Source organism: Burkholderia torrens (genome assembly GCF_984668525.1).
Window position 1 is genome coordinate 1 of record NZ_OZ480213.1, and the last position, 115,343, is coordinate 115,343.

General features: G+C 67.0%; 72 protein-coding genes and 3 pseudogenes (1 of these 75 running past the window's edge). 41 read left to right on the forward strand and 34 right to left on the reverse strand.

Annotated features, from left to right (window positions below; translation table 11 throughout):
* Positions 1 to 1,317: a replication initiation protein gene (locus tag AC5LXX_RS30600; protein WP_322084516.1), complete on the forward strand. Its 1,317-nt coding sequence runs from the start codon at positions 1 to 3 to the stop codon at positions 1,315 to 1,317.
* A 97-nt stretch (positions 1,318 to 1,414) separates the two neighbouring features.
* Here the strand turns inward: AC5LXX_RS30600 and AC5LXX_RS30605 are convergent, their stop codons facing one another.
* The 4 genes from AC5LXX_RS30605 to AC5LXX_RS30620 form a co-directional block, all read right to left on the reverse strand.
* Complete coding sequence (locus tag AC5LXX_RS30605) at positions 1,415 to 2,446, reverse strand: ParB/RepB/Spo0J family partition protein (RefSeq protein WP_493413884.1); 1,032 nt, start codon at positions 2,444 to 2,446, stop codon at positions 1,415 to 1,417.
* Positions 2,439 to 3,134 (reverse strand): AAA family ATPase, encoded by a 696-nt coding sequence (locus AC5LXX_RS30610; RefSeq protein WP_011350423.1) that lies wholly within the window; start codon positions 3,132 to 3,134, stop codon positions 2,439 to 2,441. The genes AC5LXX_RS30605 and AC5LXX_RS30610 overlap by 8 nt, the downstream gene beginning before the upstream one ends.
* Positions 3,135 to 4,951: 1,817 nt before the next feature.
* Positions 4,952 to 5,968, reverse strand: a complete 1,017-nt coding sequence (locus tag AC5LXX_RS30615; protein WP_493413885.1) for an AraC family transcriptional regulator — start codon at positions 5,966 to 5,968, stop codon at positions 4,952 to 4,954.
* A gap of 130 nt (positions 5,969 to 6,098) precedes the next feature.
* Positions 6,099 to 7,223 carry an MBL fold metallo-hydrolase gene (locus AC5LXX_RS30620; protein WP_493413886.1) on the reverse strand — a complete coding sequence of 375 codons (1,125 nt, stop codon included), beginning with the start codon at positions 7,221 to 7,223 and terminating at the stop codon, positions 6,099 to 6,101.
* A gap of 83 nt (positions 7,224 to 7,306) precedes the next feature.
* On the opposite strand from AC5LXX_RS30620, the gene AC5LXX_RS30625 reads away from it, so the two are divergent.
* A complete protein-coding gene (locus AC5LXX_RS30625) occupies positions 7,307 to 7,963 on the forward strand; it encodes a TetR/AcrR family transcriptional regulator (RefSeq protein ID WP_493413887.1) in 657 nt (218 codons plus the stop codon).
* A gap of 111 nt (positions 7,964 to 8,074) precedes the next feature.
* Positions 8,075 to 8,566 carry a flavodoxin family protein gene (locus AC5LXX_RS30630; RefSeq protein WP_493405977.1) on the forward strand — a complete coding sequence of 164 codons (492 nt, stop codon included), beginning with the start codon at positions 8,075 to 8,077 and terminating at the stop codon, positions 8,564 to 8,566.
* Positions 8,567 to 8,635: 69 nt separating this feature from the next.
* On the opposite strand, the gene AC5LXX_RS30635 is transcribed toward AC5LXX_RS30630, so the two are convergent.
* On the reverse strand, positions 8,636 to 9,220 hold the full coding sequence (locus tag AC5LXX_RS30635; protein WP_493414312.1) for a DUF2889 domain-containing protein: 585 nt from the start codon (positions 9,218 to 9,220) through the stop codon (positions 8,636 to 8,638).
* A gap of 620 nt (positions 9,221 to 9,840) precedes the next feature.
* Here AC5LXX_RS30635 and AC5LXX_RS30640 point away from each other — a divergent pair.
* Both AC5LXX_RS30640 and AC5LXX_RS30645 read left to right on the forward strand, forming a co-directional pair.
* Positions 9,841 to 10,524, forward strand: a complete 684-nt coding sequence (locus tag AC5LXX_RS30640; protein ID WP_493414313.1) for a ProQ/FinO family protein — start codon at positions 9,841 to 9,843, stop codon at positions 10,522 to 10,524.
* A 452-nt stretch (positions 10,525 to 10,976) separates the two neighbouring features.
* Positions 10,977 to 12,038: a DMT family transporter gene (locus tag AC5LXX_RS30645; RefSeq protein ID WP_493413888.1), complete on the forward strand. Its 1,062-nt coding sequence runs from the start codon at positions 10,977 to 10,979 to the stop codon at positions 12,036 to 12,038.
* Positions 12,039 to 12,147: 109 nt separating this feature from the next.
* Here the strand turns inward: AC5LXX_RS30645 and AC5LXX_RS30650 are convergent, their stop codons facing one another.
* The 7 genes from AC5LXX_RS30650 to AC5LXX_RS30680 all read right to left on the reverse strand — a co-directional run bounded on the left by AC5LXX_RS30650 (position 12,148) and on the right by AC5LXX_RS30680 (position 18,734).
* The gene (locus AC5LXX_RS30650; protein ID WP_493413889.1) at positions 12,148 to 12,738 is read right to left on the reverse strand and encodes a nitrogen fixation protein NifQ; all 591 of its coding nucleotides are present in this window, start codon (positions 12,736 to 12,738) and stop codon (positions 12,148 to 12,150) included.
* 58 nt (positions 12,739 to 12,796) lie between these two features.
* A complete protein-coding gene (locus AC5LXX_RS30655; RefSeq protein ID WP_493413890.1) occupies positions 12,797 to 13,222 on the reverse strand; it encodes a TOBE domain-containing protein in 426 nt (141 codons plus the stop codon).
* Between the two features lie 187 nt (positions 13,223 to 13,409).
* A complete protein-coding gene (locus AC5LXX_RS30660; protein WP_493413891.1) occupies positions 13,410 to 14,909 on the reverse strand; it encodes an efflux transporter outer membrane subunit in 1,500 nt (499 codons plus the stop codon).
* Positions 14,906 to 15,886, reverse strand: coding sequence for an efflux RND transporter periplasmic adaptor subunit (locus AC5LXX_RS30665; protein WP_493413892.1), 981 nt, complete (start codon positions 15,884 to 15,886; stop codon positions 14,906 to 14,908). Before AC5LXX_RS30665 ends, AC5LXX_RS30660 begins: the two co-directional genes overlap by 4 nt.
* 1 nt (position 15,887) lies before the next feature.
* Positions 15,888 to 16,100: a DUF1656 domain-containing protein gene (locus AC5LXX_RS30670; protein ID WP_124456703.1), complete on the reverse strand. Its 213-nt coding sequence runs from the start codon at positions 16,098 to 16,100 to the stop codon at positions 15,888 to 15,890.
* Between the two features lie 34 nt (positions 16,101 to 16,134).
* On the reverse strand, positions 16,135 to 18,258 hold the full coding sequence (locus AC5LXX_RS30675; protein WP_493413893.1) for an FUSC family protein: 2,124 nt from the start codon (positions 18,256 to 18,258) through the stop codon (positions 16,135 to 16,137).
* Positions 18,255 to 18,734 carry a MarR family winged helix-turn-helix transcriptional regulator gene (locus AC5LXX_RS30680; protein WP_124456723.1) on the reverse strand — a complete coding sequence of 160 codons (480 nt, stop codon included), beginning with the start codon at positions 18,732 to 18,734 and terminating at the stop codon, positions 18,255 to 18,257. Before AC5LXX_RS30680 ends, AC5LXX_RS30675 begins: the two co-directional genes overlap by 4 nt.
* 333 nt (positions 18,735 to 19,067) lie before the next feature.
* On the opposite strand from AC5LXX_RS30680, the gene AC5LXX_RS30685 reads away from it, so the two are divergent.
* Complete coding sequence (locus AC5LXX_RS30685) at positions 19,068 to 19,928, forward strand: HTD2 family dehydratase (protein ID WP_493413894.1); 861 nt, start codon at positions 19,068 to 19,070, stop codon at positions 19,926 to 19,928.
* 20 nt (positions 19,929 to 19,948) lie between these two features.
* Here AC5LXX_RS30685 and AC5LXX_RS30690 read toward each other — a convergent pair.
* Positions 19,949 to 20,078, reverse strand: a pseudogene (locus AC5LXX_RS30690) (LysR family transcriptional regulator); the annotation flags it as partial.
* 291 nt (positions 20,079 to 20,369) lie between these two features.
* Between AC5LXX_RS30690 and AC5LXX_RS30695 the strand changes: the two are divergent.
* The 9 genes from AC5LXX_RS30695 to AC5LXX_RS30735 all read left to right on the forward strand — a co-directional run bounded on the left by AC5LXX_RS30695 (position 20,370) and on the right by AC5LXX_RS30735 (position 31,654).
* Positions 20,370 to 22,838 carry a type VI secretion system Vgr family protein gene (locus AC5LXX_RS30695; protein ID WP_493413895.1) on the forward strand — a complete coding sequence of 823 codons (2,469 nt, stop codon included), beginning with the start codon at positions 20,370 to 20,372 and terminating at the stop codon, positions 22,836 to 22,838.
* Positions 22,839 to 22,843: 5 nt separating this feature from the next.
* Positions 22,844 to 23,725 (forward strand): DUF4123 domain-containing protein, encoded by an 882-nt coding sequence (locus tag AC5LXX_RS30700; RefSeq protein WP_493413896.1) that lies wholly within the window; start codon positions 22,844 to 22,846, stop codon positions 23,723 to 23,725.
* A 17-nt stretch (positions 23,726 to 23,742) separates the two neighbouring features.
* Positions 23,743 to 26,304, forward strand: a complete 2,562-nt coding sequence (locus tag AC5LXX_RS30705) for a T6SS effector BTH_I2691 family protein (RefSeq protein WP_493413897.1) — start codon at positions 23,743 to 23,745, stop codon at positions 26,302 to 26,304.
* 3 nt (positions 26,305 to 26,307) lie between these two features.
* On the forward strand, positions 26,308 to 27,378 hold the full coding sequence (locus AC5LXX_RS30710; RefSeq protein ID WP_493413898.1) for a DUF6708 domain-containing protein: 1,071 nt from the start codon (positions 26,308 to 26,310) through the stop codon (positions 27,376 to 27,378).
* A gap of 112 nt (positions 27,379 to 27,490) precedes the next feature.
* A complete protein-coding gene (locus tag AC5LXX_RS30715) occupies positions 27,491 to 28,564 on the forward strand; it encodes a DUF6708 domain-containing protein (protein WP_493413899.1) in 1,074 nt (357 codons plus the stop codon).
* Positions 28,565 to 28,577: 13 nt separating this feature from the next.
* Positions 28,578 to 28,838, forward strand: a complete 261-nt coding sequence (locus tag AC5LXX_RS30720; protein ID WP_493413900.1) for a PAAR domain-containing protein — start codon at positions 28,578 to 28,580, stop codon at positions 28,836 to 28,838.
* Positions 28,839 to 29,009: 171 nt separating this feature from the next.
* Complete coding sequence (tssF, locus tag AC5LXX_RS30725; protein WP_493413901.1) at positions 29,010 to 30,896, forward strand: type VI secretion system baseplate subunit TssF; 1,887 nt, start codon at positions 29,010 to 29,012, stop codon at positions 30,894 to 30,896.
* A gap of 129 nt (positions 30,897 to 31,025) precedes the next feature.
* The gene (locus tag AC5LXX_RS30730) at positions 31,026 to 31,313 is read left to right on the forward strand and encodes a DUF1330 domain-containing protein (RefSeq protein WP_124456700.1); all 288 of its coding nucleotides are present in this window, start codon (positions 31,026 to 31,028) and stop codon (positions 31,311 to 31,313) included.
* Between the two features lie 50 nt (positions 31,314 to 31,363).
* Positions 31,364 to 31,654 carry a hypothetical protein gene (locus AC5LXX_RS30735; protein WP_493413902.1) on the forward strand — a complete coding sequence of 97 codons (291 nt, stop codon included), beginning with the start codon at positions 31,364 to 31,366 and terminating at the stop codon, positions 31,652 to 31,654.
* Here the strand turns inward: AC5LXX_RS30735 and dhaL are convergent.
* Positions 31,564 to 33,264: a dihydroxyacetone kinase subunit DhaL gene (gene dhaL / locus AC5LXX_RS30740; RefSeq protein WP_493413903.1), complete on the reverse strand. Its 1,701-nt coding sequence runs from the start codon at positions 33,262 to 33,264 to the stop codon at positions 31,564 to 31,566. The two genes, AC5LXX_RS30735 and dhaL, sit on opposite strands and share 91 nt — an antisense overlap.
* Before the next feature lie 226 nt (positions 33,265 to 33,490).
* A complete protein-coding gene (locus tag AC5LXX_RS30745) occupies positions 33,491 to 34,645 on the reverse strand; it encodes a sigma-54 interaction domain-containing protein (RefSeq protein ID WP_493413904.1) in 1,155 nt (384 codons plus the stop codon).
* 477 nt (positions 34,646 to 35,122) lie between these two features.
* Here AC5LXX_RS30745 and msuE point away from each other — a divergent pair, with 477 nt between their 5' ends.
* Together msuE and sfnG are read left to right on the forward strand one after the other, a co-directional pair.
* Complete coding sequence (gene msuE, locus AC5LXX_RS30750) at positions 35,123 to 35,683, forward strand: FMN reductase (protein WP_493413905.1); 561 nt, start codon at positions 35,123 to 35,125, stop codon at positions 35,681 to 35,683.
* Positions 35,684 to 35,719: 36 nt separating this feature from the next.
* On the forward strand, positions 35,720 to 36,823 hold the full coding sequence (gene sfnG, locus AC5LXX_RS30755; RefSeq protein ID WP_493413906.1) for a dimethylsulfone monooxygenase SfnG: 1,104 nt from the start codon (positions 35,720 to 35,722) through the stop codon (positions 36,821 to 36,823).
* Between the two features lie 63 nt (positions 36,824 to 36,886).
* On the opposite strand, the gene AC5LXX_RS30760 is transcribed toward sfnG, so the two are convergent.
* Positions 36,887 to 37,534, reverse strand: coding sequence for a LysE family translocator (locus AC5LXX_RS30760; protein ID WP_493413907.1), 648 nt, complete (start codon positions 37,532 to 37,534; stop codon positions 36,887 to 36,889).
* A 110-nt stretch (positions 37,535 to 37,644) separates the two neighbouring features.
* Between AC5LXX_RS30760 and AC5LXX_RS30765 the strand changes: the two genes are divergently transcribed.
* Positions 37,645 to 38,496 (forward strand): LysR substrate-binding domain-containing protein, encoded by an 852-nt coding sequence (locus tag AC5LXX_RS30765; RefSeq protein WP_322084494.1) that lies wholly within the window; start codon positions 37,645 to 37,647, stop codon positions 38,494 to 38,496.
* Positions 38,497 to 38,518: 22 nt separating this feature from the next.
* On the opposite strand, the gene AC5LXX_RS30770 is transcribed toward AC5LXX_RS30765, so the two are convergent.
* Positions 38,519 to 39,415: a LysR substrate-binding domain-containing protein gene (locus tag AC5LXX_RS30770; RefSeq protein WP_493413908.1), complete on the reverse strand. Its 897-nt coding sequence runs from the start codon at positions 39,413 to 39,415 to the stop codon at positions 38,519 to 38,521.
* 152 nt (positions 39,416 to 39,567) lie between these two features.
* On the opposite strand from AC5LXX_RS30770, the gene ydiJ reads away from it, so the two are divergent.
* Positions 39,568 to 42,615, forward strand: a complete 3,048-nt coding sequence (ydiJ, locus tag AC5LXX_RS30775) for a D-2-hydroxyglutarate dehydrogenase YdiJ (protein WP_493413909.1) — start codon at positions 39,568 to 39,570, stop codon at positions 42,613 to 42,615.
* Between the two features lie 92 nt (positions 42,616 to 42,707).
* Here ydiJ and AC5LXX_RS30780 read toward each other — a convergent pair whose 3' ends face one another.
* The 3 genes from AC5LXX_RS30780 to AC5LXX_RS30790 form a co-directional block, all read right to left on the reverse strand.
* Entirely contained in the window at positions 42,708 to 43,010 is a 303-nt protein-coding gene (locus tag AC5LXX_RS30780; RefSeq protein WP_124456688.1) for an XRE family transcriptional regulator, read from the reverse strand.
* 86 nt (positions 43,011 to 43,096) lie between these two features.
* Entirely contained in the window at positions 43,097 to 44,251 is a 1,155-nt protein-coding gene (locus tag AC5LXX_RS30785; RefSeq protein ID WP_124456687.1) for a branched-chain amino acid ABC transporter substrate-binding protein, read from the reverse strand.
* Between the two features lie 640 nt (positions 44,252 to 44,891).
* A complete protein-coding gene (locus tag AC5LXX_RS30790) occupies positions 44,892 to 45,791 on the reverse strand; it encodes a DMT family transporter (RefSeq protein ID WP_493413910.1) in 900 nt (299 codons plus the stop codon).
* Between the two features lie 57 nt (positions 45,792 to 45,848).
* On the opposite strand from AC5LXX_RS30790, the gene AC5LXX_RS30795 reads away from it, so the two are divergent.
* From AC5LXX_RS30795 to AC5LXX_RS30810, 4 genes are all read left to right on the forward strand, one after another.
* On the forward strand, positions 45,849 to 46,826 hold the full coding sequence (locus AC5LXX_RS30795; protein WP_493413911.1) for a LysR substrate-binding domain-containing protein: 978 nt from the start codon (positions 45,849 to 45,851) through the stop codon (positions 46,824 to 46,826).
* Positions 46,827 to 47,022: 196 nt separating this feature from the next.
* The gene (locus AC5LXX_RS30800) at positions 47,023 to 47,694 is read left to right on the forward strand and encodes a nitroreductase (protein ID WP_124456684.1); all 672 of its coding nucleotides are present in this window, start codon (positions 47,023 to 47,025) and stop codon (positions 47,692 to 47,694) included.
* 36 nt (positions 47,695 to 47,730) lie between these two features.
* A complete protein-coding gene (locus AC5LXX_RS30805) occupies positions 47,731 to 48,198 on the forward strand; it encodes a sodium:proline symporter (protein ID WP_493413912.1) in 468 nt (155 codons plus the stop codon).
* 221 nt (positions 48,199 to 48,419) lie between these two features.
* Positions 48,420 to 48,938: a hypothetical protein gene (locus AC5LXX_RS30810; protein WP_493413913.1), complete on the forward strand. Its 519-nt coding sequence runs from the start codon at positions 48,420 to 48,422 to the stop codon at positions 48,936 to 48,938.
* 58 nt (positions 48,939 to 48,996) lie between these two features.
* Here AC5LXX_RS30810 and AC5LXX_RS30815 read toward each other — a convergent pair whose 3' ends face one another.
* From AC5LXX_RS30815 to AC5LXX_RS30880, 14 genes and pseudogenes are all read right to left on the reverse strand, one after another.
* On the reverse strand, positions 48,997 to 50,154 hold the full coding sequence (locus AC5LXX_RS30815; RefSeq protein ID WP_493413914.1) for an acyltransferase family protein: 1,158 nt from the start codon (positions 50,152 to 50,154) through the stop codon (positions 48,997 to 48,999).
* A gap of 162 nt (positions 50,155 to 50,316) precedes the next feature.
* Entirely contained in the window at positions 50,317 to 50,961 is a 645-nt protein-coding gene (locus tag AC5LXX_RS30820; RefSeq protein ID WP_493413915.1) for a glutathione S-transferase family protein, read from the reverse strand.
* 104 nt (positions 50,962 to 51,065) lie between these two features.
* Positions 51,066 to 51,368: pseudogene (locus AC5LXX_RS30825) on the reverse strand (porin); the annotation flags it as partial.
* Positions 51,369 to 51,526: 158 nt separating this feature from the next.
* Positions 51,527 to 52,126, reverse strand: a complete 600-nt coding sequence (locus AC5LXX_RS30830; RefSeq protein WP_493413916.1) for a LysE family translocator — start codon at positions 52,124 to 52,126, stop codon at positions 51,527 to 51,529.
* A 60-nt stretch (positions 52,127 to 52,186) separates the two neighbouring features.
* Positions 52,187 to 55,291: an efflux RND transporter permease subunit gene (locus AC5LXX_RS30835; protein WP_493413917.1), complete on the reverse strand. Its 3,105-nt coding sequence runs from the start codon at positions 55,289 to 55,291 to the stop codon at positions 52,187 to 52,189.
* A complete protein-coding gene (locus AC5LXX_RS30840; RefSeq protein ID WP_493413918.1) occupies positions 55,288 to 56,406 on the reverse strand; it encodes an efflux RND transporter periplasmic adaptor subunit in 1,119 nt (372 codons plus the stop codon). The genes AC5LXX_RS30835 and AC5LXX_RS30840 overlap by 4 nt, the downstream gene beginning before the upstream one ends.
* An 8-nt stretch (positions 56,407 to 56,414) precedes the next feature.
* A complete protein-coding gene (locus AC5LXX_RS30845) occupies positions 56,415 to 57,917 on the reverse strand; it encodes an efflux transporter outer membrane subunit (RefSeq protein ID WP_493413919.1) in 1,503 nt (500 codons plus the stop codon).
* A gap of 162 nt (positions 57,918 to 58,079) precedes the next feature.
* Positions 58,080 to 59,069: a DUF6039 family protein gene (locus AC5LXX_RS30850; RefSeq protein ID WP_493413920.1), complete on the reverse strand. Its 990-nt coding sequence runs from the start codon at positions 59,067 to 59,069 to the stop codon at positions 58,080 to 58,082.
* Positions 59,070 to 59,128: 59 nt separating this feature from the next.
* Complete coding sequence (locus tag AC5LXX_RS30855; RefSeq protein WP_493414314.1) at positions 59,129 to 60,304, reverse strand: NAD(P)/FAD-dependent oxidoreductase; 1,176 nt, start codon at positions 60,302 to 60,304, stop codon at positions 59,129 to 59,131.
* Positions 60,305 to 60,365: 61 nt separating this feature from the next.
* On the reverse strand, positions 60,366 to 61,898 hold the full coding sequence (locus tag AC5LXX_RS30860; protein ID WP_493413921.1) for a class I adenylate-forming enzyme family protein: 1,533 nt from the start codon (positions 61,896 to 61,898) through the stop codon (positions 60,366 to 60,368).
* Positions 61,898 to 62,290, reverse strand: coding sequence for a DUF3224 domain-containing protein (locus AC5LXX_RS30865; RefSeq protein ID WP_493413922.1), 393 nt, complete (start codon positions 62,288 to 62,290; stop codon positions 61,898 to 61,900). The genes AC5LXX_RS30860 and AC5LXX_RS30865 overlap by 1 nt, the downstream gene beginning before the upstream one ends.
* A 60-nt stretch (positions 62,291 to 62,350) precedes the next feature.
* Positions 62,351 to 63,247 carry a DUF6039 family protein gene (locus AC5LXX_RS30870; protein ID WP_493413923.1) on the reverse strand — a complete coding sequence of 299 codons (897 nt, stop codon included), beginning with the start codon at positions 63,245 to 63,247 and terminating at the stop codon, positions 62,351 to 62,353.
* 71 nt (positions 63,248 to 63,318) lie between these two features.
* Entirely contained in the window at positions 63,319 to 63,849 is a 531-nt protein-coding gene (locus tag AC5LXX_RS30875; protein WP_493413924.1) for a DUF1697 domain-containing protein, read from the reverse strand.
* A gap of 335 nt (positions 63,850 to 64,184) precedes the next feature.
* Positions 64,185 to 64,407, reverse strand: a pseudogene (locus tag AC5LXX_RS30880) (transposase); the annotation flags it as partial.
* Between the two features lie 653 nt (positions 64,408 to 65,060).
* Here AC5LXX_RS30880 and AC5LXX_RS30885 point away from each other — a divergent pair.
* From AC5LXX_RS30885 to scpA, 18 genes are all read left to right on the forward strand, one after another.
* Positions 65,061 to 65,465, forward strand: a complete 405-nt coding sequence (locus AC5LXX_RS30885) for a DUF3224 domain-containing protein (protein WP_493413925.1) — start codon at positions 65,061 to 65,063, stop codon at positions 65,463 to 65,465.
* On the forward strand, positions 65,462 to 66,265 hold the full coding sequence (locus AC5LXX_RS30890; RefSeq protein ID WP_493413926.1) for a 4'-phosphopantetheinyl transferase family protein: 804 nt from the start codon (positions 65,462 to 65,464) through the stop codon (positions 66,263 to 66,265). Before AC5LXX_RS30885 ends, AC5LXX_RS30890 begins: the two co-directional genes overlap by 4 nt.
* A 146-nt stretch (positions 66,266 to 66,411) precedes the next feature.
* Entirely contained in the window at positions 66,412 to 67,644 is a 1,233-nt protein-coding gene (locus tag AC5LXX_RS30895; RefSeq protein ID WP_493413927.1) for a hydroxymethylglutaryl-CoA synthase family protein, read from the forward strand.
* 53 nt (positions 67,645 to 67,697) lie between these two features.
* Positions 67,698 to 68,453, forward strand: a complete 756-nt coding sequence (locus tag AC5LXX_RS30900) for an enoyl-CoA hydratase-related protein (protein ID WP_493413928.1) — start codon at positions 67,698 to 67,700, stop codon at positions 68,451 to 68,453.
* Entirely contained in the window at positions 68,450 to 69,337 is an 888-nt protein-coding gene (gene fabD / locus AC5LXX_RS30905) for an ACP S-malonyltransferase (protein WP_493413929.1), read from the forward strand. The genes AC5LXX_RS30900 and fabD (AC5LXX_RS30905) overlap by 4 nt, the downstream gene beginning before the upstream one ends.
* Positions 69,338 to 69,346: 9 nt before the next feature.
* Positions 69,347 to 71,656 carry an ACP S-malonyltransferase gene (fabD, locus tag AC5LXX_RS30910; protein WP_493413930.1) on the forward strand — a complete coding sequence of 770 codons (2,310 nt, stop codon included), beginning with the start codon at positions 69,347 to 69,349 and terminating at the stop codon, positions 71,654 to 71,656.
* A complete protein-coding gene (locus AC5LXX_RS30915; protein ID WP_493413931.1) occupies positions 71,644 to 73,473 on the forward strand; it encodes a non-ribosomal peptide synthetase in 1,830 nt (609 codons plus the stop codon). The genes fabD (AC5LXX_RS30910) and AC5LXX_RS30915 overlap by 13 nt, the downstream gene beginning before the upstream one ends.
* Entirely contained in the window at positions 73,474 to 74,415 is a 942-nt protein-coding gene (locus AC5LXX_RS30920; RefSeq protein WP_493413932.1) for a chlorinating enzyme, read from the forward strand.
* A complete protein-coding gene (locus AC5LXX_RS30925; protein ID WP_493413933.1) occupies positions 74,412 to 75,509 on the forward strand; it encodes an alpha/beta fold hydrolase in 1,098 nt (365 codons plus the stop codon). Before AC5LXX_RS30920 ends, AC5LXX_RS30925 begins: the two co-directional genes overlap by 4 nt.
* 134 nt (positions 75,510 to 75,643) lie before the next feature.
* Positions 75,644 to 88,159: an amino acid adenylation domain-containing protein gene (locus AC5LXX_RS30930; protein ID WP_493413934.1), complete on the forward strand. Its 12,516-nt coding sequence runs from the start codon at positions 75,644 to 75,646 to the stop codon at positions 88,157 to 88,159.
* On the forward strand, positions 88,156 to 108,960 hold the full coding sequence (locus AC5LXX_RS30935; RefSeq protein ID WP_493413935.1) for an SDR family NAD(P)-dependent oxidoreductase: 20,805 nt from the start codon (positions 88,156 to 88,158) through the stop codon (positions 108,958 to 108,960). Before AC5LXX_RS30930 ends, AC5LXX_RS30935 begins: the two co-directional genes overlap by 4 nt.
* A gap of 93 nt (positions 108,961 to 109,053) precedes the next feature.
* Positions 109,054 to 110,010, forward strand: a complete 957-nt coding sequence (locus tag AC5LXX_RS30940; RefSeq protein WP_493413936.1) for an LnmK family bifunctional acyltransferase/decarboxylase — start codon at positions 109,054 to 109,056, stop codon at positions 110,008 to 110,010.
* Complete coding sequence (locus AC5LXX_RS30945; protein WP_493413937.1) at positions 110,007 to 110,276, forward strand: acyl carrier protein; 270 nt, start codon at positions 110,007 to 110,009, stop codon at positions 110,274 to 110,276. Before AC5LXX_RS30940 ends, AC5LXX_RS30945 begins: the two co-directional genes overlap by 4 nt.
* Entirely contained in the window at positions 110,273 to 111,502 is a 1,230-nt protein-coding gene (locus AC5LXX_RS30950; RefSeq protein WP_493413938.1) for a hydroxymethylglutaryl-CoA synthase family protein, read from the forward strand. The genes AC5LXX_RS30945 and AC5LXX_RS30950 overlap by 4 nt, the downstream gene beginning before the upstream one ends.
* Positions 111,503 to 111,535: 33 nt before the next feature.
* Positions 111,536 to 111,814 carry a phosphopantetheine-binding protein gene (locus AC5LXX_RS30955; RefSeq protein ID WP_493413939.1) on the forward strand — a complete coding sequence of 93 codons (279 nt, stop codon included), beginning with the start codon at positions 111,536 to 111,538 and terminating at the stop codon, positions 111,812 to 111,814.
* Positions 111,811 to 113,073 (forward strand): beta-ketoacyl synthase N-terminal-like domain-containing protein, encoded by a 1,263-nt coding sequence (locus AC5LXX_RS30960; protein ID WP_493413940.1) that lies wholly within the window; start codon positions 111,811 to 111,813, stop codon positions 113,071 to 113,073. Before AC5LXX_RS30955 ends, AC5LXX_RS30960 begins: the two co-directional genes overlap by 4 nt.
* Complete coding sequence (locus tag AC5LXX_RS30965; protein ID WP_493413941.1) at positions 113,070 to 114,329, forward strand: thioesterase domain-containing protein; 1,260 nt, start codon at positions 113,070 to 113,072, stop codon at positions 114,327 to 114,329. The genes AC5LXX_RS30960 and AC5LXX_RS30965 overlap by 4 nt, the downstream gene beginning before the upstream one ends.
* A 42-nt stretch (positions 114,330 to 114,371) precedes the next feature.
* On the forward strand, positions 114,372 to 115,343 hold the 5' portion of the coding sequence (scpA, locus tag AC5LXX_RS30970) for a methylmalonyl-CoA mutase (RefSeq protein ID WP_493413942.1). 1,233 nt of this gene lie beyond the right edge of the window; the window shows 972 of its 2,205 coding nt (coding positions 1-972); it begins with the start codon at positions 114,372 to 114,374; its stop codon lies off the right edge, out of view.

The following is a 115,343-nucleotide window of genomic DNA, read 5'->3' on the forward strand; positions in this document are numbered from 1 at the left end:
ATGCCGCGCAAGCCCGCAAGCAAAGGCTCCGACAAACAGGTTTCGCTGTTTCAGACACCCGAGCCTCCCGACTTGCTGCGCAAGGCGGTCCAGGCGATTCATATCGCGCCCAAGTCGGGGAAGATCGGGCTGCAGCAGCGCAAGATGTTCAGTTCGCTGATCAAGAATGCACTTCGGCAGGAGGCGTTCGAGCCTGGCCGGACGAGCTTCTCGATCTCGATCGCATCGCTTTCGCACGAGAGCGGACTGAACAGCAACAACACGAAGTACGTGAAGGACACGGTCAACTCGCTGATCAGTACCGTCGTCAACTGGGACTACCTGGCCGCGGACCGTTCGACGGTCTGGAAAGCGTCGGGCCTGCTCGCCGGCGCGGAGCTCGAGCAATCGGTGCTGAAGTACAGCTTCTCCGACCAGATTCGCAGCGAACTGCTGAACCCGGAAATCTACGCACTGATCGATATGCGGATCGCTCGCGAGTTCCGGCGGTCGCACTCGCTCGCGCTGTGGGAAAACACGGTGCGCTACGAAGGGATTGGCATCACCGCGAAGATCCCGCTGCCGAAATTCCGGGACCTCATTCTCGGCCAGGACAAGGCATCGCAGTCGTACAAGGAATACAAGCTGTTCAAGAGCAAGGTCCTGGTGCCGTGTATTCAGGAGGTGAACGAAGTATCGGATCACACGCTCGAGCTGATCGAACACAAGTCCGGCCGCAGCGTGGAGGCCGTGCAATTCAAGGTGACGCGCAAGCAGAGCGCCGATACGGTGGAGGACGGCGACGTCAAGAACGAAGCGCTGGTCGAGGAAGTCGCCAAGTTCGGCATTCCGCGTTCGGAGGCGCGCCGGCTGATCACGCAATACGGCGTGCAGCGCATCAAGGCGGCGATCGCCTATACGCTCAATCGGACTACGAAGAAGAATGCGGCGCCGGTCGACAACGTGGCCGCGTATTTCCGCAAGGCACTGACGCACGGCTATACGCTGGCCGACGGGCAGGGAACCGAGACGGCCGCACCGGCGAAGGAGTCCGCGCAGAGCAAGCAGGAGCAGATTCGCGACAAATATCTGGCGGCGAAGGTCGAGGAAGCCGGCGCGTATTTCCGCGAGCTGGAGATCGACGACCAGACCAAGCTGCTCGAACGCTACAACGAGACGGTAGTGGGCTCGAAAGACCTGACGCTGTCGCCGAAGAAGAAGGCGAGCAAGCTCGCGCAGACCAGCTTCTTCCGATGGCTGGCACTGGATACCTGGGGCGAACCGACCTCGGACGACCTGCTGGAGTTCCTGCTCAAAAGCAGTCTCGCAGGCAACTGATCAGGGCCTCGCGGCCGCGGGTGCGTCGTGCGCCGGACTTTGTGGTCGTCCGGCTTCGCGATGCAAGGCGGATGCGAGGCCTTCTGCTTTTTGCGCGTTACTTTTGCGCGGCCGTCGCCAGCTCGGCGACGTAGGCATCGATGACGGTCTTGAGCTGGTCGGCAAGCGCTTCCTGATGGGACGCGTCGACGCCCTTGAGCTGCAGATCCAGACGGCCGTCGGGGTAAGTCTTCAACTGACCGATCGCGCGCGACTCGAGCGCGAAGTCGTGACGAACGCTGTAACGCGTGCGGCCCGTTTTCTTGTTGCCGTCGCTCTGCGCCCGCAGGAAATTCTCGAGATCGCGGACCGACTTCTTCCGGTCGATCACGGCCGTCAGCAGCCGGTCGGCCGTCGGCTCGCCCAGGCGCTCGAAGATCAGCTTCAGGAAGTACGCTGCCTGCAGGCCGACCACGTCGTTCGCGCTGGCCATCCGCTCCAGCAGCGTGTTGGGCAGTGCGTTGAGCGACAGCGTCTTGCTGATCGATGCCTTGTCCTTGCCGATCTTTTCCGCCAGCGTGTTCTGGTCGGTAAATACCTTCTCGTCGAGGAGGCGCTTCCACGCAACCGCATCGTCGAAGATCGTCTGGCGTTCGTGGTCGTGGTTCGCGCGATACGCGATCGTGTAGAGCTGCTCGGGCGTGTGATCCGTGCGGAACGTGGCGTTGATGGTCTCGTCGCCATTGATGCTCGTCGCGCGCAGCCGGCGTTGCCCGTCGATCACGACGAGCTTGCCGGGAAATTCCGGGAGCCGCGTGACCTTGATCGGCTCGATCTGCCCCTCCCGTTTCAACGTGAGCGCGAGCTCGTGCAGGCTCGATTCCGAGTAGAACACGCGCGGGTTGAACGGGTTCGGGATGCAGTCCTTGACCGGTACCTTCTGCGGCGCGCCAAGATCCGGCGTTTCGGCGGGAGTGGCTGCGGCCGGGGCGCCCGCAGGCGCTGTCTCGACGGCGACATTTGCAACGGCCGCCGGTTCGGGCAGCCGCGTCTCGAGCGCAGCATTTTCTTGCGCGAGTCCGCGCAACAGGCCGGCGGCGAGGTGCAGGTTGCCAGTCGGCTTCTTGTCTTTCGAAGTGTCCTTAGCCATGGGCGGCTCCGGTAGCGCGCGTCGACGCGATGTATTGGGCCATTTCCGTGACCAGCTTTTCGATTTCCGCACGAGCTTCTTTCAGGCCCTTCAGGTATCGATTGTGATGGTGGATCGTGGTGCCGAGCGCGAATGTCTGACGGTAGACCTCGCGTTGAGCGATCTGGCTGTCGAGCAGATGCTCCCCTATTTCTTCCGCTCTTAGAATTTTTAAAATTTCTTCACGCATTTTAGTTTTTCCATTGACACTATTTAGCATCAATGCGGAAGAAAGATTAGGGTTTCGAACGGAACGCATGGACTCGATCATGCGGATCATCGCGACGGTGCTGTACAGGTCGGCCGGCGACGGCGACAGCGGCACCAGGCAAAAATCGGCGACTTCAAGGACGGATGCGATGCGCGGATCTTCGAGGTTGCCGGGACAGTCGACGACGATCACGTCGAAGTTCGCGTCCTGCTTCTTGATCTCGCCACCGATGCCGCGGCCAGCAGGGGCCAGCGAAAGGACCGTCATCGGCAGCGTGTTCTCGCCGCTCGTGACCCAGCGGACGGAAGTGCCTTGAGGGTCGGCATCGATCAGAGCCACCTTGTTGCCGCCGGCTTCGAACGCAGCCGCGATGTTGACGGAGATGGTCGTCTTCCCAGTCCCACCCTTTTGATTACTGACGGCGATCTTGAAAGCCATTAAATTCCTCCAAGGAGTTTTGCGTAATATATGCAGTTACTGCAAAAATGTCCAGAAAAGTATTCAATGCAATGCATATCTTGATGATCATGTGGTTGTCACGTGACAAGTGGGCCAAATGGCTACTTGCCGCTACTTGCCATCAGAGTCGATTGATCGTGTAAAAATAAAATTCCGATCGCTCTACCAATACATTCCTAGAGATTTGAAAAATTCACCTGTTTTAATGTCAACGACGAAGGTGAGGCATTGAAGACGACTGCCGTTGTATTTTTGTATTTCGTTCTCAGCACACTCGGGTACTGATTAACAGGAATCTCGAACGTCGACGAGGTTTGCAGTTGTCACGTGACAAGACGCTAGTAATCGATTCGTGTCGGTGTGGACATCGACAGAAGATCTCAAATCGGGCCGTGGCGCCGACGCCGACAGTTCGGGTTCTACATTCGAAATACGGTTTTGAGTTGTGTATGGCTACCTCCCGCCGAGGCCAGTTGTCACGTGACAAACGACTCGTGGTGTCGACAAGGGTTGGCGATACAGCATCTTTCGAAGATAGTGAAATTGAACAGCCTATAGAGCAGATGCGTAGTCTTCTATTAATGAGAGACTTCCAGGCGGCGATTTGCCGCTGGACGTGGTTTGCCACGCGGTTCGCTGGTGGGTTGTCACGTGACAACCGAAACTGCGGGCGCGGCCTCTTGATCGGCTAGTCGATAGGGCGCCCCCAGTCGTCGCGGGCAGGTGTCTGAGGGTGGCGAGTCTACGAGCGACCTATCGCCCTGTATTCAGCGGTACCACGGACCACCCACTCGAACGTGCGTTTGTCCGAGCATGAAGCACGCGGCCAACCGGGGAGAGCAACTGTCGGCGTGTGGATCTGATGTCATTGATATGTCCCTATTTAATGGCGAGGTACCGTCGTCTCATCTCATCAGACTGCCGGCGGGGGAGGGGTGATGCTTTGGTGTGCGTCGGCGTTGCCGCCAATGCATTCCGGCGTCGACCTACAACCGCGGCGCACAGGAGCGGGTCAATTCGGCGCGAATCCACACGTCGAAGGACTTGCAACCACGCGACCGGGCATGTCGTGAAACATTTTCGAGAAATGGGGCATTCTCGGAAATCCTTGTCTGGCAATGGCTTGCGCTACATTCTTCATGTTGTTTCACGCGAAATGGGCAAGATCGCTCGCGGAAATAGGGGCGCATGGTATTTCCGCCGACTGCTTTCATTGTCGAGCCGGTGAGTCCCACGATTCGTATTATTCAATACGTATTTCGTGGTTTATGAGACGATTTACGGTGACCTAAGCCTGCGGAAGGCAAATTTGCTACTGGTCGGGGTCCATCATGGAACCATGTCGCTGCCCAGATTCGACGCGTAGTCGTGACACTCAACACGAGTTGTCACGTGACAACGCATCATCACATCGGTCGCGCGATCCGACGAAACACGGCGTCTGGGGAGAAGTCGAGCGATAAGAAATCTGTGCCCGAGAACCTGAACGCCGAGGCAGGTGTTGCGATCGTCGGCAGGGATGAGTGATAGCTGTCTGCAACAGACCGGCATCTGGGCTTGGGTGCGTGGCCCCTTGAATGCAGTCATCACCGCGCCCAAGACCTTAAAATGAAATTCCCCGGACCGATGTCGGGCAATTGATCCTGAGCCGGTATTCCTGAGCGGGCATGACACACGCGTTCCATTGCGCCCGCTCGAATCAACGGATTCGATCACACACGCGTGAAACCGATCCAGTCGTTCCGCGAGTCCCGCCAAAGCAGGGCGCCCCGCATCTCAGAGGCTGTTACCCGCGATCAATGACTTGCTGCGATCGACAGAACGACATCCGTTCCGCCGCGCAAGCTATCGATATCTCGCCGCGGTGAGTTGCCGAACAACCGGCTGTATTCCCGATTGAACTGGGTCGGGCTCGCATACCCGACCCTGAACGATGCCGATGCGGCGTCGAGTCGCTCGGACAGCATCAACCGACGTGCCTCGTTGAGCCGTATCCATTTCTGGTACTGCAGCGGACTCATGCCCGTGAGCTGGCGGAAGTGGTGATGGAAGGTCGAACTGCTCATCTGAACTTGTGCTGCGAGTTCGTCGACCCGCAACGACTCGTCATAGTGGGCCCGCAACCACCGGATCGCGCGCGACACGCGGTTGCCCTGGCTACCGGCGGACGCGATCTGACGCAGACGAGCGCCCTGGTCGCTCGTCAGCAGCCGATAGTAGATTTCCCGCTCGACGTACGGGGCGAGAACAGGAATGGCGTTAGGGTCGTCCAGCAACGCCAGCAACCGGTTCAGTGCGTCGTATAGCGGTTCGGTCATGTCGCCGACGACGAGGCCGCGGCCCACGGGGGCATCGTCGTTATCCGGGGCGACCTGCATCATCAATTCCGCCAGAACGTGAAAATCGAGCTTGAGCCCGATCCCGAGAAACGGCTTCTCGTGGCTGGCCTCGATGACCTGCGTCGAACCAGGCAAATCGAGTGACGTGATCAGAAAACGGTTGGCATCGTAAATATAGGCGTCGCCGCTTTGTATGACCCGTTTCGTACCCTGAACGACAAGAGCGAAGCTCGGCTCGACCATGCACTCCATCGGCTGCGTCGGCGCTTCCCTGCGATGAAAACTCAGGTTCGGAATGGTCGTGGTGACGTGATCGGCGCCTTCGGTCCATCTCGCGACGCGCGTTGCGAGCGTTTGCCGTAGTTCGCACATGCGGCTGCGATTGATCGGCTGTTGGTCTGCCTGATTGAATGCATCGATGGCGACGTCGTCGTCTCGTTGGCCGGATGGGTATCGGACGGGTGCCGGGGGCATGACATCTCTATTCAGGTAATCAGGTGGTCAGGCAGGTCGTCGGTGTGCGGCTGCCGGCAACGCATGCGCCTCTCGTCGGGAATCGCGGCATGGCCACGCTCCCGGACGGACGGCGCAACGATCGACGGACCTACTTCGTCGCCTGCGACGCGCAAAGCTGCCAGCGGCGCGATTTCGTTGACGGCGCCGTCGCGCGCTCGTCGACCGTGCGCCACCACCGCTCGCCGCGATGCGGGGCGTCGAGATCGAGGCGTTCACCGATCCTGGGCGTCGACAACTCGATGCCGCGTACGAGAGCCAGCGCCGTGACACGCTCGAACGGTTCCTGCCAGCGATGCATGGCGAGATCGAAGGTGCCGTTATGGATCGGGACCAGCCAGCGTCCGCGCAAATCGATATGCGCCTGAACGGTTTCTTCCGGCTGCATGTGCACATAGGGCCATTGCGCATCATAGGCGCCTGTTTCGATCAGCGTCACGTCGAACGGCCCGAGACGCTCGCCGATCGTCCGGAACCCGTCGAAGTAGCCGGTGTCGCCGCTAAAGAACACACGCAGGCTGTCGTCGACGATGACCCACGATGCCCACAGCGTGCTGTTGCCGTCGAACAGGCTGCGGCCGGAAAAGTGCTGCGCAGGTGTCGCCGTCAGTGTCAGGCCGGCCACGTCGACACTCTGCCACCAGTCGAGCTGACGAACCTTCTTTGCGTCGATACCCCATTCGATCAGGCGATCGCCGACGCCCAGCGTGGTTACGAACACATCGGTGGTTGCGGCAAGCGCCAGTACCGTCTCGCGATCGAGGTGATCGTAGTGGTCATGCGACAGGATCACCCCGCGCAGCGGCGGGAGATCTTCTAGTGCGATCGGCGGTGCATGGAAGCGCTTGGGGCCGATGCGCCGGAACGGCGATGCGCGCTCGGCGAATACGGGGTCGGTCAGCCAGAATTCGCCGCGCAGTTTGAGCAGCATCGTCGAATGGCCTAACCGATACAGGCTGCGATCGGGAGCCGCGTCGAGCGCTGCGCGAGTCAGCGAATCGATGGGCAACGCGCCGGTCGGCACGGTGTTGCGCGGCTTGTTGACCAGCATGTTCCACGCGATCCCGAGCGTCTTGCCGAATCCTTCGACGGGGCGCGGTGCGACATTGGTGAAGCGCTCGCCGTTGTGCTGCGGCGAACCGCCGGACAGCGCACGACCGCGCCGGGCGGCTGCGAAACCCAGAATGCGGTGAATCAAAACGAGGGGCGATGCCATGTCGGTTCGTCCGGAGAATAAAGTACACTAAACAGTGTAGTTTATTTTTGGGATAAGTAAACTGTCCGGTGTAAAATTTTCGTATGGATACCAGTACTCCCCCTCTGCGCCTGACCGATCGAAAGCGCGCGGCCATCGTCGATGCGGCGATCGAGGAATTTCTCGCGACGGGCTACGATGCGACCAGCATGGATCGTATCGCTGCGCGCGCGGACGTGTCGAAGCGCACGGTCTATAACCATTTCCCCGGTAAGGAAACGCTGTTCGCTGCGATCCTGCACAAGCTGTGGGATGCGACGCAGACCGGCGGCTCACCGACCTATCGCGCCGACGTGCCGCTGCGCGAGCAACTGCTCGCGTTACTGGACCGCAAATTGCGCCTGCTGAACGACGAGGCGTTTCTCGCACTCGCGCGCGTGGCGATCGGCGCCGCGATCCATTCCCCGGAGCGCGCGCGCGACATGGTCGAGCGTCTGGGCGAGCGAGAGGAGGACATGACGGTCTGGGTGCGTGCGGCCGCGGCGGCCGGCCGCCTGTCGGTCACCGATCCGGTGTTCGCCGCGCATCAGTTGCACGGCGTCGTGAAGGCATTTGCGTTCTGGCCGCAGATCACGATGGGCCAGCCGCCGCTCACGGCGCAAGAGCAACGGAAAGTCGCGGAATCCGCGGCCGACATGTTTCTCGCGTACTACGCGCGGCCGGACGGCAGCGATGCAATCCGCGCGACGACGCAGGACTGACCATCAGGCACCGGCATGCCCTGCGCGAAGCGCAACCGGCGCGCTGTGTACGAGCGGCGCGCGCAGCACCGATGAGCCGTCGCACCTGAAGCCGAACACGAGCGATTACGCATGAAGACGCTGTTGATCGTCTATCACACGATGACCGGGGGCACGCGGCAGATGGCCGAAGCGGCTGCCGGCGCGGCGCGCGAGCAACCCGGCATCGACGTCAGGCTGCAGCGCGCGGACGCGACGAGCGCAGACGACGTGCTGGCCGCCGACGCTTACCTGTTTGCGACGCCGGAGAATCTCGCGGCGATGTCCGGGCTGATGAAGGACTTCTTCGATCGCTGCTACTACGCGGCGCTCGATCGCGTAAACGGTCGCCCGTATGCGGCAATGATTTGCGCGGGAAGCGACGGACAGAACGCGTTGCGCCAGATCGACCGGATCGCGACCGGATGGCGGTTGAAGAACGTCGCACCCGGCCTGATCGTCTGTACTCACGCACAAACGCCGGAGCGCATCCTCGCGGCAAAGACCATCGACGGCGAGGATCTCGCGCGCTGCGCTGAACTGGGTGCAGGTCTCGCCGCGGGGCTCGCGCTGGGCGTGTTCTGATGACGGTTGCGGTTGTGACGACTTGCCGGCGCGGTTCGAGCGGACGCGCAACCGGCCCAATACCGAACCCTAGTTGCCCTTTGCCGCCGGCGAAGGCCGGTGATATTCAGGCCAAAGACGTTTCACGAGATCGCGCGATGCGCCATACGCGTGGCAACTGTCGATCTTGAGCGGCTTTCCTTCGCTGTCGCGATAGTCGAGCGACGATCGCCGCATGCCGACCATCGTCTGATAGGCCGTGGTGGCGATCGGGCCGAGCAATTCCTTCAGGTGCGTGCACGTATCGCAGGACGGCAGACGCTTGCGAACCTCGCTGTTCCAGCCGGCACCGATGGTCAGCCCGACGAGCGCCTGCAGCGAATCGCCGCCGCCCGGACACTGCGCATACGGATGCGAGCGAATGAACGTCGACACTGCTTTAACGACCATGCCGGCGTCGAAGACGAGCGTTACGCCGAGGTCGTGGATCGGCGACAGCGCGGCGACCGTTCGCGTGCCGCCCGGCGGCGTGAAATCGCTGGTCTTGCGGTCCGCGAGGCAGGCTGTCACTTCGAATAGGCCGTCGCTGCGACGATAGCCGCGCATGTCGATGTGCCGATGGTGAATTTCCTCGCGCGTGATGCCATCGTGCGCGATGTCGTGTCGGGGAACCATGGATCCGCTCCGTTTCGTACAACCGGTTCTTTTCGCAGGCAAAGGCGAACGTCGCCGGCTGACCGGGTGTGCGGCGAAACGGCCCGAAGTGCGCTGCCGACGACGTCGATCCGGCCATAGTACGCATTTTCCGGCATCCATGTACGCGGCGCGATCGATGCGGACACAACGAGTCGAGGGTGCGCGCGGTACCACCGAGGGGCGTACAGGTGACCTGTCGCGCGCCGGGGTTCGACGTCCGTCGTGGGGAATGCAGCACGCCGGATGCGGGCCGGTGCCGCAGCCGGGCCTGGCCCGATTTCCGCGACGTCCTCGAATGGCGTGACATCCGGAAACGTATCCATATAATGCGCAACATGACCGCGCGGACGCCTTTCCGGCCTCCGGGGTCGGGCAAATGCAGACCGGCGAGTCAACCGGCCGCCGCGCGTACCGGTATACTTCCACTCCTGCCTTGTCCGGCATCGTGGCCGGGTGCCTGAAAACAGAGTGGCGTGCGCGATGCGGCCCCGTTGTGTTCCGCATCGGCGGCAGACAGGTCGCCCGCACGGCGGCGAAGCTTTCGAGCCGCGCGGCATGGCCGCACGAACCACACCTTATATTCCTGGTGGATTGAATTTATGGGTTTTGAACAACTTGCCGAATTGCGGGCGCAGCTCGCAGCGAAGGCCAAGCAGGAGCGCAACGCAAAGCGGCCGGCAGCGCCGACGGACGCCGGCGCCAAGCCGAAGTCCGGCGACCAGCCGTCCCGCGTTGCGAAGCCGGGCGCTGGCGCCAAGGCGGGTGCCGGTGCGAAGGCGCCGCATCGCGCGAAGCCTGCTTCGGCCAAGCCGTCGGCGCCGGTCGATCCGGTCATCGTCGCGATCGGCAAACTGCAGCGGAAGTTTCCGAGCGCGTTCCCGAAGAATCCGGCCCCCAAAGTGCCGCTCAAAGTCGGCATCTGGGACGACCTGGCGCGCGAAGCACAGGCCGTCGGCCTCACCGAAGCCGAACTGCGCGAAGCCATGTCGACATGGTGCCGCGGCAACCGCTACTGGTCGTGCCTCGTCGAAGACGCGGTGCGCGTCGACCTGCAGGGCAACGAAGCAGGGCGCGTCACGCATGACGACGCGGCACGGGCACGCCGGCTGAAGGCGCGCCGTCCCGGCAACAAGGGCGCCGCGCAGGCGACCAAGGGCGCGCAGCAGCCGCCGAAGGCCGAGCAGCAGGCCGAGGCCGCTGCCGCACCGCAGGCGGTGGATGCAGCAGAAGTTCAGACCGATGCAGCACCGCAGGTCGAGCAGCAGGTCGCCGGCAACGAGTAACACCGCCGCCGCTGTCTACGGCACGGCGCGTACCCGCATGCACATCGCATGCGACGCATGACACGACAGACTGACCTGCCTCGACAGAGGCAGGTCAGGACTGCCTTCCCGGCGCTTGCCGGCCAGCACACACCTATCCCGCGTCAGACAGGCAACGCATCCCGACGAAGTACACTCGCCAGGCGGTACGGCATGCGCTTGCCATTTCCAGGTCGATGATTTGCATACGTGAATGAACAGATGGATTTGCCAGATAATTCGGTTTCCTAAAAATTATCGGAGCACGATGCGAACGATCCGGTTGGAGTCATCGCGACATCATGACGCGCGATAATCCCGACTGGATCGTCGGGCCGCACGATGCAGCTTGCATTTCGAAAGGTGCGAAAAGCATGCGCCGACACGATCCGAAGTCGCGTCCGCCAATTTTCGATGTCAATTCAAACCGGATCATGAACCCGAGACATTCCGCGATTCTTGTCGCACTTACCGCCGCCGCATTGTTCGGCGCCGCGACACCGCTCGCCAAGGCGCTGGTCGGCACGATGTCGCCGTTCATGGTCGCCGGCCTGTTCTATCTCGGCAGCGGCGTCGGGCTCGGCATCGGGATCCTGCTGCGCAGGCTGCACAACCGTCGCGCACCGATGGCGGACGCCGCGCCGCTGCAGCGCGCCGACCTGCCGTGGTTGGCCGGCGCGATCGTCGCGGGCGGCGTGGCCGGCCCGGCGTTGCTGATGCTCGGGCTGTCGAGCACGCCGGCGGCGACGAGTGCGCTGCTGCTCAATCTCGAAGGCGTACTGACGGCCGTCATCGCGTGGGTCGTGTTTCGCGAGAACGTGGATACGCAGGTGTTTCTCGGCATGGTCGCGATCGTCGCCGGCGGCACGCTGCTGTCGTGGACGCCGGGCCGGGCCGGCGTGCCGGTTGGGGCGCTGTTGATCGTCGGCGCATGCCTGTGCTGGGCGATCGACAACAACCTGACCCGCAAGGTCGCGGCGAACGACGCAATGGTCATCGCATGCTTGAAGGGGCTGATCGCCGGGCCCGTGAACATCGGCATCGCGCTGGCGACTGGCGCGACGCTGCCCGTCATACCGGTGGCGGCCGCCGCGATGCTGACGGGGCTCGGCGGCTACGGGATCAGCCTCGTGCTGTTCGTCGTCGCGCTACGCCATCTCGGCAGCGCGCGCACCGGTGCGTATTTCTCGATCGCGCCGCTGTTCGGCGTTGTGCTGTCGTTGCTGATCTGGCCCGCGCTGCCGCCGGCAACTTTCTGGGTCGCCGCCGCGTTGATGGCGCTCGGCATCTGGCTGCACGTGCGCGAACGGCATGAGCATACGCACGAGCACGAGCGGCTCGAGCACACGCACCGGCATCGGCACGACGAACATCACCAGCATACGCATGACTTTGCGTACGACGGCGACGAGCCGCACTCGCATCCGCACGTGCATCTGCCGATCACGCACAGCCACGCGCACTTTCCCGATATTCATCACCGGCATCGGCATTGACCGCAGTCGTGGACGGCAGGCAGCGCGCGCCGCAAGGTGACCGTCTATGGGATGCGTGCCGCGCACCTGTCCACGATGACGCAATTGGACAGCCCGGGCCGCCGTGAGGCTATCGCACGTGCGGAAAACAGAAGCCGAAATCCTCGCAGCCGGGGCATCCCGGCGCGGGACCCGGCGGCACACCGAGCGAGGCCGCCACTTCCTGTGCGAGGAATTTCTTCCAGCGCATGTGGGTGACGTTGCGCGCGGCGAGTGCAGGGAAATAGCGATCGAGCATCGCGGATACCGCGTCGCGCCCGTCGAGCCCGAGATCGCGCCACAGGTGGTCGGGGCGCAGGCACGCATGCGCGACGATCGATGCGACACAGTCGGCATCGTCGCGGGTGACGGCGGGATTTGCATCGTTCATCAGCCGCGCTTGAAGCGCCGCGACGAACTCGGCGTGGGCCGCTGGCAGTCGTGCCAATGCGACCGTCGGCATGAGTGCGGCGATTGCAGCAGGCGTCAGGTACGGAAACTGCCGGGCAAGCAGGCCGGCGAACTGTCCGGGAGACAGGCCCAGCAGCGCGAGTTCGTTGCGGCACGCGCGTGCAGTGATGAGTGCACCGAACAGCCGTGCGTCGGGTGTGCCGGCACGGGCCGCCGCTGATTGCAGCGATTGCAGCGCCTGTTCATGCGCGCGATCGAACGAGGCGGTCATCGTGTGTCTCCGCATGACAACTGCGCCGCGCGAATACGCGGCGCGGATCGGTTCGCGATCACTCGACGCCGACGATCACGCTGGATGCCTTGAAGATCGCGGACGCAGCCGAGCCGCTCGCGAGGCCGAGACGATCGACGCTGTCGTTGGTGACGATCGCGACGATCTCGGCACCGCCCGCGGCCTTGATCACGACCTCCGCATTGACCGCGCCCTTCGTGACCGACGCGACGGTGCCTGCGACGCAGTTGCGCGCCGATACCTTGCTGCTGTCGACGTCGACCATCACGATGACCGACGACGCCTTGACGAGTGCGAACGCCTTCGTGCCGGCCGCGAGGCCCAGCGAAGCTGCGCTGCCGTGAGTGATCACGGCGACGATGTCGAGGCCGTCCTGCGTGCGGAGCGTGATTTCGTCGTTGACGGCACCGGGCTTGACGGCACCGACCTGGCCGGCGAAATGGTTGCGGGCGCTGGTTCGCATGATGGATCTCCGAGTGATGCCGCTGCCGGAGCGGCAACGGCAGGTGAATGAAAATGTGTCGATCAGCTTACCGTCAACGCGGGTGCCTGTCGTCCTCCGGATGCCATGGCGCGAATCAGGGATACCCGCAAGCACAGGGCGTTTCGCCGCACAGTCGTCATGTGGTGAAGTGATACCGGTGAGGCGATCATTCGTTGCCGGCAGGCGTCGCGACGGCACGCGCGTTGGCGGGGCGGACATCCCGGGCAACCGCTGCGCCGTCGCCTTCCCACCCGCCGCCCAGCGCAAGGAAGAGCCGCACCTGATCGGCCGCGACCTGGCCTTCGGCCGCCGCGACCTGCGCCTGCACGCTCGTCAGCGTGCGCGTCGCATCGAGATCGGAGATGAACGACTCGCGGCCGGCGGCATAGAGACGATGCGTTTCGTCGGCGGAATTGCGCGCCGATTCGTACGCCGTGCGCAGTGCATCGGTGCGCTGCACGTCGGCCGCGTAGGTCGCGAGGCTCGACTGCGTTTCACGCAGCGCATTCAGCACGACGCCGTCGAAATGCGCGAGCGCGCCGCCCGTCGCGGCCTCGGCTTCGCGCACGCGTGCGCGCTGGCCGTTGACGGGGAACGACCAACTGATCAGCGGACCGAACGACCAGCGATTCGTGTTGGACGAGAACAGGTCGGCGGCAACGCCGACCGAGCCGGCCGACGCACCGATGCTGATCGACGGATACAGCGCGGCGGTCGCCACGCCGATTCGCGCGGTCGCGGCGGCGAGCTGCCGCTCGGCTTCGCGTACGTCGGGGCGGCGGCGCAGCAGCGCGGCACCGTCGCCGATCGGAATCGGCTGGCGCAGCTTCGGCAGCCGTTCGCATTCGGCAACGGCCTTCGGCAGGTCGGCCGGCGAACGCGCGAGCAGCGCGGCGAGCTGGTATTGCGCGACCTTGCGGCGGCCTTCGAAGCGCGGGATGTCGGCGGCCAGCGTGCGCACCTGCGTCACGCCGCGAGTCACGTCGGTCTGGTTACCGCGCCCGGCATCGCGCAGCCGCTGCGACAGCGCGACGCGCTGCTTCTGCAGCGCGAGCGACTGTTTCGCGATCGCCAGCTCGTCGCCGGCCGAGCACGATTCGACGTATGCGCGCACGACATCGGCGACGACCGTGATGCGCGCCAGGTCGCCGGCCGCCTTCACGGCGTCGCTGTCTGCGCGTGCGGCTTCGACACCGCGCCGGAGCTTGCCGAACAGGTCGATCTCGTACGACACGTTGATGCCGACCGCGCCTTCGTTGACGACCGGCAGCTTGTTCTCGAGCAGGTATTGCTCGGCCGATTCCTGCGCGCGCTGCACGGCGGCTTCGGCGCCGCCCGAGAACCCGCCCTGCTGACTCGCGACTTCCAGCGCCGCGCGCGAACGCGCGAGGTTGGCCGCGGCGACGCGCAGGTCGGTGTTCGACTTCAGCGCATCGCGCACGAGCGCGTCGAGCACGGGATCGTCATACAGCTGCCACCAGTTGCCGGGCAGCGCGTCGCGTGACACGAGCGTACCGTTCGCGTCGTCGAGCGCATGGTTCGCGAGCGGCGCGTTCACGTACGCCTGCTGCGGCAGCGTGTAGTCGGGGCCGACGGATTTGCACGCGCCGAGTGCGAGCGCAAGCGGCGCGAATGCGGCCGCGAGGCGCAGACCGTGCCGGTTCATTGCGATGCTCCCGCCGCGCTGGCGGCTGCCGCGGCTGCCGCAGACGCCGGCGCCGCAGCCGAGGCCGCGCTGGCATCGACAGCCGGTTTTACGTTGCTATTCCGGCGCGTGTCGGCGTCGCGCATCGACACGGTTGCGGTGCGGCCCGCGATCATCCGGAAGTCGTCGGGCACTTCGTCGAGCACGACGCGCACCGGCACGCGCTGCGCGAGCCGCACCCAGCTGAACGCCGGGTTCACGTTCGGCAGCAGGTTCGCGCCCTGCGTGCGGTCGCGATCCTCGATCGCGGCGACGATGCTCTGCACGTGGCCGCGCAGCGCATGCGGCTCGCCCATCACGATGATGTCGACCGGCTGGCCGATATGGATGCCGCGCAGCTTGGTTTCCTCGAAGTAGCCGTCGACGCGGAACGAGTTGCGGTCGACGACCGACAGTACCGCGCGGCCGGCCGGCACGTATTCGCCGACGCGCGGCGCCCGGTCGTTCAGGTAGCCGTCTACGGGACTCACGATCGTCGTGCGCTGCAGGTTCAGCTTCGCCGTGTCGAGCGATACCTGCGCGTCGGCGACGCTGGCCTCGCCTTGCTCGACGCGCGTGCGGCTTTCCTCGACCTGTTCGCTCGCGACCAGGTTGCCGAGCTGCAGGTTGCGCGCGTATTCGCGCTTCGCCTGGGCCAGTGTGGCGCGGCGCTGCGCGAGCGTCGCTTCGGCGAGCCGTTCCGCAAGCGTGTAGCGCGCCTGGTCGATCACGAACAGCACCTGGCCGCGCCTGACCTCCTGGTTGTCGGCGACCTGCACCGAGGTGATGAGGCCCGACACGTCCGGCGCAACCTGGATCACGTCGGCGCGCACGTGCCCGTCGCGCGTCCACGGCGAGAACATGTAGTAGTTGATGATCCGCCACAGCACGAGGCCGGCCACGACGACAACGATCAGGGTGAGCAGGATTTGCCCTGCCGAGAGCCAGGATTTTTTCACGTTAGGTAGCCACGAGACGGTGGGAAGCGATGACGACGGCGGCAAGCACGAACACGTAGATGCCGAGGTCGAAGATCGAACGGTGCCAGACGAGGCGGTAGAAGCCGACGCGCTCGAGCACGGCGCGCACGACGATGTTGATCAGGTAGGCGATCAGCATCAGCACGAGCGGAGCCGGCACGAATACGCCGAAGATGTCGATTTCGCCGATCATGGTCGCGGTCGGAAGGGCAGGTTGGAAAGCCGGGTCATGCGCGTGCTCCGCCCGGTGCCTGTGGCGCCTGGCCGGCAGCGGCCGGATACAGCGACAGGCGCAGCCCGACGAGCGCGTGCAGCGTGCCGCGCAGCCGGCGGTGCGTGGCAGGGGCCGCAGGCGCGGTGCCGCCGTCGGCCGGCGCCGTGCCCGGCAGGGTGCGGCCGGCCACGCGGTGCAGCGCGTCGTCGATCGTCGCGAGCAGCGCGGGCGGCACCGGTTGGCGCGCGTTCGCTGCCGCGCAGTGTGCGTAGTGATCGGTGACGCCGGCGAGCACGCGATCGATCGCGTCGGGCACGTCGCCCGACAGGCGGCGGCGCGAGCGTCGCAGGTCGAGCGCGTTCAGCGCGATGCGTAGGTCGCGGAAGCTTTCGATCGACGGGTGGCGGTGGTCGTCGGACGCGCCGAGGCGCGGCAGCAGTTGCGTGACGCGGTCGAGCATCCGCGATGCGTGGTTGCGCTGGTCGTCGAGCGGCTGCGTCGACGCGGAGCGCGCGACGTCTTCCCAGCCCGCGCGCAGCAGGCGCCGCACCGCGAGTTCCGCGCCGAACGGCCTTGTCGCCCGGGTCCATACGTACGCGAACAGCAGCCCGGCGACACCCGCGAGGTTGCTGTTCAGGAACACGAAGAAATCGGCGTCGTACGCGCTCTGGATGCTGATGAAGGTGGCCGTGTTCACCGCGACGAGCATCGTCACCATGTTGAACTGCGGGCGCGGCAGCAGCGTGCCGATCAGGATGAACGGGCCCGCGAACATCAGCACGAGCATGGCGAAGTCATGCACGTGCGGCAGCACGACGAACAGGTACAGGCCTGCGAACACGACGCTCGCGGCGGTCGACAGGAAGAACTTGAACACCAGCGGCGCGGGCTCGTCGAGCGCGGCGAAGAAACTGCACGACACGGCCACGAGCGTGACGGCCGCCGCGCCGTCGTGCCAGCCGGACGAGATCCACAGCCAGCATGCGAACACGATCGCGAGCACGACGGTCAGCGTCGAGAACAGCATCATCCCGCGATCGAAGAAGCGCTCGGTGCCGCCGAGCCGCCAGTGCCGGTAGCGCGGTTGCCACACGCCCGACTCGTTCGCGATCAGCGCGCGCAACGAGCGGCAGTCCTGCCAGATGTCGATGACCTGGCGCAGCCGCCACAACGCGTTCGACAGCAATGCGCCATCCCAGCTCGCCAGCGCGCTGTCGGCGGGCTGGAGCGCGGCGATGCGCTCGCGCAGGTTGTCCGCGACCGGATCATGGGCCATGTCGCCGTCGGTGTCGGCCTTCACGGCCGGCAGCGGTGCGTCGAACCATTTCGCGGCGTCGGCCAGCAGCGCGTCGAGGGCGGGCGGGCGCACATGCAGGTCGCGCATCAGCGCGATCAAGGGATCGGCGAGCGACGACATCAGCGGCAGGAACAGCTGCATGCGGCCCGCGAGCGCCTGCGCGCGCGCCAGGATGCGCGGATGCGCGTGGTCGTAGCTCAGCTGGCTCAGCAGGAATTCGAGGCCGGTGATCGTCGCCGCGAGCCGCTGCCGGCAGGCCGACAATGCCTTGCCCGCGATATGCCCGGACAGCGTCTCGCGGCCGTAGAACGCGGCGTCCTTGAACCACGCGTCGGTGCGTTCGATCAGCGTCGGCGCGAGCCGGTTCGGGAACACGGCGCTGCCGACCACGCTCGCGCACACGATGCCGAGCACGATTTCCTCGGTCCGCGCGATCGCGACGTCGAATATGGTGGACGGATCGGTCACGGTCGGCAACGCGATCAGCGGCATCGTGTAGCCGGCGAGCATGAACACGTAGCTGCGCGCGGTGCGGTCGGAGATCGCGAGGTAGAGCAGCGTGCCACACCAGGTCGCGACGATGATGCTGAACAGGAGCGGCGTCTCGACGAACGGCGGCACGAAGAAGATCGCGGCGGCCGCGCCGAGCGCGGTGCCGAGCGCGCGGTACAGCGCCTTCGAGCGCGTCGCGCCGACGAACGGGTTCGACACGATGTAGACACTCGCCATCGCCCAGTACGGGCGCGGCAGCTGGAAATACAGGCCGAGGTACAGCGCCAGCATCGACGCGGCGAACGTCTTGCCCGAGAACAGCCAGTCGCGAAGGCTCGGATAGGTCATGACGCGGTGTCGTCGGCGTGGGGGAGACGCGTGCCGGGCGCGTGCGACTCGGACGCGTTGAACGCCTCGAGCACGCGCAGCGTCGTTTCAAGATCGGCGCGCGACACGCCCTTGAGCACCCGGGCGCGCAGCACGCGCAGGTCTTCTTCCATCTTCGCGGTGACCGCGCGGCCGGCGGCCGTCAGCGAGATCGTCTTCGCGCGACGGTCGTGCGGATCCTCGTCGCGACGCGCGAGGCCGGCCGCGCACAGCTGGTCGAGCAGGCGCACGAGCGACGGCCCTTCGATGCCGACGTGTTCGGCGAGCGTGCCCTGCCGCACGCCCTCGCCGAGCCGGCCGGCGATCAGGAGCGGCGTCGCGCAGGCTTCGGACACGTTGTATGCGTTCAGCACGCCGTCGCTGGTGCGGCGCCACTTGCGCGCGGACAGCACGAGCAGGCTGCTGACGGCGAGGCGGAGGTCGTGCAGATTGGTCATGGCCGAGATGATAGGGGCAAAAACATTCGATAGCAAACTATCGTTTCTTGTCACCCGGATGACATGTCGCTCGTGGCGCGGCCGGTCCGTCAGGAGCAATTTAGGCGGCGTGCCGGCGGTGGTCAAGCTGTAAGGTGGGTGCCGAAAATCGCAGGAATCGCACGCGGCGCGCGTGGCGGCTATATTGAATGGTCAGACGAAAATCGTCGGGCAGGACGCGCAAGGCCGCATGCGTCAAGCAAATTCGAAGTCCTGGTTCGGCAATGCCGACTTCGCGAAACGGTGTGCGGCGTGCATATTAGGGCCATTGTCAGCGTACCGGAGACTCCATCAGTGTCGAACTCATCCTTGCAGCCCGCCGCACCCGCGTCACTCGACGCGTGGCTCGGCAAGACCGAAACGCTCGGCGACGACATCACCGCGTTCCCGCTGAACGCGCTGGCCGCCACGCTCGACCGTCCGTCGCCCGGCGACGTCGTGCCGCCGATGTGGCACTGGCTGTACTTCCTGCCCGTCGCGCCACTGGCCGAGGTCGGCCCTGACGGCCACCCGAAGCGCGGCGGCTTCCTGCCGCCTGTACCGCTGCCGCGCCGCATGTGGGCTGGCGGCCGGCTGACGTTTCATGCGCCGCTGCGCGCGGGGCGGCGCGCGACGCGCGAATCGACGATCGCGAACATCGAGGACAAGACGGGCCGCAGCGGGCGGCTCGTGTTCGTGACGGTGCAGCACCGGATCGAATCCGACGGCGTGCTGTGCGTCGAGGAGGAGCACGACATCGTCTATCGCGACGCGCCGCAGCCGGGCGCGCCGAAGCAGAAGCCGGTCGCGGCACCCACGGGCGAAACGTGGACGCGCACCGTCACGGCCGACGCCGTGATGCTGTTCCGTTACTCGGCGCTGACCTTCAACGGCCACCGCATCCACTACGACCGGAACTACGTGACGCAGGAAGAAGGCTATCCGGGGCTCGTCGTGCACGGCCCGCTGATCGCGACGCTGCTCGTCGATCTCGTGCATCGCGAACGGCCGGGCGCGACGCTCGCGAGCTTCGCGTTTCGCGCGGTGCGCCCGATCTTCGACGGCGAGCCGTTCACGCTGTGCGGCAAGCCGTCGGACGACGGCAGCACGATCGAACTGTGGGCGAAGGATCGCGATGGCTGGCTGGCGATGCAGGCGACCGCGACGCTGGCCTGATGCGCGGCGGTGCTTTCGGATCGCGCGCGGCAGCGTGTCGAACAGTGCGGCGCTGACGAAACCGATCGTCAGGCGCCCGGCGCGCTGCGCACCGATCTCGCCGACCCGGTGCGTGGCCGCGTCGAGCCGCGCGAGACTCAGCCGCAGATCAAATCGCGGCGGTTCGCACGTCCGCGTCGCCACCATGAACCCGGCGACGTCTTTCCCGCGTCCATCAACCGGCCGACGGGTCACGCGGCCAGCATGCTGTTCTATTTCGTGTTGAATCGCGCGGACACGGCTAGCGTTTCAATCGTTGACATTCCCTTGCGCCTGCTGAGGGCGCGTGATGCGCCGTAGTCATGGACTGACCGGATCGGCATCCAATTCTTTCTAAATGCATTCTTAAATATTACAAAAACATTATAGAATGCCGGATCCGAGGGATACCGAAGAACAACCATGTCCAATTCAGCACAAGATCTGAGAAGGCTGGCGCTCGAATCCCAGCACCGCCGCCTGCTGCAGTTGACGTTCCACGGCGAAGCGCCTTACCGGCTTCTGCTGTTGAACGGTATCGAGGGGACGGAATCGCTGTCTCGGGATTTCCAGTTCAGAATCGAAATCCTGTCTGACAACGCGCTGCTCGAGCCGAAGGACTTCATCGGCAGACAAGTGACCGTCCGCTTGCTGCGCAACGACGGTAGCTATCGGTACTTCAACGGCTACATTTTTACGTTCCGGCACGTCGAAACGGATGGTGGTTGTGCGTTCTACGAAGCAATGATCGGGCCGTGGCTTCGCTATCTCAAGTTCGGCCAGCATAATCGGTTGTTTCTCGACCAGAATCTGCGCGACCAGACCGCAACGGTTTTTCAGAACTACGGTGCGCTGCCGGACTGGACATGGCAAGTCAGGGAAGACGATCCACGGATGACGATGGCTTGTCAGTTCGATGAAGACGATCACAACTACGTCCATCGACGCTGGGAGCACGCCGGCCTTGTCTACTGGTACGAGCATACGGCCGATTCGCACAAGCTGGTTGTTTCCGACCCAACCCGCGCCGCGCCGGAAATCGACGGCAAGGCTCGCGAGATCCGCTTCCACAACGGCATGGGGGCGGAGGAGGCGGACAGTATCGTGAGCTGGTCCGCATGCCAGCATACCGCTCCGAATCACGCCGAGTTTTCCCGTTTCGACTTCAAAGCGCCGACTCCCACGCACGTTCAGACCAGCCTGCCACAGCCGGATGCCGCGCTGCCGATGCTGGAATGGAACGAGTATGTGGGTGCATACGGTTACCGGAACATGGAGCATGGCTATCAGATCGCGAATCGTCGCATGGAGGAAATCGGTGCGACGATCAAGCGGTTCGAAGCGAAGGGCAATAGCCGCTTCGTGATGCCGGGCCGGTGGTTCCGGTTGACCGACCATTATGGATCGGCATTGAGCCGCAATCAGCAGGACGACGAATATCTGATCGTGTCGGTGCGTCACGTCGCGACGAGCAATTATCTGGCCGACACCGGCGTGCCGGCGGAATATCGCAATGAATTCGCGTGCGTTCGCAAGGCGACGCCATGGCGGCCGGGGCGTCGGTTCAACAGCGTCGATACCCGGATCCTCGCGCCTCAAACGGCTACCGTAGTCGGTCAGCCGGGAACCAGCATTCACACCGACGAACATGGCCGCGTTCTCATTCAGTTTCACTGGGATCGTGAGGGCAGGTACACGACGTGGGTACGCGTGGCCAGTAGCTGGTCCGGCGGCAGCCAGGGGATTGCGGCGTTGCCGCGGATCGGGTCCGAGGTGATCGTGCAATGGCTGGACGGGAATCCGGACCATCCGATCATTACGGGCCGCGTGATGAATGCACGCAATCAGCCGTCATGGAAGCTGCCTGAGCAAAGCGCGCTGATGGGTATCCGCAGCAGGGAGCTCAGCGGCGCTGACGGGAATGCATCGGCGGGCCGGAGTAACCATCTGATTTTCGACGATACCGCGAATGCGATTCAGGCGCAGTTGCGGTCCGATCATGCGTCGAGCCAGCTTTCGCTGGGCAAGATTACGCGTATCGAGGACTGGCAAGGCCGACAGGATGCGCGAGGAGAGGGTTTCGAGCTACGCACCGATGAAGTGGGCGCGATCCGGTCCGGCAAAGGGATGGTCATCAGCACTGAGATGCGTCCGATGGCGAAGGGACATCTTTCGGATGTTGGTGAGCCGGCGGTGCGCCTGGCAAAGGCACAGACACTGCACGGGCAACTCGGCAAACTGGCGCAGCATCATCAGGCTCAGGAGAACGGTGCCGACCAGTTCCGGATCGCAGGCGCACTCCAGTCGCAAGTCGACGGCATTCAGGGCGCGGGAGCAAGCGCGAGCCGCGGGGATGGAAGTTTCCCCGAGCTGGACGAGGCGCAACTGCTGCTGGCCGGGGCGGCTGGCATTGCCGTCACGACGCCGGGTACGGTCCACGTGACCGGCGGACAGCACGTCGCCGTGACAGCTGGCGACACGCTGTCGGTTGCGGCCGGCAAATCGATCCTGGCAAGCGTTTCCGACAAGTTTTCGCTGTTCGTGCACAAGATGGGCATGAAGCTGATCGCCGCGAGCGGCAAGGTTCAGATCCAGGCCCAGAACGACGAGCTCGAGTTACTGGCAAAGAAGGTGATGTCGATCATCAGCACAACGGACTGGATCAATATCACCGCGAAACAGGGTATTCGTCTGACCGCGGGAAACAGTCAATTTGAGGTCAGCGCGAAAGGTATCGTCGGCTATACACCAGGCGAGAACAGGGTCCACGCCGGCAGTCACGACACAGTGGGGCCGCAGAGTGTTCCCGCGCAATTCCCCGGTGCCGATCTCTGTTCATCGCTGTCGAACGGCGCCGCGCAGGCCGGTAGTGCTGCAGTCTCGCTGTCATAGCCGCGATGAAATCGACGATTTTGCCGATGCAAGCGGCGACCGGATTGTCCGAACCCTTGACTCACGGGTTTCTGCTGGTCGAGCCCGCGACGCTCGTCGAGGCCCCCGAACTTGCCGAACTGGACATGCGTTCGTGTACGCCACGTGCGCTGGCGCACCGCGAGGAACTGATGCCGAGGCTGATCGACGTCGCCGTGCTCGATGAGCAGGCCCGCGCTGCAGCGACCGAGGTCTGGCGGGCTGAACCTTACGCCGAACGACCGCCCGTCGTATGTGCATGGCTCGACAGTGACGGCGGCATCGATGAAGTGGCTGAGCACGTTGCCCGCTATCTCGTTGGCCCGGGTGCGGACGGCCAACCGGTGTTCTGGCGTTACTACGATCCACGTGTATTGGCCCTGACGCTGACGGTTCTCGAACCCTCGCAGAGGCAGGCTTTGCTCGGTCCGATCAGGACATGGCAGTTTGCATGGGCCGGGCATCGGTGGGCGTTTCGAGGGCCGGGCACGGTAGCTGACGTGCTCGAAGCGCATGCACCGGCCTGGCCGACCGCCGAACAGTGGCTGCGCGTGAACCGAAGCGAGGTCGTGACACAAGTCGTCAATCGATTGCCGGTGCCATCTGTTGACGACGCAGCCCGTCTACCGTCCGAGCTTGACAGGATTTTGAGCGATGCGATGCGGTACGGGCTTGCCGATGGCGACGCGCTGACGGACTACGCATGGCATTGCGTGAAGTATGGGCCGGCATTCGAACGGCATCCGATACTCGTCGATGGATGGCCGCTCCTTGCCGCCGGCGAGATCACCTGGCCTGACATCGTGATGCGCTTCACACCCGATGACTTCGCTTCCCTTCAAACCTCGCGCCATTCGCGACATGCCTAACGCTGAAGGAGCCGGAAATGGCGACTTGCCCCTTATGTGATCGTCAGTCAGTGTTGATCTATCCCGTGCGCTACGCGGTCGCCAGCCCGCGCGGTACGGCGAAAGCTCCTGCATTGTCGGGAAATTTCAAGATCGACAGTCGCGCACCGCAAGCGATTGGTACGGCCAAATATACGTTGCGTGCGCTTCGACCGGGCTACCTGTATACGTTCGACGAGAAGCGCCGACGGCTCCGCGCATACATGGCGCTGGACAATGGCATGTTGTGGAGTTTTCCGCCTGGCTCGACGCCCCCGTCGGAAGGAGCGGACAAGATACAGGCGCAAGGATGCGCATACAACGGTGATTTTCGCTTTGAGGCGCTCGGCCGCTGCATCGACGTAGAGCATACGCCCGGCAGCGACGAAGCGACCAAATTGTGGATCGGCTGGTCGAACGTGCTGTGGACCAAGGCGTTGATCGACAAGGCGCTCGACGTACAGGCGGGGCCAGCGTGGCGGAAGCAGCACATGCAGTGCATCGACATTCCCGCGATGGTTGCAGGTAGCGCTGCCGATACCGGTGAGTTCGAGGCGACGCGCAGCAAGATCTCGCACCTTGCGATGGACGAAGCGGCAATGAAGGTCGCGTTCGATTTCAGCAATCGCGATCCGAAAAGCGAAATACAGCAGCGCCGCAAGGACGTCGCGAAACGAATCGGCGAGGCCATGGCGGCGTCGCCGGGGAAGAAGGGTTTCGTCGTGGCGGTCAACGATCCCGTCGGGATCACGAACGACCTGGCCGAGTTGACGGTCCCGAACCTGAACAACGGCTTCGACGAGCAGATGTACTGGAAGTGGACGTCGGCACAGCTGCTTGAGCGTGCCGAAGCCGGCATCCGTGCCAACGCCAAGGCAGTGACAGGATTCACTTATGGCGTATCGAAAACCGTCGCGGATGCCAACATCGCGAACATGAAGGCCGGTCAGCGTGGCATTCCCGATGCGGCCGGGCTGTATAACCTGGTACGGGCCTGGATCAAGACAGGCGACCTGGATCAGGCGACAAAAGAGGTCTCGCGCAAGGCCGAGAATATTCCGGCTACCCAGGACGAAGCGGCGAACGATGCATGGGAGGACGCGGCGACCAAAGTTGGACCCGACGGCAAGCGGACCAGCGTGCTCGACGAAGAGGCGCTGAAGCGGTTCCCTCAGGAATATCAGCAGGCGCTCGATGCGTTCAAACCGAAATGGCTGCCGCTGGTGCAAGCGCATGCCGACTGGCTGAAATCGCCGTTGCTCGCCGAATGGATGGCTGGGGTCCACGATTCCAACGATTTGCGCAGCGGCTACGCGTACAGCGAGTCGTGCGCACAGGTCATCGGTGCAGCGGTCGGCACCGAGGCTTGCACGAAAGTGCTCGACGAGTGGCTGAACGGGCAGGCCGCGAATGTCCGGAATCTGTATGTACGCGCGCTGCTGTTCAACCAGGACGCGTTGATGAAGGCCGCGGATGCGCAGGTGCACAACTCGGATATCCAGTACGAGCAATTCCTGAATCTTTACAAGGAAGCATTCAAGAAGATCGAGAAGCTTGGTAATTCGGCCAATCTGCGCGATCGGTTGATCGTCACGACCGGCAATCATATCGTTGGGGTGCTCACGAAAGGCACACGGGGCGTGGCACTGGGTTTCGTGACGATCCGACTCTCGATCCAGGCCGGTGTCCGGCTCAAGCCGTCTCAAGTCAGCAAACTCGCGATTCGCGACTGGGCGTTGCAGCAGGCGCGAGTGCTGGGTGCCAAACTGGACGGCAATCGAACCGAGCAGCGCGCATCGGCGACCCAGGTCGGGAAGCAGGTCATGCGAACGGCGCCACCGGTCGATCCCAATGTCGTCATGTACGAGATGGATGTCGATGCGCTGGTCCGGAACGGGAAGCTGGACGCCGGTGCAATCAAGGCTGTGCGTGTGCCGGGAGTCGATGCGGCGAAGAAATGGCTGGGGTCATCGACCGACTTCAACCTGGGTGTCGCGACCGTGATCTTCCAAATGGCGGCGCTTTTGCTTGCCGCAAAGGATTGGCACAGCAGCGATCAGTTCAATGAGGGTGAAACCGGCTTGAAGTCTGTCGGTGCCGTCATTGCGGTCGTCGGGAGCGTGATCGAATACTCGTCCGAAACGGCGTTGAAGGCGCCGGCCCATCCGCTGTCGGCTTATTTGATGAAGGGGTGGGCGGGGAAATGGGCGGGGGTGGGGGCGGTAGTTGGGCGTGGTTTGGGTGCTGGTGCGGGGTTGATGCTGGCGGGGTATGACATCTTCAAGAATGCGCCGGAAGCCTTCCAAAATCGTGAAAAAAAATTGGGATGGCTCTACGTTGGGAGTGGAGTTCTCGGGGCATATGTTGCCATCGCGGCATTCTTCAGTCTCCCACTCTTTTGGCCAGCCTTGGTTCTGTCGATTCTAGTGGGCATTGCGATCGCCATTTTCAAGGCATCGGCCCTGAAGGATTGGGTGTCGCGTTGCAAGTTCAGTAAAGGGGAGCAATACGATTCGCTCGAGGCTGAGCTCAAGGCATTTAATGCGGCTGCGGGGGGATGATCCATGGACGAGCGAGTAATGAAGAAGTGCATAGGAAGACCAGTACCTGAATGGGACATGGCTCGTCGCCTATCGACAAATCGGCCGGTTGGCCCAGAAATACAGGATTTCGGAGCAACGTTCGGCATTAATTCGACGTACATGGACGTGATAGAGCCTTCCTTTATCGAAAAGCAATGGTTCATTACCGGTGTCGTGCTTGCTTTTCTATGCATTGGAATTGGTCCATATACCTATTGGATGACCAATGTTCGCTACCCGTATGCTGGAGATGTATTAGGTGATGTCTTCTCCATCTGTATTTCTCTGGGTTTTGGTTTTCTTGTCTGGAAACTCGGACGCGGTTTGTTCTTCGGTTTACGGTACCGCCCGATCCGCTTTCATCGTAAGGCACGCAAGCTGTATGTGATGCGTACCCGGCGTTTCTTCGCGAGATCCGGCGAAGGTGACGTGGTATGGGAGGTGCCCTGGACGGAAGAATCGATCTTCTGCCTGCATCGCGAGGACACGTCATTCGGCACAGTTTTTCACATTCGTCACTATTCGGTCGACGAGCGTGGCAACGTCACGCGCGTGTTTTCGATTGGCAGGGAGTGGACCGGGAAACGCGAGGTAGAAATGGCGCTCGCACAGTGGAACTACTGGTGTGCGTATATGAACGACGGGCCGAACGGTCTGCCGAAGCCGATGCTGTTCCACACACAGCGCGAGACACTGCGTGAATCGTTCCTGTTCTCGCTGTACGGTTTCGGGATGCGTGCACCCGTCGCGATTCGCCTGCTGATGATGCCGCTCATTCTGACTTTCACGGTCATGCGCTACGTGGCGAATGCAACATGTCGCGATCCGGTATGGCCTGACTCGGTCGAACAGATCTCGGCCGTTGCCTCCGACGATCCCTATGCAGAGCCTCGTGCTGGCACTCCGGTAGGTTGGAGTGAGACGGTTCTCGCTCAACAGCGTGGCGAGTATCCGAACGATCCGAAAGCGGGAGCCCGCGGCTGGACCGGAGAATCGGACGGAGAACGGCATGCTGCGGCATGGCTTGACGGTCCGCCTTCGCGTGTCCTCTGATGAAGCGAACGCGATTCAAGCGGGTTTACGCAGTCGAGCGGGCGTCTGGGATTATGACGAATCGCTCGAGACCGTTCGGAACGCGTCTAATTCCATGGCAAGAGGCTGATACGTGGACGAACGAGTAATGGAGTCATGTACCAGCAAACCAGTACCTGAATGGGACACGGCTCATCGCTTAGTGATCAATCAGTCGGTTGGCCCTGATGTCCAGGATTTCGGGGCAACGTTCAGCATTAACTCAACCTACATGGACGTGATCGAACCTTCCTTCCTTGAAAGGCAGTGGTTCGCGACGGGCGTGGTACTGGCCCTCGTTTGTATCGGGATTGGCCCATATATTTATCTCCTTACGCATGCGAATCCGGCGCCTGCGGCTTGGATGTTTGTTTTCAATTGCATAGCGATTTTCCCGGTAATCATCTTCGGCACGATTGTCTGGAAACTCGGACGCGGCCTGTTCTTCGGACTGCGCTACCGCCCGATCCGCCTTCACCGTGAGGCACGCAAGCTGTATGCGATGCGTACCCGGCGTTTCTTCGCGAGACCCGGCGAAGGCGACGTGGTATGGGAGGTGCCTTGGACGGAAGAATCGATCTTCTGCCTGCATCGCGAGGACACGTCCTTCGGCACAGTTTTTCACATTCGTCACTATTCTCTCGACGACCGCGGCAACGTCACTCGTGTGTTCTCGATCGGCCGGGAATGGACGGGAAAACGTGAGGTCGAGATGGCACTCGCACAATGGAACTACTGGTGCGTGTACATGAACGACGGGCCGGATGGCCTGCCGAAGCCGATGCTATTTCACACGCAACGCGAGACACTGCGTGAATCGTTCCTGTTCTCGCTGTACGGTTTCGGGATGCATGCACCGGTCGCGATACGCCTGTTGATGATGCCGCTGATTTTGGTCTTCACGGCTATGCGTTATTTGGCAAACGCGACATGTCGCGATCCGATATGGCCTGACACGATCAAACAAATCTCGACGGTCTCCCCCGACGATCCCTATGCGGAACCCCGCACGGGCACTCCGGTTGGTTGGAGCGCTACAGTCCTCGCCCAGCAGCGCGGCGAATATCCGAGCGATCCGAAAGCGCGTACCCAAGGCTGGACCGGCGAAGCAAACGGAGAGCAACACGCCGCGGCATGGCTCGACAAGCCGACGGTGCACACCGCATGACGATGGAGCTTCGATGAAAGACGAAAACGGGCGCGGGGTGATCCGCCTGCATGACAAGACCACCCACGGTGGCCACGTGATTACCGCGAGTGACGATCTGAAGGCTCAGGGCGTCCCTGTCGCGCAGGAAGGGCATCTGACCGAATGTCCGCAATGTGGCGGACAGTTCAGGATCCTTCCGGAAAACAGCACACGCAGTCATCACGGCACGGCGATCGCGTTCGACAACGATCCGACGGAATGCGGTGCGCGTTTGATTTCTTCGATCGAATAGCGACGCACGGCAGACGGATGGTAGATCGCATGAGGAACGCGTCATCGACGGCGACAACGCGTGAAGAAAATGGCGTTGCCGAATCACTGAATTATCCGCGACGTGGCAAGCAGACCTGCACGCAACGGCCCGCCGCCTTCATTGGGTCTGGCCGACCGGGATTGTCGCAGGATGGATGAACTGCGGTCGCACTACGAGCACGAGCTCGGGCTGTTTGCCCGGGCCATTGCAGCATTTGCCGCGCGCTATCCGAAGATTGCGGCTCGTCTTGGCGTAAAAGGCGGACATACCGACGATCTTCACGTTGAACGTCTGGTCCAGACATTCTCGTTTCTCGCCGCACGACTCGATTCGAAACTGGCCGACGATTTTCCGGAATTCACCGAGGCGCTACTCGAAGTCGTTCATCCACACTACCTGCGGGGCGTGCCGTCGTGCGCGATTGCCCGATTCGAACCGGCCGCGCTGGTCGGGAACCTGACGGCGCCGCTGACCCTGCCGCGCGGCACGTCGCTGAATGCACGCACGGCACCCGTGCGCTTTCGCTCGGTCTACGACGTGACGGTCACACCGCTGCAGATCGCATCCGCGCAGTATGCACCTGTCACGCTCGCGCCGCCGTCCGCCAAGCTTCCTGCCGACGCGACCGGCATCGTATCGATCGCGTTCAGGTCGGCAACCGGCCGGTTTACCGCTGCGATACCGAATGGCCCGGTGCGCGTTCACCTCACGGGAGATCGACCGCTCGTCGCATCGCTGGTCGACGCGTTGCTGCTGCGCGCCGCAGCAGCTTACGTGGAAGTGGATCACGACCGCCGTTGGCTCGCGTTGTCGAAGGTGCCGTTCGCGTCGGCCGGTTTCGCGGACAACGAGCGCCTGTTGCCGGATAGTCCCGCTTCGAACGGTGATGCATCGGCCGTGCGCATGCTGCTCGAGTACTTCGCGTTTCCCGAGATGTTCGACTTCGTCGACCTCGACCTCGACATCGGTCGTGTCCGTCGAGCTGCGCGCGCACCCGATGCGAGAGAGTTGACGTTGCATGTCGTCTTGCGAAACACGTCGTCCGAATCGCATGCTGCACAGGTGCTCGGGTCTTTGAGCGCGAGTGCATTCAAGCTCTTCTGCACGCCGGTCATCAACCTGTTTCCTCGGCCCGCTACACCTATCGTATTGACGGGAGCGGTGGCTTATCCCGTTGCCCCCGCGCCCCTGACCGCGCACGCCCCGCTCGATGTCTATTCGATCGAGGCCGTTTATCTGAGTGAGAAGGCCAACGACGAGATCGACGGAAACGACCGGAAGCCATTGACCGAACTCGAGACGCCGCGCCTACCGGTCGCCCCGTATCAGGCGTTCAGCCACGCGCGTTCGGCGGAACCGTCCGAGCTGTACTGGGTTGCATTCCACGATCGTGATGCGGGACAGAGCACCGTGCCCGCAACGATGCTGTCGCTGGTCGGATTGGACGGCCGTCCTGCGCGATCCGCGCTGCCGCAACTCGACGTCGTGACGATCGCGACCAATCGCGCTTTACCGTCCCGGTTGCCGATCGGCAATCCGCTGGGCGATCTGCTGCTGGAGGGCAAGACGGTGGATTGTCCGATACAGCTGACGACCCGACCGACTGTGTCGGTTCGGTTGCCGCGCGGCGACGGCGCGCTGTGGCGCGTGCTATCCGCGCTGACGTCGCATCCGATCGATCTGACTCGCGACGGACTGCCCGCACTCAAGGAGCTCTTGCGGCTGCATGCGGTGAGCGGACCGTCGGCGCAGCGTTGCGTCGATGCCATCACGGACCTGTGCTACAAGCCGGCGATCCGGTGGATGTCATTGCATAATCAGCAGCCGTCGTTCGTGCGCGGGATCGAGATCGGATTGTCTCTCGACGAAGCGGCGATGCGCGATGCAAGTCTGACGGTATTTGCCATGGTGATGGAGCGGTTTTTCCTGCCGTATGGGCACACGAACAGCTATGTACAGCTGGTGATCCGCTCGGCTCTGACGGACAAGGAGCTGATTCGCGGTGCCGCGCTGGCGGGTACGCAGCCCGTCGTCTGACCGCGCGTACCGCTTTCCGGCAAACATCTATAATCCGCCCATCCGGCCGGCGTCCCGGCTCGGTGCGTGCTGCCGCCGGCCCGGTGGCGCGCGCGATTTCTCCCATCCATCGCACAAGGGGTACGTATCTTGGCAACCTACATCGTGTTTACCAGGGAAAGCACACAGGACCAGCACGAACTCGACATCTACGGGAGCAAGGTCGGCGCGACGCTTGCCGGTCATCCCGTGAAGGTGCTGGCCGCTTACGGCGCTCAGGAAATTCTGGAGGGCGAAGGGCCGGAGGGTGTCGTGATCGTCGAGTTTCCGTCCAAGGAAGCGGCGCACGCGTGGTACCACGGTCCCGAATACCAGACTGTCGTCCAGCACCGTTTCAAGGGCGCGCGCTATCGCGCGGTGCTGGTTGAAGGCGTTTGACCTGACGCGTCAGGTGTTCGCTTCGACGCGACACTGCGCCTGACGCCACCATGAACCCGCCGCCGCCTTCCCCCGCGCTCATCCGCCCGCCGATGGGCCGTACGGCAACCGCGCTGCTCGCGCTCAGCATGCTGTTCTATCTCGTCGCGATGTTCATCGCACCGTTCCGCGTCGGCGCGCCGGACCCGCACCCGTGGGCCGACGGCTGGCAGGTGCTGCTGACGGGCTGGATGGGCGTGTTCGTCGCCGATCAGCGCACGTGCGGCTGCAATGCACGCAACCAGTACGACACGGCTACCGCGCCGCCATCCGGCGTGCCGATCGCGCGCTCGCCGAGATAGCTTGCGCGCCCCGCGCGCGGCGTCATCTGCGCCGTTGCCTCTGCGCCTTCGACGGCCGCTTCGACGGCCGCCGTCCATGCGCTTGCGGTATCGCGATCGTTGTCGAGTGCGCGGCCGAATGCGTCGACGGCCGGCACCAGCGCATCGAGCATCGTCCGGTCGCCGGCATGCGCGCCGCCCAGTTCGCTGATCGAATCCACGGCCGCGCGGAATGCCGCGGCCCAGTCGCGCGCCGACGGTTCGGCGAGATCGGCCAGCCGGCGCGACGCGCGCAGCAGCGCGGTCGCGTAGAACGGCCCCGAGCTGCCGGCGATCGCGCGGCGCAACGCGGCGCCGAGCGCCGCGAGCGTGCCGGCCGGTGTGGCGTACGCAGCGTCGGGCAACGCGAGGATCGCTTGCGCGGCGCGCAGCATGCTCGCGCCGAGGTCGCCGTCGCCGGCCGCCGCATCGAGGTCCGTCAGCGTCTGCTCGTGGTCGATCAGCGTCTGTGCGACCGCCTGCAGCGCCGGCTGCAGGCGCGCGGCCCATGCGCGACCGGCCGCATCGAGCGGCGGCAACGGGGCATCCTCCGAAGCGGCCGCGGCGACGCGGATCTGCGCATTCACGGCGCCGCCGCCCGGCCACGCACGCGCCTGCGTCGGCGCGTCGAGCAGCGCCGCGCGTTCGTCGTTCAGCCGCAGCACCGAGATCGAGCAGCCAGGCATGTTCAGCGCGGACAGGAACGTGCCGGCCCACGCGCGCGCGACGACGATGCCGCGCCGGGTCAGGTTGTCGTACGCGGCGCGCAGCACGATCGCGAGTTCCATGTCCGGCGTCGCGCCGAGGCCGTTGACGAACAGCGCGACGCGTTCGTCGCGGTCGAGCACGAGATCGGCGACGATGCTCGACAGCAGCGTATCGGCAAGCGCATCGGCCGCCAGCGGCGCGCGGCGCTCGACGCCTTTCTCGCCGTGGATGCCGAGACCGAGCTCGATCTCGTTGTCGCCGAGGCTGAAGCCCGATTTGTCGGCGCCCGGGATCGTGCAGCCGTCGAGCGCGACGCCCATCGTGCCGAGCTCGGCCGCCGCGTCGCGCGCGATGGCCGCGACACGCGCGAGCGGCAGCCCGCGCGCGGCGGCCGCGCCGGCGAGCTTGTGGATCAGCACGGTGCCGGCGATGCCGCGCCGCTGGCCACGGTCGACACGGCCGCGCAGCGATACGTCGTCGGCGACGATGACCGTTTCGACCGGAATGCCTTCGACGCGCGCAAGTTCGGCGGCAAGCCCGAAATTGAGCCGGTCGCCCGTGTAGTTCTTCACGACCAGCAGCGCGCCGTTGGGGCCGGCGCTCGCGCGGATCGCGGCGAGCACGGCGTCGGTGGACGGCGACGTGAACACTTCGCCGCACACGGCCGCGCTCAGCATCCCTTCACCGACGTAGCCGCCGTGTGCGGGCTCGTGGCCGCTGCCGCCGCCGGACAGGATCGCGACAGGGCGCTGGGACGGTTCGGGCAGCGGCTGGCGGACGAGCACGTGCTCGTCGCCGAGGATCGCAAGATGCGGCGATTGCCGTGCGATGCCTTCCAGCATTTCTCGCACGACATCGGACGGGCGGTTCACAAGCTTTTTCATGGCGACGGATTCCGGACGGGTGAACGGGGCACGGCCGGGCCCGCACGGGCGCCGGCCGGCTTTCGTATTGCGGAGAATCGTGCGGGTGCGCGGTCGCCGGGTGCCGACGGTCGCGTGACGGGCAACCGGATGCAGGAGCGGCGACGAAGCACATGCTTCGCGCCACGATACATCAGGTTCGGACGTTCATGCAGGGATTGCGGCGCGATTGCGCCATCGGGGGCGGTTACTTCAGCGCCGTAATTTCCCTTGCGCGGATCAGCCGCGCGCGCAGCACGTTGCGGCTGATGCCGAGCAACTGCGCGGCGCGGATCTGGTTGCGGTGGCTGAAGTCGAATGCGACGCGCATCACCGTGTCTTCGATGTGTTCGAAGAGGTTGCCGTGTCCGTCGTCGAACAGGTCGCGCAGCGCGCGTTCGAACGCTGCCTGCGCGTGGGTGGACGATTCGGGCGCATGCACGGCGGCCGGCGGCATGCATGGCGATGCAAGGTGCAGGTCGGTGTCGCGCAGCGCGTCGTGACGGCACACGAGCAGCGCATGATGGATCACGTTCTCCAGTTCGCGGATATTGCCGGGCCAGCCGTGTGCCGCGAGCCGGCGCTCGGCGCGCGGATCGATGCTGCGCGGGCCATAGCCGAGCCGGCTGCGATAGTCGTCGAAGAAATGACGCGCGAGCGGCAGGATGTCGCCCGGCCGTTCGCGCAGCGGCGGGACCGCGAGCTGCACGACATTGAGCCGGTAGAACAGGTCGCCGCGAAAATGCCCGGCCGCCACCGCCTGCTGCAGATCGACGTTGGTGGCGGCCACCACGCGCACGTCGACCGGAATGCCCGTGCGCGAACCGAGCCGCACGACCTCGCGCTCCTGCAGCACGCGCAGCAGCTTGACCTGCATCGACAGCGGCAGGTCGCCGATCTCGTCGAGAAACAGCGTGCCGCCGTGCGCGGCCTCGAACCAGCCGGGCTTCGCGCTGAAGGCACCCGTAAACGCGCCTTTTTCATGGCCGAACAGTTCGCTGTCGACGAGCGTGTCGGAGAACGCACCGCAGTTCACCGCGATGAACGGCCCGTCGCGGCGATCGCCGAGTTCGTGCACGTGACGCGCGATCAGTTCCTTGCCGGTGCCCGTCTCGCCGACGATCAGCACGTTCGCGTCGCTCGGCGCGACGCGGCGCACCTGTTCGAGCAGCGCGAGCGAACGCGGGTCGGCGAACACCTGCGCCCGCGCGCGGACCTGCGCGTGGCGTCCGGGCAACGTCAGAACGGATGCGGTGCGCTCCGCAGCGGGCAGGTCGGCCGGATCATGCAATTCCGACGCGTTGCGGGGCGTAGCGACGACACGAAGGTTGAGCGGGCGCGACGATGCGGAAATGGAAGTCATGGCGATGAACCGTTGGATGGCCGGCGAAGCAGGCCCGTGTCGGCGGGCGCGGCGGTCCGGCTGCTGCGTGGTCAGCAGAGTGTTCAACGTTTCTCCACGCGCGAAAAGCATCGATTTCTGATAACCAAAGCGCGATTGCTGCGGAACCAGCAACGGTGCGGGTGAGCGCGATCGATGCGACGTCGAAGCGTCGAATTCGATGCCCCGACGTGCGATGCGCTGCTTCCTGAGCAGCAGCGCTCGAGCACGATCGCTTCGCGCGGTTCATCACATCGTGGACTATCGATGTGACGCAAGTACCGGAAAGCTTGCCGCGCTCGCGCATTTGAGCGAACACCATGCCAGGCGGGCGACCACACAAAACTTCGCGATGCAGACGATCACGCAGTGACACGGCCCGCGCCAATGGCACGCTCCTTGCTGACTCGAAGCGGTATTGCCGCATCGACACGCGGCTCGACAACAGGAACGCATCGCATGAGCAACTCCCTCAACGTGGTCGCGATATCGGGCAGCCTGCAGCGGCCATCGCGCACGCTGGCGCTGACCGACGAGATCGTCGCGACACTCGGCGCCGCGCTGCCGATCGACACGCGGCTGATCGAACTCGGAGAAATCGGCAGCCGGCTGGCCGGCGCACTGACGCGCGCGCAGGTGCCGGCTGACCTCGACGCACTGATCCGCGCGATCGAGACGGCCGACGTACTGGTCGTCGCGAGCCCGGTCTATCGCGCTTCCTATACGGGCCTGTTCAAGCACCTGTTCGACCTCGTGCGCCACGATGCGCTCGTCGACGTGCCCGTGCTGCTCGCGGCCACCGGCGGCAGCGAGCGTCATGCGCTCGTGATCGACCATCAGCTGCGACCGCTGTTCAGCTTCTTCCAGGCGCGCACGCTGCCGATCGGCGTGTATGCATCCGAAAGCGATTTCGACCAGTACCGGATCGCGAACCCGGCGCTGCGCGAGCGCATCGCGCTCGCTGTCGATCGCGCCGTGCCGCAACTGCGCGTGCCCGCGCTTTCCGCCGCGGCCGCGTAAGCCGCTTTTTCGTTTCCCCTTCGACAGGACACCTTCATGAGCCTTCCCGACCCTTCCGCAGACGGCATCAAATTCGCATACTGGGTGCCGAACGTCAGCGGCGGCCTCGTCGTCAGCACGATCGAGCAGCGCACCGACTGGAGCCTCGAATACAACCAGCAGCTCGCGCGCACGGCCGAGGCGGCCGGCTTCGACTACGCGCTGAGCCAGATCCGCTTCACGGCCGGCTACGGCGCCGAATACCAGCACGAGTCGGTGTCGTTCAGCCAGGCGCTGCTGCATGCGACGACGAAGCTCAAGGTGCTCGCCGCGATCCTGCCGGGGCCGTGGCATCCGGCCGTGGTCGCGAAGCAGCTCGCGACGATCGACCACATCTCGAACGGGCGCATCGCGATCAACGTCGTGAGCGGCTGGTTCAAGGGCGAATTCACCGCGATCGGCGAGCCGTGGCTCGAACACGACGAACGCTATCGGCGCTCGAAGGAATTCATCCAGGCGCTGAAGGGCATCTGGACGCAGGACAACTTCACGTTCAAGGGCGACTTCTACCGCTTCAACGACTACACGCTGAGCCCGAAGCCGGTGCAGAAGCCACATCCGGAGATCTTCCAGGGCGGCAGTTCGCGTGCGGCGCGCGACAACGCGGCGAGCGTGTCGGACTGGTATTTCACGAACGGCAATACGCCGGAGAACTTGAAGGCGCAGATCGACGACATCCGCGCGAAGGCGGCTGCGAACAACCATCGCGTGCGGATCGGCGTGAACGCGTTCGTGATCGCGCGCGACACTGAGGAGGAGGCGAAGGCCGTGCTCGACGACATCATCCGGCACGCGCACGTCGAGGCCGTGCACGCGTTCGGCGATGCGGTGAAGGAGGCCGGCAAGGCGTCGCCCGAAGGCGAGGGCAACTGGGCGAAATCGACGTTCGAGGATCTCGTGCAGTACAACGACGGCTTCCGCACGAACCTGATTGGTACACCGCAGCAGATCGCCGAGCGGATCGTCGCGCTGAAGGCGATCGGCGTCGATCTCGTGCTGGCCGGGTTCCTGCACTTCATCGAGGAAGTCGAGTACTTCGGCAAGCGCGTGCTGCCGCTCGTGCGCGAACTCGAAGCGCAGCGGCAGGCACTGGCCGCGTGACGGTGGCGGGGTGAAAGCGTGTGGCTCGCTATCGCGCGGGCCCGCGCCGCGTCGGCCTGTGACTCACGCCACGCCGGCCAGCTTCGCCGCTTCGATCACCATCTGCACGCCCAGCCCGCCGAGCACCGCACCCATCGCCCAGCGCTGCGCGAGCAGCAGCGTCGGGCGCCCGTGCAGGAACTTCGCGATGCTGCTCGAGCAGATCGCCACCAGCCCGTTGGCCGACGCGAACGCGGCGATCAGCAGCGACCCGAGAAACAACGACTGGCCGAACACGCTGCCCTGCCGGTAGTCGATGAACTGCGGCAGCAGCGACACGAACAGCATCGCGAGCTTCGGGTTCAGCACGCTGGTCGTCGCACCCATCGCGAGCAGGCGCATCGGTTGCTCGTTCGGCAGTGCCTGCACCTCGAACGGCGAACGTCCGCCGGGCCGCACGGCCTGCCACGCGAGGTACAGCAGGTAGACCGCCCCGACCGCGCCCAGCACGCTGCCCGCATAGGGCACGCTCATGAATAGCGTCGTGATGCCGAACGCCGCGCCGAACATGTAGAACAGGTAGCCGACCATCACGCCGGCCAGCGAAATGAGCCCGGCCGTGCGGCCTTGCGCGATCGAGCGCGACATCACGTAGACCATGTTCGGCCCGGGCGTGACCGCGAGCATGCCGCCGATGGCGAGAAATCCGTAGAGCGATCCGGAGGGTTGCATGTTTCGGCTTCCTGCATCGAGTGAGTGCTGACGGAGTTCATTGTCCGGCCGTGGAGGCGAACAGTAAAACGGGATAAACTGAATCGATTGATCAGATTTCCTGAATCGACATGAAAAAGCTCGACCTCGATGTGCTCGCGATGGTGGTGGCCGTCGCCGAAACCGGATCGTTCGCGCAGGGCGCGCAGGCCGTGCACCGGTCGCCGTCGGCGGTGAGCATGCAGATCAAGGCGCTGGAAGATGCGCTCGGCAAGCCGCTGTTCGTCCGCGACACGCGCAACGTGACGGCGACCGACGACGGCACGATGCTCGCCGAGTACGGCCGCCGGATGCTGGCGCTGCGCGACGAGGCATGGGCGTCGGTGGTGCGCCCGGAGATTCGCGGCCGCGTGACGATCGGTGTGCCGGACGACTACATTTCGTCGCTGCTGCCGCAGGTGCTCGGCAAATTCGCCGCGATGCACCCGCGTGTCGAAGTGCGCGTGATCGGCCAGCCGAGCAGCGCGCTCGTGCCGATGCTGAAGGACAACACGGTCGACCTCGCGTGCCTCACGCGGATCAAGGGCGTGACCGGCGAGCTGATCCGGATGGAGCCGCTCGTCTGGGCCGGGTCGCCGAAGCGCGACGTGTGGGAGGAGCGGCCGCTGCCGGTGGCCTTTTTCACGTACGGTGGCAGCATGGCGCGCGATCGGGCGGTCAAGGCGCTGAACCGGCAGAAGATCCCGTACCGGATGTCGTACGAAAGCCCGAGTCACCTCGGGCTGCTGAGCATGGTGGAGGCCGGGCTCGCGGTCGCGCCGCTGGCGCGCTGCTGTATCCCGGATCACCTGATGCAGCTGTCGGAAAGCCACGGGCTGCCGCCGCTGGGCGAGATCGAAGTCGTGCTCGCGCGCAGCGCCCAGTCCGCGCGCCCGCCGTGCGACTACCTTGCCGAGCAGATTCTCGGCGAATGGCGTACCTGAGCGGCCCGCGGCCGGGCGCAGGTCAGCACGACGTCAGCAGCCATTCGCGGAACGCGACGAGCGACGGCAGCGTCTCGTTGCCCGGCGGATAGACGAGGTAGTAGCTGCGCTGGCTGGTAATCGCGTCGCCGATCGACACGAGTTCGCCGCGGCTCAGTTCATCCTCCACCAGCACCTTCGGCACCAGCCCGATTCCCATCCCGGCGCGCACGGCCTGGATCAGGTGAGACGTCAGCTCGAAACTCGGGCCGATCCGCATCTGGCGATGATCGAGCCGATAGTGCGAGAACCATTCGGCCCACGCCTGCTGGTTGCTCGTCACGCCCAGCAGCGTCTGCTTGGCGGCCCACGCCGGCGTGCGCGCGTCGGCCTTGCGGCCGCGGCCGCGGCCCGGGTCGGGCGGCGCGATCGCGATCAGGAACTCGTTGTACAGCCGGTGCGCGTGCAGGCCGGGCCAGTCGCCCGCGCCGACGGTGATGGCCGCGTCGAGGTCGTCGTTGAGGAAATCGATCGCGCCGATCCGCGAATGAAGGTGCACGGTCACGCCCGGATGCGCGGCGTAGAAGTCGTGCAGGTGCGGCAGCAGCCATTTCGAACCGAATGTCGGCAAGGTGGCGAGCCGCAGCGTGCCGGCGCCCGCCTGATGCGACATCGCCTGCAGCGTCGCGCCGCGGATGCGCCCGAGCGCGCCGCTCAGTTCGGCAAAGTAGCGGCGGCCGACTTCGGTCAGCTTGACCGAGCGCCCCTCGCGCCGGAACAGCGGCACGCCGAGCTGATCCTCGAGCGTCTGGACCTGCCGGCTGATCGCGCTCTGGCTCAGCGACAGCTCCTCGGCCGCGCGCGTGTAGCTTTCATGCCGGGCGGCGGCCTCGAACACGAGCAGCAATGACATCGACGGGGTCAAGCGACGGTAATTCATGAGTTTTATGCAATATTCGCCGGACGAGAATTCGTTTGTTTCTCATGGAATCTACGAAGATACTGGAATTCCCGGTCGCGTGGAAACTTGCTGAAAATTCATGTTTTGGCGCGCGCGAGCCGGCCGGCTCCACCCACACTGCGCTTTTACCCATGTCGATCGCCCCGTTGCCCCGTCCCGCCAGCCCGCCCGCCAACGCGTATCGCGACTTTCTCGCCGCGCTGCGAGGCGCCGGATTCGCCGGGGAGATCCGTGCGGATCACGCGAACCGGACGGTGCAGGCCACCGATAACTCGATCTACCAGCGCCTGCCGCAGGCGGTGATCTGCCCCGCGCATGCCGACGACGTCCGGCTGGTGGCACGACTGCTGGCCGAGCCCGCGCACCGCGACGTTGCCGTGGCCGCGCGCGGCGGCGGCACGGGCACGAACGGGCAGTCGCTGACCGACGGCGTCGTCGTCGACCTGTCGCGCAACATGAACCGGATCCTCGAAATCGACGTCGAGCAGCGCTGGGTGCGCGTGCAGGCGGGCGTCGTCAAGGATCAGCTCAATGCGGCGCTGAAGCCGCACGGGCTGTTTTTCGCGCCGGAGCTGTCGACGTCGAATCGCGCGACCGTCGGCGGGATGATCAACACCGATGCGAGCGGGCAGGGCAGCTGCACGTACGGCAAGACGCGCGACCACGTGCTCGAACTCGATTTCGTGCTGATGGGCGGCGAGCATCTGCATAGCGACGCGCTCTACGAAGAAGAATTGGAGCGCCGGTGCGCGCGGCAGGACCGCATCGGCAAGGTTTACCGTACCGCGCGCCGCATCAGCGACGACAAGGCCGCGCTGATCGACGCGAAATTTCCGAAGCTCAACCGCTGCCTGACCGGCTACGACCTCGCGCACCTGCGCGAACCCGACGGCCGTTTCAACCTGAACAGCGTGCTGTGCGGCGCGGAGGGCTCGCTCGGCTTCGTCGTCGAGGCGAAGCTCAACGTGCTGCCGATCCCGAAGGTTTCGGTGCTCGTCAACGTGCGCTATGCGGGCTTCATGGACGCGCTGCGCGATGCGCGCGCGCTGCTCGAACTCAAGCCGCTGTCGATCGAGACGGTCGACTCGAAGGTGCTGATGCTCGCGATGAAGGATTTCGTGTGGAGCAGCGTGGCCGAGTATTTCCCGCAGGACGACCAGCGGCCGACGCTCGGCATCAACCTGATCGAGTTCAGCGGCGACGACGCGGACGACGTCGATGCGCGCGTACGAGCGTTCGTCGAGCATCTGCGCACGGATACGAGCGTGGAGCGCCTCGGCCATACGCTCGCGGCCGGCGACGATGCGGTGAAGCGCGTGTATGCGATGCGCAAGCGCGCCGTCGGCCTGCTCGGTAATGTGCAGGGCGAGGCGCGACCGCAGCCGTTCGTCGAGGACACCGCGGTGCCGCCCGAGAATCTCGCCGCGTACATCGCGGAATTTCGCGCGCTGCTCGACGGCCACGGGCTGCAGTACGGGATGTTCGGCCACGTCGACGCGGGCGTGCTGCACGTGCGCCCGGCGCTCGACATGAAGGACCCGAAGCAGGCCGCGCTCGTGCGGCCCGTGTCGGACGCGGTGGCCGAGCTCACGCAGCGGCATGGTGGCCTGCTGTGGGGCGAGCACGGCAAGGGCGTGCGCTCCGAATATGCGCCGGCGTTTTTCGGCGAGCTGTATCCGTCGCTGCAGCAGCTGAAGGCCGCGTTCGATCCGCACAACCAGTTCAACCCGGGCAAGATCGCGACGCCGCCCGACAACACGATGCGGCTGCTGAAGATCGACGAGGTGCCGACGCGCGGCGACCACGACCGGCAGATCGACGAGCGCGTGTGGCAGAGCTACGGCACCGCGATGCACTGCAACGGCAACGGCGCGTGCTACAACTTCGATCCGGACGACGCGATGTGCCCGTCGTGGAAGGCGACGCGCGAACGCGTGCAATCGCCGAAGGGGCGCGCGTCGCTGATGCGCGAATGGTTGCGCCTGCAAGGACAGGCCGGCATCGACGTCGTCGCGGCGGCGCGTGCGCGGCAGCCGCTCCTGCGCGGCCTGGCCGAGCGCTGGCGCAACAGCCGCGCGGCGCGCAACGGCCACGCCGATTTTTCGCACGAGGTGTACGACGCGATGGCCGGGTGTCTCGCGTGCAAGTCGTGCGCGGGGCAGTGCCCGGTGAAGGTCAACGTGCCCGAGTTCCGGTCGCGCTTTCTCGAGCTGTATCACCAGCGCTACCTGCGGCCGCTGCGCGACTATCTGATCGGCTCGCTCGAATTCACGATGCCGTGGATGGCGCGCGTCCCTGCGCTGTACAACGGGTTGATGCGCGCGGGATGGATGCGCACGCTGCTCGAACGGCAGGTCGGCATGGTCGACAGCCCGCTGCTGAGCCGCTTCGATCTCGCGGCCGTGATCCGGCAATGGAACGTGAAACCGGCCGACCCGCACGTGCTCGCCGCACTGAGCGACACGCAGCGCGAGCGCAGCGTCGTCATCGTGCAGGACACGTTCACGCGCTATTTCGATACCGAGCAACTGGCGACGCTGATCGAGCTGGCGGCGCGCACGGGCTTCCAGGTCTGGCTCGCACCGCTCGCGCCGAACGGCAAGGCGCTGCACGTGCAGGGCTTTCTGCAGGCGTTCGAGAAGGCCGCGATCCGCAATGCGACGCAGCTGGCCGCGCTGGCGCGTTCGGGCGTATCGCTGGTCGGCCTCGATCCGGCGATGACGCTCACGTACCGGCAGGAATACCTGAAGGTGACGGGGCTCACGGAGGTACCGAAAGTTGCACTCCCGCAGGAGTGGCTGCTGCAGGCACTGCCGGAAGCCGGCGAGGGCGGTGCGACCGGTTCGTACCGGTTGCTGCCGCACTGTACCGAGAAGACCAATGCGCCCGACAGCGGCAAGCAATGGACGCAGGTGTTCGCGCGGCGCGGGCTGCGGTTGAAGGTCGAGTCGACCGGATGCTGCGGGATGTCGGGCACCTATGGGCACGAGGCGCGCAATCTCGCGACGTCGAAGACGATCTATGCGCAGTCGTGGGCGGCACACGTCGACGGCCCGGAGGACGAAGACGAGGCGCTGGCGACCGGGTATTCCTGTCGCAGCCAGGTGAAGCGCATGTCGTCGAAGCAGGTGCGCCATCCGCTGCAGGCGCTGCTCGATCACGTGCGTGCGGCGGGGTGACGATCGGGCTGCGCGTGTCGCACGGCCCGTGAGGGTGCATCGATCGAGCGTCGAGCGGCCATCTTCTTGCCGCGTTCGACGCATGCCGCCGCTCAGGCGTCGGCTTTCGCGGCTTTCCGCGTGCGCGGCTTTTCCGCCGCGGGAAATACGCCGACGCCGCGCGGCCGTTTCGGCTCGATCCGCATTTGCCGGATCACGCGCCGGAAGTCGATCTCGTGCGCGGCCAGCGTGCCGATCAGTTTCGCGATGACCGCGAGGTGGGACGGGACGGTGCCCTTGCTCGAATAGTTCGTGATCGAACTTTCGTTCATCCGGATCAGGCGGGCGAACTCGCGCGCCGTCAGCTGAGCCTTCTTCAACTCCTGTTGAAATTCCGCATACGCCATTGCACACATGATGCTTCGTCTCCGCGAATCAGAAATCGGTCCGCGTGGCGCCGGCGCCGACAGGTGGCGTTCCCGTCGTGCCGGCGCCGCGCGGATTACATCTTCACCTGGTCGAGGAAGGTCTTCTTGCCGGTCTTGTAGCCGTAGATCGAGATGATCCCGTGCGTCAGGTCGCCCTTCGAATCGAACGTCGTCGTGCCGATCACGCCGTCGTACTTCGTCGACGGCATTGCCGCGAGGATCTTCGCCGGATCGGTCGAATTCGCGCGCTTCATCGCGTCGACCGCGATGTAGACCGCGTCATACGCGAACGGTGCGTCGAACTTGATGCCCTGGTTGAAACGCTTTTGATACTTCGCGAGGAAGTCCGCGCCGCCCGGCATCTTCTCGAGCGCAGCGCCTGCCTGCGAGCACAGCACGTTGTCGGCCGCCGGGCCGGCCAGTTCGGCCAGCGAGTCGGTGCACACGCCGTCGCCGGACAGGATCTTCGCGCGCAGGCCGAGCTGCTTCGCCTGCTTCGCGAGCGGGCCGCCGGTGGCGTCCATGCCGCCGTACATGATCGCGTCGGGGTTCTCGCCCTTGACCTTGGTCAGGATCGCGCGGAAGTCGACGGCCTTGTCGTTGGTCGCGTCGTGCGACAGCACCTTCAGGCCGAGCGCCTTCGCCTTCTTCTCGAACTCGTTCGCGAGGCCCTGGCCGTACGCGGTCGAATCGTCGATCACCGCGACGCTCTTCACGCCCTTCGACTGCGCGTAGCTCGCGAGCGCCGGGCCCTGCTGCGCATCGGTCGCGACCACGCGGTAGGTCGTCTTGAAGCCTTGCTGCGTGTAGGTCGGGTTCGTGGCCGACGGCGAGATCTGCACGATGCCTGCGTCGCTGTAGATCTTCGAGGCCGGGATCGACGTGCCCGAGTTCAGGTGGCCGATGACGGCGACGACCTTGTCGTCGACGAGCTTCTGCGCAACCTGCGTGGCCTGGCGCGGGTCGGCCGCGTCATCCTGCGCGTCGAGCTGCAGCGTGACCTTCTTGCCGCCGATCGTCAGGCCCTTGGCGTTGATTTCCTCGACCGCGAGGCGCGCGCCGTTCTCGTTGTCCTTGCCGAGGTGCGAGATACCGCCCGTCGTCGGTTCGACGCTGCCGATCTTCACGACCTGGTCGGCCATTGCCGTCGACGCGGCCGCGAACGCGGCGGCAGCCAGTGCAACGGTGATCAGGGGTTTGCAGCGCATGCCGACAGTGCTTCGTTCCATCTGCCATCTCCGAATTGAATGTCTTTCTAGTGACGTCTCGACCGGCCGGCCGGGGTGCCGGGGCGATCGGACGAGTCTCCATACCCATCACGGGCTTCACTTGCATGGCGTCCGGTGGTGTAACGGACCGCCCGGGCGAGCGGGCGGATCGTCGCCGGACATCATGCAATTCGTATGAATATATCTGAAGCCGCTTTTGCGCGCTGCGGCGAATCGCGTAGCGGGCCGGCGCGGCGCGGGCCGGCGCCCGGATGTCGAAGGCTCCGGATGCCGGAAATCGTGCGCTGCGGCGAGCCCCAAGGCTGCGATTCGCTGTCGTCGGCCTTACGGCCACATCCATTATTCGGCCGGTCGCCGGGGCGAAGCCATGGACACTGACGCACGGTCAATCGGGAACTGTTCGGTCGATTTGTCTGCACAGTTTGGGCACTCGCGAACGCGTATCCGGTTTCGTCGGCTGACTTCCTCAACGGTTGTCTTCTCGGTAACGCAACTAACGGTCCGGCGCGCCCACATTGTTGAACGGGCGCGGACTGCACGGCCTGGATCATCCATTTCGCTTTGCAGATGCCGGGGTGCTTTTCTTCCGGCCCGCGTCCGGATCGACGGGCCGGGGCAGTCACTCGATGGCGTTGCGATCCTACGAACGTCCGCGCAATGCGACGAAGACCACGCCGGCAATCGCCAGCAGGCCGCCGCATGCCGTCGCGATGCCGGGCCGCTCGCCCGTCAGCACCATCGACAGCAGCGTCGCGACCGCCGGCGTCAGATAGAGGAAGTTGGCCGCGCGCGCCGCGCCGAAGTAGCCGAGCGCGAAGGTCCAGGTCGCGTAACCCAGCGCGGCGGGAAACACGCCGAGCACGACGACGGCCAGCGCCGTATCGCGCGACCCGCCTGCGAGCGACCCGAGCGCGCCGGGCAGCCAGGGCGTGAGCAGCACCGCGCCGGCCAGCAGCGTGTACGCGGTACAGGTCAGTGCGCCGTACACGGGAATCAGCCGTCGCTGCAAGACGAAATAGCTGGCCGAACACAGCGCCGCGCCGAGGATCAGCGTGCTTCCCGAGCCGAGCACGAGGCCGCCCGGCTGCCCTTGCGCGATCACCGCGATGCCGGCCAGGCTGACCAGCGAACCGAGCCATCCCCAGCGATTGAAGCGCTCGCGCAGAAACACGGCGGCCAGCAGCGCGGTGAAGATCGGCAGCGTGTTCACGATGAAACTCGCCGCGCCGGCCGACACGGTTTGCTCGCCGGTATTGAGCAGCGCGTTGTACAGCGCGATGCCGAGAAAACCGCACGCGACGAAGCGCAGCGCGTCGCCTCTCGCCGGCAGCGGCGGCCGTCGCCATGCGAGCCACGCGATCACGAGCAGGGCCGCGGTCGCGAAGCGCGCCGACGCGAGCTGCAACGGGGCGAGGCCGTGGAGGCCGATCCGGATGAACGGGAAGGCGGACGCCCACGAGACGATCGTGAACGCGACCGCGCTTGCCGCGACGAGCGGTTGTCGCGCGCCGCGCGACGTCGATGAGGAAAGGGTATTCATGCAGCCATGGTGCGGCGTGGCGAGATGTTAAGCTAGCGCACAGATCGACACACGGATATGAATATGGCTCACAGCTCGGGTTCGCGGCGGGCTGACGATCCGGCGCGTGGGCGCCAGGTCGTGGGCGCGCTGCCGGCCGCCGCGCCGGCGCCCGGCCCGCGGCCACCGCTCGCGAGCCTGGAGACCGTTTGCACGGTGGCGCGCGAGGGTTCGTTTCTCGCGGCCGCCGACGTTTCCGGCGTCACGCATGGCGCGATCAGCCGGCGGGTGGCCGCCGTCGAGAACTGGCTCGGGATGGCGCTGTTCGAGCGGCATGCGCGCGGCGTGCGCCTGACGCCGGACGGGCAGCGCTTCGTCGGCCGGATCGAGCAGGCATTCGCGATCATCGACGGCGCGGCCGATCAGTGGCGCTCCCCGCGTACGCCGCGGCTGGTCCGGATGAGCGTGGTGCCCGCATTCGCGCAGTTGTGGCTGTTCGAGCGGCAGCCTATGCTCGAAAGCGAAGCGCCCGCGCTGCGTATCGAGCTCGGCATCGAACTGCGCAACGTCGATATCGCCGGCGGCGAAGCCGATCTGTCGGTCCGGTACGGGCGCGGCAACTGGCGTCAGCTCGAAACCCGTGCGTTCATGCCGGAACGGCTGTATCCGGTTGCGCATCCGCGGCTCGCCGAGCAGCTGGCGAAGGCGCGCCGCAGAACCGGCGATGCCGCGCTGCTCGATATGCCGCTGCTGCACGATTCCGACGTGACGGGCTGGCGCACCTGGTTCGACGGGCTCGGCATTCCGTTCAAGCCGCGTGCGCAGGATCGCCGGTTCGAGGATTACAACCTCGTGCTGGCGGCGGCCGAAGCGGGCCTCGGCGTGGCGCTCGCGCGGACGCCGCTGGCCGACGCGTACCTGAAGCGCAGCGCGCTCGTCCGCGTCAGCCGGCATGAAGTCGATTCGCTGCTCAGGTATCACTTCGTGCATGCGAAGGGCGAGAATCGGCCGGAAGTGCTGGCGTTGATGGAGCGGATGGTGAAGGCGCTGGGGTAGGCGCGCGTCTTGCCGTCGATGCGACGGACCGTGCCCATACCCATGCTGTTCGCTCGACCGGCGTCGCCAGATCGTTACAATGCAGCCGCGGAATACGGCGAGATCGCCGCAATGAGGCAAAATCGCGCCTTTGGCCGGCGGCGAGCCAATCTCCAACCATTGCAGTACGGGTTCAAACTTGCAGAAAAGGGAACCGATGAATAGACCAGACAAGTCGTCGAAAGCGCGTGCCGCGCTGGACCAACTGTTTTCGGGCATGGCGCCCGCGGACGCGACGCGTTCGTCGCCGCGCCCCGGCAATCCGTTCGAAGCGGCGGACGACGAGGTGTCCCGTGCATCCGGCGGCCGCGGCGGCGTCGAAGTCACGCTGTCGACCCGGATCCAGCTGCGCGGCTATCCGAGCGCCGATGCGTTCATGAAGCGCATGGCCGAAGCATGGGGGCTGGAATGGGGGACGTACGACAGCGTCCGGGCCGTGGCGACGCTGCCGGCCGGATGGCGCTCGCGCCGCCTGCCGGAAGTCACGCAGATCGTCGACGAACGCGATGTACTGCGCGCCGAGAGCAGCCTGCAGGGCGGCGAGATGTCGTATCTGAAGGTGCACCCGCGCTACTACATCGACGCACGCAAGCGCTTCGGCTGGAGCAAGTCGTCGAAGGCATCCGACGATCCGGATCTGGACGGCCCCGACTGGAACTGCTTCGTGATCGACCGCGAAAAGTCCATCGAAGTGCACGAACTCACGACGTCGTCGCTGAAAGCCGATATGGACAATGCCCGTGCGACGTTGCTGAAATGGCTCGACGAGCACTATCCGAAGCATCGCGACCCGTTTGCGTACTGGTCGGATTGCGAACGGCCGTTGTAAGTCTGCGCGGCGGGCTGTCATCGCGGAGGTTGGCACTTGAAGCAGACCGGCCCGGTTCCGATTCTCTGGGCAGCATTCGGCGCGGCGGTCGCCTCGACCGTCATCGAGCTGCTGCTCTGGGCGATCGTCGGCGATGACGCCGTCCGGAACCTGCTTCGCGACGCGCGCCTCACGGCAGCCATCGTGATGGGGTGCGGCGTGCTCGGTTCGTCAGGCGGCTTCGATCCGCTGGTCATGGGTGTGGCGACGGTCGTGCATGCCGCGCTTTCGCTGGTCTATGCGGCCGTGCTGGCACGGCTGGTCCACGGATTGTCGTTCCGCGCCACGCTGCTCGCCGGCGGCGCGTTCGGACTCCTCCTGTATGGCGTCAACCTGTACGCCTTCACCGCAATCTTCCCGTGGTTCATCCCGGTTCGCGGCGAGATCACGCTGGTAGCCCATCTGGTATTCGGGGTTACGGCAGCCGCTGTCTACCGCGTCGCGACTCGCCACGCCGTGCGCTGACCACGGCAACGCGTGCCGACGGTTCCGGCACCGGCCATTCGCATCCAGACCCCAGGAATAACCCGACGGGCCGCGTCGTTTAGCCGTCAGGAGACCCTGCACGAGGACGCGGTGCGCCATGACCGCCGCGCGCCCCATCGTGTGTCAGCAAACCGGTGTTCCGGGCGCCGCCAGCGACGCCGGGGATCAAATGGTCGGGGGCAACAACGCAGGAGCCGATCATGTGCAACCTGTTTCGATCCGCGGCGGGCATCGTCTGTCTCGGTCTTTCCACGTCCGTCCTTGCGCAAATGATCGACGATCCTTCGGACAACGGCACGAACTGCCGGGCAGTCGTCGCGCAAGCCGACATCGACGGCACGGCGCAGCAAATCGTTGGGCGTGCGTGCCTGCAAGACGACGGTACCTGGCAGATCGTGCAAAGTGCCGACGGTAGCGTGCTGTGGTATCCGGTGGCTGCCTATCCGTATGACGACGCGTGGTACTGGGGGCCGCCGGTGTTCATCGGCGCGGGCGTGAGCTTCGTCTTCGTCGATCGATTTCATCGCTTCCACCACTTCGATCACGTCAACCACTTCAACCATTTCAACCATTTCAACCCGATCGATCATCGCCGCTTCGGCGTACCGATGGGCGCGGGCTTTCACCATGGCGCGTTCCCGGTCGGAGCGAGCCGCGAATTCGGCGGCATGCACCGGTTCGGCGGCATGGGCGGCGCGGGAGGCATGCGGCGGCGTTAGGCCGGCGCTTCCGGCTTGATCGTGTGTCTTCTCGCGCAGGCGTCAGGAAGGGGCTCGCTTACAGGATCGACGCGAGTCCCGGCACGCGAAGCAGAAGGCCGGCAATCAAATAGCACGCGACGCAAGTGACACTGCCGGTCACGGCGAACTTCAGGAGCGGGGCCGCCGGCACATGTCGCCACGCGAGGGCGGCAGCCACCAGCACGGGCGGATGGATGACGTAGATCGTGTACGCGCGTCGCGACAGCGGTTGCCACAAGCCTGTCAGCCGCTCGCCGCGTCGCTGGAAACGGCTGGCGAGGAACAGGATCGTTCCCCACGCGACCAGCGGCTCCCAGAAGGCGTAGATCACGTCCTGCGGACGGCCACGCCATGCAGGAACGTGCTTCGCGAGCAGGTAGGCGATCGGCAGGACCGGGAGTGCCAGCAACGCGATGCGCCACCACAGCTTGACTTGCCGTGCCGGCAGATGCTCGATCCAGTGCACGCGCGCTGTCCGGCAACCGGCTGTGTACAACACGACGTAGCTCCCGAAGTAGCCGAGCTGCAGCCCCCATACGTTGATACCTACCGGCCATCGGGAGCGCAATGCCAGTGCCGCGATACCCGTGAGCAATGCCGCGGCGGCCAACATCCAGTCGGAAGGGAAGCGGGCGGGGCGGTTCGTATCATGTGCCGCGGTGCGCGGGAAGGCGATGTGCCGGAGTGCTGCAACTGCGCTGAAAATCAGCAACGCCTGCGCGAACCACATCGGCCCGTTCTCGAACGCGCCTTTGCGCCACAGATGTCCCAGCGTATTCGCAAACGGGTGGCCCGCGCCCGACTGCGCCAGGGCGAGCGTCGCGGGGCCGATCAGGAAGCCGTACACCAGCAGCGGCAGCCCGAGCCGAAGAAACCGGTCGGCCAGGAAGCGGGCGGCGCCCTTGCGATCGATGGATGGCGCGGTGAAATAGCCCGCCAGGAAAAAGAACAGGCCCATGAAAAAGGCCTGGTTGATCGCGCAGAAGAGCGTCAGCAGCGCGGAGTCCACCGACGGGCCGGCAGCCACTTCATGGTAGTACCACCCGCCGAGCGCACCGTACGTGATCGCGCAGTGGTGAAACACCACCAGCAACGTCAGGCAGGCGCGCAACGCGTCGAGGCCGGCGTTTCGACGAGCAGCAACCGCCGTGCCCTGCTCGAAGGTGAAGTCGACCGGAACGTCCTGAGCACTCATCACGTTGCCTGCGTGGTTGGTCAGTCATGACCCGCCTGGCGACGATCCTGGTCGCGACGACGCATGCCTATCCGGCGGGTGTACAGGTCGGCACCCTACACCGTTGTTCTTACAACCTTCCAACAAACCGTTCCGCCGGCCTGCCGGCTGCTCGGCGCCAGCCTAGTCGAGCTTGCCGCGCAGGTCGTCGAACGGGATCATCACGTTCGCGCGATACGCGGGCCGCGTCTGCAGGCGTTCGTACCACGCTTGCACGTGCGGCAGGTCCGGCCGCGCGATGTCGAGTTCGAAGTAGCGATACAGGTGCGTGCCGGCCGCGATGTCGGCAAGCGTGATCGCGTCGCCGGCGAGAAACGGGTGTTCGGCCAGCACTGCGTCGAGCAGCCGGAAATACTGTGCGCACTGCGCGATGCTCTGCTCGACGCGCACGGTGTCGCGCTGCTCGGGCGGCGTCCGGAAGTAGCCGCGGAACACGCCGTTGAGGAACGTCGGCTGCAGCGTCGTCTGCGCCCAGTCCATCCAGCGGTCGGCGCGCGACTGTTCGGCCGGGTCGTCACGCCAGAAGCCGGGGCGCCCGTAACGCGCGGCGAGGTAGCGCAGGATGCTGTGCGATTCCCATACGACGGTACCTTCGTCATCGATCAAGGGCACGCGTCCATGCGGGTTCATCGCGAGAAACTCGGGCGTATCGAGCACGCCGAACCGGCCGCCGGCCGGCACGTGCCGATGCGCGAGCGCGAGCTCGTCGACGAGCCACATCACCTTCTGGACGTTGAACGCGTTGCGCCGTCCCCATACCGTCAGCATGCCGGTCTCCTTGTGTCGTGCGGAACCTGAAGTCGGACAGTGTAAACGCCGCAGGCGCGCACCGTGGTGCGCGCCTGCGGGGCAGTCGTCGTGCGACGACGCGATCAGAACTTGTGGCGGATGCCGACGATCGCGAGTTCCTGCGTATCGGTACCCGAGTTCACGCCGTACGAGCCGACCGATGCGGCCGCTTTCACGGTGGCGCCGCTCGCGTTGAGCGTGTTGCCGCTCGCCTTCTGGTAGCCGAACAGCGCATACAGGTCGGTGCGCTTCGACAGCGCGTAGTCCGCGCCGAGGTTGACCTGGTTGTAGTGCGCGGAAACCGGGCCCGTCAGCGACGTGTAGTTGTAGCCGACGCCCGCGCGCAGCGCCGGCGAGAACTGCCAGTTGAAGAACGCCGAGCCGTGCTTCTTCCGCTTGCCATGCCAGCGCTTCTGCTTGCGCCTTGAGTTCGAGGTATGCCGCAACGAGGGTGTAGAGACTTTCTTTATCGGTGAACGAGAAACGAGTCTCCCAATCCTCGTTTTACTTCAAAGGGTCTGCTTCAATTGCGCTTCCACGGTACTTAGCGGTTGAGCACGGAAAACAACAGCGAGCCTGAAAACATCAACAGCACGACCGATGCGCCGCGAAGCAGCGTTGCAGTATATGCGGCCAACGACCGGCGCGCCTTCAAGGCACCACCGATGGCGAGCCACATCGAACCGATTGTTACGGCGAGCGTCGTGAAGATCGAGATCGCGCAGAGATAGAACGGAGCCGATGCGAACGCCTCCGTGGGAAAGATCACGGTGGCGAACAAGATCGATTTCGGGTTCATGGTTGTGGCGACGAACATGTCACGAAAACCGATGGGGCTCGACTGTACCTCATCGAAGCGCGGACTTTTCCACAGCAACAGCGCGAGATAGAAAATGTAGGCTGAGCTTCCCAGCTTCAGCGCATCGTAAAGCCAAGGGCGCGTTGCCGCGAATACCGCCACAAAGAAGCCCCACATCGAGATCGAGAAGCCATACCCCGTTGCCTCGGCAACCAGGAGGTGCCGCGATTGCCGGAAGCCCGCCGTGACACCCGACGACAACAATAGGGTATTTGTCGGCCCGGGCGTGGCCAGGACCAGCGAAACATAGAGCGCCATCTCCAACATGACATTCAATGTCGGCATCTTGCCTCCTTTTATTGAATGACGGTCGCTGCCCTCCGGGGTGGACCGCCATATCAGCGGTTATTCGTTTTGCATACCGGCGGCGCCCGCTGGCGAGCGGGATGTCTTCGGTTGCGCTGGGGCGGGTGTCATGCCACGGCTCACCGTCACGCGTGTGCGCGCCGGCCGGGTGGTCATGCGAATCAGGAACTGCCGGAACCTGTCGATGTAGAAAAACACCACCGGCACCACGAGCAGGCTGAGCGCCGTCGACGTGATCAGGCCGCCGATCACGGCGACCGCCATCGGCCGGCGGAAGCTGGCATCGGCGCCGAAGCCGAGCGCGATGGGGACCATGCCCGCTGTCATCGCCACGGTCGTCATGACGATCGGCCGGGCACGCTTGTAACATGCATCGAGCAGGGCCTGATTGAGCGTAAGGCCGTCGCCCCGAACACGCAGGATCGCGTGCTCGACGAGCAGGATCGAATTCTTGCTGACCACGCCCATCAGCATCAGCAGCCCGAGCATCGACGGAACGCTGAGCTCGTTGCGGGTGGCCAGCAAGGCCAGCAGAGCGCCGCCGATCGACAGCGGCAGTGCGGAAAGGATCGTCACCGGCTGCAGCAGGTCGCGGAACAGCAACGCAAGTACGCAGTAGACGCACAATATCCCCACGACGATTGCGGTTACAAAGCTGCTCGCCAGTTCACCCTGCAATTCGGCATCGCCGTCGGGAATCAGCGCTACCCCGGTCGGCAGCGCGAGCACGGAGGGTAGCTTGTAGGCGGCCGAAATTGCATCGCCGAGATGCATCCCGTCCAGGTCCGCGCTGATGACGATATAGCGGCGGCGGTCGCGGCGGTCGATCCTGGACGGGCCGCTACCGACGGCCAGCGTGGCGACCGAGGCAAGGGGGACCGTGCCGGTTGTGGTCGGGATACGGAGATTGGCGAGCGCCGACAGATCGCGCCGATACGCGTCGGGCATGCTGACATTGATGTCGACCTGGCGATTGTCGAGATCCAGTCGGGCAAGGTTCGTGCCGAAATCACCGCTCGTCGTGATGCGCACGACGTCTCCGATCGCCTCGGTGCTGGCACCGACATTGCTCGCGCGGTCGAGATTCGGCCGAACGACGAGCTCGGGCCGTTCCAGATTGGCTGTCGAGTTGATGTTCGTCAACGATCCGACACCGCGGAGTTCGCTTTCGAGTGCGCGTGCGGCCTGGTTGAGCGCCCCGTCGTCGTCGCTTGCCAGAATCAGGCGCAATTGGTCGCCCGCACCGCTGCCGCCGACCGTGAAGCGTGCGCCGGGGATGCCGGACAGCGCGCGGCGGGCCTGCGCTTCGATCTCGGTCTGATTCGGACGTGCGCCGCGCGGCGCCAGAATCAGCGTCAGTTCAGCGCTGATCTTATTGACGTTGGCGAAGACATGGTCCACGCCCTTCAAGGTTGCCAGCGCCGCGCGTGCCGTTTCCGTCATGGTGACCGTGGATGCCAGCGAACTGCCTGGCGGCAGGCTCAGTGTGACCCTGGTGCTCGAATTGTCCGTTGCCGGCACGAAGCCGCTCGGTATGAACGGAACCAGCGCGAGCGAGCCGACGAAGTACAGGGCCGCCGCGCCCAGTGTCAGCTTGCGATGCGTGAGGCACCAGCGGACGGCATCGAGGTAGCGCTGCATCAGGCGGCCGTCGCGCTCGCGGTGCACGGGCCGGTTGCCGAGCAGCGCGATCGCCAGGATGGGCGTCAGCACGCGCGCGACGAGCAGCGACGCAAGTACCGCGATCACGGAGGTCCAGCCGAACTGCACGAAATAGCGGCCCGTGATGCCGGCCATCGTCGCGGTTGGCAAGAACACGGCGACGAGCGCCATCGTCGTGGCGACGACGGGCAGTGCGATTTCGTGGATTGCATCCTCCACCGAACGTCGGATCGATTTGCCGTTGCGGCGGTGTGCCTCGATGTTTTCGACTTCGACGATCGCGTCGTCGACCAGAATGCCGATCACCACGGCGAGCGCGAGCAGCGTGAGCGTGTTGAGGGAGAAGCCGAGCCATGACATGGCCGCGAAGGTGGGCAGGATCGACAGCGGCAGGGCACAGGCGGCGACGAACGTAGCGCGCCAGTCCCGAAGGAACCACCAGACCACGATCACCGCGAGGAGCGCGCCCTCGTAAAGCATGTGCATCGAACCGGAGTAGACCGCCCGCGTGGCCGTGATCGAGCCGTCCGTGGCCAGAAAGCGGACATCGGGGTGGCTGGCGCCCAACTGCGCCAGCACATGGCCGACCTGCGCGGCGATCGCGGTTTCGTCATGACCCTTCGCCCGCGACACGCTAAAGGCGACAACCCGCTTACCGTCGAGCAATGCCATCTGCGTGCGTTCGGCGTGCGTATCGGCGACCGTCGCGAACTGGTTGAGCCGGACCGTGCGGCCATCGCGCAGCGTGAGCGGAAGCGCAGCCAGCTCGCTGGCCTGATGGACGGTGGCGATGACGCGGATCGACTGCTCGGACCCGCCCAGGTCGGTGCGACCGCCCGACGACTGTTGCTGCATGTCGCGCAGCGCCCGCGACACGTCGGCCGAACTGATGCCGAGCCCAGCCATCTGGGTCGGGTCAACTTCGACGCGTACCTGCCGCTGCACGCCGCCGACACGTTGGAACGCGCCGACGCCGGGGATCGCCTGCACCGCGCGCGACACGGTGTCGTCGACGAACCAGGAGAGGTCGCGCTCGTTCATGCGCGACGACGACACAGCGTAGACGAGTACCGGATCGCCCGACGCGTTGACCGGCGCGACGACGGGCTGTTCGAGGCTCGCGGGCAGTTGGGGGCGGATGCTGTCCACCGTGTTCTTGCATTCGATCAACGCGCTCGGCAGATCCTTGCCCAGCTCGAACTGAACTGAAATGGATACCTTGCCGTCAGTGACGGTCGTCAGGATGTGCTTGACCGACGCGAGCGCGGCGAGCGCATTCTCGACCTTGCGCACGACATCGGCCTCGAGCTGGGCTGGTGCCGCGCCGGGCTGCGTCAACGTGACTTCGACGGTCGGCAACTGCACGTCGGGCCACGCCTGCACGGGCAGGCGTATAAAGCCGGCGATGCCGGCCAGAGACAGGAGCACGAACAGCAGGATGCCGGCGACGGGATTGCGGATCGACCAGTTGGCGAGATTCACGATGCGCCTCCAGCCCGGGCGTCAGCCACGCGCACCACGTTACCGTCGTTCAGGAAGCCGGCGCCTTGCACCACTACGCGGCGACCATTGACGAGCCCGCTCAGGACCTCGACTTCATTGCCGATCCGGCGGCCCACCGTGACGGTCAGTCGATCGACATTCGGCGTCGCGCTGCCATCGTGCAGCGCGAGCACGTAGCTGATCCCGTCACGCACCACCACGCTGTCGGACGGCACGACGAGCGCCTTGTGCCGACCGACCGACAGCACGCCGCTCGCGTACATCCCGGCACGCGCCTGGCTGCCGGGGACGATGTCGGCGTAGACGAGCGCGAGCCGTGTCTTCGGGTCGAGCGACGGGGCGAGGCTGCGGACCCGCGCATCGGCGCTCGTTCCGTCTGGCAACGACAGCGCGACCGTACCGCCGATGCCGATCCGGGCGAGTTGGGAGGCCGTCAGTTCACCGCGCCATTCGAGCCGGTTGCTGCGGATGAGGCGAAACAGCGTCTGCCCGGTCGTGACGATCGAACCGGCGGTCGCGTCGCGCGCGCTGATGACGCCGTCGTCGGGCGCGCGCACTTCGGTATCTCGCAACTGGATGCGTTGTTGCTCCAGGACAGCCCGCGCATAGTCGACTTGCGCCTTGGAGGTTCGTGCCTGGGTGACGTACTGGAGGACTTCCTGCTCGCTGATGCCGCCGCTGTCGCGCAGGCCGGCCATGCGCGCGCGGTTGAGTTCGGCCTGCGCGGCGGTGGCCTCCGCCTGTGCGAGCGTGGCAGCCGACTGGCGCACTTCGGCGCGCAGTTGTTCCGCGTCGATGCGCGCGAGAATCTGGCCGCGCTTGACGATGTCACCGACATTCACGTCGACCTCGATGAGGCGATGGCCGCTGACCTGAGCGCCGACGCTGGATTCCTGCCAGGCGGCGATGGCGCCGGACGCATTGACCGTGACGGGCCAGTCGACTTCGCGCGCGGTTGCGGCCGTCACGGTCAGTGCGGGTTCGCGTCCGGGGCGTGGCGTCTTGTCGCCGGGCGGGGCGGATGCGAAGGCGTAAATACCGGCGCCAATGCCCACCAGCGCGCACGCGGCGGACAGCTTCAAGAGTCGGATCATTGCGGGTTTCATGATGGGGAAGAGTCGCCTGAAGAGCTCGGCAGGGCGGTCGCGAGACTCGGCCCGTAACCGGTCGCCTTGACCAGCGCGACCCAGGCCGTGCAGCGGTCCCGGGCTGCGTCGATAACGCTTTCCTCGGCCGTTTCGAACTGACGACGCGAGGTTTCGAGTTCGAAGCGACTGATCGCGCCGGCGCGCCAGCGGGCCTCGTTGGCGCGCAGCGTGTCGCCGGCGGCCTGGCGCGCTTCGCGCGACGACGTGAGGCGTGCGTCGGCCGATGCCTGGTGCGCGAGCGCGTTTTCGACGTTCTGTACGGCCTCGCGAATTTGCGCGTCGAGATTCGCGACGGCTTCGCGATAGCGCCCGCGCGCGGCGGCGACCTTGCTGCTGCCCGCGCCGCCGTCGAACAGCGTTCCGCTGACCGCGGGGCCGACGGACCAGGCCAGAATGCTGAAGGTTTTGCCAAGCGCGGTCAGCCACTGGCCTGCCAGCATCGCGTCGAGTTCGAGTCGGGGCAGCCGTTCCGCGCGCGCGACGCCAATGTCCGCCCACGCGGCGTCGACTTCCCGCCGGGCGGAGACAATATCGGGATGCATCGCGAGGACGGTGGCCGGCAGTGCCGGCCGTGTCGGCGGCGGTTCCGGGATGCGGGCGTTGCTGGCGAGCGGCCGGTGCATCAGCGACTTGACCGTGTCGAGGTCGAGCCCCGACAGCGCGACCAGCGCGTTGTCGAGCTGGTCGCAGCGTTCGGCCTGATCCACACGGCTGGCGCGGGAGGCGGCGAGATTGCCGATCGCGCTGGCCTCGTCGATGCGGGCCACGTTGCCTGCCGCCAGGCGTTGCCGGATCAGGCCGAGTTCGAGGTCACGCGATGCGATATCGCTGTCGCGAACCTCGAGCGAGTATCGGCACGCACGCAATTCGGCCACGTTCCGTGCGACTTCGGCTTCGATGGCGAGGCGCGCGCTGCGGGCGTCGGCGTTGCGGGCCGCGAGCCGCTCGTTCGCGGCGATTCGCGACTGCCGGACACGTCCCCACAGATCCATTTCCCACGACAGCGCCGGGCCGATCTGCGCGGTGCCGTACAGCAGGTCGAGATTCTGGCCGATCTGGCTGGCGTTGCCGCCCAAGCCGGCGCTGTTGCCGGATCCGTTGACATAGGCGGTTTGCGCGCGGCTCGCGGAGCCGTTGGCGGTTAGCGTCGGCAACCGTTGTGCGGCCGCGATGCCTGCCGCGGCCCGAGCCTGATCGACGCGGGCCGCCGCCTGCTCGAGCGTTGGATTGCCGGCCAGCGAAGCCTCGATCAGTGCGTCGATGGCGGGGTCGCCAAGGCTCGTCCACCAGGCGGTGCTGGTGGCGGGTACCGATGCAACGGCGGCGTCGGCGCCCGGACGATCACTCCATCGGGCGGGGGCGGCCGGCATGGCGGGCGAAGGGGGCGGGCTGACCGAGCAGGCGCTCAGCAGCAGCGACAGACCGGGGATCACCCACGCCCTGGCGGAAAGAGTCAAGGAGAGCATCTCGTCATAACTTGCTTGTCAGTGTCGGCCCGGTTCGGGCAGCCCCGCACGGGGCTGCCGACGGGGCCGGCGGCCGGGCACGACCAGCCGCTCCGTCGGCCGCGCGCGGCACGGCGTCGCGGACCGGGATTCATGCCCTCGGGCGCCATGGCCTTACTCCACTGCCGCGGCGGACGCTTCCACGGCAGCCTGCGCGCTGCCTTGGGTTGCATACATGTTCCAGTGTTGCGGCGTGAGCGCGACATCCTCGAGCGTCGCGTCGAGGAACATGCGGCTCCAGTCGCCGCCGCCTTTCTCGTCGGGAATCCATTGCTTGCTGTAGACGGCCGCCACTTCCGGCGTCATGGCCGCGCGCATGTCGATCAGCGAGTAGTAGGCCGACAGGTCCTTCAGGTGAATCAGCCAGTGAATGCGGTCCGAACGCCCGAATGCCTCTTCGTAGAGGAACACCGACGCGACGCCGCGCTGATGCGTGTTGATCGTTTCGGCGACTGCGCGTGCGAACTGCCGTCCCTCCGACCGAAAGCGAAAAGCCAGCTGGCCCGTACGATGGATGACGATGCCGGCGTTGGCGGAGTTGAGCAACTGCTCGGGCGGCACCGATGTCTGATGTTGCGCGGGCGGCAGGATCAGGCCGCCGGAACTCGTCTCCTTCGTCACGACGGCCGGTCGGCCTTCGACGGCCGTGCCGTACATCCCGTAGAACTGAGGCAGAAGCACGGTTTCGGTCACGCTGCCGTCGACGAAGACCCGGTCCCAGGTACCGCCGCCCTTCTTCGCGTCGATCCGCTCCTTGAAGAAGATTTCGCGAAAGCCCGGATCGCTGTTGCCCATCCGAACCATCGTCTGGTAAGCATCGAGGCTGGAGATGTGCATGAGCCAGTGCACGACATCCTTCGTGCCGAAGGTCTCTTCGTAGACGAACACCGACGCCACGCCGATCTGGCGGCTCGTGATGTATTCGCCGAGCTCACGTGCGAATATGCGGGCCTCCGAGCGGAACTCGGCCTTCGCGATCGCCTTGCGGTGGACGACGAGGCCGGAATTGGCCGAGTGCAGAATCTGCTCGTACGGAATCGCGGTCTGATGGCGCGCGCACGGCACGTCGTTGTCCGCGAGCGGGTGGTTGGCGTGTTGGGTCATGATTCCTCTGCGTGTGTTGGGTGGAAAGGAACGGCGAAACAATGAGCAAGCCGCAGGCGTCAGGGCTGCGTGGCGGCAATACGTTCGTCGAGTGCGCGCTTCAGGTCGGCCCCGGGCCGGATGCCCGCCACGACGTCGAAATACAAGGCCGTGAGCCGCGGGTCTGCCGCTACTCCCCGCAGCAGACTCAGCCGGCTGTCCTTCTTGTCCATCTGCGCGACACTGAGCGTGGCGAGATAGCCCGGCATCATCAGCGTGTCGCGATCGCGGGCGAATTCGGCCAGTGCCGCGTCGAGTTGCGCGTCGTCGTGAATCGCGTGCCGGATCCGCTTGATCAGCAGTTCACTTTGGACGAACGCGTCGGTGATGCCGCGGGCGCTGATCGAATCCTTGTGATGACCGGCGTCGCCGACGAGCGCCCATCCCGGGCCGGCGGCGCGTCGAAAGAAATTCCGCTGCACGCCGGTCCCCCAAAGCTTGCCGGTCTGCGTCGCGCGGTGCATCCGGTCGCGCAGCGCGGGCGCACAGGTGGCGATGGCATCGAGATGCGCATCGAACGACCGGGAGCGGATCGACTCGAACGCATGCTGCGGGAAATACGTGGCGACGAGAACGGAGTCGTTGGTCGGTACGGCGCCCACCCAAAGGTCGTCGCCTTCGTAAAGTTCGTAATGCGAATTAAGACCCTGCCAAAAAGAGTAATAGGCACAGGTCATGATCGGATCCTCGCGCGTGACCTCTGCACCGACGAGGCGCGCAATCGTCGAATGCATGCCGTCCGCGCCGACGACGAGACGCGCCCGCTCCTCGCACAGCGCGCCCGATCGATCCCGCAGCACCACGCCGGCCACGCGGCCGTCGTGGGTGAGCGTCTGGACGACCGTGCAATGTTCCCTGAACTCGGCGCCCGCATCGCGGGCGGCCTCCAGCAGCAGCGGATCGAGCACGTAGCGGCGCGGCGCGTAGGCCGCGTCCTGGACATAATCGGTGCTGATTCCGCCTTCGATCACGATGCCGCGCGTTTCGAAACGCGTGCGAGGGATTGCCGGGCAGCCGGAATCGATCACCTTTTGAAGCAAGCCCCAGCGCGCAAGGCGGGCACAGCCGGGCTGATGAATGTAGTTCGTCGACAGCGTGTCGGACGGAAAGCCCGCACGGTCGAGCAGCAGCACGCGCAGGCCGGCACGGGCCGCGAGCATGGCGGCGGGCGAGCCGGCAACGCGTGCGCCGACCACGATCAAGTCATACATGGCTGGATCCTTGCTTTTTTCCTGGTGACATCAGAGGGCGGCTCCGTTACCGGATGCCGACGTTCAGCCGAAGTTCTCGCTTGAGCACCTTGCCGTTCTGCGTGCGTGGCAGTGCGGACACGACGACGAACGCGTCCGGGAACTGCGCCGGCGGGACGGTGTTCGACAACGCGCCCTTGACGGACTGCAACGCATTCGGATCGCGCAACGCGACGAAGGCAACGATCTGCGCGGGTTCGGCGCCGCGTTCGACCGACACGACGGCGGCTTCACGTACGTTTGCGTCGTTCATCAGCGTCGCCTCCATGTGAATCGACGAAATCAGCTGGCCGTCGCGTACGAGCGCGTCGGCTTTGCGGTCGAAGAATTCGATTTCGCCGCTCGGGTCGCGGCGCACCAGATCGCCGGTGCGGTACCAGCCGTCCTTGCGCAGCAACGCGTTGACTTCGGGCGCCGTCAGGAACAGGCGCTTGGGTGCCGCCGTGCGCAGCCAGAGTTCGCCAAGCTCGCCGTCCGCCGCATCGCTCAGATCCGGCCCGATGACGCGGATTTCCGTGGCAGGCGAGGGCCGGCCGACCGAGAACGGCCGGTCCTTGGTATAGGTATGCGTCAGCAGTGCGGGGCTCGCCTCCGATTGCGCGCAAGCGATCTGCAAGGTCGCATTCGGCATCATCGCGAGCATCGACGCAGCCATGGACGGACTCAGCGGCGACGAGGCCGACGCGATCAGCCGGACCGAGCCGAGATCGTGGCGCTCGCCGAGCCGAGCCTCGACGACTTCCTGCGCGACACGCGGCGTGATCATGAAGGCCGTGATCCGCTCGCGCTCGATCAGCTCGCCCATCGATTCGATATCGAGCGGGGAGCACAGCAGCATCGGCGCGGTCGAAGTCAGGGCGATCACGAGCAGCGTCGCGCTGGTCGAGGTGCCAAGCGTCATCGGCACCAACATCCCCGATGCGCCGGACAGCGCTTGCATCGAGTCGAGGGTGCGGCCGAAGGTCAGGTTGTCGTGGCTGACGAGGTAGCCCTTTGCGGCGCCCGTGGTGCCCGACGTATAGCGGATCTCGGCGATGCTGTCGGGCGCGATCGGGATGGCCGACAGCGATTCGTCGCCGCGCAGCAGTTCGTCGATCGTGAAATGCTGGCCGGAAAAACCGCGCGGCGGCGCGACGAAGCGCGATCGGATCAGGGTCGAGCAGTCGCATTCGGCGAGCCGACGCTGGATTTCCGCATCCGGCATGTGGCCGTTCATGTGAATGGCGGTCGCGCCGCAACGCAGGACGGCCATATAAGCGACCGCGTAGTCGAGCCAGTCCAGTCCGTCGAAGATCAGCGCGACCCGAGCGCCGATGCGCAGCCCGTTCTGATAGAGCCCGAGTGCGGCGGAGCCCGAGCGCGCGCGCCATGCACCATACGTCAGCCGAGCGCCCGAAGGCAGGCGCAACGGCGCGTGATCGGCGCCGGCGTCGGCGCGCGCGTCGAGCAAGTCGGGTACCGTCAATGCACCGGTGTCCCGCGACGGCGTCAGCTTCGGCGTGCGCGTACGCCAGCCGTTGAAGGTACCCAGAAGACGCATCACTGTTCGCCGAAAGCGTAGGTCAGGAGGAAGTCGTGGTCCGGCGTGATGCTGCCGCTTCCGTGGATGCCGATCAGGCCGCCCGTCCCGGAGCCGGGCAGGATCTTCCAGGTCGCATGACGCTCATCGTGCCGCGCCTCGGCGTGGTGAGTGAGGATGAACGTGCCTTCACGGTCGTCGATCGTGCATTGGATCCGTTCGACGCCGACGTAGCTCATCACGCCGTCATCGCCGGACAGGCGCAGCATGATCGCCTCGAGTACCGCCGTGCCTTCGAGCTCGCCGGTGAACTCCTTGGTTGCCACGGTGCGCGTGAGCTTGCCGCCTGCCCATTGATCGTTTTCCTGTTCTTCCCAACGCGTAATCTTGAAAGCGCTCTTGCGGGTCAACATGATTCGTACTCCTTGAAGTTGATGGGGCATGACTCGATATCGTCATGCCGATGGTGGCTTTCAGGTCCGATCTGGCTCGACGGCGAGCATCACGACGTCGTGCATCGAGCCCGTTTCGAACAGGCCGCCCCAGGCCGAGCGCTCTCCGTTCAGGTTGACGCGCGGCTTGCCCATTAGCTCGCGCAGCGCCGAGTCAGTCGCCTCGAGTTGCCGCAGTGCATGGCAGGCATCGAGGTCGCGGAAATGGATCAGCAGATGCAGGCGGTCCTGCGTACCCCACATTTCCTCGAATTGCGCGACGGTGGCGCTTCCGCCGAGACGAGCGTTGACAGCGGATTGCCATTCGCTCAGATAGAAGCGCGCGAGGTCGCGCGATTCGTACCGGGCCTGCAGCGAGCGAAGCACCAGCACGCCGCAATTGCCCGAGTGAAGGAACGGCGCGTTCGCGTCCGCGATCTGGTGGCGCGCGGGAGGAAGAAAGCTGCGCGGATCCAGTTCGTCCATCGCTTCGCGTGCGAAACCGTGCTGCGGCACGATCACGTGCTCGCGGAAGCTGCCCTGGACGAAGATCCGCTCCCAGTTGCCACCGCCTCGCTCGGGCAGACGGTCTTCCTGATAGATGTCCTGGAACGCCTTGTCGTGGTCGACCAGGTCGAGGAGGCGGCCATAGTCCGACGGGGTCTTCATATGAACGAGCCAGTGCATCTTTCCGTGACGTCCGAACACTTCCTCGTAGACGAGCGTGACCGCGTCGGGAGAGAGCTTCTTGTTCATGTAGTTCTGAAGCTGGATCGCGAACGCGCGCGCCTCGGGCAGATAGTCGTAATGGACCTGGGCCTCGCGATGGATCACCATCCCGGCGTTCAGCGAATGCATGGCCGCGGCACCGTCGGGCAATTGTGCGACGGCAGCCGACACGAAGCTGCGGGTATCACGACTGGTTCGGTTGTCTGTCATTTCCTTGGTTCATCTGGCTGATGCGCTGGCCCTGGACGAGCTGGCGCCGGGTCGTTCAGATGTCGCGCCAGCTAGGACGCGACGAGTTCAAGCAGGTGGTGCGTGGTGTTCCAGTTGCGGGTCGTGGCCTGCGTGCCAGTCAGCCGTTCGACGAAGCTGTTGTTCAGCTTGGTGCGTCCATATCCGTTTGGGCAATGGACGTAGACCACGCGCTCGCCGACCGCGTACTCGTCGGGAAGATAGTCTTTCGACGCGGTGCTGCCGGCTTGGGCGCCCGCCATCTTCAGGAACGAGAAGTGCAGCTTGGACGGGTCGTACTCGCGCCAGTGCTTCGGTAGTCCGTCGATCACGGCCGAGAGACTGGCCTTGGTGAGCGCCATCACGGAGACATCGGCATAGCCGAAACGGTCGGCGATTTCACGCTCGAGCGTCGATTCGAGTTCCGCTGCCTTCAGCGTCGATTCGAGAACCAGATTGCCGCTCTGCAAGTAGCTGACGGCGTTCCGGAATTTCAAATCCGTGCACAATTCCAGCAACTCTTTCATCGTCACCTTGCGATGGCCACTGACGTTGATTCCTCTAAGCAGGCAGATGTAACGCATGGATATAAGGGGTTCAGGTGGAAGGAGGATCCATTCTATAGAGGAAGACCAATACGCCCCTCTGCCGTGAACGCCGCCGGCCGATACTGCCGGTGAGGTGATGCGTCGAGTCCCCTTGCCGTGGCACGATTGGGAGACCAGCGATCTTCCTGGCGAACTCCGTTGCGGCTAAAGCGTGATCCGCGTGCCTGACGATTCGCCGGACTGACTGCGCGGCAGCCCCTCTTTCACGCGTGGACTGCGGACGGCTCCGGCACGTTTTGCTGCCCGTGAGAAGTCGATTTTTTCGTCCGCATCGATTTCGTCCATCAGGATCGCTTGCATCTTTTCCCATATCCCGCTCTGTTGCCAGTCGCGGAGACGGCGCCAGCAACTGACACCTGAACCGCAACCCAGGTCCGGCGGCAAGTCGCCCCAGCGTATGCCTGTCTTCAGAACGAAAATGATCCCCATCAGGGCCACGCGGTCGGGTACGGGCTTGCGGCCCGGGTACTTGAAGCGGCGCGGCTTCGGTGGAGGTAACAGTGTCTCGATTCTTGCCCACAGTTGATCATCCATGACTGGACCACCCAACTGACCGATCCGCCTACCTTAATCGAGGCGGTGCGCAGTCAGCTGAAAAAAAGTTAATCGCCTATTCAAGGTCTTTTTGAAACAGACGCAACATTCTTCTGGGAATGGAATGATGGTCTTTTTGAAACGAAAACAGTCTTTTTGAAACTGACATATCAATAACAAAAATGACGATGGCAGTCTTTTTGAAACATGGGTACGGTCTTTTTGAAATAACTGTTTTTGGTCGCTTCGTGTTTGAAGGCAGCCAGGAAACGCCCGTGCACGCGTTATGGTTCAGATCGATTCACTCCCTTCCGTTGGGAATGCAGATCAGTCTCCATGTATTGCGTGAGCTATTCCTGCGGGATCAAACAGGGCGGATGCTAGCACAATGAATTACTGGGAGGCGAGAAGGTGATGAAAAAAATATCGACAAAGTATTTCGCGTCACATGTTGGCGATAACATTCACATCTGTTTATCGGAATACTTATCAAGATAATAAAAAGTTATTTGGCTGTGGAGTGTCGTATGTCGGAGAATTGCTCCGTTTTGGCGCGGGAACGACCGAGCATTCGAATTCGCCTCTCGTTCACCGAAGCGTTTCTTTTTGAAATAGATCGATCAACGCCGGGCGTTGTTTAACAAGGTGCCAACATGAACGAACAGTTAGTCGTGGTTCGGACTATGCAGAACTGGGTGGAACAGACCCTGTCGGAATTCGGCGGCGGCCGCAAGATGGCCAGTGCGGCCGTCACTTACCAGTACGAAGGCGGATTCGACGCGGTATCGAACGTCACGTATTCGCTCGTCTATCTGACGCCGTCGACGGCGCTGTTCAGCGGATTCGAGACGATCACGGTCGCCAGCGGCGGCTTGCAGGGCGCACTGGTCCTGCGTCACGACGGTACATTCGAGAACGGCGTCGCCACGATCGAGGCGGGTGTGGTTGCCGATGCGTGCTCCGGGGCCTTTGTCGGCCTTGACGCGGTCGCGCGCATCGACGCCGACGCGGGGAACCCGATGAAGAGCACGCTGACTATCGACACGCGTCGTGCATGACGTCGAGCCGGCACGAGGTCGCCTGGTGGAGCGCGTCGATCGATGCGCTCGGGGCGAGTGGATTCGAGGCGCTCGCCGCGTCATGCGACGACGACGAGATGGCGCGTGCCGGGCGTTTCGTGTTCGAGCGGGATCGGCGCGCGTATCTGGCGGCGCATGGTCTGCTGCGTCGGGCGCTGAGCCACGCCGAGCCGTCTTGCGCGCCCCGCGAGTGGCGTTTCTCGACGGGCCGATACGGCCGTCCCGAACTGGATGAGTGGTTTCGATGCCGTCCGCGCTTCAACCTCTCGCATTGCGAGACGCGCGTGACCTGTGTCGTCAGCGGCACGATTCCTTGCGGCGTCGATGTGGAGGCGCTTCGGCGCAATCCGGGCCGCGTCGTCATGGAGGCGTGTCTCGCTCCGTCGGAGCGGGCTCGCATCGCACGACTCGACGCACCCGGTCGCGATGCCGAGTTCGTCAGGCTCTGGACCTTGAAGGAGGCCGTCGCGAAGGCCGTCGGAATGGGGCTTCACCTGCCGTTTTGCGAGCTTGCGTTCGAATTCGAGGCGGCGCCGTGCCTGCGCGCTGCGCCGGCAGCCGCGGCCGGGCCGTGGCGGCTGGCCCAGCACGTGACCCACGACGGACACGTCGAGTCGTTGGCCCTGCGCATCGGCGGGGATGCGGAGATCGACCTGACCCGCGTCGAGTGGCCCGATACGCGTATGACGCAGGCGGGCGGGGAGATGCCGGATCGCGGTACCGAATGCACGGGGGCGCCGCAATCGGCATGGCGCGCAAAGGCGGCGACGATCTTCTGAGGTGTCGTCGCGAGGGGCTGCCGCGGCCTGTTCGGATGGAAAAATCGTGATGTTGGAAACCTCGACGGCCGAAACATCGATGCCGTTGAAAATTCGCATACCTAATTAGCGAGCGTGAGAAGTGACCACAATGCGGCGGAGCACGTATGAATGTAGGAATTGAGGCGATTCACGCGTACGTCGGACGCATGTCGCTCGGCGTCGCGGAGCTTTTCGAGGCGCGAGGGCTTGATGTGGCGCGCATGTCGAATCTGCTGATGGCGCGCAAGTCGGTGAATCTGCCGATCGAGGACCCGGTGACCAACGGGGTCAATGCGGCCAAGCCACTGATCGAGGCATTGTCGCCCGAGGAACGCGACGCGATCGAACTCGTGATCGTCGGTACCGAGTCGGGGCTGGATTTCGGCAAGCCGATCAGCACGTATATCGCGCACTATCTGGGGCTCTCGCGACGCTGCCGTTCATTCGAGGTCAAGCATGCGTGCTATGGCGGCACGGCGGCGTTGCAGATGGCGCTGTCGTTTGTGAAAGCGAGCCCGCGCCCTGGTGTGAAGGCGCTCGTGATCGCCGCGGACGCGTCGAGCATCGCGGCGCGCAACACCTACTGGGAGCCGTCGCAGGGCGCCGGCGCGGTTGCGATGCTCGTCAGCAACCAGCCCGAGATACTCGCCGTCGATTTCGGCGCGAATGGCTATCACAGCTTCGAGGTGATGGACACCTTGCGCCCGCGACCGGACCTCGAGGCCGGCGACAGCGATCTGTCGATCCTGTCCTACATGACCTGTCTCGAGGCCAGCTACCGGCACTACTGCGAACGGGTCGAGGGCGTCGATCTGGCCGATTCGTTCCGCTATCTCGTGCTCCATACGCCGTTCGCCGGGATGGTCAAGTCGGCGCATCGCCGCCTGCTGAGTCGCGTCGGCGGCTGGACCGCGGCCGACATCGATGCCGATTTCGCGTCGCGAGTCGAGCCGTCGATCCGGGTCTGCCAGATGGTCGGCAATGTTTACTCTGCGGCGCTCTATCTGGCGCTGTGCTCGCTGCTCGAACACGTCGACGAGGCGGTCGCGCGACGCATCGGCCTGTTCTCGTACGGATCGGGATGCGCGTCCGAGTTCTACAGCGGCGTGGTCCAGCCGCAAGGCATCCGACGCTTCCGCGAGGGCGGCTTGTCGCGCGCGATCGCGGACCGGCTCGCGCTCGGGATGGACGATTACGAGCGGATCAGCGACCTGAGCCTGCAAAGGATGTGCGGCGTGCAGGATCTCCAACCCGACCTGTCGTCTTACGCGCACATCATGAAGTCTCACTTCGACGGCAGCGGCCTGCTCGTGCTGGCGGGCATCCGCAATTTTCATCGCGAATATCGGTGGGCCTGACTATGCAAAACCGCGAAGTCCTGACCGAGCGTGGGCCTGGCTGGCACCGTTTCGTGCTTAACGCCGCCGCCACCCAGAACAAGCTGTCGCCGCGGATTGTCGATGCGTTGCACGATGCGTTGCGCGCATGCGAAGCGGACCCGGCCGCGCACGCGCTGATCATCGAAGGCTCGGGCGGCCACTTCAGCAGCGGCATGGATCTCGAGGCGGCGGCGACGGGCCATGCGGTCAGAGGCTCGGGTGGTCAGCGCTTTCTCGAACTGCTGCGGCACATGACCGAGGCGGATGTCGTGGTCGTCAGCATCGTCGACGGCAAGGCGAGTGGCGGCGGTGTCGGCCTTGCGGCCGCCAGCGACTACGTCATCGCGACGCCGCGCAGCGTGTTCAGCTTGCCCGAGATTCTGTGGGGGCTGGTGCCGTGCCTGATTGCCCCGTTTCTGATTCGGCGGATCGGTTTTCAGGCATGCCGGCGGATGACGTTGACGACCTTGCCGATCGACGCCGAGGCCGCGCAAGCGTGCGGGCTTGCCGACACGCTGGCCGACGACGCGCTGCCGAAGCTGCTGCAGCGCCTGCGGATGGTCGCGCCGGAAGGTATCGGCCGCGCGAAGCGCTATCTGGGACGCCTCGACGCGATCGACAACGTCACGCTGGACAGCGCGCTGGACGAGCTGGAAACGATCCTGGCGTCGCCCGATGTCGTGCAGCGCCTGACCGAGTTCGCACGCAGCCGGCGCTATCCGTGGGAGGTGGCGACGGTGCGCGGATTGGCCGACGACGGCGCGTGCGCGGCGGCGGTGCGGACATGAGCCGCGCGTGGCTGTTTCCGGGGCAGGGCACGCAACGGCGCGGAATGGGCGCGCAGGTGTTCGATCTGTTCCCGGGTCTGGTCGCCAAGGCCGACCGGATTCTCGGATATTCGATCCGCGAATTGTGCGTCGAGGATCCCGACGAGCGCCTCTCGACCACCGAATACTGCCAGCCGGCACTGTATGTCGTGAATGCGCTGATGTTTCTGGAAAGACGCCGTCGTGAGCCGTGGCCGGCCTTCCTTGCCGGACACAGCCTCGGCGAGTTCAGCGCGCTGTTCGCTGCCGGCTGCTTCGATTTCGAAACGGGGCTGCGGATCGTGCAGTGCCGCGCGCGCTGCATGGCGCCGGCGGGGAACGGGTCGATGCTCGCCGTGATCGGCCCCGATCTCGAGCAATTGCTGGGCGTGATCGACGAACTCGACCTGACAGGGCTCGACGTCGCCAACTACAACCTGCCGACCCAGACCGTGCTCGCCGGCCCCGACGCGAGTATCGCCGCGCTCGACGCAGTACTGGTCGAGCGTGAGCTGGCGCGCACCGTTCATCTGCATGTGGGCGGTGCGTTCCACTCGCGATACGCGGAGCAGGCCGCCGCGCGCTTCAGGGACATGCTGCGTGAATTCGAACTGGCCGATCCGAAATGGCCGACCGTATCGAGCGCTACCGGCCACGTATACCAGCCCGGCACGGTGCGCGAGGTGCTCGAAACACAGATCGTGCGGCCGGTGAAATGGGTCGACACGATGCAGTTCCTGCACGACCGGGGCGTGACCGAGGCCGTGCAGATCGGCCCCGGCCGCGTGCTCGACGGGCTGTGGGAGCGCTTTGAACCAGGAGCGGGCGCGCTGCCGGGTCATCCCGGCAAGTTGGCGATTCAGTAAGGATGGCGAATGGATAGGCGAAAGCAGGAACCGGTGGCATGGTTGTTTCCCGGTCAGGGCGCCCAGTTCAAGGGCATGGGCGGACGCGAGCTGTTCGCGGCGTATCCCGAGTACGTCGCGAAGGCCGATGCGATTCTTGGCTATTCGATCGAGACGTTGTGTCTCGAAGACGTCGGCCAGCAGTTGAAGCGGACGGCATTCACGCAGCCGGCGCTGTTCGTGGTCAATGCGTTGAGTGCCTACCGCGAACGTGAGAACGGCGCGGCGCCGGACTACTACGCCGGCCACAGTCTCGGCGAGTTCAACGCGCTGCACGCAGCGGGCTGCTTCGATTTCGAAACGGGGCTTCGCCTCGTGGCCGAGCGCGGCCGTCTGATGGGCGAGGTCGAGGGCGGGGCGATGGCCGCCGTGCTCGGGCTCGATCACGATGCGCTGCAGGCCGAGATGACGCGCGCGGGCTGCGCGGACAGTATCGAGATCGCCAACATCAATTCACCGACGCAACTGGTCGTATCGGGTGACGCCGCAGGCGTGTCGGCGCTGGCGGCGCATCTGCGCAAGACGCGCACGGCGAACGTGATTCCGCTCGCCGTCAGCGCCGCGTTCCATTCCCGTCACATGCGCGAGGCCGCCGACCGCTTCGCGACGGTCTTGACGAACACGCCGATGCGCGCGCTGCACACGCCTGTCGTGGCCAACGTGACGGGTGAGCTGTATCCGCAGGGCGATGTCCGGACGATTCTCGCGAGACAGATGGCAAGCAGCGTCCGGTGGTGGGACGGGCTGACGATGCTGCGCCGGTGCGGCGTCGTGACCGCGCGGCAGATCGGCCCGGGTCAAGCGATGTCGAAGCTCTGGAACGAGGCGCTTGGATCCATCGGTGCTGTCGCGCCCGACGCGAAGGCGACGCAGCAGGCCGCGGTCGGGCCGTCGGCTTTCGTGGGCGCGCCGGCGGACGATGAGCGCATGGCCGGCGTCCCGTCACGGAGCGGGGCGCGACTCGGCCGCGCGTTTTGCGAGCGGCATCACGTGCGTCTCCCCTATGTGGCCGGTTCGATGTATCGCGGCATCGCGTCGGTCGAGATGGTCGTGCGCGCCGCGCGCGCCGGCCTGCTCGGCTTCTTCGGCGCGGGCGGCCTGCCGCTCGACGAGGTCGAGCGCGCGATCGTCGAGCTGCGCGGCATGCTGGGCGACGCGCATCCGTTCGGCATGAACCTGCTGGCGTCGCCCGAGCGCCTGACGCTCGAGCAACAGACGGTCGATCTGTATCTGAAGCATGGTGTGCGCCATATCGAGGCGTCGGCGTTCATGCAGGTGAGCGCGCCCATCGTCGAATTTCGCTTCCGTGGCGCGTCGATCCGCAACGGACGCGCGCATGCGCCGAACCAGGTGTTCGCCAAGGTGTCCCGCGCCGAGGTCGCGAGCGCATTTCTCGCTGCGCCGGGCGAGGCGCTGTTGACGCGGCTGCATCAGGCGGGCCGGCTCGATGCGACGGAGATCGAGGCGGCACGGCGTTTGCCCGTTGCGACGGAGCTGTGCGTCGAGTCCGACTCCGGCGGCCATACCGACGGCGGCGTGGCGCTGGCGCTGCTGCCGGCGATCGTGCGGCTGCGCGACGCGATGACGGCGCAGGCCCCGCTCGACGCGGTGACCGGGGTCGGGGCGGCGGGTGGGCTCGGCACGCCGGAATCGATTGCCGCGGCATTCGTGCTGGGTGCGGAATTCGTGCTGGTCGGGTCCGTGAACCAGTGCTCGCCGGAAGCGGGCACCTCGGACCTGGTGAAGGACATGCTCGCGGAGCTCGCGCTGCACGACACCGCCTACGCACCGGCGGGCGACCTGTTCGTCACCGGCGCGCGCGTGCAGGTCGTCCGGCGCGGCACGCTCTTTCCGGCCCGCGCGAACCAGCTGTACTTGGCCTACCGAACCCACGACAGCATCGCCGCGCTCCCGGCGCGCACGCGGGACGGCTTCGAGCGCTTCATGGGCATGTCGCTCGACGCGATCTGGGATCTCACGCGCGAACGGCTCGCGCGGCACCGGCCGGCCGAGCTGGCACGCCTGGAAACGGACCCGAAGGCGCGCATGGCACGCGTATTCAAATGGTACTTCTCGCGTTCGATCGAATCTGCGATCGACGGCGTCGACGCGGAGCGCGCCAATTTCCAGATTCACAGCGGCCCGGCGATGGGCGCATTCAACGCATTTGCGCGCGGCGGCGCGTTCGAGAGCCGCGCGAGCCGCCACGTGGACGCGCTCGCGGAGGAGCTGATGGCGCGCGCCGAACATCACTTGTCGAGACAAGCATGGACGTCCTGAAATCGTCTTCTTCCGAAGCCGCCGGCCTGCATACGTTGTTCGAGCGGCAGGCCGCCGCGACGCCGGAGCGCATCGCGCTCGAATCCGACGGTGTGCGCCTGACCTATCGCGAACTCGATGCGTGCGCGAGCGCGGTCGCGCGCGGGCTGGCAGGCGTCGCCACCGAGCGCGGTGCGCTGATCGGCCTGTATGTCGAGCGCAGCTGCGAGCTGATCGTCGGCATGCTCGGCATCCTCAAGGCGGGCGCCACTTACGTCCCGCTCGACCCGCGGTATCCCGACGCACGGCTGCGCTATCTCGCCGACGACGCGCGCCTGGCCGGCGTCGTCGTGAAGGCGGGCGACACCCGGCCGGTCCCGGGAGGCGCGCAACGCGTCGTGGCCGACCTCGCCGCGTCGTCCGGACCGGCTCGGCGCGGCGTGGAGGTCACGCCCCGCGACAGCGCCTACGTAATCTACACGTCGGGCTCGACCGGACAGCCGAAGGGTGTCGTCGTCGAGCACGGAAACGTGACGCGGCTGTTTCGTGCGAGCGGGCGCCATTTCCATTTTGGCGCCGACGATGTCTGGACGCTGTTTCACTCGGTCAGCTTCGATTTTTCCGTGTGGGAAATCTGGGGCGCGCTGCTGCACGGCGGCACGCTGGTGATCGTGCCGGCCGCGGTGGCCGAGGCGCCCGGACGCTTCGCTGCGCTGGTCGAGTCGGCCGGCGTCACGATGCTGTCGCTCACGCCGACCGCATTCAGTCACTTCACGCGGGCGGCGATCGCGGCCGGCCGCCGGTTTCCCGCGCTGCGCCATATCGTGATGGGCGGCGAGCGTCTCGAGGCGAGCCATCTCCGGCGCTGGTTCGAACACTACGGCGACGACGCGCCGCGGCTCGTCAACATGTACGGGATCACCGAGACGACGGTTCACGTGACCTATCGCGCGCTGTCCTGCGCCGACCTCGTCCACGAACAGGCGACGCCGATCGGCGCGCCGCTCGACGATCTCGACGTGCATCTGCTCGACGCCGCGGGCCGGGCGACGCCGCCGGGCGAGACGGGCGAAATCGTCGTGACGGGCGCCGGTGTCGCGCGCGGCTATCTACGGCGCCCGGCACTCGACGCCGAACGGTTCGTGATGCTGCCGCTCGGCCCCGGCGGTGCGCTCGTGCGCGCGTACCGCAGCGGCGATCTCGGCTGCCGCATCGACGGAGAACTCCGCTACGTGGGGCGCGGCGACGACCAGATCAAGCTCCGGGGCTTCCGGATCGAACTTCGCGAGGTCGAGTATCAGCTCGGCCTGATCGACGGCATCGAGTCCTGCGTCGTCGTCGTCCAGGACCTGGGTGACGACGACCGGCGTCTGCTCGCGTTCTACGTGCCCGATTCGCGAAATCACTCCGCCGCCGCGCTGATGGCCGAGGCGGCAAGACGACTGCCGCCGCAGATGGTGCCGGCGCGCCTTGTCGGAGTTCCTGCCATCCCTCTGACTTCCAACGGAAAACGTAACGGGCAAGCACTCATGAAAACACTGGAAACACTCAGTCAGGCCGAATCGGCGCGACAAGGCCGGCCAACGGGCTCGATCGCAGCAGTGGTCGCCGGCATCTGCGGCGAGGCGCTCGACGACCCGGGGCTGTCGTGGGACGTGGATCTGTTCGACCAGGGCGCGACGTCGCTGTCGATCAGCCGAATCATCCTTCAACTGAACGCCCGTTTCGGGCTGCCGCTTACCGGCGTCGAGTTTGACGGCGACTGTTCGATCACGAACATCGCGGCCGTCGTCAACCGCGAATCGAAACGCCACCCCCAGCAACTGGAGAACACCTGAATGACGGTTTCGACGCTCCCCCGACTGACGGACGAGGAAGTCGCCTCGTTCAAGGCCAACGGCTTCATCGCGCCGATCAAGGTCTACGAACCCGAACAGATGGACGCGTTGTGGAAGGCCGAACGCCTGCGCCTCATGGACCGCTCCGCCGCCGTCTACGATCTCGACAGCGTGTCCGGCAATACGAACATCGCGAATTACGATCGGCATCTCGATTCCCGGATGCTGGCCGAACACGTGTTTGCTCCCGAAATCGTCGGCCGCGTCACGTCGATTCTCGGGCCGGACGTGCTGTGCTGGCGCAGCGAGTTCTTCCCGAAATATCCCGGTGACGAGGGGACCGACTGGCACCAGGCCGATACCTTTGCGAATGCGTCCGGCACGCCGCAGATCGTCTGGCCGCAGAACCGGGCGTTCGGCGGCACGATCACGGTGTGGACCGCGTTCACCGAGGCCAGCATCGAGATGGGCTGCCTGCAGTTCATTCCGGGCACGCATACGCAGATGTTCTACGACGAGACGAAGGAGATGCGCTACAACCCCGGCCGGATCAATGCGATGGAGAAGGATGGCGGTGTGCGGCGCGGCTTCTTCGGCTATGACTACCGCGAGCTGCAGATCGACCCTGACTGGCAGCCGGAGGTCGAGAAGGCCGTGTCGATCGAGTTGCGGGCGGGCGAGTCGGTGATGTTCTGGTCGACGCTGATGCACGCATCGCATCCGCACGTCGGCAACACGAAGAAGATGCGGCTCGGCTTCGCGGCGCGTTACGTGCCGACCTGCGTGCGGGTCTATCCCGATACCGACGCGATCGAGGAATACGGCGGCAGCATCAAGCTCGACCGTTACGGCGCGGCGCTCGTCGCGGGACGAGACGAATACGGGCACAACCGGCTCGTCAGCGAGACCACGCGCGGCTTCAAGTTCCCAGGCGCGCGATGAATCTTGCCGACGCCGTGTTGCGACTCGTCCCGCTCGAGCGGCAGCTTCCCGTTCCACTCGGGATTCCCGCCGACGCGCCCGACGCGATCGAGGCGCTATTCGCCGCGGCCGGCATGCGCCCGCCGCGGCGAATCGCGCCCGATTCGATGCTGGACCCCCTCGGGCAGGCCGCGGTGCGCGTGCTCGCCGGGGCCGGCCCGCTGCCGGATGCCGGCCGCTCGCCTTCCGACGCGCTTGCGGCCGCGCGCGCGCGCGGGCTCGAGGGCGTGGTAGTCCGTCGCAACGTCAGTGCGGCCGACGGCGTGCCGTTGCCGGTCGTCCATGCCGGGCAGTCGAATCGGGCGCATCCAGTCCTGCTGATCGGTGCGCCGGGCATGCCGGCCGAGCTGACCGCAGGCTGGCTGCGGGGCCTCGGCACGTCGCGGCCGGTCGCCAGTTGGGAGACGCGCGGCATGTTCGGTTCGCTCGATCGGCGCGTCGACGGGCTCGCGATCGACGACCAGGTCGGCGATGCGGCGGCGGTGCTCGACGACGCGGGATGGGACGACGCGCACGTCGTCGGCATCTGCGGAGGCGCGGTGCTTGCGCTCGCGTTCGCCGCGCGCTATCCGCGGCGAGCGCGCACATTGACGTTGTGGTTCGGCGATCTCGATCTGGGCGCAGAGGCGCCCAAGACCGAGCACCAGCGCAACCTGCAGGCGCTGATGGAGATGGTGACGTCGAACCAGGTCTCTGTGCAGGCGTTGCGCAGCGTGCTGGTGGGTTTCATGGCGCGTCTGTCAGATCCGGATCTCGCGCCGCTCGTGCTGTATCCGTTCGCGAATGACGCGCTGCTCGAACGGTACTGCCGGATGAACCACCCGATCATGTCGACCGACTGCCGACCGTATCTGGCGCGGATTACCGCGCCCTGTCTCGTCGGGTATGGCGAGCACGACACGACGACGCATCCGGAAGGGTCACGCACGCTCGCCGGCCTGCTCGGCGGCGAGCTCGTCGCCATACCCGGCGCCGTCCATCTCGATGGCATGCGCGGCGATCCGGCCGATCTGGCCCGCGTGCTGTCCTTTCAACGTGGTCATGACCCGCACTGAATAACGGGCCTTTCCGGCGGCCAGCGCGTGCAAGGGCTCGCTGCGGCCGTCGGCCGCTGACCAGCCTGGTCGGCCCCGACCGGTTCACCGTACACGCCCGCCGCGCGGCGGCACGATTTCACAAGGTTCCAGGAATGAACAATTCGCTCGACGTGTTGGATACGCTGCAGGACATCCTTCGATCGTGCAGCCCCGGGACGCAGTTCGACGTCGACGCGAGCCTCGTTGCCCAAGGGCTCGGCTCGCTCGCGGCCACGCGCTTCGTACTCGAGGTGCAGGCACGTTTCGGTGCGCCGGTGTCGGTCGACGATCTCGGCGCGGGGATGACGCTGGCCGCACTGGCCGATGGGATCGCAAGCGCGCGGCGCGATGACACCGCCTGCGCGTCCGCGTCAACGCCCGACGCCCGTGACAGCGGGGCCGGGATGCCGCTGCTGCCGCTGCAACAGGCGTTTCTCGTGACCGCCGACCCCGACTTCAGCGCGGATCCGGCTGGCTGCCATCTCTATCGCGAGTTCGACGTGGCCGGTATCGATGCAGATGCGCTGGCCAGCGGCTGGACGCGGCTCGTCGCTCTGCAGCCGATGCTGTCGGTGCGGCTGGCGGACGATGGCACGCTGGTGCCGGGCGCTGACGTGCCGCTGGACGTGGACCGTGTTGCGGACGACGCGCATGACGGCGCGCTCGCCGCGCGGCGTGACGCATGGTGGGCGCGGGCCGACCGGATGCCGGCGCGCCCGGTGGCGGTCGCGATCGTCAGCTCGCCGGGACGGGTCTCGCTGCAGATGAGTCTTGACGCGATCGTGCTCGACGGCTTCGGTTTGCAACTGCTGCTGCGGCAATGGCTGAGCCTGGCAACGGGGTGCGTGCTGCAGGCCCCGGCCGTCACTCCCGCCGAGTGCGCACATCTGCTCGGCGGACCATTGCCGCGGGCTTCGCTCGACTACTGGCGAGGGGTGCTCGCCGATGCGCCGCCCGGACCGTTCGTGCGGCAGGTCACGGCGGCGCTGGCTGAACGGCGCGCCGCATCCGGCAGCCCGGCTCCGTTCGCACGTCGAAGTATCGAGGCCGAGCTGTCGCCGGCCATTTGGCAGCGCCTGAAGCGCGAGGCCGAGCGGCTCGGCATTTCGCCGACGTCGCTGGTCTTTGCCGCGTTCGCCGAGGTCGTGCTGGAGATCGATCGCGCCGGGTCCGCCTCGTTCGTGATGACGACGAGCGATCGATCGCGCCTGCCGCTGGCGGCGCAGGACCTGATCGGCCCTTATACGTCGAGCATGATCGTTCCAGTCGCGCGGGATGCGCACGAATCCGTCGACGCGTTTTCCGTGCGGCTGCATCGCGAGGTGTGGGCCCATCTCGCGCACGGCGCGGTCCCGGCCGTGGTCGCGCTACGCGAAAGCCCGGCGTCGGCGCCCGCGCGCGGCCTGCCCGTGGTTTTCACGAGCCTGCTCGGCATCGAGGTGGGCGCGCAGGCCGCGCTGCGCCCGCGCGCCGCCAGTTGCCAGACCTCGGGCGTAGCGCTCGAGCATCAGATGTGGGAAGCGGACGGCGCGCTGCGACTGCATTGGGACGTGGCCGACGCGATGCTTCCGCCGGGGGCGGCCGGCCTGTGTCTCGACCGGCTGCTCGCGCGATTGAGCGCGGTCGGCGCGAGCGCATCGGCGGGCGCCGCACTGAACCGGCTGCAGCAGGCGTATTTCGTCGAGCGCAGTGCCGCGCTTGACGCCGAGCCGTGCTGCGCGGTGTTTTCGTTCGACGCGAGCGGCTTCGATCGCACGCGCGTGGAGGCGGCCTGGCGTGAACTCGTCGCCGCGACGCCCGCGCTGCGCAGCCAGGTCGGAACCGATGGGGGCGTGCGAATCCATGCGGCCAGTGATGTCGTCGCGGGGCTCGGTGTCACCGAGGTTGCCGAGGCGGCGCTGACGCGGCACGGCGAGGCCCTGGAGCGGGCCCTGCTGACGCTTCCGTTCCCGCCCGGTCGTTGGCCGCTGCAGCAGGCCCATCTGTTGGCGACGCCGTCCGGCGGCGCCGTGCTGTACGTCTGTTTCGACCTGCTGATGCTCGATGCCAGCAGCATCCACGGGCTCGTGGCGTCGCTTGCCGACCGGTTGTGCGGCGGCACTGGCGCATTCGTTCGCGCCGCCGCCGCGGAGGTGGCATGGCCGGCCGTCACGATGCGTGACGGATACTGGCCGGCGAGGATGCCCGCGCTCGCGGCGGGACCGGACCGGGTCTCGGGCGCCACCGCGCGGTCGCCCTGGACGCGCCTCGAGGCCGTGCTGGACGGCTACGGCGCATTCCTCGACGCGTGCCGTGAGGCCGGCGTCGATGCGGATGACGTGCTCGTGGCGGCAATGGCCGAGGCGTGGCGGCCCGAGGCGTCGCGGCCGTTTGCGCTGCCGGTGGTGTGCTGCCGGCTGCAGGACGACGGTGTTCGCCCTGGCGAAGCGTCGCAGATGGCATGGCTGAGCTTTTCGGACGGCGCGCAACCCGATGCGATCGACTTGCGCGCGCCGCTGCCGGAACTGGCACGGGCGATCCGGCAACGCCGCGCCGACGATCTCGCCCACGGCGGCATCGAAGGTCTCGGCGCGCTGTCGGTGCGCAATGCGCAGGCGGGCGAGCCGCTTGCACTGCCGGTCGTCTATACGGGCATCGTCGAATGGGGCCGCGTTGACGAACGCGTGGCGAACACGCTGCGCTGGCGTACCGCGACGCCCGGCATTTCGGTCGATGCGGTGGGGCTGTCGGTCAACGATCGCCTGCTGATCGGCTGGGATTGCCGCGAAAGTGATTTCGCGCCCGACGCCGCGCGGCGCGCGTTCGAGCGTTATCGCGCGGCGCTCGCGCATGTGCTCGCCAATCCGCAGGTGCTTGGCGGGGCGACGGCGCTGCCGGCGGCGCCGTTGCAGCCGGTCCACCTCGCATTCGAACGGGCCGCGGCTGCGCGGCCCGATGCGCCCGCCGTGTACTGGCGCGACGGCGAGCCCTGGACGTTCGGGCAGCTCAATCGGCGGGCCAACGCGATCGCGCGCCGTTTGCGCGAACAGGGCGCCGGCCCCGGCACGACGGTCGCCATCTCGATGCCGCGCACGCCGGCGTTGATCGCCGCAACGCTCGGCGTGCTCAAGGCCGGTGCCGCCTATGTGCCGGTCGAGCCTTTGCTGCCGGCCGCGCGCGCGGCACGCATGATCGAGGTGGCCGACTGCCGGCTCGCGCTCGTCCTGTCGACGCGCCCCGCCGAAGCGACGCTGCCGGATCAGGTTTGCTGCGTGGCCGTCGACGCGTTGCCTCATGGCGCCGAAGACGATCGCAATCCCGACGTGATCAACGATGTCGATTCGCTCGCCTATGTGATCTTCACGTCGGGCAGCACGGGCGAGCCCAAGGGCGTGGCGGTCAGCCACCGGCCGCTGCTGAACCTGCTCGATTGGTGCCAGCGCCGGTACCGCTTCGGCAGCGACGACCTCGGTATCTGCGTGACCTCGCTGGGCTTCGATCTTTCGGTGTTCGACATACTGGGCCTGCTCGGCTACGGCGCGGCGCTGTATCTTGCCAGCGAGTCCGAGCAACGTGACCCGGCGCTGCTGGCGGCGATCCTGACCGACTATCCGGTGACGTTCTGGAATTCGGCGCCGACCACGCTCGATCAGGTCAGCCGCCATTTCGACGATCTGCCGGTCGGCGCCGCGCGCGACGCGCTGCGCCTCGTCTTCCTGAGCGGCGACTATACGCCGCTGTCCTTGCCACCCGTGCTGGCCGCCGCGTTTCCGCGCGCGCGCCTCGTTTCGCTTGGCGGCGCAACCGAGGCGACGGTCTGGTCCAACTTCCGCGAGGTCGGCGAGATCGCCCCCGACTGGCGCAGCATTCCGTACGGACGACCGATCGACAACGCGCGCTACTACATCCTCGATGAGGCAGGACAGCCGTGCGGGCACGGCGTCGAGGGCGAGCTCTTCATCGGCGGCGCGGTTTTGAGCCTCGGCTATTACCGCCGGCCGGAACTGACCGCCGAGCGCTTCGTGCGCGATCCGTTCGTGGCTGACCCGACGGCGCGGATGTATCGCACCGGCGATCGCGCGTCGTTCTATCCGGACGGCAGCATGTCGTTCTGCGGCCGCGTGGACCGTCAGGTCAAGGTGCGCGGCGTACGCATCGAGCTCGAGGAGATCGAGCATGCGTTGCGCCAGTATCCGCGCGTGCGGGAGGCGGTCGTGGTGGTGCGGCAGGATCCGTCCGGCGACGCGAAGATCGTCGCCTATGTCGACAGCGAATCGGAACTCGATCCGGGCGCGTTGCGCACGTTCAGCCAATCGGCACTTCCGGCGAGCATGGTGCCGAATTTCGTCCATGTGATGCGCGGCTTTCCCGCGACCGGCAACGGCAAGCTCGATCGCCAGGCGTTGCCGTGGCCGTTGCCGGAGAGCGGAACGCCGGTGTGCGTCGCGGCCGAAGCGGGAAGCGTCGCCGCGGCAAGGGCCGATGCTGGAACCGGCGCCGCCCCCCCGACACATGCGGATCGCATGGACCCCGTGGCCGCGAAGCCCACCGTCGCGGTCTGCGCGCCGTCGAGCGAGGCCGCCGCGGCGCCCGACCTCGATGCCCTGACCGGCAAACTGGGCCAGTTGTTCGCGCGCTTTCTCGGACGCGAACCGGACCCGGCTCGCGAACTGTGGGAACAGGGCGCGACCTCGTTCACGATGGTCCAGGTCAGCGGCGCATTGCGCGCCGACTACGGCGTGCGCCTGCAGGTCGAATGGCTGACGCGCGACCCGAGCGTGGCCGGCATCGCCCGGATGCTCCAGTCGCATCTGGCCGGCGCGGCGCCCTCGGCTCACGCATCGCCCCGCCCGGTGGTCGCGGCGCGGCACCCTGAGCCGGCCCGGCCGGCGGACCACGAGCGCGTGGACGTGCTCGATCCCGTCGCGAAGCAGGCGTTCCTCGATGCCGGTCTCAATCGCCGTGCGGATCTCGACGGACAGGCACGTACATCGTTGCCGCCGGTCGATCTGCCGCAGTCGTGGTTCGCCTGGCGAGGCGCGCAGCGCGATCTCGCCGACGGCGCCGTATCGAAAGCGCAATTGAGCCGGCTGCTCGGCTTGCTGGCGCGCCGACGCTCCGGCACGCGTGACGCGCGGCTCTATCCGTCTGCGGGCGACACCTACGGCGTGCAGATCTATGTTTGGCTCGACGTCGGGCGGGTGGACGGCTTCGATGCCGGCTACTACTGGTTCGACAGCGCGGCCGCGGCGCTCGTGCGAATCGGCCGGACCACGACGTTCGCGCGCGAAGCGCAGTTCATCTATAACCGGCCGCTGCGCGACCGGGCCGCGATGGCGTTGTTCCTCGTCGGCGAGCCGCGCGCGATCGCGCCGCTCTATGGTCCGGACGCCGAGCGCTTTCTGCTGCTCGAAGCCGGATACATCGGCCAGTTGCTGATGCTGGGCCAACATGAGAGCGGCCTCGGACTGTGCCCGATCGGCAGCTTCGACACGGCGGACGTGCAGGCGAACCTGCAACTGCACGCCGGTCAGACCGTGCTTCACAGCTTCCTGCTGGGGCCGGTCGCCTACGCGCCGGCACCGGGGGTTCCGGCGCCGCTGCGGATGACGGATGATGCCGCGGGCCAGCCGCGCGCGCCGGTGTCGATCGTCGGTCACGCATTGCGCTATCCGGGCGCGGCGACGCCCGACGCATTCTGGGCGCTGCTCAGCAATGGCGAGCGCGCGCTGCGCGAGGCACCGCGCCGTCACGGCATCGGCGCGCATCACCGGCTGGCTGGCGGCTTTTTCGACCGGATCGACGGCTTCGACGCGCTTGCATTCTCGATCGCGCCGAATGATGCCGCGCAGCTCGACCCGCAAACGCGGCTGCTGCTGGAAGTCGTGCGCGAGTGTCTCGAGCGGGCCGGGCACGACGCGCGTTCGCTGCAACAGGCGGGCGAGCGGACCGGCGTGTTCGTCGGTCATTTGTGGCAGGACTACCGGCAATACGGTGTGGGCGCCGCGGGCCGCGTCGCCGCGATGACGGCCAGCGGTTCGGAAATCGCTCACCGGATCTCGGCCGTGTTCGGCTTCACCGGCCCCAGCCTCGCGATCGACACCGCGTGCTCGTCGGGTCTCAGCGCGCTGCATCTCGCCTGTACCGCGCTGGCGAACGGGGACTGCGACAGCGCCGTCGTCTGCGCGGTCAACCTGGTCGCGCATCCGTCGCACATCGACGCGCTGAGCGCGCTCGGCTTCGTCGCGGCGCGCGTGACTGCCGGTGCGTTCGACGGCGACACCACCGGCTGGGTCATCGGCGAAGGGGCGGGCGCGTTGCTGCTGCGCCGCGCCGACGCCGCCGATGCGCACGCGGACCGGGTCCTCGCGCAGATCCTCGGCACTCATCTCGAACAATCCGGCGCGCGCGCCGCCTACGGCAGCCCCAGTGAAGCGGCCATCGAGGCGGGACTACGCGCGGTCCTGCGTCGCGCGAACCTCGACAGCGGCGAGATCGACTACGTCGAATGCGCGATCGCCGGTGGCCCGGTATCCGATGCGGCGGAGTGGCAGGCACTCGCGCGCGTGTTTGAGGACGGCGTGCTGGCCGGGACGGTCAAGCCGAACATCGGCCATCTCGAGGCGGCGTCCGGCCTGTCGCAGATGTCGAAGGTACTGCTCCAGCTCGAATCCGGGATGCTCGCGCCAACCCTCGTCGCGCCGTCGAGCTCGCCGCTCGTCGAGATCGACGCGGGGCCGGTGCGCATGGTTCGCGGCCTCACTGCGTTGCCTGCGCGGCGGGGAGGCTCGCATCTGCTGATCAACGCGATCGGGAGCACCGGCGCCAGCGCGCAGGTGATTCTGGCCGCGCCCCCGGCCCGCTCGCACGTCATGGCACAGGGGCCGTGCGTGATGCTGCTGTCGGCACCGTCGGTCGCGCGGCTCGAGGCGCTGGCCGATGCCTGGCTCGCTGCGCTCGAAACTGCCCGCGACCTCGATTCGTGGGAGGGCGTGTGCGGCACTTCGCAACTCGCCCGGGCCCATGGCGAATATCGGCTGGCGATCGAAGCGGCCGATCGCGACGAGGCCATCGAACTGCTGCGCGCGTACCTGCGCAGCAGCAGCGATCCGCGTGTCCATGTCGGGTGCGCGGCGGCCGACACATTCGGCGTCGCGACGCAGGCCGCCGGGTTTCGCGGCGCGTTGCAGGACTGGCTCGCCGGCCACACGATCGAATGGCGCACATTCTGGAGCGTCGTACCGCCGCGGGTGCCGTTGCCGACGTCGCCGTTTGCGCGCGACGCGTATTGGCTTGATGCGCCCGCGCCCGCACCGGCGACCGCGGCCGCGCCTGCCGACGCGCCGGGGCCGGACTGGCGCGCGCGCTTGCGTGCCGCGTTCGCCCGCGCGAGCGGGATCGCGGAGCCGTCCTTGAACGACCACGTCGAACTCGAACGTTACGGTCTGAATTCGCGCATTGCGACCGACGTGGTCGCGGAGCTATCACGGCATGCGCCGGCTGCGTCGCTGCCGGCCACCTTGCTGTATGAGTGCCGCGACCTGGCGGCAGTCGCGGCGCGCCTCGCCGAATTCGGTGCGCCGCCCCCCGGTGCCGTCGCCGCCCCCGTCGTCGCCCAGGCGGCGCAATTCGGCACGGCCCACGCGGATCGCGCGGTCGCGGTGATCGGCCTCGCCGGCCGATACCCGGGCGCGGACGACGTCGACACGCTGTGGCAGCGGCTCGTCGCCGGCGCCGACCTGGTCGGCGGCTTGCCGCCGCAACGGGCCCGCGATGTTCCCGGTCACGCGCTGCTGATGCAGGGCGCGTTCCTGGACGACGTGGCCGGCTTCGATCCGTTCGTGTTCGGCATCGCCCCCCTCGACGCGCACCGGATGGATCCGCAGGAGCGCGTGCTGCTCGAAACCGTCTGGCGCGCATTGGAGGACGCATGTTTTCCGCCGGCCCGGCTGCGCGCCGAATTCGACGGCGAGGTCGGCGTATTCATCGGCGCGATGCACAACGACTATCCGCTGCTTGGTATCGAGGCGGGCACGCCCGAGCACCTCGTTGATGCGGGCGCCACGCCGGCCGGCATGGCCAATCGCATTTCCTACCATCTCGATCTGCGCGGCCCGAGTCTGACCGTCGACACGATGTGCTCGTCGTCGCTGACGGCGATGCAGCTCGCGATTGAAGCACTGCGCGCAGGCCGCATCCGGCTCGCAATCGTCGGGAGCGCGAGTCTCGCGCTGCATCCGAACAAGTTCGTGCAACAGGCGCGCATGGGGATGACCGCGAGCGATCGGCGCTGCCGCAGCTTCGGGCTGGGCGGCGACGGCTTCATCCCCGGCGAGGGCGCCGGCGTCGTGATCCTGCGCTTGCGCGACGATGCGCAGCGGGCGGGCGATCGCATGCACGGTGTGGTGCTCGGGTGCGCAGTCAACCACGGTGGCAAGGTCAACGGCTACACGGTGCCGAATCCGCAGGCGCAGGCGGCGCTCGTGCGCGCGTCGCTCGACGACGCCGGCGTTGCGGGCGACAGCGTGTCCTATATCGAGGCCCATGGCACCGGCACGGCGCTCGGCGATCCGATTGAAACGCGCGCGCTCGACGCGGCGTTCTCGCTTGCGCAGGCACCCGCGCCGCTCGCGATCGGTTCCATCAAGTCGAACCTCGGGCATCTCGAGGCCGCCGCCGGGATCGCCGGGCTGACCAAGGTATTGCTGCAGATGCGTCACAAGACGCTGGCGCCGTCGCTGCATGCGGCAGCCGGGAATCCCGACATCGACTGGCGGCGCTTCGTCGTTCCGCAGGCGCCGCAGCCGTGGCTGCCGCGCATCGACGGTGGTCGGCCGGTGTGGCGTGCCGGCGTCAGCGCATTCGGCGCCGGCGGCAGCAATGCACATGTCGTACTGGAGGCTGCGCCGGACCTGGCGCAGGCAGCCGCCGACGCGGCGGGGCCTCGGCTGCTCGTGCTGTCGGCCGCCACGAACGACGCGCTGCGGCTGATGGCGGGCCGCTTGGCGGCGTTCCTCGCACGCCGTGACCAGGAAACGCCGTCGCTGGCGCAGGTTGCCGCCACGCTGCAATTGGGCCGTGAGCCCTTGCGTGAGCGCTGGGCCGCGCCGTGCGACAGCATCGACGCGGCGATCGTGCTGCTGCGGGCGTTCGCCGATGGCGAGGCCGTAGGCGTGCGCGGCCGCGCCGTGCCACAGGCCGCATCGTGCGATGCCGGCCTGCCGCTCGACGCGCTCGCGCGCGCGTGGGTATCCGGCCAGCACGTCGACTGGCCACGGGCCGCGGCGTGGACCACGCTTCCCGGCTATCCGTTTACGCGGATGCGTTGCTGGATCGACGCGGTCGACGATGGCGTGGCGCCGCCGGCGCCACCCGTTCCGCTCGCGGAGCGCGTGTGGCGACCCGCCGGTGATCCGCCTGCAGCGGCCGGCGGGCACGACGACGGCCCGGTGCTCTGCATCGCCGGCCAGACGACGCGCGCGTTGGCGGACGCACTGGCGGTCCGGCTCGCGCCGCGCCGCATGCACGTTCGGCAGGGGGCCGATGCCGGCATGCGCGAGCGGCCCACGACCGTGTTGATCCTGACCGACCTCGAAGCCGGCGGCGGCGCCTGGCAGCCCGCGTTCGAGATCTGCGCGGCGCTCGCGCGTGGGTCGGCCGTCGCCCCGCTGCGGATCGTGCAGGTGGTCAGCGGGCTGCATGGTCCGTCGGCCGAACCGGGCAGCGGCTCCGGCGCGGAGCTGGCGGGCCTGCTCGATGCGCTCGCCGCGGAACACCGCGGGACCACATGCTCGGTCGTCGACGTGGGACCGATCGCGCTCGAGGATCGTGCGGCATGCGAAGCGTTGTCGGCCATGCTGGCCGGCGAGGTCGCGCGCCCGACGGCGGGCGATCTCTGTCTCTCGCCGCTCGGCCGTCTCGTGCCGGCTTGGCAGCCCGTCGAACGTGCGCCCTCGTCGTGGCGGCCGCGCGCCGATTGCGCTTACGCAGTCACAGGCGGCACGCGCGGCATCGGCGCGAGGCTCGCGCTCGAACTGGTGCGATGCGGCGCGCGTCGCATCGCGTTGCTGGGCCGAACCCGCACGGCCGAGACCGACGCCCTCGTCGGCGCGCTCGAACGGCAAGGTGCTCGCGTCGTCGTCCATTACGCGTGCGTCGAGGACGAGGTGGCGATCGGGCACTGGCTGACGGCGATCGATCGCGAATTGGGCCGGCTCGGCGGCGTGTTTCATTGCGCCGGCGTGAGCGCGCGCGGCCATGGCGCGCTCGTCGACCGGCCCGCCGACGCGATCGCGGACGTGATGGCGCCGAAGGCCGGAGGCGTGGCCGCGCTGCTGCGCGGCGTCGCGACGGCGCAGCCCGATTTCATCGTGCTGTTCTCGTCGATTTCGGCCGTGGTCGACGCGGTCGGCGCCGGCGTGGGCGACTACTCGGCCGCCAATCGCGCGATGGACCGGCTGGCCGAACAATGGCAGCGGCGCGGGTTTCCGCAATTGAAGTCGATCGCGTGGCCGGCCTGGCGGGATTCGCGGGTCGATGCGTCCGCGATGGCGGCGATGCAGCGTCAGGGGCTGCCGCTGCTGTCGGATGCCGAGGCATTCGACGTCTTGTGGCGGGCTGTCGCGCTGTCGGGATCGGCCCGGTACTGTCCGGTCGATGCCGCGCTGCTCGCGTCCGGCCCCGTGGCGGAGGCGCCTGCCACGGCGGAGACATCCGTTCCGGTTGCGCCCGACGCCGCATCGCCGGTGCACGAATCCGGCGCGCTGGCTCCGGACTGGTTGCGGGAAGTGCTTGCGAAACGCACCGGCCTGCCGATCGAGCGAATTCCGGCATCGGCGAGCTTTGCCGAACTCGGTGTCGAATCGATCATGCTGGGCAGGCTCGTCGAGGATATCGAGGCATGCATCGGTGAGCCGCTTGCACCGGGCCTGCTGCTGGAGCATCCGACGGTCGATGCGTTGAGCGCGTATTTGTCGTCGATGGGGATCGCCGCGCCGCACGAAGCGCACGGCGACACCGGCGACCGATCTCCGTCCGCTCACGCGGCGCCCGCCGCGACGAGTCCGTCGGCGGTGGTCGGGGCGCCGCGAAGCACGCGCGACGAATCTGCGCCGATGCCTGATACCGCGCCGATGTCCGCGTTGGACCCAACGGCGTCCGTCACGCCGGCCCGGGATGCGGTGGCCGTCGTCGGGCTGGCGGTGCGCTTGCCCGGCGCGCCCGATGTCGAGGCGTTCTGGCGCCTGCTCGCCGACGGTCGTTGCGCCGTCACCGAGGTGCCGGCGGGACGCTGGGATACCGCGTCGCTGTTCGATCCGGCTGGCGCGCCCGGCTCCAGCGTGTCGCGCTGGGGCGGCTTCGTCGACGATATCGAAACGTTCGACCCGGACTACTTTGGTCTCGGCGAGGAGGAGGCGCTGGCGCTGGACCCGGCGATTCGCCTGTTCATGGAAGTGGCGCTGAACTGCCTCGCCGATTCGGGTCGGGAGCCGGCCGACGTGCGGCGCAGCAATACGGGCGTGTTTGTCGGCGCGCGGATGGGCCGGTACGGGCAGCGCGTCGAGCACGCGGGGCTCGATTCCGGGCTCGGCGGCGACCAGAACTTCATCGCAGCCCACCTCGCGCATTTCCTCGACCTGCGCGGCGCCAACATGGTCATCGATTCGGCGTGCTCGTCATCGTTGAGCGCGCTGCATCAGGCCTGCCAGGCCATCCTGTCGGGCGACGCGGAGCTGGCCTTTGCCGGCGGCGTCGACGTCCTGCTCGACGAAGAGGTTTACGTGCAGTTCACACGCGCCGGCGCGCTGTCGCCGACGGGACGCTGCCGGACCTTCGATCGCTACGCCGATGGCTTCGTGCCGGGCGAGGGCTGCGCCGTGTTTCTGCTCAAGAAGCTCTCTCGCGCGCTGGCCGACGGCGACCGGATCCGCGCGGTCATCGAGGCGAGCGCGATCAACAACGACGGCCGGACGATGGGGTTGACCACACCCAATCCCGACGCCCAGAAGGACGTGATTCGCGCGGCGCTGGCCCGGGCCGCGCGACGTCCGGACGAGATCGGCATGGTCGAGACGCACGGCACCGCGACGAAGATCGGCGATCCGATCGAGTTGAAAGCGCTGAACGACGCCTATCGGCACGACACGACCCAGCGCGGCTACTGCGCGGTCGCGAGCGTGAAAAGCAATCTCGGCCATCTGTTGAGCGCGGCTGGCGCCGCCGGTCTCGCGAAGACGGTGCTGGCGGTCGAGCAGGGGCGGGTTCCGCCGACGCTGTTCTGCGACACGCCCAACCCGCGTTTCGACCTGGCGCATTCGCCGTTCTTCATTCCGCGCGAGTGTGCCGCGTGGCCATTGCCGGGGCCACGCGTGGCCGGTGTCAGCGCGTTTGGTCTCGGCGGCAGCAATGCGCACGTGATCGTCGGCGAGGCGCCCGTGCACGCGCCCGTGCGGGTCCCGCTCGCGCCGCCGGTGCTGCGCCGCCGGCGCCTGTGGCTCGAACGCGATGGGCGGCGCTCGAGCGCACGGCCGCCCGCCCCGTCGCCGGCACCCGAAGCCGCGCGCGCGGCTGCTCCTTCATCGTTGCTGAGCCTCCAGTTCGGAGATGCGCTCGGTGACGTCGCCTCTTACCCTGAATTGACGACATCGTGAACAACCCACCTATTCTTTGTACGCTGCGGCTCGCGCATACCGATCTCGTAATGCAGAACCACCGGGTCCACGACGTGTCCGTGATGCCCGGCGTGGTGTTTCTCGACCTGACTTCGCGGGTGCTCGAGGCCCGCGGACATGCGTGGACGGGATACGCGCTGGAGCGGGTCCTGTTCAGCGAACCCGTCGTCACGTCGGCAGATGGCGATCGCGAACTGCGCGTGCGAATCTGGCTCCCGGAAGGCGATGCAGGCTCGGTGCTGGTGGACAGCCGGGTCTGGGGCGACGACGGCGCATTCGTCGAGAACATGCGCGCTGTGCTCGTCGTGGATCGCGACCCGCCGGCGCCCGCGCTCGATGTTGCCGCGCTGAAGGCGCGCATGACGGATGCGCTCGACATGAGCGAGATGTACCGTCGCGCCCGGCTCGAACGGATCGACCATCGCGCGCCGATGCGCTGCACCGGCCGTCTATGGAAAGGCGGCGGCGCGCTACTGGGCGAGCTGCGGCTCGAAGTGCCGCCGGAACCGGGATTCCATATGCATCCGGCCGCACTCGACGCCGCGACGATCGCCGCTTACGCGCAAACCGAGGCTGCGTTCGATGCGCCGTTCATTCCGGTCTCGATCGACCGCGTGCGGCTCGTCGCGCCGCTGTCGGAGCAGTTCTTCCTGCATGCGCCGGGTACGGAAGTCCTGGCCGCGACGGGCGACGTGATCAGCAACGACTACGACCTGTACGACTGCGATGGACGGCATTGCGCGAGCTTTCGTCGACTCGCCTGCAAGCGGATCCGTCAGCCCGAGCTGATCACCCGGCTGCTGCTGCCGCGCGCACGGCCGACGGGTGACGCGCGTTCGGCCGACGCGCCGGCCGCCACGGTCGAGCTGGCCCAGGCCGGCTCCTATGCGGCGCTGCTGCGCATCTGGATCGGCGAGATGCTGTCGATCGAAGCGGCCTCGATTGCCACGCACCTCGGCTTCTACGAACTCGGGCTGGGTTCGCGCGATCTGCTCGCGTTGGCGGCGCGGCTCGAACAGGTCGTCGGCAACGAGATCTATCCGACGCTGCTGTTCGAGCATCGCGATATCGCGGCCCTCGATGCGCACCTGTTGGCCACATTCGGACCGCTGACCGACCACGCGCGCGTCGAGCCCGTGACGGCGGCGCCCGCCGCCGCACCGGTCGTGGCGCAAACCGGGTTCGCGGCGCCCGCCTGGATACCCGATCGGCGGCGCCCGGCCCCGACCGGTGCCGCGCGAATCGCCGTCCACGGGCTGCGTGCGCGCGCATTCGACAGCTTGAGCGCGGCCGCGCGCGAACGGCGCGGCGTCGAACTCATCGCGCTCGACGATCCGGTGTCCCTGGCCGCGCGCGGCGATGGCGCGCCCGATGCGCTCGTCTGGTTCGGTGACCATGACGCCGCGCCCGATGTGCAACTGGCCGAGCTCTCGCGCTGGACGGCGGCCTGTCATCGCGGGGCGCGACCGATCGCGCTGCTGGTCGTCGAGCGCGGCGAGACCGCGTCCGCGACGCTGCACGGGTTCGCCGCGTTTCTGCGCGGCGTGCGCGTCGAGAGCCCGCGCATCGCAGCGCGTGCGCTGCTCGTTCCCGAGCGCGGCTGGCAGGATGCGGTGCTCGACGAGCTCGCGCGGGCGGGCGACACGTTTCCCGCGACCGCCGGCCTCGTCTCGGCGCTGCCGGATGGCACCTCGCGCGTACGCGCGCTGGTGCCGCGCACCCTGGCCGCCGGCGACGCCAGCGCGCGCACGCCGGTGCTGCCCGACGCAGCCGTGTGCGTGGTCGCCGGCGGGACGGGCGGCATCGGCGTGCAGCTCGCGCACTGGCTGGCGACGCACGTGCGGGCCCGCGTGGTCGTGCTCGGCCGCTCGGCGCCCGATGCCGCGCTGCTGGCCGAATGGAGGCGCACGCCCGCGCCGGCCAGCATCGCGCATGAGCGCTGCGACGTGACCGACCGGGCGGGGCTCGATGCGGTGCTCGACCGGATCAGGCAGCGTTTCGGCGGGATCGACGCAGTGTTCCATGTGGCGGGCGTGCAGTCGGACGCACTGCACTTCACGGTATCGCCTGCTGCTTGCCGCGCGGTGACCGCATCGAAAGTGGCGGGCTTCCAGGCACTCGACGAAGCGACGGCACGGGACCGGCTGACGCTGTTCTGCGCGTTTTCGTCGCTGGCCGCATGGCGCCCCAACCCGGGACAGGGCGCCTATGCGTTCGCGAACGCGATGCTCGAGGCGCTTGCCGAGCGGCGACGCCTCGATCCGACGCGCAGCGGCAAGACCGTGGCCATTGCATGGCCGTTGTGGACCGAAGGCGGCATGCGCCTGGCCGGCGCGGAGCTCGACGAGGCGATGGCGCGCACGGGCCTGCGTCCGCTGCCGAGCGCCGACGCGTTCACATGCCTGCAAGCCACGCTTCGTTCGCGGCCGGAGGACACGACGCTCGCGGTGCTGCACGGCGATGCGCCGCGTTATCGCGACTGGTTGTCACGCGAACGCGGCGGCGACGGCGATGCCGTGCCTCTTGAGGCCGAGCCGGCGTGGGCGTTCGGCACGGCGCCGCACGAGCGCGCGGACGATATCGCGATCGTCGGTCTGGCCGGCCGCTATCCCGGCGCAGACGATATCGACGCATTCTGGATGCGTCTGCGCGACGGGTACGACGCGATTACCGAAGTGCCGCGCGAACGCTGGAATCATGCCGCGCTGTTCGATCCGCAGCGCGGCGTCGAGGGGCGCACGTACGGACGGTGGGGCGGCTTTCTCGGTGATATCGAAGGGTTCGATGCCGCGCACTTCCAGATGTCGCGGCGCGAAGCCGAACGCGCCGATCCGCAGGAGCGCCTGTTCCTGGAGACCTGCTGGACGCTGCTCGAAGCAGCCGGCCATCCTGCGGGCGCGCTGGCAGACCGGAATGTCGGCGTGTTCGCGGGCGTGATGTGGAATCACTACCAGCTATGTGGCGATCCGGATGAGGTCGCGCCGGCCGCCATGCACGCGTCGGTGGCCAACCGCGTGTCGTATGCGCTGGACCTGCGCGGTCCGTCGATGGCGGTCGATACCGCGTGCTCGTCGTCGCTGACCGCGATCGGCCTCGCGATCGATGCGCTGCGCGGCGGCGCCTGCACGATGGCGATCGCCGGGGGTGTCAATCTCGCCGTGCATCCGCAGAAATACCTGCAGCTCGCGCAGGGCCAGTTTCTGTCTGACGACGGCCGGTGCCGCAGCTTCGGCTCGGGCGGCAGCGGCTACGTGCCCGGCGAGGGTGTCGGCGCGGTCCTGCTGCGCCCGCTCCGCGATGCGCTTCGCGATGGCGATCACGTGTGGGGGGTGATCCGCGGGCATGCGCTCAATCACGCGGGCCGCACCGGCGGCTTCACCGTGCCGAGTCCGGCCGGGCAGGCCGAGGTCATGTCCCGCGCGCTGCGCGACGCCGGCATCGACGGCGCCAGTGTCTCCTATGTCGAGGCGCATGGCACCGGGACCGCGCTTGGCGATCCGATCGAAGTCGAGAGCATCGGCCGCGTGCTGGGTCGCGACGGCGGCGCGACGCTGCCGATCGGGTCCGTCAAGTCGAACGTCGGGCACCTCGAAAGCGCGGCGGGCATCGCGGCGGTGACCAAGGTGCTGCTGATGGCACGCGCACGACAACTCGCGCCGTCGCTGCACTCGCGCGAGTTGAACGGCGCGCTGAGGATGGCGCCGTTCGGCCTGCACGTACAGCAAACGCTCGCACCGTGGCAGCCGATCGGCGGTGCGCCGCGGCGGGCCGCCGTGTCCGCGTTCGGCGCCGGCGGCGCCAATGCCCATCTCATCATCGACGAACCTCCGGTTCACCCGGCGGCTGCGGATTCGCACGACCTCGGCGCGCAGTGGCTCGTTCTGTCGGCCCGCGACGCGGCGGGGCTGAGCGACTACGCGGACCGGATGGCGCAGGCGCTCGACGCGGTGCCGGACCACGTCGGGCCCGACGCGCTGGCGATCGCGGCCGAGCTCGTCAGCGTCGGCGTCACGGATCTCGGGCCCGACGAGACGCCGCGCAGCCTGGGTATCGAGGGCGCCGATCTCCAGGCCCTGTCGCGGCGGCTCGGCCGCGATGTCGATCCCGACGAGGCGCTCTCGGGTGCCGGTGCGGGCGGCGATCATCCGCTACGCCTCGCCGACGTCGCCTACACGCTGCAGGCGCATCGCAGCCACCTGACCCACCGGCTCGCCTGCCGCGCAGCCGATCTTCGCGACGCGGTCGCGCTGCTGCGGGCCTACGTGCGTGGCGAAGTCGTGACGGGCGTGCTGACGGGGACGGCCGACGCGGGTGCGCCCGCCACGCCCGCCGCCGTGGATGCCGGTCCCATCGAGCGATGGGTGGCCGGGCACGACGTCGATTTCGCCGCGCCGTGGGCCAGTCTGCGCGCGCGCCGCGTGGCGCTCCCGGTGCCCCGCCTGTTTCACCCGCAGGGCTTCTGGATCGGCCGCTGGCAGCGCGAGGGGACTGCCCAGGCGCCGGCGCGGGCCGCGTCGCCCGCCGCCCGACACTCCGAATCAACAGGACATTCCAACATGAGCGATGTGGCAGGCAACGACCCGGTCACCCTGAAGGTGCTCGCCAATGGCGTGGCGCTCGTCAGGATGCAGGCGGTCGCGGATAACAACATGTTCACCGAGGCGCTGCTCGACGGCCTCGCGGCGGCATTCGGCTCGATCGAGTCCGACCCGGCCGTGCGTGCCGTGGTGCTGACGGGGACCGACAAGGTGTTCAGCATGGGCGGCACGCCGTCAGCGCTCGAACGCCTCGCGCGCAAGGAGGGCAGCTTCACGGACGTGCCGTTCCTCTACGAGGGGCTCGCGCGCTGCCGGGTGCCCGTGGTCGCCGCGCTGCGCGGTCACGCGGCCGGTGGCGGGCTGACGTTCGGGCTACACGCCGATCACGTGGTGCTCGACCGCGACGGCACCTATAGCGCCAATTTCGTCAAATTCGGCTTCACGCCGGGCCTCGGCGCGACCTATGCGCTTGAACGCCGCTTCGGCGCCGCGCTGGCCGCCGAGATGTGCATGACGGCCGCCACCTATGCCGGGCGCGACCTCGAGGCCATGGGCGTCGCCCTGCGATTCGCCGACGGACCGCAGGTGCTGCAGAGCGCGTTGCGGATTGCCGATGCGATCGCCGAGCAGTCTGCTCCCGTCGTCAACGCGCTGAAGCGTGAATTGGCCGAGCGGGCCGGCGCCGATCTCGCGAAGGTGATCGCGCGCGAGGCCGCGATGCATGACGCGGTGCTGCATGCCGATCTCGTGTCCGGGATTCGCGCGCGAACCGGACACGCCGAGCCCGACGCCGCCCGGACCGACGGGCCCGCGCATGCCGACCGGCCGGCGCCGGCCGCGCCACGTGTCGCGGCCGCCGATCCCGTGAAGCCGCGCATCCGGAACGAGATCGAGACGACCCTCTGCCGGAATCTGTTCGTGCATCGGAACGAACTCGACGCGCGTCGAACCTTTGCCGAGATGGGGCTCGATTCGCTCGGCGCCGTCGAAATCGTGCGTGACCTGAACCACGCGTTCGGCCTGAATCTCGATTCGGTGCTGGTCTACGATCATCCGACGATCGATGCGCTGGTCGACCATGTTGCTGCCGCGCAGGCCGCGAGCGATGGCCTGATCGCCATCGCGCTCGATGCGCCGGCGCAGCCGGCAGCCGCAACGCGCGAGGCGGTCGACCCGGCGCGCGAGGCCGTTGCCATGCCGCTGTCGCAGGCCAGCGCGGTCGCCGATGCGAGCCGCGCGAGCGTCGAGGTGCGGCCGGCGGCCAAGGTCACGCCGCCCGCGTTGTCGTCCCCGCCACCGCTGCGCCTGAAGCTCGCGCCGACGGTGGATGCGTCGTCGCCCGACCCGCAGGCGATCGACGCCACGCGCGACGCGGGCGAACCCGAGGCGACCGGGTCCGACATCACGCCGGGCGCGGCCGGAGCCGACGCGGCCGAGACCGGCGCCCTGCCGGCCACCGCGTCGGAAGACGACATCGCGATCATCGGTCTGTCCGCGCGTTACCCGGGGGCGACGTCCGCCGACGCGTTGTGGCGCAATCTTCTCGACGGCACCTTCAGCGTCGCGGAAGTCTCGCCCGAGCGCTGGGACACCGCACGCTTCTACGATCCCGATCCGAGCGCGCCAGGCAAGACGAGCAGCAAGGTGGCCGGCCTCGTCACCGATATCGATCGGTTCGACGCGACGTTCTTCGGCATTTCGCCGCGCGAGGCCGAACTGATGGACCCGCAACAACGCGTGTTTCTCGAACAGGCGTGGCGTGCGCTCGAGGACGCGGGCCACGCGGTGGGACCCGAGCGGCGCATCAATTGCGGCGTGTTCGTCGGCACGGCCGCGGGCGATTACATGCAGTTGCTGCAAGCGGCGGGCGCGAGCGACTCGGGGCAGGTGTTTCTCGGCAACGCCGCGTCGATTCTCGCCGGGCGGATCGCCTACTTCCTGAACCTGGAAGGGCCGACGGTCGCGGTCGATACGGCCTGTTCGTCGTCGCTCGTCGCGCTCCATCTCGCATGCCAGTCGATTCGCGGCGGCGATTGTGAAATGGCGGTGGCCGGCGGCATCGCGCTGATGGTCACGCCGCAGATGCACATCTGGAACAGCAAGTCCGGCATGCTCTCGCAGCTCGGGCGGTGCGCGTCGTTCGACGCGTCGGCGGACGGCTTCGTGCTCGGCGAGGGTGCCGGGCTGGTGGTGGTCAAGCGGCTGTCGGCCGCGCTCGCCGATCGCGATCGCATTTACGCGGTGATCCGGGCGAGCGGGATCAATGGCGACGGCAAGACGAACGGCATCACCGCGCCGTCGGCCGACGCGCAGCTCGCGCTGCAACGTCGCGTGCACGCGGCAGCCGGCGTGTCGCCCGACGATATCGCCTATATCGAGACGCACGGCGCCGGCACGCAGCTCGGCGACCCGATCGAACTGAAGGCGCTCGCGGGGCTGATGCGGGGCCGCAGCACGACGCTCCCGCCGTGCGGCGTCGGGTCGATCAAGTCAAACGTCGGCCATACGACGCTCGCGTCGGGCATCGCCGGGCTCATCAAGGTCACGCTCGCGCTTCAGCATCGCGAGATCCCGCCGAGCCTGCATTTCGACACGATGAATCCGAACATCGAGCTGGGCGGCGTGCCGCTGGAGGTGGTGACGACGCGCCGCGCGTGGCCCGTGGGGCCGAGCGGACGCCGCATGGGTGCGGTCAACAGCTTCGGCATGTCGGGTACCAACGCGCACTTCGTGCTGCAGGAGGCGCCGCCCGAAGCAGCGCGGCCGGACACGGGCGATCTCGTCGACGAGGGCCATCTGTTGCTGGTCTCGGCGCGCACCTCGCCGGCATTGCGTGCGCTGGTCGAGGGCCTCGTCACGGACCTCGAGCGCGGGGCCGCGCTGAGCGATGTCGCTTATACGCTCGGCGTCGGGCGCGCAGTCTTCCGCAAGCGTTGCGCGATCGTCGCCGGCGACGCCGTGCAGGCGATCGCGCTGCTGCGCGGCGCGCTGGCCGAGGGAACGCTGGAGGGCGTTCACTCCGCGCATGGCGCATCGGCGGATGCGAGCGCCGGGTTCGACCGGGCGCTCGACGGCACGGCGCTGACCACGCTCGGCGAGCGCTTCTGCAGCGGGCAGGCGGGCCTCGACCTGACCGGCTTCTTCGAGCGCCGTCGCGGGCGTCGTATCGCGCTGAGCGGCTACCCGCTGAGCAACCAGCGCTTCTGGGTGCCCGATGCGCCCGGCACGGCGCCGTCCGTCGCCGCGCCGGGCGCCACCGGGCCCATCCGCGCGCTTCTGGAGAACACCGCCAGGGAGGCGATCGATCCCGACACGGACTGGGTTCGCGATCATTGCGTTCAAGGGCAGCACTGGGTGCCGGGCGCGGCGATCCTCTACTACAGCGCGCGCACCCAGCGCTTCCGTCCCGTCGAATTGTCCGATGTCGAATGGCTGATGCCCGCCCGCGTGGCCGGCCGCGTCACGCTCGAAATACAAGGCAGCGTGGATGACGAGGGGCGCTACGACATCGAGATGCGCATCGCCGGCCAGCCGTCGTTTGCGCGCGCCCGCTGCGTGCCGCAGGGGGCCGGCCGGCCGCGTCCGCGCATGGCGCTGGACACGCTCGTCGCCGGCTACCCGCACGCGATCGAGCACGGTGTGCTCTATGACCGGTTCGCGCGGGCCGGCATTGCCTACGGGCCCGGCTATCGGCTGATCACGCGCGTCGCACATGACGCGCAGGGTGCTGTCGCGTGGCTGCGCGCCGATTCCGGGCGAGGGATGATCCAGACCCTCGACGCGATCCTCCAGGTCGTCGCGGTCCTCGAAGAGGGCACGGCGCTCAAGCTGCCGCGGCGGATCGACACCGTGCGCCTCAATCAGTCGCTCGACGCCGTCGTGACGGTCGTCGCGCAGCGTATCGGGGACGGCTGCTATGACGTGACCGCGTGCGACCGGGACGGCAATGCGGTGCTCGAAGTGTCGGGTTTCCGGCTCGTGACCTCGCCGGGCGGCGGCAGCCGCCTCTATGAGCCGCGTTGGCGCGAGATGTCGTCCGCGCCTGCGCAGCCGTCCGGCGATCGGACTTATCTGTCGCTGCGTCCCGATGCGCATCTCGCGTTGCCCCACACCGTGACTGGCGAGCTCGTGGTCGACGCGCGTGCGCTTGGCGAAGCGGAGCCCGCACGGACGCTCGAAGCGGCGCGCGCGCTGTTCGCCCGGCTCTGCGCCTCGCAACCCGACGCGCTGCGGGTAACCGTGCTGACGGCCGGCGCGGTCGCGGTCGATGCCGCGGCGCCGGTCCGTCCGGTGCAGGCGGCGCTGGCCGCCATCGCCCGCTCGGCGGCGGCCGAGCGCCCCGGCCTGAGGCTCCAGGTGATCGATCTCGCGCATGACAGTGCAGCGTCGCGCGAGGATCTGCCCGCGCGGCCCGACGGTTTGTCGGGCCTGGCGGCGCTGCGCGGCGGCCGCTGGTACGGCCGCGTGATGCGGCCCGTCGCGCATGTGACGCCGCGCCGGCTGCTCGGGGACGGCGAGACCTGCGTGATCGTCGGCGGGGCCGGCGGGATCGGCTTCGCACTCAGCAAGGAGCTCGCGCGCACGCATGGCGCCGCGCTCGGCTGGATCGGCCGCCGGCCGCTCGACGAATCGATCCGCGCGCGGATGCGCGAGATCGAGCAATTGGGCGGCCGCGTGATCTACGTATCGGCCAGCCTTGGCGACGAGGCGGCGCTGGCCGACGCGGTGCGCGTGATCCGCGGCCGGTTCGGGCCGATCAGCGCGGCGATCCACAGTGCGATCGTGCTCGACGACGCGACGCTCGACACGATGCGCCCGGAGCAGTTGGCCGGCGTGCTGGAGCCGAAGGTCGCGGGATGCGTGAATCTCCATCGCAGCCTCGAAGGCGAGCCGCTCGACAAGCTCGTGCTGTTCTCGTCGGTATCGTCGCTGCTCGATTCGCCCGGACAGGGCAACTACGCGGCCGCGAGCGCCTATCTCGACGCATGGGGAGGCGAGTTGCGTCGCCGCTGCGGCGTACCGGTCTTCGTCGTCAACTGGGGTTACTGGGGCAGCGTCGGGATCGTCTCGGGGCCGCGCTATCAACGCGAAATGACTGCCCGCGGCGTCGGCTCGATCGAGCCCGCCGACGGCTTCGCCTGCCTGCGGATGCAGCTCGGCGCCGGTCTGCCGCAGGCCATGGTGATGAATGCCGATCCAGGCCGTTTCGCGTCGTTTGGCTTGACGCTTGAAAACGCGGCGGCTCCGTCCGTCGCGACCGTGGTTCATTCGATACAGGGGAATTCGATGTACACAGATGGAGGCAAGCCGTCGTCGGGCGGGGCGCTGCCGCATGGTGCGCCCGATATGGCGCGGCCTGCGGTCGAGCGCTATCTGGCGGGCGTGTTCGCGCGCGTGCTGAAGTGCGATGCCGATACGCTCGACGTGAACGAGACCTTCGACACATTCGGTGTCGATTCGCTGCTCGGCACGGATCTGCTGCGCGCGCTGCGACAGGATCTCGGCGAGTTGCCGTCGACGCTGTTCTACCAGAAGCTGACCATCGCCGAAGTGGCCGCGTACCTTGTCGAGCACAAGGGCGATGCGCTGGCCGCGGCGTTCGCGCCGGCGGGCGGCGTCCCGGGCGCCGCGATGCCGGACACCGCACGCGTGCCGCGGGCGGCGATGGCGGTCCGAGCGGCGAACACCAGCCGCGCGAGCGCGACCCCGCCGGCCGACGCCGTCGTGCTCGACTATGTTCGCGGCGTGTTTGGCGGCGTGCTCAAGCTCGAGCCCGACGCACTCGACCCGCACGAGACCTTCGAGTCGTACGGCGTCGATTCGCTGCTCGGCACCGATATCCTGCGGGTGCTGAAGGCCGATTTCGCGGACCTGCCGTCGACCTTGCTCTATGAACGGCTCACGATCGCCGAAGTGGCCGGTTACCTGCGTACCGAGCGGGCCGCCGAGGTCGCGCGGCGACTGGCGCCGCGATCGGATGCCGTCGACGACGGCAACCCCGCGGCGGTTCCGGACGCGGACGGCATCGACGGTGGCCGCTTCGCACCCGACGAGCCGGCGCCCGTGACGCCGGCAGTGTCGACGGCGTGGCCCGCACAACGAGCTGGCCGGCGCGACGGCGACATCGCCGTGATCGCGTCGGTCGGACGCTATCCCGGCGCGCCGGACCTCGATGCGTTCTGGGACAACCTGCGTGACGGTCGCCGTTCCATCGATACCGTCCCGGCCGACCGCTGGGATGCCGACGCGTATTTCGATCCGACGCCGCAACCGAATCGCAGCTACGGCAAGTGGGGCGGCTTCATCGACGGCGTCGATCAGTTCGACCCGAAGTTCTTCGGCATCCTGCCTAGCCAGGCGGCGGCGATGGATCCCCAGGAGCGCCTGTTCCTCGAAAGCTGCTGGGACCTGCTCGAACAGGCCGGCCACAACGGCGGCGATACGCGCGAGACGCGTACCGGCGTGTTCGTCGGCATCATGTACGGGTCGTACGGGCAGATCGCGGCGGCGGCGGGCTGGCCGCAAGGCCGGTTTAACCTGGGGCACAGTCCGTATTGGTCGGTGGCCAATCGGGTGTCCTACACGTTCAACTTCAGCGGCCCGAGCATGGCCGTCGATACGGCCTGTTCGTCATCGCTGACGGCGTTCCATCTCGCCTGCGAGGCGATTCGCCGCGGCGAATGCCGCCAGGCCATTGCCGGCGGCGTGAACGTGATCCTGCATCCCGCGCACCATATCGCGCTGAGCGCGATGCAGATGCTCGGCACGGGGCTGGCGTGCCGAACCTTCGACAAGTCCGCGGACGGAATCGTGCCGGGAGAAGGTGTCGGCGCAGTGCTGCTGCGGCCGCTCGAAGATGCGCTCGCGGACGGCGACGAGATTCTCGCGGTCGTGCGAGGCAGCATGATCAATGCGGGCGGCAAGACGGGCGGCTACACCGTGCCGAACGTGAACGCGCAGGCTGACGTGATCACCGAGGCGCTGGCACGCGCGGGCCTGGCGCCGGACGAGATCGACGCGATCGAGGTGCACGGAACCGGCACCCAACTGGGCGATCCGATCGAAATCGCCGCGTTGAACCGGGCCTACGGCGGCACCGGCCGGCCGGCGCCGTTGCTGGTGGGCTCGGTCAAGTCGAACATCGGCCATCTGGAGGGAGCGGCCGGCATTGCCGGGATCGGCAAGGCGATCCTGCAACTGAGAAATCGCGCGGTTGCGCCGTGCGCGGGCCTCGACGATCTCAACGAGAAGATCGATTTCGGTGCCGCCGTGATGCCGGCGCGCACGCTGCAGCCGTTGGCTTCGCCCGGCGACGGCCGGCCATCGGCGTGTGGCGTCAGCTCGTTTGGCGCCGGCGGCGCGAATGCCCATGTGATCCTGCAGCAATGGCTGGAAAACCGCGTGCCCATGCAGACGGCGGGTGAGCAGGCGTTCCTGCTGTCGGCCAACAGCCATGCGCAACTCGCCGCGTATGCGCTACGCGTGGCCGATTGGTTGCAGCGTCATCCCGAGACGTCGCTGAGCCGTCTTTGCTTCACGAGCCAGACGGGCCGTCGTGCGTTGCCGGTGCGCGCGGTCGCCATGGCCGAGTCGCTCGATGCGTTGCAGGCCGCGCTACGCGCCATTGCCGCCCGCGATGCGGCGTCGCTGGTTTCGCCGGAGGCGGGCCAAGGCACCCTGTCGCTCGGCGGCGTTGCGGATGAACTGATCGCACTGCTGATCGCGCGCCGCGGGCTGCGTCAGCTCGGCGAGCTGTGGGTCAATGGCCATGAGATCGCGTGGCGGCGCACCTGGGATGCGGCGCCCGTCCGCTGCGCATTCCCGACCGTGCCGTTCGAGCACAAGCGGATCTGGATGACGCCGCCGCCCGGGGCCGCCGCCGACGCGCGGCCCGCGCCGTCGGCCGCGCGGCTCGCGCGGCTCGCAGCGGCCCATCGCATCGGCGGCCGCGCGCTCGTGCCGGGCGCAGCGTTGCTGGACCTGATGCTCGACCGGCAGGGGCCTGACGCGCCGCGCGCGGTGCGGGCGGTGCGCTGGCTGCGCCAGGCGGTGGTCGAGGGGGGCGGCGTCGATCTGCCGGTCTCCGACGATGCCGACGGCATGCTGGTACGCGGGCAGGACGGCGAGATCGTCGCGCGCGCGCTGGCGGCCGAGCTGCCGTCGAGCGCGTCGGCCCCGCGTGATCTTGCCGCGCTGACGGCGACGCACGGCGACTTCTCGGAAGGCGCGACGCTCTATGAACGGCTGCGTGCAGGCGGCTTCGAATACGGCCCCGAACTGCGCGCGGTAGCGCGCTTCGCCGCCACTGACGACAGTGTCGTCGGCGAACTCGACGCGACGCTGCTCGTGCCCGAGACGGCCTTCGCGGTCGCGGTGGACGCCGCCATGCAGCTCGTTGCGCTGCTGGCGCGCGAACCCGCGGTGCCGGTCTCGATCGACGCGGTCCTGCAATTCGGTGCGCCCGAGCGGGCGCGCGTCATGCTCGTCGAGCGCGCCGCCGACCCCGCGCGTTTCGACCTGACGCTCTGGGATGCGGACGGCCATGCGGTGCTGCGGCTCGAAGGCCTGCGGCTCGCGGCGCTGCCGCAGCCGCAGCCGGGCAACGGCGGTCCGGAATATCTGTGCGCGGTCGAACGCGCGACGCCATGTCCGGCCGCCGCGATGACGGCGGGAACGGTCCTGCTGTCGGGCGGCGATCGCGCCGATCATGCCGTCCTTGGCGATGCGCTGGGCCGGCGCGGCTGGTCCGTATTGCACGACGACGGCGCGCCGCTGTCGGGCCTCGATGCGGTGCTGGTGCTGCTCGACGCGGCCGGCGCCGATCCCGCATCGGCGCTGGCTGCGCAACTGGCCGGCCAGCGGCGTCTGCTCGAACGGCTGAAGGCTGGCCGCGACGGGCGCAAGGTTCGCCTGCTGGTCGTCGGTCGCAGCGGCGATCTGGTCGCGGGCGCGCTGGCGGCCGCCACGCGAACACTGGCGATGGAGTTTCCGTGGCTCGCCTGCAGTCATCTGGCCATTGCGCCGGGCGCGCTGGAGCAGGTCGAGGGCGTGGCCGACGAACTCTGCGCACCGGCGCAAGAGGAAATGGTGCGTCTGGACGGTGATGCGCGTCTCGTGCGGCACCTGCAGCCGATGGCAGGCGACGCGACGGCAGCGGCGGCAGTGCGTCCTGGCGCGGTTTATATCGTGAGCGGCGGCGCGGGCGCACTCGGCCGATTGTTCACCGCGCATCTGGTTTCGCGCGGCCCCGCGACGGCGGTCGTGCTCGGCCGCTCCGAGGCGACCGACGAGCTGAATGCATGGATGGCGAGCCTGAGCGTACGCGGCAGCCGTGTCGAATACGCACGCGTCGATGTCGGTGATGCCGATGCGGTCGCCGATGCCGTCGCCGGGATCGTCGAACGGCACGGGCCGGTGCGCGGGGTGCTGCATGCCGCGGGTGTCGTCGACGACGCGTTGCTGCTGAACAAGACCGATCGCGCGATCGCGCGCGTGCTGCGTCCGAAAGTCCGCGGCGCGCTCGCGCTCGACGCGGCCACGGCGGATGCGCCGCTCGACTTCTTCATGCTCTGTTCGTCGCTCGTCGCGGAGACCGGCAATGTCGGCCAGATCGACTACGCGTCCGCCAATCGCTTCCTGATCGAATTCGGCGCGGCGCGCGAGCGCGAACGCGCGGCGGGGCGCCGGTACGGGGTGACGGTGTCGGTCGCCTGGCCGTTGTGGGAGGCGGGCGGCATGCGCGTCGACGCGGCGACCGAGGCGCTGTTCCGCGAACGATTCGGGATGGCGGCCCTGAGCACTGAAGCCGGTCTGGGCGCCTTCGAATTCGCATTGACCGGCCGCCATCCGAGCTTTGCGCTGGTCCAGCGGTATCGGGCCGGGACCGCGGGCCTCGCCGCGCGGTCCGGTGACGTCGCCGGGCCGGCCGGCGACGCGTCCACGCCGGTGGTGACGCTGCGCGACGAAACGCGCGCGTCGGCGGCTGCTCCGGTTGCCGCGGGCGCGATTGCACCCGCGTCGCTGCGGGCCACGATCCTGGCCACGTTGCAGCAAATCGGCGCGTCCTATCTGTTCGTCGACCCGGCCGAAGTCGATCCCGAAGGCGAACTGCTCGAATTGGGCTTCGATTCGATCTCGCTGACCGACATGGTCAACCGGATCAACGCACAATTCGGGCTGGACCTGCTGCCGACCGTGCTGTTCGAATGCCCGACGCTGGGCGACGTGGCGGATTATCTCGGCCGCGAGCATGGCGCGTGGATCGCGGCGCGGTTTGACGCGGCGCCGTCGATCGAGGCCGTCGCGATGTCCTCGCGCCCGGTGGGCACGGTCGCGGACACGACGGTGCGGGCACCGACGTGCGAGGCCGTGCTTCAGCCGACCGAATCCACCACCGGCCTGTCGCATGACGAGGACGGCGTGGACGGCGCGATCGCCGTGATCGGCATGGCCGGCCGGCTCGCCGGCGCCGCGTCGCTCGACGCGTTCTGGGATGCCCTGGAGCACGGCGTGAGCCTGACCGGTGCGCCGCCGTCCGAGCGCACCGCGTTGCTCGACGATCCGGTCACGCGCCGCGTCGAAGGCGGATTCCTTGCGGACGTCGCGCGCTTCGACGCGGCCCGCTTCGGGATTTCGCCGCGCGAGGCCGCGCTGATGGACCCGCAACAGCGGATCTTTCTCGAGACCGTGTTGCAGGCCGTCGAAGATGCCGGCTACGGCCAGCAGTGGTTGGGCGGCCGTGACATCGGCCTGTTCGTCGGCGCATCGACGAGCGACTACGAGAGCATGCTGACGGACGCGGGTGTCCGGGTCGAACCGCATGTCGCATCCGGCGTCGCGCATTCGATCATCGCAAACCGGGTGTCGCACCTGTTCGACTGGCATGGGCCGAGCGAGGTCGTCGACACCGCGTGTTCGAGCGCGCTCGTCGCGGTTCACCGGGCGATTGGCGCGCTGCGCAACGGCGAATGCGAGATGGCCGTGGCGGGCGGGATCAATGTCACTCTGTCGCCCGGCCTGTTCCATGCCTTCATCGATTCGGGCATGCTGAGCGCCGATTTTGCGTGCAAGACGTTCGACCGGAAAGCCAACGGCTATGTCCGAGGCGAAGGCGTCGGCGCTGTCGTGCTCAAGCCGCTGCGGCGCGCGCTGGCCGAGCGTGACAACGTGCTCGCGATCGTGCGCGGCAGCGCCGTCAACCACGGCGGCAAATCGAATTCGCTGACCGCGCCGAATCCGGCCGCGCAGGCCCAGGTCATCCGGCGCGCTATTGCCGATGCCGGGGTCGATCCGCGCCGGATCAGCTTCGTCGAAACGCATGGGACCGGCACGCCGCTCGGCGATCCGGTCGAAATCGAAGGCCTAAAGCAGGGCTTTGCGCTCGCCTGTGACGATGCCGGCGTCACCGTCCCGGCATCGCCGTGGGTTGCGCTCGGCGCGGTCAAGACGACGGTCGGCCATCTCGAGGCGGCGGCGGGGATCGCGGGCTTCCTGCGCACTGTGCTCAGCATGCGGCACGGGCGTCTGGCCGCCAATCGCCATTTCAGCGAACTCAATCCCTATATCCGCCTCGACGGCTCGCCCTTCATGCTGCTCGATCATGGGCGGCCCTGGACAGCGGCCGATGGCGCGACGCTGCTGGCGGGCGTCAGCGCGTTCGGTTTCGGCGGCACCAACAGCCATGTGATTCTCGAGTCCACGCCGGCCATGGTCCGTGAGCCGTCGGCAGCGGTCATGCTGGCATTCCCGTTGTCCGCGCCGGATGCCGGCCGCCTCGCCGCCTATGCCGACGCGCTGGCGAACGCGCTGTCGGCGCGCGACGTCGCGCTCGAGGACGTCGCGTTCACGCTGTGCGACGGGCGCGATACGCTCGCGCTCCGCTGCGTGCTGGTGGCCGATTCGATATCCGAACTGACGGCGCAGCTTCAGATGCTGGCGCGTGGCGACGCCCGCGACGCAACGCGGCTCGACCGGCTTGCCGCGCCGGATCGCGACGCGGCGCTCGAGTGGCTGTCCACCGCCCGCACCGCATGGCCGGAGCACGGCGGCCGGCGCTGCTCGCTGCCGGCAGTGCCGCTCGCGGGCGAGCGGCACTGGTTCGCGGCGCCCGGTATCGCGACGCGCGGCGACGACGTCACCGATGCGGTTGCGGTTGCGCCGGCCACGCCGCCTGCCGATCGGGACGTGGCCGCCGCTGCGGCGTTGCGGTCGCCCGTGAGGGAAAGCGGACCTTCGCCGGTGTCCGCTGTCGCGCCGCGGATGCCGGTGCTGCTGCGTCCGCTGTCGGCCACGCCGGCGCCGGCGCCCGCCATGCCGGCGGCATCGGAAGCCGGTGCGGCACGTCGTGGTACGGCGCATGTACCGGACACCGGCGCGTCCGTTACGGCGGCGGCTTCGGCGCCTTCGATCGTCGATGCGATTCGACGGGACCTGGCCGAGATCCTGCTGATGACGCCGGAGCAGGTCGACCTCGACGCGCGCTTCGACGATCTCGGACTCGATTCGATCTTTCGGATGGATCTGGTGCGCCGCCTGAACGAGCGCTTCGCGACGCAACTGAGCGGTGAGGCGCTCTACAACGTCGAATCGGTTGCGGCACTCGCGCAACTGGTCGAGGCGACGCGTGCGGCCGACGGCGCCACGGCGCAGCCGGGCGTCCTGCCCCACGCGGTCGACAGCGCGCCGACCCGCGACAGCGTGCCCGACCGCGCCATCGATGCATCGTGGGTTCGCGATCACGTCGAGGCGCTGACCGGGCGGCAACTCGGCGATCAAGACGACTTCAGCAACGCCGGCCTGACCTCGTTCGACATGCTGCGCGTGATTGCCGGTCTCGAAACCACGTTCGGCCCGCTGCCGAAAAGCTCGCTGTTCGATTACCCGACGCCTCGAGCGTTGGCATCCTGGCTCGCCGCCACCTTCGGCGACGACGCGGCGCTCAGGCTGGCCGCGTCGCGCCCGGCAAGCGGCGCGACCGCGCGCGTTCCCGTGCGAACCGAGCGGTTGGCCAACGGGGCGGCCGTGATCGCCAAACGCGAGTTGTCCGCGTATCCGGATCTCGCCGCCACGGTCGCCTCGCTCGAAGCGGCATGGGCGAAGGAGGGCGGGTTGCCCGGCCGCGACATCGCGCCGCTGATCTTTCTCGGCAGCGAGGGCAGCGGCTACCTGAACTTTTCCGAGCGCGACGGCCTGCTGCTCGCATGGAGCTCGGTCGTCGACGAACACCGCTATGCCGCGCTCGCGGCCGAATGGGTCGAATGGGCGACGTCGCGCAATCTGCGCCCGAACCTGCTGTCGATGATGCCGCTGCCCGAGCTGGCCGGGGTGCCGTTCTGCGCGACCTCGTTCGGCACCGTGCAGCGCCTGACCGACATCGCGTCGTTTTCCCTGAACGGCAAGGACATGACGCGCCTGCGCAAGAAGATCAATCGCTTCGAGCGATCGGGTGCGGTGTCGGTGGAGGAGTACGTGCTCGGCCGCGAGCCGGCCACGGATCGGCGGATCGTCGAACTGATCGACGAATGGGCCGCGCGCAAGGACATGGTCAATCCGTATGTCGGCACGGTTCGACACGAGATCGGCGCGGGCATACTCGCGAAGCGTCACCGGTTGTTCCTGACCCGGGTGGACGGCCTGATCGTCGCGGCGATCATCGTGACGAAGATTCCGTCCGAAAACGGCTATCTGCTCGATCTGGAGTTCTTCGGCGACGCGATGGGCGACGGCGGGCTCGACTACACGATCGTGGCGATCATCGAGCGCCTCGCCCAGGAAGGCGTGCAGATGTTCAGCTTCGGCGCGACGTTGGGTGTCGTCGTCGCCGATTCGCCGAATCCGAATCCCCACGTCGAGCGCACGCTCGGGGAATTGCGCGATTCGGGCATCTTCCGCGGCGACGGCAATTTCCAGTTCAAGAACAAATACCGGCCGGACAATTTGCCGGTCTATCTGTGCCAGCCCGCGGCGGCATCGGCAGTCGACGTCTCGTCGGTGCTGCTGCTGATCGTCAACCCGTCGATTCCGCCGCGCGGCGACGCGGCATCGATCGCGCCGCCCGTCGTGCCGGATGACGCGGAGGCCGCCGCGGCAGCCGGCATCGACGCGGCGACGGTGGCCCGCGCGCCCGTGCACGGCGAAAGTCAGCGGCGCGCGCGCCTGCGTGAAGCGGGATGGAATCCGCTGCGCCTGCCGCCTGCTGCCGGCGTCGTCGATCTGGTCACCGATTCATGGGCGGAACGCGACGACTTCGCGTTCGCCGAGCGAGTTCGCGAGCTGACCGATACGGCCAATGCGATCTGCCTCGACCTCGCGGACCAGCGCCTGCTGCCGTTCTCGTACGTGCAGGCGGTGCCGTCGGGACGCGCCGCCGAGATGGCCTTGCTGCGCGCGGCTGAGGGGCCGAGGAAAGGCATCCTGCAAAACCATCTGTTCCAGAGCTGGACCTTCAACCAGCTCGAACTCGGCTGGGTGCCGCATCGGCTGACCACGCTGCCGCGCAGCGCGGATATCGATCTCGCGCATCTCGACCGGATGATCGAGCAGCATCGAGCGACGATCGGCCTCTGCTGCATCGAGTTGGCGCCGAACGCAACCGGTGGCCGGGCAATCTCGCTCGACAACCTGCGCGCCGTGAAGGCACGGCTCGCGGCCGTGTCGATTCCGCTCGTGTTCGACGCGACGCGCGGGCTCGAGAATGCGTGGATGATCAGCGAGGCGAGCGGCCGGCCGTTCTGGGAGGTCGTCGCCGAATTGTTCGGCCTGGCCGACGCGCTGACGCTGTCGATGTCGAAGGATTTCGGCGTCAATGCGGGCGGGCTCGTGGCCAGCAATCACCCTGCGATCACGCGCGCGCTCGAACAGCGCGTGCGCGACCGCGGCCACGACGTGTCGATGGCTAGCCGGCGCCTGCTCGCGAGCGCGCTGGCCGACCGCGACTGGCTCGAACGAGGGGTTGCCGCACGGGTCGCGCATGTTGCGCGCCTTGCCGCCAGCGTCACCGCGGCCGGCATTCCGGTGCGGGCCGCCGGCGCCCATGCGGTGCTGATCGATGCCGCCGCCTGGTGCGCGGGCCATGCCGATCCCGTCGCCTCCGCGCTGGCCTGGCTGTACGACGTGACCGGCGTGCGCGCCGCGCCGCATCTGTCGGCCGGGCTCGACGAAACGGGGCAGTGCATTCGGCTTGCGGTTCCGGTTGCGCTTGACGACGCAGCCCTCGATGCACTGGACGCGGCCTTTGCTGCGTCACGCACCGCTGCAGCCCCGGCAGAGCTGTTGCGCGTGCTCGGCAGCGTCGGTGCCATCGCGCAATACGTGATCCGCGACAGCGTGCCTGACGACGTGGTCGAGGCGCTGGCCGACGCTGCCCCGGGCGCGCCGGCGGCCCGCAACGAGGAGGTCGCGCGTCGCTGGCAGCCGGCCGTCCGACGGCATCTGGTGTCGTACGAGGGGGCGCAGGTCGAGGTGTTCGAGTGCGGTGCCGGTGAACCGGTCGTCCTGCTCCATCCGTTCAATATCGGCGCCGGCTTCTTCGCGCCGCAGTTCGCTGAATTGGCCCGGACGCGCCGCGTGGTGGTCGTCCATGCGCCTGGCGCGGGCGCGACGACGTATGGCACGGACCTCACGTTCGCCGGACTGTCGCGGCTCGTGCTGGCGGCCGTGGTCGGGATCGGGATCACCTCGCGCTTCGTCGTGGCCGGCGCCAGCTTCGGCGGATTGACGGCGCTCGCGGTCGCCCACGCCTTTCCGGAGCGCGTCGGTGGACTCGTGCTGCTCGGCAGCTCGTACAAGGTCGGCAACCGGCGCGGCGAAGTCAATCGTCTCGCGGTGGTCGCGCGCGAGGATTTCGACGCGCTCGACCGCGCCGGCGTGACGCTCGACCGGCCGCGCGGCGAATACGAGCGCCTGCTCGCCGAATGCGAAAGCATGGATCCGAAGATCGGTCTGCGCTATCTCGACGTGTTCGCGGCCCGGCCGAGCCTGCTCGACGCCGCCCGCACGCTCCAGGTGCCGACCTTGCTGATCCATGGCGAACACGACACCGTGATCGCCCGCGCGATCGCGCACGAAATCGACGCGGCGATTCCGGCCGCGCGTTACGTCGAGCTCGACGATGCCGGCCATTTCCCGAGCCTGACCTCGCATGTCCGCGTCAATGCGCTGATCGATGCGTTCGTCGATGCCGTCGCGTCGTCGACGTCGCCCGATACCGATCGGCTCGATCGCCGCGCCTATGCGCTCGACTGACGCCAGCCGGACACCGCTCGCGAAGTCCGGGCCGCCTTTGCGGCGGCCCGGGCCTTATGCACCCCCCACAACCCTTGATCGAGTGTTGTAACGATGACCGTATTGGAAACTTTCGCCGGTTTCGAACCCGACACCCTGGTGCGGATCGATGACCAGTCGCTGTCGCGCTTCGTCACCGTGAAGCCCGCGATGTGCGGCCATAACGCCCGCCTCGCCGGCCAGATCGGTGACTGGACCTGGGAAGCGGTCAGCCACCTGTGCGGCGTGAATGCGTTTCGCGCTACCGACGCGCTGAACATGCCGACCTACCTGTCTTTCTTCTACTACCAGCTGATCGGCGACCAGGCATTTCATCTGCGGGTGCCGACGTTCGGCGACCGGCTGCACGTCGTGTCGCGCTGCTACGGCTTCGGCCCGGAATCGATCCTGACCGTCCACCGGCTCGCGCCGGCCTCGCGCGAGTTGCCGGCCACGGTATCGGCGCACGAGATGCTGCACGCGCGGCTGCCCGGCTGCCTGTACGCGCAAACCTTCAATCGCTGGATCCAGCGTCGCGGCCAGGGCAACCGCGAACTGCAGTCGGCGGCGCCGTCGGGGTTCCGCTACCAGCATCTCGACCGGCTGCCGCCCGAGCTGTCGCCCCGCACCGCCTACGACGCCGCGCGCCGCGGCGGCAGCTTCGCGCCCGACGACGGCACGCTGTTGCTGCGCGACGACCTGCGGCTGGCCTACGAGGTCGACATGGGGCGCGACCTGAACGGCGTCGGCCTGCTCTATTTCGCGAGCTATTTCGAGATCGCCGACAGCGCGCTTGCGAAAGCATGGCGCCAGCTCGGCCGTGACGACGCGTCGTTTCTCGACCGGGTCGTGCACGCCCAGCGCGTGTTGTTTCTTGCCAATGCGGATGCTTGCGCGAGCCTGGCGATCCGGATACGGCGTTTCGAGGTTCCGGCGCAGCCGGGCCGGGAAGTCTTCGATATCGGCATCAGCGAGCGCGACAGTGGACGCGTGCTGGCGATCATCGAACTCAGTTGCGAGGAAAAGGCATGACCGTACCATCCGACACCGTGCTGCGGGATACCCGCGAGCAGGTCCATAGCGTGCTGCTGGACATCATGCCGGCGCTGAATGCAGCGGACATCGACGAGCGCCGGCATCTCAAGGAGCTGGGCGCCGATTCGGTGGACCGCGTCGAGATCATCATGTCGCTGCGCGAACGTTTCGGGCTTGACGTGGCGATGTCGCGTTTCAGCGACGTGCCGGACCTGCACACGCTGATCGTGCTGTTGGCCATGCTGCGGGAGGGAGCGGCATGAGCGAAGTCGGCATCGAAAAACTCAACGTTTATGCCGGCGTCGCAGCGATCGACGTGGCCGAGCTGTTCCGCGGGCGTGGTCTCGATCCGGAGCGGATCGGCAACATCCAGCAGGAGCGGCGTTCGCTCGGCCTCGGCTTCGAGGATCCGGTCACCAGCGCGGTCAATGCGGCGAAGCCGATCATCGAGCAGCTCGGCGAAGCCGCCGACCGGATCGAGATGCTGATCGTGTCGAGCGAATCGGGCGTGGATTACAGCAAGTCGCTGGCGTCATACGTGCACCGCTATCTCGGGCTCGGGCCGCACTGCCGCTTTCTCGAGGTCAAGCAGGCCTGCTACGGCGCGACGGCCGCGCTGCAGATGGCGCTCGGCTACCTCGGCTCCGGCGTCTCGCCCGGCGGCAAGGCGCTCGTCATCGCGACCGATATCTCGCTCGTCGATGCGCGGGCCGGGTATGCGGAGCCGTCGACCGGCTTCGGCGCGGTGGCGATGCTGCTCGGCCAGGCACCCGAGGTCCTGACGATCGATCGCGGCGCGTTCGGCCTCTACAGCTACGAGACGATGGATTCCGCGCGGCCGCTGCCGACCCAGGACATCGCCGACGTCGACAAGTCGCTGTTCGCTTATCTCGACTGTCTCGGCAACAGCTTCAAGGACTATCAGTCGCGCGTGCCCGAGGCCGATTTCGTGACGACCTTCGGACAGCTGTGCATGCACACGCCGTTCGCCGGCATCGTGCAGGCGGCGCACCGGAAGATGATGCGCGACGTCGCGAGGCTGTCCGATCCCGCCGTGCTGCGCGACGATTTCGCACGCCGTCTGCAGCCGTCACTGGTCTACCCGCGCCAGGTGGGGAACATGTGCTCGGGGTCGCTCTACCTCGCGCTGGCCAGTCTGATCGAGAACCGCGACGGTGACGCGCCCGTTCGCGTCGGGCTCTATGCGTACGGCTCGGGATGCTCTTCGGAATTCCTGAGCGGGGTCGTCGATGCCCGTTCGCGCGCCGCGCTCGCGCCGTTCGCGATTGCCGATGCGCTGGCGGCACGCACGCCCGTGTCGTTCGAACAGTACGAGGCGCTGCTGCGGACCACGCTTGGTGCGATCGCGCCCGTCAGTTCGCGCACCGTACGCATCGAGGACGACATCCCGCTGCTGCCGGCCAGACGGCCGCGGCTGCTCGCGCTCGCGCGGATCGCAGATTACGAACGCCACTACGAGTGGATCTAGCCGCTTCGACGGACAACGAGAGAGGACGACAACATGACACACGCCATCCCGTCAGGACAGGATCTGGAAAGCACGGTATTGCAGGTGATTGCCGGCAATATTGCCGATTTCATGCCCGGCATCGACCCCGCGCAGGTGTCGATCACCGGGAAACTGGCTGATTACGGCTGCAACAGCATCGACCGCATGGATATCGTCTGGAAGACACTCGATGATCTTCAGCTCGATATTCCCGTCACGGAATTCAGTGCGGTTCACGACCTGAGCGGCCTCGTCGCGCTGCTGTGCGGCTTCATCGGACGTCGCAATTGATCGCGCCTGCCCTCGCCGTGACGGGCCTCGGCGCGGTCAGCGCATGCGGCCTCGGGACAGCCGCGTTGCTCGACGCCATGCACGCCGGCCGCGTCGGCATCGAGCCCGGTGCCGCCCATGGCCTGCCGGCGAGCGCGCTCGCGCCGCTGCCCGATTGCGACATCGCCCGCGATGCCGGCGCGCTCGGCATCGACGCCACGCTGGCGGCCAGACTGCAGCGAAACGCGCATCGGGCCGGCCAGGCACGCCGCGCCACGTTGCTGGCCGCCGCGCAGGCGTGGTGCCAGTCGGGCTCGCTCGCCGCCGCCGATCGTGTCGCGCTGATCGTAAGCGGGTCGAATCTTGACCAGCAAGGGGTCGCGGAGTCGATGGCGCGCGCGATGGAAGGGCGCACCGTGCGGCCCGGCTACGCGAGCGATTTCATGGACTCCGATCATGTCGGAGCGATCAGCGAGGCGCTCGATATCCGGGGCGAGGGCTATGCGATCGGCGGTGCGTCGGCGAGCGGCGGCATCGCGCTCGCGCATGCGCGGCGCGCGCTGCTCAGTGGCGAGGTCGATGCCGTGCTCGTGGCCGGCGTGCCGATGATGCTGTCGGGTACCGAGTTGCAGGCGCTGGCGGCCGCCGGCGCGATGTACCGTGGCCCGGCGCCGCGGGCCGGCGAATGCGTCTGCCGGCCGTTCGACCGCGCGGCGTCCGGCTTCGTCTATGGCCAGGCCAGCGCGGCGATGGTGCTCGAGCCCGAGGAGGCGGTGCGCGCGCGCGGTGGCCGCACGCTTGCCCGCCTCGCCGCCGCGACGATGGGGCTCGACGCGAACCGCTCGACGAATCCGAGCGTGCAGGGCGAGGCAGGCGCGATGCGGCGCGCGCTGTCGCAGGCGGGCCTCGATGCCGCCGCTATCGACCTCGTCAGCGCACATGGAACCGCGTCGGTGCTCGGCGACCGGATCGAGGCGACGGCGCTCGCGGAGGTGTTCGCCGAGACCGGTTCCCGGCCGGCGATCAACATGCCGAAGGCGCTGTTCGGTCATTGCCTGGCCAGTGCCGGCTTGCTGGAAGCGGTGGCGCTGGTCCTGCAGATGCGCGCCGGGTTCGCGCACGGCAATCCGGCGCTCGACACGCCCGTCGACGATCGCCTCGACTGGGTCGGTGCGGATGCGCGCGAATGCCGGGCGGTTGCCGCGATGTCCAACAGCTTCGGCTTCGGCGGCATCAATTCATCCCAGATCTTTACTCTTCCCCAGGAATCCTACCCATGACCCCAAGCTGGATCGGCGGGCGTTCGCTCAACTCCGACACCGCCACGACACGGCTGATCTGTTTTTCCCATGCGGGCGGCGGGACGGCGCTCTATGCGCCCTGGCGCACCGCATTCGGGCCCGAGGTCGAAGTGTGCCCGGTGCTGCTGCCCGGGCGCGAGGCCCGGATGCGGGAGCGTGCCTATCGCCGAATGGAGGACCTGATCGATCCGCTCGTCGATGCGCTGTTGCCGTATCTGGACCGGCCGTTCTCGCTGTTCGGACACAGCATGGGCTCGATCGTGGCGTTCGAGGTGGCGCGCCGCGTGGCGGGGCTCGGTCGGGTGCCGCGCTCGCTGCTCGTCTCGGGACGCCGGGCGCCTCACCTGCGCAGTCCGCGGCCGCCCGTTCACTGCCTCGACGACGCGGCTTTCGCCGACGCGATCGCCGAACTCGGCGGCACGCCCGAGGAAGTGTTGCGTGACCGCGGGATCTTCCAGACGTTTGCGCCAAGCCTGCGCGCCGATTTCGAATTGAACGAGCGCTATACGCCCCTGATCGGACCGCCTCTCGCTTGCGAGATCGTCGCGTTTTCCGGAGACCGTGATCCGCAGGTCACCGAGTCCGAATTGCTGGCCTGGCGGGAAGTGACGAGCGGCCCGTTTTCGCACCACCTGCTCGACGGCAACCACTTCTATCTGCAGGCGGCGCCCGCGCCGCTGCTCGCGCTTGTCGGTGCGCATCTGCGCGGGATGGCGACCGCCCAGGCGAGCCGTCCGGCGCCGTGCGAGACGTCGCGGCCGTTCACGGTCCTGGGCGTGCATCACGTTGCGATCGGGGGGCCTGACAAGGCGCGCCTGACGAATCTGTGGGTGAACCTGCTGGGGCTGCCGGTGGCGGAGCGCTTTCGCAGCGATGCCGACAACGTGGACGAGGACATCCTGATCGCGGGTGCGGGCGCCGGTGCCGTCGAGATAGACCTGATGCAGCCGCTCGACCCGGCGCGCAAACCCGACGTGACCCGTCCCGCGCTCAACCATATCGGCCTCGCCGTCAGCGACCTCGATGCGGCCGTCGCGTGGCTGGCCGCGCAAGGCGTGCGATTTGCCGATGGCGGGATCCGGCGCGGCGCGGGCGGTGCGCGCGTCGCCTTCATTCATCCGGCAGCCAGCGCGCAGTTTCCGCTGGGCGGTGAAGGCGTCCTGATCGAGCTCGTGGAGGCCGTGTCGGCTGTCGGGCACGACGCCCGTGACCAACGCGTCCGGCAGCCCGCGTGAGCGGCGCCGTCGCGTCACCCGAAGTCCCCTGGAGGAACAACCATGCCTGACAATCGAGACCCGGGCGCGCTGGCAGCAGCGCCGAATCTCGCCGCGCTGCAACGCGAGATGGAGCAGATCCGGCTGAAGCCGTTGTATACCGCAGCGGACACGGCGGGGCTGCCGTTTCAAGACACCTTGCCGGGCGCGCCGCCGTATCTGCGCGGCCCGTACGAGACGATGTACACGACGCGTCCGTGGACGATCCGCCAATACGCGGGCTTTTCAACCGCGCAGGAGTCGAACGCGTTCTATCGCAACGCGCTGCGGGAGGGCGTCGACGGAATCTCGGTCGCTTTCGACCTGCCGACCCATCGCGGCTACGACTCGGACAACGCCCGCGTCGCCGCCGATGTCGGGATGGCGGGCGTTGCGATCGATTCCGTGGAGGACATGAAGGTTTTGTTCGACGGCATACCGCTCGACAGGATTTCGGTTTCGATGACGATGAACGGCGCCGTGCTGCCGATCATGGCCTGCTTCATCGTCGCGGCCGAGGAGCAGGGTGTCGCGGAATCCGCGCTGACCGGAACGATTCAGAACGACATCCTGAAAGAGTTCATGGTGCGCAACACCTATATTTACCCCGTGCGCCCGTCGATGCGGATCGCCACCGACGTGATCGAATACTGCGCGACCCGCATCAAGAAGTTCAATTCGATTTCGATCTCCGGCTACCACATGCACGAGGCGGGGGCGTCGCCGACAGTCGAGCTGGCGTTTACGCTCGCCAATGCGCGCGAGTACGTGAGGGGCGTGCTGTCGCGCGGTCTCGCCATCGACGAGTTCGCGAGCAGGCTCAGCTTTTTCTTCGCGGTCGGCATGAACTTCTACCTCGAGATCGCGAAGTTGCGCGCCGCCCGCCAGCTCTGGTGGCAACTCGTCGGCGAGTTCAATCCGGCCAGCGAACGCTCCCGCATGCTGCGTACGCATTGCCAGACCTCGGGGTGGTCGCTGACGCGGCAGGAGCCCTAC

What these genes read in the sequence shown, in the direction of transcription:
- AC5LXX_RS30600 (WP_322084516.1), top strand. Translation starts at nt 1, where the DNA reads ATGCCGCGCAAGCCCGCAAGCAAAGGCTCCGACAAACAGGTTTCGCTG.
- AC5LXX_RS30605 (WP_493413884.1), bottom strand. Translation starts at nt 2,446, where the DNA reads ATGGCTAAGGACACTTCGAAAGACAAGAAGCCGACTGGCAACCTGCAC.
- AC5LXX_RS30610 (WP_011350423.1), bottom strand. Translation starts at nt 3,134, where the DNA reads ATGGCTTTCAAGATCGCCGTCAGTAATCAAAAGGGTGGGACTGGGAAG.
- AC5LXX_RS30615 (WP_493413885.1), bottom strand. Translation starts at nt 5,968, where the DNA reads ATGCCCCCGGCACCCGTCCGATACCCATCCGGCCAACGAGACGACGAC.
- AC5LXX_RS30620 (WP_493413886.1), bottom strand. Translation starts at nt 7,223, where the DNA reads ATGGCATCGCCCCTCGTTTTGATTCACCGCATTCTGGGTTTCGCAGCC.
- AC5LXX_RS30625 (WP_493413887.1), top strand. Translation starts at nt 7,307, where the DNA reads ATGGATACCAGTACTCCCCCTCTGCGCCTGACCGATCGAAAGCGCGCG.
- AC5LXX_RS30630 (WP_493405977.1), top strand. Translation starts at nt 8,075, where the DNA reads ATGAAGACGCTGTTGATCGTCTATCACACGATGACCGGGGGCACGCGG.
- AC5LXX_RS30635 (WP_493414312.1), bottom strand. Translation starts at nt 9,220, where the DNA reads ATGGTTCCCCGACACGACATCGCGCACGATGGCATCACGCGCGAGGAA.
- AC5LXX_RS30640 (WP_493414313.1), top strand. Translation starts at nt 9,841, where the DNA reads ATGGGTTTTGAACAACTTGCCGAATTGCGGGCGCAGCTCGCAGCGAAG.
- AC5LXX_RS30645 (WP_493413888.1), top strand. Translation starts at nt 10,977, where the DNA reads ATGAACCCGAGACATTCCGCGATTCTTGTCGCACTTACCGCCGCCGCA.
- AC5LXX_RS30650 (WP_493413889.1), bottom strand. Translation starts at nt 12,738, where the DNA reads ATGACCGCCTCGTTCGATCGCGCGCATGAACAGGCGCTGCAATCGCTG.
- AC5LXX_RS30655 (WP_493413890.1), bottom strand. Translation starts at nt 13,222, where the DNA reads ATGCGAACCAGCGCCCGCAACCATTTCGCCGGCCAGGTCGGTGCCGTC.
- AC5LXX_RS30660 (WP_493413891.1), bottom strand. Translation starts at nt 14,909, where the DNA reads ATGAACCGGCACGGTCTGCGCCTCGCGGCCGCATTCGCGCCGCTTGCG.
- AC5LXX_RS30670 (WP_124456703.1), bottom strand. Translation starts at nt 16,100, where the DNA reads ATGATCGGCGAAATCGACATCTTCGGCGTATTCGTGCCGGCTCCGCTC.
- AC5LXX_RS30675 (WP_493413893.1), bottom strand. Translation starts at nt 18,258, where the DNA reads ATGACCTATCCGAGCCTTCGCGACTGGCTGTTCTCGGGCAAGACGTTC.
- AC5LXX_RS30680 (WP_124456723.1), bottom strand. Translation starts at nt 18,734, where the DNA reads ATGACCAATCTGCACGACCTCCGCCTCGCCGTCAGCAGCCTGCTCGTG.
- AC5LXX_RS30695 (WP_493413895.1), top strand. Translation starts at nt 20,370, where the DNA reads ATGTCCAATTCAGCACAAGATCTGAGAAGGCTGGCGCTCGAATCCCAG.
- AC5LXX_RS30700 (WP_493413896.1), top strand. Translation starts at nt 22,844, where the DNA reads ATGAAATCGACGATTTTGCCGATGCAAGCGGCGACCGGATTGTCCGAA.
- AC5LXX_RS30705 (WP_493413897.1), top strand. Translation starts at nt 23,743, where the DNA reads ATGGCGACTTGCCCCTTATGTGATCGTCAGTCAGTGTTGATCTATCCC.
- AC5LXX_RS30710 (WP_493413898.1), top strand. Translation starts at nt 26,308, where the DNA reads ATGGACGAGCGAGTAATGAAGAAGTGCATAGGAAGACCAGTACCTGAA.
- AC5LXX_RS30720 (WP_493413900.1), top strand. Translation starts at nt 28,578, where the DNA reads ATGAAAGACGAAAACGGGCGCGGGGTGATCCGCCTGCATGACAAGACC.
- tssF (WP_493413901.1), top strand. Translation starts at nt 29,010, where the DNA reads ATGGATGAACTGCGGTCGCACTACGAGCACGAGCTCGGGCTGTTTGCC.
- AC5LXX_RS30735 (WP_493413902.1), top strand. Translation starts at nt 31,364, where the DNA reads ATGAACCCGCCGCCGCCTTCCCCCGCGCTCATCCGCCCGCCGATGGGC.
- dhaL (WP_493413903.1), bottom strand. Translation starts at nt 33,264, where the DNA reads ATGAAAAAGCTTGTGAACCGCCCGTCCGATGTCGTGCGAGAAATGCTG.
- AC5LXX_RS30745 (WP_493413904.1), bottom strand. Translation starts at nt 34,645, where the DNA reads ATGACTTCCATTTCCGCATCGTCGCGCCCGCTCAACCTTCGTGTCGTC.
- msuE (WP_493413905.1), top strand. Translation starts at nt 35,123, where the DNA reads ATGAGCAACTCCCTCAACGTGGTCGCGATATCGGGCAGCCTGCAGCGG.
- sfnG (WP_493413906.1), top strand. Translation starts at nt 35,720, where the DNA reads ATGAGCCTTCCCGACCCTTCCGCAGACGGCATCAAATTCGCATACTGG.
- AC5LXX_RS30760 (WP_493413907.1), bottom strand. Translation starts at nt 37,534, where the DNA reads ATGCAACCCTCCGGATCGCTCTACGGATTTCTCGCCATCGGCGGCATG.
- AC5LXX_RS30765 (WP_322084494.1), top strand. Translation starts at nt 37,645, where the DNA reads ATGAAAAAGCTCGACCTCGATGTGCTCGCGATGGTGGTGGCCGTCGCC.
- AC5LXX_RS30770 (WP_493413908.1), bottom strand. Translation starts at nt 39,415, where the DNA reads ATGAATTACCGTCGCTTGACCCCGTCGATGTCATTGCTGCTCGTGTTC.
- ydiJ (WP_493413909.1), top strand. Translation starts at nt 39,568, where the DNA reads ATGTCGATCGCCCCGTTGCCCCGTCCCGCCAGCCCGCCCGCCAACGCG.
- AC5LXX_RS30780 (WP_124456688.1), bottom strand. Translation starts at nt 43,010, where the DNA reads ATGTGTGCAATGGCGTATGCGGAATTTCAACAGGAGTTGAAGAAGGCT.
- AC5LXX_RS30785 (WP_124456687.1), bottom strand. Translation starts at nt 44,251, where the DNA reads ATGGAACGAAGCACTGTCGGCATGCGCTGCAAACCCCTGATCACCGTT.
- AC5LXX_RS30790 (WP_493413910.1), bottom strand. Translation starts at nt 45,791, where the DNA reads ATGAATACCCTTTCCTCATCGACGTCGCGCGGCGCGCGACAACCGCTC.
- AC5LXX_RS30795 (WP_493413911.1), top strand. Translation starts at nt 45,849, where the DNA reads ATGAATATGGCTCACAGCTCGGGTTCGCGGCGGGCTGACGATCCGGCG.
- AC5LXX_RS30800 (WP_124456684.1), top strand. Translation starts at nt 47,023, where the DNA reads ATGAATAGACCAGACAAGTCGTCGAAAGCGCGTGCCGCGCTGGACCAA.
- AC5LXX_RS30810 (WP_493413913.1), top strand. Translation starts at nt 48,420, where the DNA reads ATGTGCAACCTGTTTCGATCCGCGGCGGGCATCGTCTGTCTCGGTCTT.
- AC5LXX_RS30815 (WP_493413914.1), bottom strand. Translation starts at nt 50,154, where the DNA reads ATGAGTGCTCAGGACGTTCCGGTCGACTTCACCTTCGAGCAGGGCACG.
- AC5LXX_RS30820 (WP_493413915.1), bottom strand. Translation starts at nt 50,961, where the DNA reads ATGCTGACGGTATGGGGACGGCGCAACGCGTTCAACGTCCAGAAGGTG.
- AC5LXX_RS30830 (WP_493413916.1), bottom strand. Translation starts at nt 52,126, where the DNA reads ATGCCGACATTGAATGTCATGTTGGAGATGGCGCTCTATGTTTCGCTG.
- AC5LXX_RS30840 (WP_493413918.1), bottom strand. Translation starts at nt 56,406, where the DNA reads ATGATCCGACTCTTGAAGCTGTCCGCCGCGTGCGCGCTGGTGGGCATT.
- AC5LXX_RS30850 (WP_493413920.1), bottom strand. Translation starts at nt 59,069, where the DNA reads ATGACCCAACACGCCAACCACCCGCTCGCGGACAACGACGTGCCGTGC.
- AC5LXX_RS30860 (WP_493413921.1), bottom strand. Translation starts at nt 61,898, where the DNA reads ATGCGTCTTCTGGGTACCTTCAACGGCTGGCGTACGCGCACGCCGAAG.
- AC5LXX_RS30865 (WP_493413922.1), bottom strand. Translation starts at nt 62,290, where the DNA reads ATGTTGACCCGCAAGAGCGCTTTCAAGATTACGCGTTGGGAAGAACAG.
- AC5LXX_RS30870 (WP_493413923.1), bottom strand. Translation starts at nt 63,247, where the DNA reads ATGACAGACAACCGAACCAGTCGTGATACCCGCAGCTTCGTGTCGGCT.
- AC5LXX_RS30875 (WP_493413924.1), bottom strand. Translation starts at nt 63,849, where the DNA reads ATGCGTTACATCTGCCTGCTTAGAGGAATCAACGTCAGTGGCCATCGC.
- AC5LXX_RS30885 (WP_493413925.1), top strand. Translation starts at nt 65,061, where the DNA reads ATGAACGAACAGTTAGTCGTGGTTCGGACTATGCAGAACTGGGTGGAA.
- AC5LXX_RS30890 (WP_493413926.1), top strand. Translation starts at nt 65,462, where the DNA reads ATGACGTCGAGCCGGCACGAGGTCGCCTGGTGGAGCGCGTCGATCGAT.
- AC5LXX_RS30895 (WP_493413927.1), top strand. Translation starts at nt 66,412, where the DNA reads ATGAATGTAGGAATTGAGGCGATTCACGCGTACGTCGGACGCATGTCG.
- fabD (WP_493413929.1), top strand. Translation starts at nt 68,450, where the DNA reads ATGAGCCGCGCGTGGCTGTTTCCGGGGCAGGGCACGCAACGGCGCGGA.
- fabD (WP_493413930.1), top strand. Translation starts at nt 69,347, where the DNA reads ATGGATAGGCGAAAGCAGGAACCGGTGGCATGGTTGTTTCCCGGTCAG.
- AC5LXX_RS30915 (WP_493413931.1), top strand. Translation starts at nt 71,644, where the DNA reads ATGGACGTCCTGAAATCGTCTTCTTCCGAAGCCGCCGGCCTGCATACG.
- AC5LXX_RS30920 (WP_493413932.1), top strand. Translation starts at nt 73,474, where the DNA reads ATGACGGTTTCGACGCTCCCCCGACTGACGGACGAGGAAGTCGCCTCG.
- AC5LXX_RS30925 (WP_493413933.1), top strand. Translation starts at nt 74,412, where the DNA reads ATGAATCTTGCCGACGCCGTGTTGCGACTCGTCCCGCTCGAGCGGCAG.
- AC5LXX_RS30930 (WP_493413934.1), top strand. Translation starts at nt 75,644, where the DNA reads ATGAACAATTCGCTCGACGTGTTGGATACGCTGCAGGACATCCTTCGA.
- AC5LXX_RS30940 (WP_493413936.1), top strand. Translation starts at nt 109,054, where the DNA reads ATGACCGTATTGGAAACTTTCGCCGGTTTCGAACCCGACACCCTGGTG.
- AC5LXX_RS30945 (WP_493413937.1), top strand. Translation starts at nt 110,007, where the DNA reads ATGACCGTACCATCCGACACCGTGCTGCGGGATACCCGCGAGCAGGTC.
- AC5LXX_RS30950 (WP_493413938.1), top strand. Translation starts at nt 110,273, where the DNA reads ATGAGCGAAGTCGGCATCGAAAAACTCAACGTTTATGCCGGCGTCGCA.
- AC5LXX_RS30955 (WP_493413939.1), top strand. Translation starts at nt 111,536, where the DNA reads ATGACACACGCCATCCCGTCAGGACAGGATCTGGAAAGCACGGTATTG.
- AC5LXX_RS30965 (WP_493413941.1), top strand. Translation starts at nt 113,070, where the DNA reads ATGACCCCAAGCTGGATCGGCGGGCGTTCGCTCAACTCCGACACCGCC.